Raw genomic sequence first — 81987 nt, forward strand, 5'->3', positions numbered from 1 at the left:
TGGACCCCGGCCCAGGAGCGCCGGCTCCGGCGGTTCAGCGCGGCCGTGCGGATCCTCGTACCGCTGCTGCCCGAGCGGCTGCGCTACCTGCCCGTCGCCCGCGCGGCTCGGGCGCGGTGGCGCGCCGCCGCCCGCTGAGGGGCGACGGCGCGCAGGACCCGTACGGCACGCAGGGCCCGTACGCAGGGCCGGTCAGTGCTCGTGGACCGAGTTCGTCTCGGCGATCTTCTTCCAGGACTTCGGCTCCACCGGCTGCGCGGCGGGGGCCTTCGAGGACCGGGCGGCCGGGGACTGGCCCGCGGCCGGCGGGGCGAAGGCGGGCTTGCCCGGGGTGTACAGCCAGGTCTCGAAGAGCTGGGCCAGCGGCTTGCCGGAGACCTTCTCCGCGTACCGCACGAAGTCCGCGACCTTCGCGTTGCCGTAGGCGTGCTCGGTCGGCCAGCCCTTGAGGATCTTGAAGAACTTCTCGTCGCCGACCTCGTTGCGCAGTGCCTGGACCGCGATCGCGCCCCGGTCGTACACCGCCCCGTGGAACTGGTTGTCCGCACCCGGGTCGCCCGGCTTGACCTGCCAGAACGGGTCGTCCGCCGGACGCGTCGCGTACGCCCAGTCGGCGAGCTCCTGCGCCGTGCCCTCGCCCTCCTTCTCCGACCACAGCCACTGGCTGTAGCGGGCGAAGCCCTCGTTGAGCCAGATGTCCTTCCAGTTGTCGACGGACACGCTGTCGCCGTACCACTGGTGCGCCAGCTCGTGGACGACCACCGACACGTTCGCGCCGTTCGAGAACTGGCGCGGGCTGTAGAACGGCCGGGTCTGGGTCTCCAGGGCGAAGCCGGACGGGACGTTCGGCACGTACCCGCCCAGCGCGTTGAAGGGGTACGGGCCGAAGACGCTCTCCAGCCACTCGGCGACCTCGCCGGTCCGCTCCACGCTCGCGCGCGCCGCGCCCGCGTTGTCGCCGAGGTCCTTGCTGTAGGCGTTGATGATCGGCAGCCCGCTCGCCGTCTTGTCGGTGGTGACGTCGAACTTGCCGACGGCGAGGGTGGCGAGGTACGTGGCCTGCGGCTTGTTCGAGCGCCAGTTGTAGCGGGTCCAGCCCAGCTTCGAACTCTGCGACACCAGCACGCCGTTGCTGATCGCCTGGGTGCCGTCGGGGACGTTGACGGAGATGTCGAAGGTGGCCTTGTCGAGCGGGTGGTCGTTGCTGGGGAACCACCAGGCGGCCGAATCGGGCTCCTGAGCCGCGACGCCGCCGTCCGGGGTGCGCTGCCAGGCCGACCATCCGTCGACCTTGAACTCCGAAGGCTTACCGGCGTACTTGACGACGACCGAGGCCTGCCGGCCCTTCTCCAGCGCCTGCGCCGGGGTCACCTCCAGCTCATGGGCGCCGGAGGTCGCGAACTTCGCCTTGGCGCCGTTGACGCGGATCTCGCTGACCTTGAGGCCGAAGTCCAGGTTGAAGCGGGACAGGTCCTGCGTGGCGGTGGCCAGGAGGGTGGCGGTGCCTTCCAGCAGGTCCGTCTTCGGCTCGTACTTCAGGCGCAGGTCGTAGTGCGAGACGTCGTATCCGCCGTTGCCGCTGGTCGGGTAGTAGGAATCGCCTATGCCCGGGGCGCCCGGGGCGGAACTGGCCGCCGACGCCGGGATCACCAGCAGCAGGGAAGCGGCGAGCACGCTCGGGGCGATGACTTTGCGGTGCACGAAGAGCTCCAAGGGGTAGGGGAGACAGTTCCGTTCGCGGATGCGTGGTGCGACCGTATTCACGCGTGGCGGCCCGCGTCATGTCCATGGCGCCTGCTGTCACATGATCGCCATTCGGCCGTCACAGGTCGCGGCGCAGCGCCGCGAACAGCCAGGTCCGGCCCCCGGGCGGTCGAAGATCGGCCGGATAACGCGCCCCGCGCACCGGCCGGAACCCGCCCCCGAGCGGGATCGGGCCTGGTCCGCATACTAAGCAGTCGGTAATCTGCTCCGCATGACTCTTCCCCCGCGCGCCGCCCGCCGCTGCTGGCACGCAGCCATCAACCCGCTGCACGCCACCGTCTACTTCTCGCCCGACCTCGGCAAGGAGTTCGCCGCCCTCGGCATCACCCACCGCGCCGCCGTGAACCTCGCCTCCCGGTCCGCCGCCATGGGCGCCGTCGGTGCGGGCACGGTGACCGCCGCGTTCTACAACTACCGCTACGAACTCGTCGCCGAGCACCTGCCCGCCGTGTGGGAGACCGCCACGCCCGCGCAGGCCGTCGCCGCCCGGCTGCGCGCCGTCGACACCACGCTGCGCCGCCTCCTCGGCGACGAGACCCTCGCATCGCCCGAGGTCGCCGAAGCCGCCGACCTGGCGATGCGGGCAACCGAGGGCTGTACCCGGCACGCCCGCCCCCTCTACGCCGCCCACGCCGACCTCCCCGTACCCGAGGAGCCGCACCTGCGGCTGTGGCACGCCACCACACTGCTGCGCGAGCACCGCGGAGACGGCCACCTCGCCGCCCTCCTGCTCGCGCCGCTGGACCCGGTGGAGGCCCTGGTCAGCCACACCGCCACCGGCCGTGGCATGGCCCCCAAGTGGATCAAGTCGATCCGCGGCTGGGAGCAGTCCGACCTCGACGCCGCCACCGAGCGGCTGCGCGAACGCGGCATACTGGACGCGGCCGGCGAGCTCACCGAGGAAGGCGCCGCCGTGCGCGAGCAGCTGGAGACGGACACCGACCGCCTCGACGCCGCCCCCTACGAGCTCCTCGGCGCGGACGGCCTGGCCCGCCTCGCCGAACTCGGCGGCAACCTCGTCACGAAGGCCATCGGCGCCGGAGCCTTCCCGCAGGGCCTCTTCGGCAAGGCCTGAGCCGGGTCTCCGGACGTCCGTCACCGCCACCTGCCACAATTGGCAGCCTTCCGCGCATCCCACGCACACGTACGAAGGCAGGCAGGACCGCACCGTGACGATGTCCATCGAAGGCAGGATCGCCGAGGAGCTCGGCGTACGGGAACGGCAGGTCAAGGCCGCCGTCGAGCTGCTCGACGGCGGCTCCACCGTGCCGTTCATCGCTCGCTACCGCAAGGAAGCGACCGAGATGCTCGACGACGCCCAGCTGCGCACCCTGGAGGAGCGGCTGCGGTACCTGCGCGAGCTGGAGGACCGGCGGGCGGCGATCCTCGACTCCGTACGCGAGCAGGGCAAGCTCGACGCCGAGCTGGAGGCCCGGATCCGGGAGGCCGACACCAAGGCCCGGCTGGAGGACATCTACCTCCCCTTCAAGCCCAAGCGGCGCACCAAGGCACAGATCGCCCGCGAGGCGGGCCTCGAACCGCTCGCGGAGGGCCTGCTGGCCGACCCCTCGGTGGAACCGGCCGCCGCCGCAGCCGCGTTCGTGGACCCGGACAAGGGCGTCGCCGACGCGGCGGCCGCCCTGGAGGGCGCCCGGGCCATCCTCACCGAGAAGTTCGCCGAGGACGCCGACCTGATCGGCGAACTGCGCGAGCGGATGTGGAGCCGCGGCCGGCTCGCCTCCAAGGTGCGCGAGGGCAAGGAGGAGGCGGGCGCCAAGTTCGCCGACTACTTCGACTTCGCCGAGCCCTTCACCGCGCTGCCCTCCCACCGGGTCCTCGCCATGCTCCGCGGCGAGAAGGAGGACGTGCTCGTCCTCGACCTCCAGCCCGACGAGAGCGCCGAACGCGAGGAGCCGGTGGCGCCCGGGCCGTCCGCGTACGAGGGCATGATCGCCCGCCGCTTCGGCGTGGGGCCCGGTTCGGGCCGCCCCGGCGACAAGTGGCTCGCCGACACCGTCCGCTGGGCCTGGCGCACGAAGATCCAGGTGCACCTCGGCATCGACCTGCGCACCCGGCTGCGCGCCGCCGCCGAGGACGAGGCCGTACGCGTCTTCGCCGCCAACCTCCGCGACCTGCTGCTCGCCGCGCCCGCCGGCACCCGGGCCACGCTCGGTCTGGACCCGGGCTTCCGCACCGGCGTGAAGGTGGCCGTCGTCGACGCCACCGGCAAGGTCGTGGCCACCGACGTGATCTACCCGCACGTGCCCGCCAACAAGTGGGACGAGTCCCTGGCCAAGCTGGCCCGGCTGGCGAAGCAGCACGCGGTCGAACTCGTCGCGATCGGCAACGGCACGGCCTCCCGCGAGACGGACAAGCTCGCCGGTGACCTCATCGCCCGCCACCCGGAGCTCGGGCTGACCAAGGTGATGGTCTCCGAGGCGGGCGCCTCGGTGTACTCGGCCTCCGCCTTCGCCTCGCAGGAACTGCCGGGCATGGACGTCTCGCTGCGCGGCGCCGTCTCCATCGCCCGCCGCCTCCAGGACCCGCTCGCCGAGCTGGTGAAGATCGACCCCAAGTCCATCGGGGTCGGGCAGTACCAGCACGACCTGTCGGAGGTGAAGCTCTCCCGGTCGCTGGACGCGGTCGTCGAGGACTGCGTGAACGGCGTCGGCGTCGACGTCAACACCGCTTCCGCACCGCTGCTCTCGCGGGTGTCGGGCATCAGCGGCGGCCTCGCCGAGAACATCGTCGCGCACCGCGACGCCAACGGCCCCTTCCGCAGCCGCAAGGGGCTCAAGGACGTGGCCCGGCTCGGCCCCAAGGCGTACGAGCAGTGCGCCGGCTTCCTGCGGATCCGCGGCGGGGACGACCCGCTGGACGCCTCCAGCGTGCACCCCGAGGCCTACCCGGTGGTGCGGGGCATGGCCAAGACGGTGGGCAGCGAGGTCGCGGCCCTGATCGGCAACGGCGCCGTGCTGCGCTCGCTGCGGCCGGAGCAGTTCGTCACGGAGGCCTTCGGCCTGCCGACGGTCACCGACATCCTGCGCGAGCTGGAGAAGCCGGGCCGCGACCCGCGCCCGGCCTTCAAGACGGCCACATTCAAGGAGGGCGTGGAGAAGATCGGCGACCTCGCGCCCGGCATGGTCCTCGAAGGCGTGGTCACCAATGTGGCCGCCTTCGGTGCCTTCATCGACATCGGCGTCCACCAGGACGGCCTGGCGCACGTCTCGGCCCTGTCGAAGACCTTCGTCAAGGATCCGCGCGACGTGGTCAAGCCCGGCGACATCGTCCGGGTCAAGGTCATGGAGGTGGACATCCCGCGCAAGCGGATCTCCCTGACGCTGCGGATCGACGACGAGGCGACGGGCGACCGCTCCCCGGGAGCCCCGAGGCAGCGCGAGGAGCGTCGCGGCGGCGGCCGTCCCCCGCAGCAGCGAGGCCAGGGCGCCCAGGGCGGCCAGGCCAGGACCGGCAACGCCGCCGGCGGCCAGAGCCGGTCCGGCGGCGGTCAGAACCGGTCCGGCGGCCAGGGTGGCGGCAGCGCCCCCGCCCCCGCCAACAGCGCGATGGCGGACGCCCTGCGGCGGGCCGGCCTCACCGGCAAGGAGGAGCGCCGCAAGCGGTAGCGGCCCCGGGCGCGCGTGGAGGCGTACGGATTGGCCGAATAGGTTCCCCACCTGGGCACACGGCCTTGCCAACTCCCGTACAAGATCTGTAGGCATGGGTGGAACGCCCGTTCGTCCTGACGCGGACGGGCTTCCGCATTCCCCTCCGGGACCGCACTCCCGAGGCCGCCTCAAGGCACAGGATGTACGCCCATGCCCACGCACGCCTATCGACGCTGCCCGAGAAAGGGTCCGAAGAGGGAACACATGCCCTATCGGAATCTCAACCTGCGTAAACGGTGCGAGATGATTCTCGGCCATCTCGACCTGAGCCGCCCGTTCTCGCTCGAGCACCTGTGCACGGACATAGCCGAACAGCGCGGCCGCCCCATCCGGCTCCACCCGCTGCCCAAGGAAGCCGCCGAATCCGGGGTCTGCGGACTGTGGGTCGGCACCGCCCGCGTCGACTACGTCTTCTACGAGGCCCAGACCACCCCGCTGCACCGCGAGCACATCGTGCTCCACGAGCTCGGCCACATCCTGTTCGGCCACCACTCGCTGGAGGGCGAGGAGACCGACGGCAAGGCCCCGGTCGTGCTCGGACGCACCAACTACACCACCCGCCAGGAGCAGGAGGCGGAGATGCTCGCGAGCATGATCCGCACGCGGACCGCGGGCAACGGCCCGCACGCGCGCACCGAACCGCGCGGCGCCCTCGCCCGCCTGGAGTCCGCCATGGGATACGGGCGGGGCGCGCACGATGGCAGCTGACCTGACGGCATTCGGCGACTGGCTCGCCGTCCCCAGCGTGGTGTGCCTCTGGATCGCGGTCCTGCTGCGCGCGCCCGGCGCGCTGCGCTCCCCGCAGCAGCGCGGCCTGTGGCTCGCCGTCGCGACCGCCGCGGCCGCGATGACCCTGAACCTGCCCGCCGTCGTGGCCTACGCGACCAGCCGCGACGCCGGCTACGCGCACGCGATCAGCCTGGTCCGCAACCTCATCGGCGTGCTGTCGGCCGGCGCCGTGGTCTACTTCGTGGCCGCCGCCACCCGGGGACGTCGGCTCCAACTGGCCTCCTGGACCGGCACGGTGCTCTGGCTGACCACGCTGATCGTGCTGGACGGCGTCGCGCCGCACCACGGTGCGCACACCATGCCGCCCGTCGGGGACCCGGTGCCCTCCCTCGCGTACTGGCTGGTGCTGATCTCGGCCCACCTCGTCGCCAACACCACCTGCGTGTACGTGTGCGCCCGCTACAGCCGCCGCACCGAGAGCCGCGGACTGGCCTTCGGGCTGCGGCTGTTCGGCCTCGGCACCGCCCTCGCCGGCGTGTTCTGGTTCGTGTACCTGCTCAAGGCCCTGTTCGGCAGCACCTGGGCCATGCCCGCCCTGCCGCTGATGATGAACCTGCACGGGCTGCTGCGCGCCGCCGCCATCGTCGTCCCGACCCTCTTCACCCTGCGCCGTACGACGGCCGACATCGCCACCGCCTGGCGGCTGTGGCCGCTGTGGCGGGACCTGGTCCAGGCCGTACCGCACGTCGTCCTGTCGAAGCCGCGCGCCGGGCGGGTCGTGGAGCTGCTGTGGCCGCCGCTGCCGCGCAGCCTGCTGGTGTACCGCAAGGTCATCGAGACGCGCGACGCCATCCTGATCCTGGGGGAGTACGTGGCCCCGGGCCTCGCCGAGCTGGCGCGCAGCCACGTCGCCGGCAGCGGGGTGCCCGAGCAACGGCGCTCCGCGGCCGCGCTGGCCTGCGTACTCAAGGAGGCCCGGCAGGCCAAACTGGCCGGGCTGCCCGGACAGCAGGCGGGGGAGGCCTCCGCCCTGGAGCTGCCCGCCGCGATCCAGAGCTCCGCGGAAGGCGGCGACCTGGACGAGGAGGCCCGCTTCCTGGTGCACGTCGCGGAGGCGTACGCGTCCGCCTCCACCACCGCGTTCACGCCGCGGCCCGCGTGATACCCCGCCCGTCCGCACCACCGGAGGAGTGACACCGCCGTGACCACCGCCTTGATCACCGGAGCCAGTTCCGGCCTCGGCGCCGCCTTCGCGCGGGCCCTCGCCGCCAAGGGCTGCGACCTCGTCCTCGTCGCCCGCGACAAGGACCGGCTCACCGCCCTCGCCGAGGAGCTCGGCCGCGGCTCCGGGACGGCCTGCGAGGTGCTGCCCGCGGACCTGCTCGACCCCGCGGAGTGCGCGAAGGTCGCCGAGCGGCTCGCCGACCGGACGCGGCCCGTCGACATCCTGGTCAACAACGCCGGCTTCGGGCTGCCCGCGCCCTTCCCGTACAGCCCGGTCGAGGACGAGGAGCGGATGCTCGACCTGCTCGCCAAGGTCCCGCTGCGACTGACCCACGCGGTGCTGCCCGGCCTGCGCGAGCGCCGCCGGGGCGCGGTGCTGAACGTCTCGTCGGTCGCGGGACTGCTGCCGACCGGGACCTACGGGGCCGCCAAGGCCTGGATCACCGCGTTCAGCGAATCCGTACGGATCGACATGGAGCCGTACGGGGTGCGCGTGCTGGCCGTGGTGCCCGGCTTCACCCGCACCGAGTTCCAGGAGCGCGCCGGGATGGACGTCAGCGCCCTGCGCGACGCGGTCTGGCTGGAGCCCGAAGCGGTGGTGGCCAAGGCCCTGCGGGACCTGGCCCGGCGCCGCCCCGTCAGCATCACCAGCCGCCGCTACCAGGCCTACGCCCTCGCGGCCCGCCACCTGCCGCGCGACTTCGTGGCCCGCCGGATGGCCCGCACCCGGCGGGCGCCCGAGATCCGCTAGAGCTCCCCGACCAGCTAAAGCTCCGTGACCTTGCCGCCCGAGACCTCCAGGCGGCGGGTCACGTGCACCGCGTCCAGCATCCGGCGGTCGTGGGTGACCAGCAACAAGGTTCCCTCGTACGCGTCCAGCGCCGACTCCAACTGCTCGATCGCCGGCAGGTCGAGGTGGTTGGTGGGCTCGTCCAGCACCAGCAGGTTGACCCCGCGGCCCTGGAGCAGCGCCAGCGCCGCGCGGGTGCGCTCGCCCGGCGAGAGGGTGGCCGCCGGGCGCAGCACGTGCACCGCCTTGAGGCCGAACTTGGCCAGCAGGGTACGGACTTCGGCGGGCTCGGTGTCCGGCACGGCGGCGCAGAACGCCTCCAGCAACGGCTCGTCGCCGAGGAACAGGCCCCGGGCCTGGTCCACTTCGCCGACGAGCACGCCCGAACCGAGGACCGCCGCGCCGGAGTCGGGGGCCAGCCGGCCGAGCAGTACGGCCAACAGCGTCGACTTTCCGGCCCCGTTGGCGCCGGTGATGGCGACCCGGTCCGCCCAGTCGATCTGCAGGCTGGCCGGGCCGAAGTGGAAGTCGCCCCGGCTGACGGCTGCTTCGCGCAGCGTGGCCACCACCGAACCCGAGCGGGGGGCCGCCGCGATCTCCATGCGCAGCTCCCATTCCTTGCGGGGCTCGTCGACCACGTCCAGCCGCTCGATGGCGCGCTGCGTCTGGCGGGCCTTGGCGGCCTGCTTCTCGCTCGCCTCGCTGCGGAACTTCTTGCCGATCTTGTCGTTGTCGGTGGCCTTGCGGCGGGCGTTCTTGACGCCCTTGTCCATCCAGCCGCGCTGCATCGCGGCCCGGCCTTCGAGCGCGGAGCGCTTGTCGGCGTACTCGTCGTACTCCTCGCGGGCGTGCGTACGGGCCCGCTCGCGCTCCTCCAGGTAGGCGTCGTAACCGCCGCCGTAGAGGTTGATCTGCTGCTGGGCCAGGTCGAGTTCGAGGACCTTGGTCACGGTCCGCGCGAGGAACTCGCGGTCGTGGCTGATGACGACCGTGCCCGCGCGCAGCCCCTTCACGAACCGCTCCAGCCGCTCCAGACCGTCGAGGTCGAGGTCGTTCGTCGGCTCGTCGAGCAGGAACACGTCGTACCGGGACAGGAGGAGGGAGGCGAGGCCGGCCCGGGCCGCCTGCCCGCCGGACAGCGCCGTCATCGGGAGGTCCAGGCCGACGGACAGCCCCAGGTCGTCGGCGACCTCCTGGGCCCGTTCGTCCAGGTCCGCGCCGCCGAGGTTCAGCCAGCGGTCGAGGGCCTCCCCGTAGGCGTCGTCGGCGCCGGGGGTGCCGTCGACGAGGCCCTGCGTGGCCGCGTCGAGCTCGGCCTGCGCGGCCGCGACCCCCGTACGGCGGGCCAGGAACTCGCGGACCGACTCCCCGGGGCGGCGCTCGGGCTCCTGCGGCAGGTGCCCGACGGCGGCGCCGGGCGGGGAGAGCCGGAGCTCACCGGTCTCGGGGGCGTCCAGCCCGGCGAGGAGCCGCAGCAGGGTGGACTTCCCGGCGCCGTTGACGCCGACGAGGCCGATGACGTCGCCGGGTGCGACGACGAGGTCGAGGCCGGCGAAGAGCGTGCGCTCACCGTGCGCGGCGGTGAGGTTCTTGGCGACGAGGGTTGCAGTCATGGTCCGTCGATCCTATCCGCGCCGTCCACGGGGTCCCGACGGTGGCCGGATAGGTGGGATGTGCGTCATTGCGGCCATCAGGGGCGCGTCACAGGATGGAGGCATGTCGCTTCGAAACGTGCTCGTCCTGCTCTACGACGGGGTGCAGAGCCTGGACGTGACCGGCCCGGTGGAGGTGTTCAGCGGCGTCGGCCGGTTCCCGGAGCACACCGGGTACCGGATCCGTACGGTCTCCCCCGGGGGTGCTCCCGTACGCACCGGCAGCGGGCTGACCCTGGTCCCGGACGCGGACCTGGAGAGCGCCCGGCCCGGGCCGGGAACCACCCTGCTGGTGCCCGGGGGCCGGTACTCGGGTGACTTCGAACCGAGGCTCACCGACTGGCTCCGCGCGTACGGGGGGCGCGCGGAGCGGGTGGTGTCGGTGTGCACGGGGGGACTGCTGCTGGCGGAGGCGGGGCTGCTGGACGGGCACCGGGCCACCACGCACTGGGACGCCTGCGAACAGATGGCGCGGGACTACCCGGCCGTCACGGTCGAACCCGAACCGATCTACGTACGGGACGGGCGGGTGGCGACCTCGGCCGGGGTGACGGCCGGGATCGACCTCGCCCTCGCGCTGGTGGAGGAGGACGTCGGCCGGGACGTCGCGCTGCTGATCGCCCGGCACCTGGTGGTGTTCCTGCGCAGGCCCGGGAACCAGGCGCAGTTCAGCGCGCAGCTGGCGGCGCAGACGGCGCAGCGGGAACCGCTGCGGGACGTGCAGCAGTGGATCACGGAGCATCCGGACGAGGACCTGAGCGTGGAGGCCCTCGCGGCGCGGGCGGCGCTCTCGCCGCGCCACTTCGCGCGGGCGTTCCGGACGGAGACGGGGGTGACGCCGGGGCGGTACGTCGAGCGGGTGCGGGTGGAGCACGCGCGGCGGCTGCTGGAGGAGGGCGGCGCGGGCGTCGCCCAGGTCGCCCGCGCGTCCGGCTACGCCACCCCCGAGGCACTCCGCCGCGCCTTCCTCCGCACCCTCGGCCAGCCCCCGTCCGAATACCGCCGCCGCTTCGGCCCGTGACCGCGCCCTACCCTCCGACCACCCCGCTCCACCGGGGCGCCCCGGACCGACCTTGGGCTCCGCCCCCCACCGGGCACCCCGGACCCCCGGGCGTTGCCCGAACCGGGCGCGCCGTCCGACCACCGGCCTCAGCCCGAACCCGGATGTCGCACCGAGCCCGGGCGCCCGACCACCGGGCCCGGGCCCCGCCGCCCTCCGGCTGCTCCGGCCCCACCGGGGCTTCACCCCGACCCGGGGCGGGTGCGCCCCGCAACTGGGTGCCCGGGACCCCAGGGCTCGACCCGACCTTGGGGGTGCCCGGAACGCCGGGGTCGCCCGGCACCGGGTTCCACCCGACCTCGGGGCGTCGTCCGACCACCGGGTTCCACCCGACTTCGGGGGTGCCCGGAACGCCGGGGTTGCCTGGTCACGGTGCTCGACCCGACCCCCGGGCGCTGCCCGGACCCGGGCGTCGTGCGACCGCCGGGTTCCACCCGACCCCCGGGCGGCGCCCCGACCCGGGCGGCGCCCGGCCGCCAGGTGCTCCGCAGCCGCCGGGCCGCGGGCCCGGGCCGGTGCGGAGCCGTCCGTACTCACCACTACCGCTCCGGAGGAGCCATGCAGATCGCCGTACTGCTCTACGACCGGTTCACCGCCCTCGACGCCATCGGGCCCTTCGACACCCTGGGGCGGCTCCCGGGGGCCGAGGTCGTCTTCGTCGCCGAGCGGCCCGGGCCCGTGCGGGTGGACTCCGGGAACCTCGCGCTCGTCGCCGACAAGGCGCTCGACGAGGTCACCCGGCCCGACATCGTCATCGTGCCCGGCTGCCCGCACCCCGACGTGCAGATGGCGAACCCCGCCGTCCTCGACTGGCTGCGGACCGTCGACGCCACCACGACCTGGACCACCTCGGTCTGCACCGGCTCGCTCCTGCTCGCCGCCGCCGGCCTGCTCGACGGGCGCCGGGCCGCGGGCCACTGGCTGTTCCTGGACCGGCTTCCCGCGTTCGGCGCCGAGCCGACCGGCGAGCGCGTCGTCTTCGACGGCAAGTACGTGACCGCCGCCGGGGTGTCCGCCGGCATCGACATGGGCCTCACCCTCCTCGGCCGCATCGCGGGCGACGACCTCGCCCGGACCGTGCAGCTGATGACCGAGTACGACCCCCAGCCGCCCTATGACGCCGGCTCCCCGGCGAAGGCCCCGGCCGAGCTCGTCGCGCGGCTGCGCGCGGTCAGTCCGCTGGAGGGGTCCAGGTAAAGGCGGGCGCCCGGCGCTCCAGGAACGCGGCGACACCCTCCGCGGTGTCGCCGCTCGCCGCCGCCTGGGCGGCCCAGTACGCCTCCCGGTCCGTCCGGCCGTCCGCGAACTCCTTCGCCGCGCCCTGCGTCAGCTGCGAGCGCGCGGTCAGCAGCCGCGCGAACTCCGCGACGCGCTTGTCGAGTTCCCCGGCCGGCAGCAGCTCGTTCAGGAACCCGGCCCGCAAGGCGTGCTCCGCCTCGATCAACTCCGCTGAGAACAAGAGGTACTTGGCGGTCGCCGGCCCGACCAGCGCGGCCAGCCGCCGCGTCGACGGGGCCGGGTAGACGATGCCCAGCTTCGCCGGGGTCACCCCGAACCGCGCCCCCGCCTCCGCGAAGCGCAGATCGCACGCCGCCGCCAGCTGGCTCCCGCCGCCCACGCAGAACCCCCGGATCGCGGCGATCGTCGGCTTCGGGAAGGCGGCCAGGGCCTCCTCCGCCGCAACCGACAGCGCCTGCGGGTCGTCGTCACCCCGCAGCGAGGTGATGTCGGCTCCCGCGCAGAAGGTCGGCCCGGCCCCCGTCAGCACGACCACCCGTACGGACGCGTCGTCCGCCAGCGCGGACAGCAGCCCGGGCAGCGCCCGCCACATGCCGGCCGTCATGGCGTTCCGCTTCGCCGGGTGCGAGATGACGACGGTGGCGACCCCGTCGGCCACCGTGTGAAGGAGGGCTGCGTCCATGCGCCGGATGCTATCCGGGTCCGTCGAACCTATGATCGTTGGAGTCCGTCGCGGGGGGCGCTGAAAGGTGGCATCTCCATGGGCGCAGACCGGAGCCGCTCCGAGCCCCGGCGGGAGAAGAAGGAGCTGAGCCGCGACTTCGGCTTGCTGGCCTTCCTCGGGGTGCTGCTGGTGGTGGCCGGGCTCGTGGGCCTGGTCTACACCGGTGTGGCCACCCTGACCTCGATGTTCCTCTTCGGCTGGCTGCTGCTGATCGGCGGTGTGGTCGGCCTCGTGCAGGCGGTGCAGGCCCGCAGGAGCAACTACTTCTGGCTCGCGGTCGTCGTCGCCGCGGTCAACATCGCCGCCGGTTTCGTGATCCTGCGCCGCCCCGAGGCGAGCGCCGAGGCCCTGACCATGTTCGCCGCCCTGCTCTTCCTCACCGGCGGCGTGTTCCGGCTGGCCGGCGCGATGGTGGTGCGCGGGCCGCACTTCGGGCTGGCCCTCGTCCAGGGCGCCTTCGGTATCCTGCTGGGCCTGCTGATCCTCGCCGACTGGCCGGGCAACAGCCTGTACGTGATCGGCACCTTCTTCTCGCTCGCCCTGCTCTTCGACGGGCTGAGCCTGCTCGCCCTGGGCCTGGCGGGCCGCCGGATCCTCGGACAGGTGAAGGAGGACCAAGTGGCGCAGGAGCAGGTGCGTGCCCCGGCAGTCGCGCCGCCGGATCAGGAACGGTCGCACAACTGACGCTGTCATACGCCAGCGGTCAAAATGTGCACGAATGACGCTGACTTCTGGTCAGCGGCGCGGTACGGACCTGGCTGTTGTCCACCCTTGAAACGTGGAGACGATCGAGCGCGAAGACGGGGGCGTGAAGATGGACGACAGCGGGAGTGTCCCGCCGGCCAGGGGGGGTGAGCCGGAGGTCCCGGCGGACCCACTCGCCTACGAAGGAGTGTGGAGGTTCACCGCCCCGGCGGTTGAAGAATCCGTTCCGCAGGCCCGCCGCGCGGTCCGCGACCTGCTCGGCCGGCAAGGTGTGCCGGCCCACCAGGACCTGGTCTACGCCCTGCTGCTGATCGTCTCCGAACTGGTGACGAACTCGGTCCGGCACGCCGCCCTGCTCTCCCCCGAGGTCGCCGTCGAGGTGGCGGTGGGCCGCGCATGGGTACGGGTCGCCGTCGAGGACAGCCACCCGTACCGCCCCAAGGCGCTGGAGGCCGACTTCGGCCAGACCGGGGGCCGGGGCCTGCTGCTCGTCCGGGAGATCACCCGGGAGGCCGGCGGGGTGTGCGACGTCGAGCACACCTCCACCGGCGGCAAGGTCATCTGGGCGGCCCTGCCGCTCACCGCCCCCGTACCCGCCCCCGTCCCGGGGGCGTGACGGTTGCCTGTGTGACGGCTACCAGCCTGACGACTGCCGGCGGGCCGGCTACCAGCCCGCGGCCTCACCGGTCAGCTCGCGGATCGCGGGGCGCGCCGCGTCCAGCACGGTCATGAACCAGGCCGAGAACGGAGCCTGCGCGTGCCGCTTCGCCAGCTCCCCGGCGGTGACGAAGGCGGTGTCCCCGACCTCTTCCGGGTCCGGCCGCACCGCGGCCTGCGCAAGTCCCACGAACAGGTGGTTGTACTCCTGCTCCACCAGCCCCGAAGCCGGGTCCGGGTGGTTGTACCGCACCGTCCCCGCCTCCGCGAGCAGCGACGGCGACAGCCCCAGCTCCTCGTGGGTCCGCCGGGCGGCGGCCGCGAACGGCGACTCGCCGGGGTACGGGTGACCGCAACAGGTGTTCGACCAGACGCCGGGGGAGTGGTACTTCCCGAGGGCGCGCTGCTGGAGCAGCAGGCGGCCCTGCTCGTCGAAGAGGAACACGGAGAACGCCCGGTGCAGCTGACCCGGCGCCTGGTGCGCGGAGAGCTTCTCCGCCGTGCCGATGGTGTTGCCGGACTCGTCGACCAGTTCGAGCATGATCGGTTCCTGAGTCCCGGTGCCGGCGGACGCGCTGTTCCCGGCGGACGCGCTGTTCCCGGCGGTGGCTGGTGTGATCGGCATACCCATCCTTCGCTTCGGACTTCGGCCTTCAAGTCTGCCGTACAAAAGCGGCTTGTCCCCACTTCGTCGATCCGCGCATGTCTGGCCCCCGACGCGTGGTACGCGGCCTGACGGGACGGTCCGCCGCGCGGGGCGTCCGGGGGCGGCCCGGCCCGGCCGCTGCGCGAATCCCGGAGCCGCGCCGACGGAACACCTGGGCGGTTTGTAGTCCCTCGGCGTGATCGTCAATGATGGCGTGGCCGGGGCCGCCGCCCGGGACATTCGGCTTGTGCGGGCGTAAACGGCTGGTGAACCCCGGCTTCCGTTCATCCGATAGCCTCTGCCGTCGTGCCGCCGCCCAGTGCGGCGGCCGTCCAGTGTTCGCTGCAAGGAGTGGGTTCGTCTGCCGACCGTCATCCTCACCGGCCTGCCGGTCCCCGGATCACCGCTCGCCGACGAGCTGCGTTCGCTCGGCTTCGACGTCCGCTCCGTCGCCGGGACCGAAGACACCGCGACCGCCCTGGCCGGCGTACCGGCCGACCAGCGGGTTGCCGTCGTCGACAGCGCATTCGTCGGCCACCGGCACGCCCTGCGGCTGGCACTCACCGACCCGCGCTTCGACGCCTGCGCCGTGACCGGCGCGCTCGCCGTCCAGCCGGGCGCCCGCGCCGCCCTCGACGCGGCCGCGGCCGCGGCCCTGACGCCCGACGGCGCTGGCCCGTACCCCGACCGCCTCGCAGCCGCCGTCGAGGCGGCCGGCACCCCGGTCCAGCGCCCCGACCTCGGCACCCTCGTCGCCGCGGTGCCCACCACCACGGCCGAGCGGGACGCGGCCGCAGCCGCCGTCGCCGCCGTGGACGACGAAGCCGAACGCCTGCGTACCGCCGTCAAGTCCCGGGACGGGTTCTTCACCACCTTCTTCATCAGCCCGTACTCGCGCTACATCGCCCGCTGGTGCGCCCGCCGCGGCCTGACCCCGAACCAGGTCACCACCGCCTCCCTGATCACCGCTCTCATAGCGGCGGCCTGCGCCGCCACGGGTGAACGCGGGGGCTACGTCGCCGCCGGGGTGCTGCTCCTCGTCTCCTTCGTCCTGGACTGCACCGACGGGCAGCTCGCCCGCTACTCGCTCCAGTACTCCACGATGGGCGCCTGGCTCGACGCGACCTTCGACCGCGCCAAGGAGTACTCCTTCTACGCGGGCCTCGCGCTGGGCGCCGCCCGCAACGGCGACGACGTCTGGGCCCTCGCGCTCGGCGCCATGATCCTCATGACCTGCCGGCACGTCGTGGACTTCGCCTTCAACGAGGCCAACCACGACGCCGCGGGCAACACCAGCCCGACGGCCGCGCTCTCCGACCGCCTCGACAGCGTCGGCTGGACGGTCTGGGTCCGGCGGATGATCATCCTGCCCATCGGTGAGCGGTGGGCGATGATCGCCGTGCTGACCGCCGTGACCAGCCCCCGGATCGTCTTCTACGCCCTCCTCGTCGGCTGCGCCTTCGGCGCGCTCTACACCACCGCCGGCCGCGTCCTGCGCTCGCTCACCCGCAGGGCTGGGGGCACCTCCCAGGCGAAGCCCTGGGGGAGGACCGACCGGGCCGCCCGGGCCCTGGCCGACCTCGCCGACTCCGGCCCGCTGGCCGAACTCGTCGCCCGCTCCGTGGGCCGCACGGTCCCCGGCGCCGGGCTCGGCGCCGCCCTGGTCGGTACGGTCGCCCTGCTGTGGACGGCCTGGGCCCAGCCGTTCGGCGCCCGCCAGACCGTGATCGCCGCCGTCGTCTACGCGCTGCTCGCCGGAGCGGCCGTCGCCCGCCCCCTCAAGGGCGCCCTCGACTGGCTCGTCCCGCCCGTCTTCCGGGCCGCCGAGTACACGACCGTGCTGATCCTCGCCGCGAAGGCGGACGTCCCCGGAGCCCTCCCGGCGGCATTCGGACTGGTCGCGGCGGTCGCCTACCATCACTACGACACGGTGTACCGCATCCGCGGTGGCACCGGCGCGCCCCCGCACTGGCTGGTGCGGACGACCGGCGGTCATGAAGGCCGGGTGCTCGTCACCGCCGTCCTGGCCGCCGTACTGGCGACGCGCGCCGCGGACTTCCCCGTCGCGCTCACGGCCCTGGCCGTGGCCGTGGCACTCGTGGTGCTCGTGGAGAGCATCCGCTTCTGGGTCTCCTCCGGGGCACCCGCCGTACATGACGAAGGAGAACCAGCATGATCGGCCTTGTACTCGCTGCCGGTGCCGGACGCCGCCTGCGTCCCTACACCGACACCCTGCCCAAGGCCCTCGTGCCCGTCGGCCCCGCAGGCGACGAGGAGAGCCTCACGGTCCTCGACCTGACCCTGGGCAACTTCGCCGAGGTCGGGCTGACCGAGGTCGCCATCGTCGTCGGCTACCGCAAGGAAGCCGTGTACGAGCGCCGCGAGGCCCTGGAGGCCAAGTACGGCGTCAAGATCACGCTGATCGACAACGACAAGGCCGAGGAGTGGAACAACGCCTACTCCCTGTGGTGCGCGCGTGACGTCCTCAAGCAGGGCGTGATCCTCGCCAACGGCGACACCGTCCACCCGGTCTCCGTCGAGCGGACCCTGCTGGCCGCCCGCGGCCGGGGGCAGAAGATCATCCTGGCCCTCGACACGGTCAAGAACCTGGCCGACGAGGAGATGAAGGTCATCACGGCCGACGGCGAAGGTGTCCGCAGGATCACCAAGCTGATGGACCCGGCCACCGCCACGGGCGAGTACATCGGCGTCACCCTCATCGAGCCCGAGGCCGCCGAAGCGCTGGCCGAGGCGCTCAAGACCACTTTCGAGCGCGACCCCGACCTCTACTACGAGGACGGCTACCAGCAGCTCGTCGACGACGGTTTCACCATCGACGTGGCCCCCATCGGCGACGTCAGGTGGGTCGAGATCGACAACCACGACGACCTCGCCAAGGGGCGGACCATCGCATGCCAGTACTGACGCGGCTGATCCCCTCGCCTGTTGTCGTGGACATCAGCCGCGGGGCGATGGACGATCTGGCCGGCCTCCTGGCCGACCAGCGCATCTCCGCGTCCGGCAAGCTCGCCATCGCGATCAGCGGCGGCTCGGGCGTGGCGCTGCGCGCCAAGCTGGAGCCGGTCCTGCCGCATGCCGACTGGTACCCGGTCATGGACGGAACCATCGATTCCGCGGTCAAGCTGGCCGACGACATGAAGGGCCGCCGCTACGACGCGGTCGTGGGCCTGGGCGGCGGCAAGATCATCGACGTGGCGAAGTACGCCGCGGCGCGGGTCGGGCTGCCCATGGTGGCGGTCGCCACCAACCTCTCCCACGACGGCATCTGCTCCCCGGTGTCGATCCTGGACAACGACAACGGCCGCGGTTCCTACGGAGTGCCCACCCCGATCGCGATGGTCATCGACCTCGACGTGATCAAGGAGGCGCCCGTCCGGTTCATCCGGGCCGGCATCGGCGACGTGATCTCCAACATCTCCGCCATCGCCGACTGGGAGCTGTCGCACCGGATCACCGGCGAGGCCGTGGACGGCCTGGCGGCCGCCATGGCCCGCACCGCCGGCGAGTCCGTGCTGCGCCACCCCGGGGACTGCACCGACGACGAGTTCCTCACCGTGCTCTCCGAGGCCCTGGTGCTCTCCGGCATCGCCATGTCGATCAGCGGCGACAGCCGCCCGTCCTCCGGCGCCTGCCACGAGATCAGCCACGCCTTCGACCTGCTCTACCCGGGCCGCTCCGCGCTCCACGGCGAGCAGGTCGGCATCGGCGCCGCCTTCGCGATGCACCTGCGCGGGGCCGTGGAACAGACGGGCCTCTTCGTCGAGGTCCTGCGCCGCCACGGCCTGCCGACCGCACCCGAGGAGATCGGGTTCAGCGAGGACGAGTTCGTCGCGGCCGTGGAGTACGCCCCCCAGACCCGCCCGGGACGCTTCACCATCCTGGAGCACCTCAACCTGTCCGCCGCCGAGATCAGGGACGCTTACGCCGACTATGCCAAGACCATCCGTAGCTGAACTCCGGCCCGTCGTCCACCCGGCCGGCGTCAAGGACCGGCGCAGTGGCGAGCACTGGGGCGGCCGCCTGTACATGCGCGAGATCTCCCTGCGCATCACCCGCGTCCTGGTTACCACCAAGGTCACGCCCAACCAGCTGACCTACGTGATGACCCTGGCCGGCGTGCTCGCCGCGCCGGCCCTGCTGGTGCCGGGCATCTGGGGCGCCGTCCTCGGCGTGGTCGCCGTCCAGCTGTACCTGCTGCTGGACTGCGTCGACGGGGAGGTGGCCCGCTGGAAGCAGCAGTTCTCGCTCTCCGGGGTCTACCTGGACCGGGTCGGCGCCTACCTCTGTGACGCGGCGGTCCTGGTCGGCTTCGGCCTGCGCGCCGCCGACCTGTGGGGGAGCGGCCGGATCGACTGGCTGTGGGCCTTCCTCGGCACCCTCGCGGCGCTCGGCGCGATCCTGATCAAGGCCGAGACCGACCTGGTCGGCGTCGCCCGGCACCAGGGCGGCCTGCCGCCGGTGCAGGAGGCGGCCGCCGAGCCGCGCTCCTCCGGCATGGCCCTGGCCCGCCGGGCCGCCGCCGCGCTGAAGTTCCACCGCCTCGTCCTCGGCATCGAGGCGTCCCTGCTGATCTTGCTGCTGGCCGTCCTGGACCAGCTCCGCGGCGACCTGTTCTTCACCCGGCTCGGCGTCGCGGTACTGGCCGGCATCGCCCTGCTGCAGACCCTGCTGCACCTGGTGTCGGTCCTCGCGTCGAGCAGGCTGCGGTGAGTGCCCCGATGCGGCTCGGCGCCGTGATCATCACCATGGGCAACCGGCCCGACGAGCTCAAGGCGCTGCTCGACTCCGTGGCCCGGCAGGAGGGCGACCCGGTCGAGGTCGTCGTCGTGGGCCAGGGCGTCGAGCTCGACGGCCTCGCCGACCCGGCGGCGGGCATCCGTACCGTCGAGCTGCCCGAGAACCTCGGCATCCCCGGCGGCCGCAACGTCGGCATCGAGGCTTTCGGCCCCGGCGGCAGCGACGTGGACGTGCTGCTCTTCCTGGACGACGACGGGCTGCTGGAGCGGTCCGACACCGCCGAGCTGTGCCGCCAGGCCTTCGCCGAGGACCCGCGGCTCGGGATCGTCAGCTTCCGGATCGCCGACCCGGACACCGGCGAGACCCAGCGCCGCCACGTACCACGGCTGCGCGCCTCCGACCCGCTGCGCTCGTCCCGCGTGACGACCTTCCTGGGCGGCGCCAACGCCGTCCGCACCAAGGTCTTCGAGCAGGTCGGCGCCCTGCCGGGGGAGTTCTTCTACGCCCACGAGGAGACCGACCTGGCCTGGCGGGCGCTCGACGCCGGGTGGCTGATCGACTACCGCGCGGACATGGTGCTGCTGCACCCGACGACGGCCCCCTCCCGGCACGCCGTCTACCACCGTATGGTGGCCCGTAACCGGGTGTGGCTCGCCCGCCGCAACCTGCCCGCCCCCCTGGTGCCGGTCTACCTGGGCGTCTGGCTGGCGCTGACCCTCGTACGCAGGCCCTCCGCCCCGGCGCTCAAAGCCTGGTTCGGCGGGTTCAAGGAGGGTTGGACCGTCCCCTGCGGTCCCCGTCGCCCCATGAAGTGGCGTACGGTCTGGCGGTTGACCCGGCTGGGCCGACCGCCTGTCATCTGACAAGCTCGGGTCTGGGAGCATGGGCCCGATCACCGGGCCCGCGCCCCAGGGTCCGATGCCCCCTTCTGCCGCATCTTGAAGACGGAAAGTTTCAACTTGTGAGTGACACAACCCACGACGGCGCCCTCGCCACGAGCAAGCCGCCGTCCGAAGACGCGGGGCTCGCCCCCGCCGAGCTCGCCAGGAAGTACGGCCTGTCCGTCAGCGGCGCCCGGCCCAGCCTGGGCGGGTACGTGCGCGAGCTCTGGGGGCGGCGCCACTTCATCATGGCTTTCTCCCGGGCGAAGCTCGTCGCGCAGTACAGCGAGGCGAAGCTCGGCCAGATCTGGCAGGTGGCGACCCCGCTGCTGAACGCCCTGGTGTACTACCTGATCTTCGGCCTGATCCTGAACGCGGGACGCGGCGTGGAGAAGGACTCCTACATCCCCTTCCTGGTGATCGGCATCTTCGTCTTCTCGTTCACCCAGAGCTCGCTGATGGCGGGTGTCCGGGCGATCCCGGGCAACCTCGGCCTGGTCCGCGCGCTGCACTTCCCGCGCGCCTCACTGCCGATCTCGTTCTCGCTGCAGCAGCTGGGGCAGCTGCTGTACTCGATGATCGTGGTGCTCGTCGTCGTGGTCGCCTTCGGGAACTACCCGCGGCTGTCCTGGTTGCTGGTCATCCCGACGCTCGCGCTGCAGTTCCTCTTCAACACCGGTCTCGCGCTGATCTTCGGGCGGATGGGGTCCAAGACCCCCGACCTCGCGCAGCTGATGCCCTTCATCACCCGCACGTGGATGTACGCCTCGGGCGTCATGTTCTCGATCAGCGGGATGCTGGCGGGCAGGCCGCACTGGATCGCGGAGGTGCTCCAGTGGAACCCCGCGGCGATCTACATGGACCTGATCCGCTTCTCGCTGATCGACAGCTACGGGCCGCACCACCTGCCGCCGCACGTCTGGGTCTTCGCGGTGGGCTGGGCCGTCGTCATCGGCGCCGGTGGTTTCGTGTACTTCTGGAAGGCTGAGGAGCGTTACGGCCGTGGCTGAGAACAACCGGGGCGCCGTCCCCACCGTCATCGCCGACGACGTCCACATCGTCTACCGGGTCAACACCGGCAGCGCCGGCAAGGGCAGTGCCACCGCGGCGCTCAGCAAGATCATGCGCCGCGGCAAGGGCGACTCCCCGGGCGTCCGCCGGGTGCACGCCGTACGCGGGGTCTCCTTCACCGCCTACCGCGGCGAGGCCATCGGCCTCATCGGCTCCAACGGCTCCGGCAAGTCGACGCTGCTGCGCGCCATCGCGGGTCTGCTGCCCTGCGAGTCCGGCCGGGTCTACACCGACGGCCAGCCCTCGCTGCTGGGCGTCAACGCGGCGTTGATGAACGATCTGACCGGTGAGCGCAACGTCGTGCTCGGCGGTCTCGCGATGGGCATGACCCGCGAGCAGATCCAGGAGCGCTACGAGGACATCGTCGACTTCTCGGGCATCAACGAGAAGGGGGACTTCATCTCCCTGCCGATGCGCACGTACTCCTCCGGCATGGCCGCACGCCTGCGTTTCTCCATCGCGGCCGCCAAGGACCACGACGTCCTGATGATCGACGAGGCGTTGGCGACCGGTGACCGGAAGTTCCAGGTCCGTTCCGAGGCCCGCATCCGCGAGCTGCGCGAGAAGGCCGGCACGGTCTTCCTGGTGAGCCACAACAACAAGTCCATCCGCGATACCTGTGACCGGGTGCTGTGGTTGGAGAAGGGCGAACTCCTGATGGACGGGCCCACCGAGGAAGTCGTCTCGGCGTACGAGAAGGCCACCAGCCACTGACGGCACACCACGCGTGACGACCGCAGGCCCCTGCCGCTCCGTGCGGTGGGGGCCGCGGCGTGACGGCGGTATTCCGGATGCCCGACATTCCCTCTCGGACGAATACCCGATAGGCCTTCGCGGCGTTGTACAGCGTAAGCTGGACCAGTTCTCCAATCGCGCCAAGAGGGGACGATTCCCCGCAGTCGAAAAAGCCGGGGGTACCCCGGGTAAAGTCCGGCGGCGTGTCCGAAATAGGATGACTTGGGTCGGCAGTGTAGAACGGGAGATGTGACGGCAATGGCTATGGGAATTCTCCGGCCCCCAGGCACGGCGGCCGTCCCCGCCCCGGGCGGCGGGCGGTGACCCCGGGGCACGGCACCCGACCCCGGCGGCACCCGGCCCCCACAGCCCCCGACGCGCACGCGCGCGCCACCCTCGGCAAGGCGCGGACGGAGAACTTCCCCGTCGCCCCCTCCTTCCTCCCGCGCGCCTGGCGGGCGGGCCTGATGGCGGTCTACGGGTACGCCCGGCTGGTGGACGACATCGGCGACGGCGACCTCGCCCCCGGCGGACGCGACGCCGTGCTCCTCGGCCTCGACGCGTCCGCCACCGACGACCGGCTCGCCATGCTGGACGCCTTCGAAGCCGACCTGGGCCGGGTCTTCGGCGCCGCCGGCGGCGCCCCGCGGCACCCGCTGCTGCGGGACCTGCAGCCCGTGGTCCGCGCCCACGGCCTGACCCCCGAACCCTTCCTCGGGCTCATCGAGGCCAACCGCCAGGACCAGCTGGTCTCGCGCTACGACACGTACGAGGACCTGGTCGCCTACTGCGAGCTGTCCGCCAACCCCGTCGGCCGGCTCGTCCTCTCGCTCACCGGGACCAGCACCCCCGAGCGGGTCCGCCGCTCCGACGCGGTCTGCACCGCCCTGCAGATCGCCGAGCACCTCCAGGACGTCACCGAAGACCTCGGCCGCGACCGGATCTACCTCCCCGGCCAGGACCTGCGCCGCTTCCACGTCACCGAATCCGACCTGGAAGCGCCCACCGCCGGAGCGTCCGTACGCTCCCTGATCGCATTCGAAACCGAACGCGCCCGCGCGCTGATGGACGAGGGCACCCCACTCGTCGGCAGCGTGCACGGCAGGCTCCGGCTGCTGCTCGCGGGTTTCGTCGGAGGGGGGCGAGCCGCCCTCAACGCCATCGCGGCCGCCGGCTTCGACGTGGCCCCCGGCCCGCCCAAGCCCACCAGGAGCGGCCTGCTCCGCGAGGTGGCCGCCGTCCTGCGCACAGCGCCGAGAAAGGGGTGAGCCCGAACGTGGAGGGCCCCACACACGCGTCCGCACCGTCCGCACCGCCCGTGCCGTCCGCACCGGTCTCCGCGGCCTACAGCTACTGCGAGGCCGTCACTGGCACCCAGGCGCGCAACTTCGCGTACGGCATCCGGCTGCTGCCCACGGACAAGCGGCAGGCGATGTCCGCGCTGTACGCCTTCTCCCGCCGCGTCGACGACATCGGTGACGGCACGCTGCCCGCCGACGCCAAGCTCGTCCGGCTGGAGGAGACCCGCGCCCTGCTCGGCCGGATCCGCGCCGGGGAGATCGCCGAGGACGACACCGACCCGGTCGCCGTCGCCCTCGCCCACGCCGCCCGCCGCTTCCCGATCCCCCTCGGCGGCCTCGACGAACTCATCGACGGGGTCCTGATGGACGTCCGCGGCGAGACCTACGCCACCTGGGACGACCTCAAGGTCTACTGCCGCTGCGTGGCCGGCGCCATCGGACGGCTCTCCCTCGGCGTGTTCGGCACGGCCCCCGGCGCCGCCGACGCGGCCCGCGCCCCCGAGTACGCCGACACCCTCGGCCTCGCGCTGCAACTCACCAACATCCTCAGGGACGTTCGTGAGGACGCCGGCAACGGCCGTACCTACCTGCCCGCCGAGGACCTCGCCAAGTTCGGCTGCTCCGAAGGCTTCCACGGCGACCGGGCCCCGGCCGGCGCCGACTTCGCCGGACTGGTCCACCACGAAGTCCGGCGCGCCCGCGCCCTGTTCGTCGAGGGCTACCGGCTGCTGCCCATGCTCGACCGGCGCAGCGGCGCCTGCGTGGCCGCCATGGCCGGCATCTACCGGCGGCTGCTCGACCGGATCGAGCGCGAGCCCGAGGCGGTCCTGCGCGGCCGCGTCTCACTGCCGCCCCACGAGAAGGCGTACGTTGCCGTCCGGGGCCTCTCCGGCCTCGACGCGCGGACCATCACCCGCCAGAGCACCAGGAGGCGGATCTGATGGCCGCCGGAGCAACCCCGACCGACGTCCCGGCGTCCTCCGGGGCGACAGGGGAGGGTGCATGACCTCGAACCACGCGGTGGTCGTCGGCGGCGGCCTCGCCGGGGTCACCACCGCCCTCGAACTCGCCGGCGCCGGCCTGCGGGTGACCCTCCTGGAGAGCCGGCCCCGGCTCGGCGGCCTCGCCTTCTCCTTCAAGCGCGGCGACCTCACCGTCGACAACGGCCAGCACGTCTACCTCCGCTGCTGCACCGCCTACCGCTGGTTCCTTGACCGGGTGGGCGGCGCGGCCCTCGCGCCGCTGCAGGAGCGGCTCGACGTCCCCGTGCTCGACGTCGCCCACCCCGGCGGCCCGCGCCTGGGCCGGCTGCGCCGCAGCGCCCTGCCCGTACCCCTGCACCTGGCGTCCTCGTTGGCCCGCTACCCGCACCTGTCACTCGCCGAGCGGGCGGGCGTCGGCCGCGCCGCCCTCGCGCTGCGCCGGCTCGACCCCGCCGACCCGGCGCTCGACGGCCTGGACTTCGCGACCTGGCTCGGCCGCTACGGGCAGTCCCCGCGCGCCATCGAGGCGCTCTGGGACCTCGTCGGCATCGCCACCCTCAACGCCACCGCCGAGCAGTCCTCGCTGGGCCTGGCCGCCATGGTCTTCAAGACCGGACTGCTCTCCGAGAACGGCGCCGCCGACATCGGCTGGGCCAAGGTCCCGCTCGGCGACCTCCACGACACGCTCGCCCGCAAGGAGCTCGACGCCGCCGGAGTACGCACCGAACTGCGCGCCCGCGTCACCGGCATCTCCCGCTCCGCGGACGGGAACTGGCGGGTGGCCACCGAGACCGAAACGCTGGACGCCGCCACGGTCGTCCTCGCCGTCCCGCAGCGCGAGGCCCACGGGCTGCTCCCGTCCGGGGCCCTGGCCGACCCGGACAAGCTCCTCGACATCGGTACCGCCCCCATCCTCAACGTCCACGTCGTCTACGACCGCAAGGTGCTGAAGCGGCCCTTCTTCGCGGCGCTCGGCTCCCCGGTCCAGTGGGTCTTCGACCGCACCGACGCCTCCGGACTCACCGACGGCGGCCAGTACCTGGCGCTGTCCCAGTCCGTCGCCCAGGACGACATCGACGAGCCCGTCTCCGTCCTGCGCACCAAGTACCTGCCCGAACTGGAACGGCTGCTCCCGGCCGCGCGCGGCGCCAAGGTACGGGACTTCTTCGTCACCCGCGAACGCACCGCCACCTTCGCCCCCACCCCCGGCGTCGGCCGGCTCCGCCCCGGCTTCCGGACCGACACGCCGGGGCTGTATCTCGCCGGTGCGTGGACCGCCACCGGTTGGCCCGCGACCATGGAGAGCGCCGTCCGCAGCGGACTGGGCGCGGCGCACGCCGCACTCACCGCGCTCGGCCGCCACCGCGAACACCCCCTGCAAGAGGCGGCATGACCACCACCAGCACCAGCGGTACACCCGCAGCACGCACAGCAGCACGTACAGGAACCAGAGGAGAGCCAGTGAACCCGGGGAATCCGGCTGTCGAGAACACCGGCGGCAGTGTGGGCGCGGCCGGTGGAGAGGCAGCGGACACGCTCGCCCTCCTGGAACGCGGCCGCACGCTGTCCACCCCCGTGCTCCGCGCCGCTGTGGACCGGCTCGCGGCGCCCATGGACACCGTCGCCGCCTACCACTTCGGCTGGATCGACGCCCAGGGCAACCCCGCGGACGGCGACCAGGGCAAGGCCGTGCGCCCCGCCCTCGCGCTGCTCTCCGCCGAAGCCGCGGGCGCCGCGCCCGAGGTCGGCATCCCCGGGGCCGTCGCCGTCGAACTCGTCCACAACTTCTCCCTGCTGCACGACGACCTGATGGACGGCGACGAACAGCGCCGCCACCGCGACACGGTGTGGAAGGTGCACGGTCCGGCGCAGGCCATCCTCGTCGGCGACGCGCTCTTCGCCCTCGCCAACGAGGTCCTGCTGGAGCTGGGCACCGTCGAGGCGGGCCGCGCGGCTCGGCGGCTGACCACCGCCAGCCGCAAGCTCATCGACGGCCAGGCGCAGGACATCTCCTACGAGCACCGCGAGCGCGTCAGCGTCGAGGAGTGCCTGGAGATGGAGGGCAACAAGACCGGCGCCCTGCTCGCCTGCGCGGTCTCCATCGGGGCCGTGCTCGGCGGCGCGGACGACCGTACCGCCGACAAGCTGGAGGAGTACGGGTACCACCTCGGCCTCGCCTTCCAGGCCGTCGACGACCTGCTCGGCATCTGGGGCGACCCGGAAGCCACCGGCAAACAGACCTGGAGCGACCTGCGCCAGCGCAAGAAGTCCCTGCCGGTGGTCGCCGCCCTCGCGGCGGGCGGACCGGCGTGCGAGGAACTGGCCCGGCTGCTGGCCGCCGACGCCAAGAGCAACGACTTCGAGAACTTCTCCGAAACGGAGTTCGCTACCCGCGCCGCCCTCATCGATGAGGCCGGCGGCCGCCAGTGGACCGCCGACGAGGCCCGCCGCCAGCACACCGTGGCGATCCGCGCGCTGGACGATGTCGACATGCCGCAGCGGGTGCGGGACCAGCTCGTCGCCCTCGCCGACTTCGTCGTCGTGCGCAAGAGGTGATTATCGTCCGGGCGCGGATATGAATCATGAGTCGCCGGCCGGCGCCGCCCACCTGATCGGCACTGCCTAGGCGGGTGCACCGGCCGACGGCAGACCCCAGCACAGCAGAGGACGACACTGCACGAAGGGGAAGCCATGACAGCGACGACCGACGGCGGCGGAACCCCCGGCGCGGGGCCCGCGCGCGAGCCGGCCGCCACACCGGGCGTGTTGCCCGGTGTCCAGGACGCCACCGAACGCGCCGCCCGCCACCTGCTCGACCGGCAGGACCCGGCGGGCTGGTGGAAGGGCGACCTGGAGACCAACGTCACCATGGACGCCGAGGACCTGCTGCTGCGGCAGTTCCTCGGCATCCGGGACGAGGCCACCACGCACGCCGCCGCTCTCTTCATCCGGAGCGGGCAACGCGACGACGGCACGTGGGCCACCTTCCACGGGGGACCGCCCGACCTCTCGGCCACCGTCGAGGCGTACGTGGCGCTGCGGCTGGCCGGGGACCCGCCCGACGCCCCGCACATGGTGCGCGCCTCGGCCTGGGTCCGGGCCCACGGGGGGATCGCCGCCGCCCGGGTCTTCACCCGGATCTGGCTGGCCCTGTTCGGCTGGTGGAAGTGGGACCGCCTGCCCGAACTCCCGCCCGAACTCATCTTCCTGCCGCCCTGGGTGCCCCTCAACATCTACGACTTCGGCTGCTGGGCCCGTCAGACCATCGTCCCGCTCACCGTGGTCTCCGCCCTGCGCCCGGTCCGGCCGGCGCCGTTCGCGCTGGACGAGCTGCACACCGACGCGCGCGCTCCCGACCCGGTCAGCGCCCTTGCCCCGCTGGCCAGTTGGGACGGCGTCTTCCAGCGGATGGACCGGGCCCTGCACGTCTACCGGCGGTTCGCCCCGCGCCGGCTGCGCAAGGCGGCCATGGACACCGCCGCCCGCTGGATCATCGAGCGCCAGGAGAACGACGGCTGCTGGGGCGGGATCCAGCCGCCCGCGGTCTACTCCGTCATCGCCCTGCACCTGCTCGGCTACGACCTCGGGCACCCCGTGATGCGGGCCGGCCTGGAATCCCTCGACCGGTTCGCCGTCTGGCGCGAGGACGGCTCCCGGATGATCGAGGCCTGTCAGTCGCCGGTCTGGGACACCTGCCTCGCCGCCATCGCACTGGCCGACGCGGGCGTGCCGGCGGACCATCCCGCGCTGCTCAAGGCGGCGGACTGGATGCTCGGCGAGGAGATCACGCGCAGCGGCGACTGGGCCGTGCGCAGGCCGGGACTCGCCCCCGGGGGCTGGGCGTTCGAGTTCCACAACGACAACTACCCCGACATCGACGACACCGCCGAGGTGGTCCTGGCCCTGCGCCGGATCGCCCACCCCGAACCGGCGAGGGTCGAGGCCGCGATCGCCCGAGGGGTGTCCTGGACCGTCGGCATGCAGTCGAAGAACGGCGCCTGGGGCGCCTTCGACGCCGACAACACCAGCCCGTTCCCCAACCGGCTGCCCTTCTGCGACTTCGGCGAGGTCATCGACCCGCCCTCGGCCGACGTCACCGCCCACGTCGTGGAGATGCTGGCCGTCGAGGGCAAGGCGGCCGACCCCCGGACCCGGCGCGGCATCGACTGGCTGCTGGCCGAACAGGAGCCCAGCGGTGCCTGGTTCGGCCGCTGGGGCACCAACTACGTCTACGGCACCGGCTCGGTGGTCCCGGCCCTCACCGCCGCCGGCCTGCCCACCGGCCACCCCGCGATCCGGCGGGCCGTCGGCTGGCTGGAGTCCGTACAGAACGAGGACGGCGGGTGGGGCGAGGACCAGCGGTCCTACGAGGACCCCGGCCGGGCGGGGCAGGGAGCGTCCACCCCCTCCCAGACCGCCTGGGCGCTGCTGGCCCTGCTGTCGGCCGGCGAACGCGCGGGCGAGGCCGTGCGGCGCGGCATCGCCCATCTCGTGCGCACCCAGCGCGAGGACGGCTCCTGGGACGAGCCGTACTTCACCGGTACCGGCTTCCCCTGGGACTTCTCCATCAACTACCACCTGTACCGGCAGGTGTTCCCGCTGACCGCGCTGGGCCGCTACCTGTACGGGGAACCCTTCGGCCCGGACGGCCGCCACACGGCCGACCCCGTCCGCGAGGCCACGGCGGTCCTGGCCGAGGAGGCCTGATGGGCGACCGGGCCGACCCCTCGCGCGTGCCGCTGCTCATCGCCTGCGCCCTGCGCATCGAACGGCTGGCCCTGCGCAGCGGCGGCGACCGCGGCTCCCCGCGGGAGTACGCCGTCCTGCGCACCGGCATGGGCCCGCGCGCCGCCGAGCGCGCCGTCACCCGGGCTCTCGCCCCGCCCGGCATGACCGGGGCCGCCGTCCTCGCCACCGGCTTCTGCGCCGGCCTCGCCCCCGGCATGAACCCGGGCGACCTGGTCGTCGCCGAGGAGGCCCGGGACCCCCGCGGCACCGTCGTCTGCGCCGGCGCCCCCCTGCTCGCCGAGGCACTGGCCCGGGCCGTCCCCGGCCGGACCGTGCACACCGGCGCACTGACCGGATCCGACCACGTCGTACGGGGCCAGGAGCGCGCCCAGCTGCGCGCCACCGGCGCCATCGCCGTCGACATGGAATCCGCAGCCACCCTGTGGACCGCCACCAGGGGCGCGAGCCGCCCGGTTGCGGCCGTCCGGGTGATCGTGGACGCTCCGGAGCATGAGCTCGTCCGAATCGGCACGGTTCGCGGAGGAATATCGGCCTTCCGCGTATTACGTGCCGTACTGCCCGCGTTTTATGACTGGCACCGTTCTTTGCTGCTCCCCAGGAGGTGAGCCAGATGGCCATGCCGTTGCGACAGTCCATCAGGGTCGGGACCTATCTTCTCGAACAGAAGCTGCGCAAGCGTGAGAAGTTCCCGCTGATCGTCGAGCTGGAGCCGCTCTACGCCTGCAACCTGGCCTGCGAGGGGTGCGGGAAGATCCAGCACCCCGCGGGGGTGCTCAAGCAGCGCATGCCGGTCGCCCAGGCCGTCGGCGCCGTGCTGGAATCCGGGGCGCCCATGGTGTCCATCGCCGGCGGCGAGCCCCTGATGCACCCCCAGATCCACGAGATCGTGCGGCAGTTGGTGGCGCGCAGGAAGTACGTCTTCCTCTGCACCAACGCGATGCTGCTCCGCAAGAAGATCGAGAAGTTCACCCCCTCCCCGTACTTCGCCTTCGCGGTGCACATCGACGGGCTGCGCGAGCGGCACGACGAGTCCGTGGCCAAGGAAGGCGTCTTCGACGAGGCCGTGGCGGCCATCAAGGAGGCCAAGAGGCGCGGTTTCCGGGTCACCACGAACTCCACCTTCTTCAACACCGACACACCGCAGACGATCATCGAGGTGCTCAACTACCTCAACGACGACCTCAAGGTCGACGAAATGATGATCTCGCCCGCCTACGCCTACGAAAAGGCCCCCGATCAGGAACACTTCCTGGGCGTCGAACAGACCAGAGAACTCTTCAGGAAGGCGTTCGCCGGCGGTAACCGGCGGCGCTGGCGGCTCAACCACTCCCCGCTCTTCCTGGACTTCCTGGAAGGCAAGGCCGATTTCCCCTGCACCGCCTGGGCCATTCCGAATTACTCCCTCTTCGGCTGGCAGCGCCCCTGCTACCTGATGAGCGACGGATACGTCCCGACGTACCGGGAACTGATCAACGACACCGACTGGGAGAAGTACGGCCGCGGGAAGGACCCGCGCTGCGCGAACTGCATGGCGCACTGCGGCTACGAACCCACCGCCGTCCTCGCCACGATGGGCTCCCTCAAGGAGTCCCTGCGCGCGGCCAGGGAGACGATCGGCGGCAACCGCGGTACGTCGGCATGACCCCCGCGACGGGCGGCGGCAAGGGCTTCGACCTCGGCGCCCTGCTGGCCGAACGCGGCGCCGAGCGGTACGAACTGCACGCCCGGCACCTCAACCACCAGCTGCCCCGGATGCTGCGCACCATCGGTTTCGACAAGGTCTACGAGCGGGCGCAAGGGGCCCACTTCTGGGACGCCGAGGGCAACGACTACCTCGACATGCTGGCCGGTTTCGGCGTGATGGGCCTCGGCCGGCACCACCCGGTGGTCCGGCGGGCCCTGCACGACGTCCTGGACGCCCAGCTCGCCGACCTCACCCGCTTCGACTGCCAGCCGCTGCCCGGGCTGCTGGCCGAGAAGCTCCTGTCCTACAGCCCCCACCTGGACCGGGTCTTCTTCGGCAACAGCGGCACGGAAGCGGTGGAGACGGCCCTCAAGTTCGCCCGGTACGCCACCGGACGCCCCAGGGTCCTCTACTGCGACCACGCCTTCCACGGGCTGACGGCCGGCTCCCTCTCGGTCAACGGCGAAGGCGGCTTCCGGGACGGCTTCGCGCCCCTGCTGCCCGACACCCGGATCCCGCTCGGTGATCTGGCCGCGCTGGAGCGGGAGCTGGGGCGCGGCGACGTGGCCGCCTTCGTCGTGGAACCCGTCCAGGGCAAGGGGGTGCTCGCACCGCCGCCCGGGTTCCTGCTCGCCGCCCAGGACCTGCTGCGCCGCCACAAGGCGCTGCTGATCGCCGACGAGGTGCAGACCGGTCTCGGACGTACCGGGGAGTTCTACGCCTACCAGCACGAACCGGGCGTGGAACCCGACCTGGTGTGCGTGGCCAAGGCCCTTTCCGGCGGCTACGTGCCGGTCGGGGCGACCCTCGGCCGGGACTGGATCTTCAAGAAGGTCTACTCGTCCATGGACCGGGTGCTCGTGCACTCCGCCAGCTTCGGCTCCAACGCCCAGGCGATGGCGGCCGGACTGGCGGTGCTCACCGTCATGGAGGACGAGGGGATCGTCGCCCACGCCCGGGCGACGGGCGACCTGCTGCGCGGGCGGCTCGCGGCCCTGGTGGACGAGTACGAGCTGCTCCACGAGGTGCGCGGGCGGGGCCTGATGATCGGCATCGAGTTCGGCCGGCCGGCCTCGCTCGGGCTGCGCAGCCGCTGGACGATGCTCCAGGCGGCCCGCAAGGGCCTCTTCGCGCAGATGGTCGTGGTGCCGCTACTGCAGAAGCACCGGATCCTCACCCAGGTCTCCGGCGACCACCTGGAGGTCATCAAGCTGATCCCGCCGCTGATCGTGGACGAGGCGGACGTGAACCGGTTCGTCGGCGCCTTCCGCGAGGTCATGGACGAGGCGCACGGCGGTGGCGCCCTGATGTGGGACTTCGGCAGGACGCTGGTGAAGCAGGCCGTCGGCAACCGCTGACGGCCTGCCGCAGGGACGGCCAGTCGCAGGGACGGCCAGTCGCGGGGTCGGTCAGTCGAGGAGCCGGTCCCTCAGCCGGCCGAGGGTCGCGGGCGTGAGTCCGAGTCCCTCGGCCAGGTAGGGCTCCACTCCGCCCCACGTACCCTCGATGGTCTCGAAGGCCGTGGTCAGGAACTCGGCGCGGGCGTCGAAGAGCGGAGCCAGCAGCTCCATCACCTCGGGGGAGCGGGCTTCGGGCGAGTCGTCGCCGCGCCGCACCCGGTAGCGGTTGTGCGGGGCGTTCGACTCCAGATAGTCCGCCACGATCGCCTCGCGCTCGACCCCGAGGGCGAGCAGCGTGACGGCGATCGAGAGCCCGGCCCGGTCCTTGCCGGCGGCGCAGTGCATCAGGGCCGGGACGCTGTCCTCGGCGAGGGCGTGCACGACCCGGCTGTGCTCGGCCGTCCGGTCCCTGATGATCGCCCGGTACGAGTTCCGCATCCGGGCGGCGGCCCTGCCCTCGCCCAGGAGCCCCCGGAGCTGCCCCAGATCGCCGTCCCGGACCATGGTCCAGAACTCCCGGCCGTCCGCCGGATCCGTCAGCGGGATGTTCACGTTCCGGACGCCGGGGAGATCGACGTCCGGCCCTTCCAGTGCGTGGTCGGCGCCGTTGCGGAAGTCGAAAACGGTGTGGAGGCCGAGCGAGGCCAGGAATGCCACATCGTTTTCGGTGGCATGTGCGAGATGTCCGCTTCGGAATAGAAGTCCCGACCTGACCCTTCGTCCGTCGGTCGTCGGCAGTCCGCCCACGTCACGGAAATTGCGCACTCCGGACAGTTCGGGCCCCGTGGGCGGGTTTGCGGCTATCTGCTGGGTCACGGGACGGGTCCTCCGCATCGTCGTGGGCCGTCGCGGCCGGGGTGGCGGGCGCGCGGCCGGGGGGCCGTTGCCGACTGTCCGAATTGAGCCGGTTGGGAACAACTTGCCATATCCGGGGGCGAGATCGCGGCGGATCCCGTGAGCCAGATCATACGGTGACCGTGCGTGCCTGATCGCGGAACCCGAATTCCCTTGTGGCCGCGGTCGTTGCCGTACCGGAATGGACGGAGGGTGACGGAAATTCAGCCTGCTTTTCCCACCTGCTATTCCGTCAGGAAATTCATGGCTTGTTGTGCCCGGCCCCGCTCGATTACCTTCGCGATCGATCCGGGTGGACCGCCGAATCCTGCCGCCGCCCGGGAACCGCACCCGACTATTCACGCGCGCGGCAGGAGCGGGGGAACCAGGTAAGCCGCTGTTCCGGACCTTCCCGCCGGAACGGCTCGGGGTGAAGCCGTACGCCGTCGCTGCGCGTACGGCCGGACATCTCCAGTCCGAACCCGACAGCTCACCTCGCAGGCGACGGAGAGGAATTCGTCATGCCCGCACACGGCAAGCACCGCCGCCCGAAGTCCCGTGCCGTACCCCGCGGACTGGCCGCCGCCGGTACCGGCGGTGCGGCCCTCGCCCTGCCGCTGCTGGGCGCAGCCGGTGCCCATGCGGCCCCGGCCACTGCCCTGGCGGCCGCCCCCGCCGCGCTGCCCGTCCAGGCCCCGCGGCTCCCGGTGTCCGCGCAGGCCGCGCCCGCCGTCGCCCCGGCCGTCGCCCCCACCGTCTACACCGTCGTCCCCGGCGACTGCCTGTCGCAGATCGCCGCCGACCGCCACCTGTCCGGCGGCTGGGAGCGGCTGTACGCCGACAACCGCGAGGCCGTCGGCGCGGACCCCGCCCTGATCCACCCGGGGCTCAAGCTGACGCTCGGCGGGCACGGGGAGCGGTCCTCCGCCAAGCCGGCCTCCCGAACCTCCGGCCCGGCGTCGGCTCCGTCCTCCTCCGACCGGTCCTCCGGCACGGCTCAGGCGCCTGCCGAGACCGGCTCCGGCAGCGCCGCCGCCGCCGAGCAGCCCGCCGCGCCCGCCGCCCCCGCCGCGCAGGGTGCCGGATCCGCCACCGGCGCCGTCACCGCGGCCGGATTCGTCGCCCCGGTCAGCGGCGGGATCTCCACCCCGTACAAGCTCGCGGGCAGCATGTGGTCTTCCGGTTACCACACCGGCGTCGACTTCATCGCGAGCACCGGCACCACCGTCAAGGCGGTCGGCGCGGGCACCGTGGTCACGGCGGGGTGGGGCGGTGCGTACGGCAACGAGGTCGTGATCCGGCACGCCGACGGCAAGTACTCCCAGTACGGCCACCTCTCGCAGCTGAACGTCTCGGTCGGCCAGAGCGTCACCGCCGGGCAGCGCATCGGGCTCTCCGGCGCCACCGGCAATGTGACCGGCCCTCACCTCCACTTCGAGATCCGCACGGGCCCGTCGTACGGCTCGGACATCGACCCGCTCGCGTACCTGCGCTCGAAGGGCGTCAGCATCTGACGCCGGACGGGCGTGAGCAGGTAACCGCGTGAGGCCGGGACCCCGAGGGGGTTCCGGCCTCACGCGATTCTTATTCCGCATGTGCATGGTGGCGTAGATCACGGTCCGTCAAACCCTGCTTACGTTGGCGTAGGTCGCCCGCGGGGGTGAAGGATGTGGTGCTGTGGCAGCGACGAAGACGACACTCAAGACCATCGGTTCGTACGCGGCGATCGGGGACAGCTTCACCGAGGGCGTAGGGGACCCGGGACCCGGGGATTCGTACCTCGGCTGGGCGGACCGGCTGGCCGTGCTCCTGGCCGACCAGCGGGAAGAACACGATTTCCGGTACGCGAACCTGGCCGTCCGGGGGAAGGTCCTCGACCAGATCGTGGCCGAGCAGGTGCCGAGGGCCAAGGCCCTCGCGCCCGACCTCGTCACCTTCTGCGCGGGGGGCAACGACATCATCCGTCCGGGAACCGACCCGGACGACGTGGCGGAACGCTTCGAGGCGGCCGTCGCCGACCTCGCCGGCTCCGTCGGCCAGGTCATGATCACGACCGGCTTCGACACCCGGGGCGTACCGGTCCTCAAGCACCTGCGGGGCAAGGTGGCGACGTACAGCGCACACGTGCGCGCCATCGCCGACCGGTACGGCTGCCCGGTGCTCGACCTCTGGTCGCTCAAGTCCGTGCAGGACCGGCGGGCCTGGGACACCGACCGGCTGCACCTCTCGCCCGAGGGGCACACCCGGGTCGCGCTGCGCGCCGCCCAGGTGCTCGGGCTGGACGTACCCGCCGATCCCGACCAGCCGTGGCCGCCGGAGCGGCCGCGCGGCTCGGTGGACGTGACGCGGGACAACATCCAGTGGGCGCGCGAACACCTCGTGCCCTGGATCGGGCGGCGGCTGCGCGGCGAGTCCTCGGGGGACCACGTCGAGGCGAAGCGGCCGGACCTGCTGCCGCTGTAGGGCGTACGCGACGGGGGCGGGACCGCACGACGCGCCGGCGCGGGGCCGCGAGACCGCGACACGCCGGGGGCCCGCAAGCGGAATCCCTCGGGGCCGGTGTGCGTTGGGATGGTCGTAGACACGAACGACCGTCCTGCCCCCATCCTCACAGGAGGCGCCTTGTCCGGCTCCCGTCCCCTGCGTCCCCGGCTGCGCGCCCTGCGGCCCGAAGCCTTCGGCGCGGACCCGTCCGGCGCGCGGCTGGAGCGGATCCTGCGCTCGCCGAACTTCGCCGACGGAGTCTTCCAGAACCCGGTCGGAGCCCGGACCAGGCCTTCCGGCTCCATGGCGGAGTTCGCGAAGATCTACTTCCACAAGGAGCAGCGGCTGCGGCGCAGCCCGGGCGCGCCGATCCCGGTCTACCCGACGACGCTGGCCGAGCTCGCCAAGCCGCCGGCGAGCGGACTGCGGCTGACCTGGATGGGGCACTCCAGCGTCCTCGCCGAGATCGACGGCCGGCGGGTCCTGTTCGACCCGGTGTGGGGAGAGCGGTGCTCTCCCTTCCCCTTCGCCGGGCCCAAGCGGCTGCACCCCGTGCCAGTGCCGCTGGCCTCCCTCGGCGAGGTCGACGTCGTGGTCATCTCGCACGACCACTACGACCACCTCGACCTCCCGACGATCAAGGCGCTCGCCGGTACGGACACGGTCTTCGCCGTCCCGCTCGGCGTCGGCGCCCACCTGGAGCGCTGGGGCGTCCCGGCGGACCGGCTGCGCGAACTGGACTGGAACGAGAGCACCAAGGTCGCCGGGCTCTCCCTCACCGCCACCCCCGCCCGCCACTTCTGCGGGCGCGGACTGCGCAACCAGCAGTTCACCCTGTGGGCGTCCTGGGTCGTCGAGGGCGACGCCCACCGGATCTACCACAGCGGTGACACGGGCTACTTCCCGGGCTTCCAGGAGATCGGCGCCGCGCACGGCCCGTTCCACGCCACGATGATCCAGATCGGGGCGTACTCCGAGTACTGGCCGGACATCCACATGACCCCGCAGGAGGGCATGCGCGCCCACCTCGACCTCCAGGGCGGCACCCCGCACGGCACGATGCTGCCGATCCACTGGGGCACCTTCAACCTGGCCCCGCACCCGTGGGACGAGCCCGGCGAGGGAACGTTCGCGGCGGCGGAGGCGGCCGGTGCGGCGATCGCCCTGCCGGTGCCGGGGCAGCCCTTCGAGCCGGGCGCCGCCGACGCGCCGGCCGAGCCGTGGTGGCGTCCCTTCGTCGCGAACGCCGCCCCCGTGCACCCGTCCGTCGCTCGCCCGGCCGCCACCTCGCGGAAGCCGGCGCTGTCCCACGAGGAGCCGGAGGCGGTGGGCTCGTGACCTCGCGCGCCGCCCGGCGGATTCGGGCGGCCGTACGAGCGCTCCTTCCCAAGCGGTAAGCACCCCGGTGAAGTTGGCCGACTCGGCGTCCGGGGCGGGAGGGTGCGGTCTAGCGTGGGTATCCGGTGATCAACACCGGGCCCCGGGCAGTGCCGGGGCCCGGGCCCCACGTACCGAGGACGCAGATGTCCGGCTACCGCGCCGCCCGCCACGCTCCGTCGAGACACGCCGCCACCGGCCCCGGCCGGCAGTTACGGCCGCAGCTGGTCCGGGCCGCCGTCCTGCCCACGCTCGCCGCCGGTCTCAGCGGCGCGGCCGCCGTGATCTTCGCCTTGCAGCTCGGCGGCGGAGCGGGCGGCCGCGACCCCCGGCTCTGGCCGGTGCTCACCGGCTGCGGGCTGCTCGTGGTCGGCGCGCTCGCCGCCGCACTGCTCGGGGCCCAGCGAGCCGCCAAGACCGTACGCGAGCGGTGCGAGGCCCTGCGCCGCTCCAGCCTGCGCGGCCGCCAGGAACTGCGGGCGGCCGCCGACCGGCTGGAGCGGGGCGAAACCCCGCCCCGCCCGGTGCGCGGCGGTCCGGGCGGCCCGCCGCCCGCCGTCGACCCCGCGGGCGTGGACGAGTTCTGGCTGCTCGCGCAGGAGCTGCGCGGTGCGCGCGAGCAGGCGCACGACGTCCTCGTACGGCTGGCCGGCCAGGCCGCTCCGTCCGACAGCGACCGCAAGGTCGAGGTCTTCGTCAACCTCGCGCGCCGGCTCCAGTCCCTCGTGCACCGCGAGATCTCGCTGCTGGACGACCTGGAGGACACGGTCGAGGACCCCGACCTGCTGAAGGAGCTCTTCCACGTCGACCACCTCGCCACCCGGATCCGGCGCCACTCCGAGAACCTCGCCGTCCTCGGCGGCGCCGCCTCCCGGCGCCAGTGGACCCGGCCCATCGACCTGAGCGAGGTGCTGCGTTCCTCCGTCGCGGAGGTCGACCAGTACACCCGGGTCAAGGTGGTGCCACCGGCGGGCGGCACCGTCCGGGGGCACGCCGTCGCCGACGTGGTGCACCTGCTGGCGGAACTCATCGAGAACGCCACCGTCTTCTCCGCCCCGGACACCGATGTGGTGGTGCGCGCCGAACGCGTCACCGCCGGGATCGCGGTCGAGGTGGAGGACCGGGGGCTGGGCATGCCGGCCGAGGAACAGCACCGGATGAACGCCCTGCTGGGCGACCCGGACCAGGTCAACGTGCGGCACCTGCTGGCGGACGGCCGGATCGGCCTGTTCGTGGTGTCGGCGCTGGCCCGCAGGCACGGGATCGCCGTCGAGCTCAAGTCCAACATCTACGGCGGGGTGCTGGCGGTGCTGGTGCTGCCGCAGGAACTGCTGGGCGCGCAGGCGCCGAACGCCGCCGACGCGCAGGGCGGTTCGCGGGCCACGTCGTGGGGGAGCGGGGCGGGGGCGGCGACGGTGCCCCCGCTGGAGCCGGTACGCCCGGCCGTCGCCGCGCCGCGTCGGCCCGATCCGGCGGAGGCGGGCCCGGCGGTACCGGCCTGGGCGGAGCAGGCCCGGGCGGAGCAGGGACCCGGTGCGGGGGCGCGTACGGCGCCGCTCGCGGAGCCGGTCGCGTACGCCGTACCCGAGCCCGGGCCGGCCGCCGTCCTGGGCTTCGTCCCCGGCTCCGTGGACCCCGGCTGCGCCGCCGCGACCGGACCGGTGCCGGCCGCCGTCACCGTGCCCGCCGCGCGCACGGATCCGGACCGGCCGCCGCCGCTGCCCCGGCGGCGCGCGCAGGAGCACCTGGTACCCGAGCTGCGCGAGGCCCCGGCCCCGCGGCCCGTCCCGGAGGCCGAGCCGCCGGGACCCGACCCCGGCCTGATGGCGGCCTTCCAACGGGGCTTCGGCAGGGCCCAGTCGGAGCACCGGACGTGACGGCGCCCGGGGGCGGACCCCGGCTCCCCTCGCTTCCCCACCACCCCCCACCCCAGCAAGGAGCGCACCCTCATGAGCGGCGAAGTGGCGACCAGGACAAACCGGCTCTCGGATCTCGACTGGCTGCTCAGTGGCCTCGTCCAACGGGTCCCGTACACCCGCAGCGCGGTGCTGCTCACGGCGGACGGGCTGGTCAGCTGCGTGCACGGGCTCGACGCCGACAGCGCCGACCACTTGGCGGCACTGGCCTCGGGCCTGTACTCGTTGGGCCGCAGTGCCGGATCCCGGTTCGCGGACGGCGCGGAGGTCCGGCAGGTGGTGGTGGAGCTGGACACGGCGCTGGTCTTCGTATCGGCGGCCGGATCCGGCACCTGCCTGGCGGTCCTGGCGGACCGGGAGGCCGACGCGGGGGTGCTGGGCTACGAGATGGCGATGCTGGTGAAGAGCGTACGTCCCTACTTGGCGGCCCCGCCGCGGCGGCCCGTCGCCGAACCGGAGCGGTGAGGGCCCGGGCGCGGGGGGCGTACGGATCCGGCCCGGGGTGGGACACGGTCCCCTGGCTGGACGACACGGCGGGCCGGGTCATGCGGCCGTACACGGCGAGCGGCGGCCGGACCCGGCCGGCCGTCGCGCTCGACCTGCTCTCGATCGTGACGGCGACCGGCGTACGCCCGCGTGCGCCGCTCGGCGCCGAACACACCCTCGCGCTGCGCCTGTGCGCCGGCGCGGCGGCGGTGACCGTCGCCGAGGTGGCCGGGCAGTTGCGGCTGCCGGCCGGGGTGGTGAAGGTGCTGCTGGCCGATCTGATGGAACACGGGGCCGTCGAGGCGCGGGCGCCGCGGTTCCCGGGCGGTGACTCGCTCGCCGCCGATGACCTGGACCTGCTGCGGGCGGTGCTCGATGGCCTACGCCGAAGGCTGTGACGTCCCGGGCCTGCCCGCGACCTTGAAGATCCTGGTCGCGGGCGGGTTCGGGGTGGGGAAGACGACCTTCGTGGGCGCGGTGAGCGAAATCGAACCGCTGTGCACGGAGGAGCTGCTCAGCGACCTCGGCGAGGGCGCCGACCCGCTGGAAGGGGTGGAGGCCAAGACGACGACCACCGTCGCCCTGGACTTCGGCAGGATCACCCTCGACCGGGGCCACGTCCTGTACCTCTTCGGCACGCCCGGGCAGGAGCGCTTCTGGTTCCTCTGGGAGGAGCTGTGCGCGGGCGCGCTGGGGGCGGTGGTCCTGGCCGACACGCGCCGCCTCGCGGACTGCTTCCCCGCCGTGGACTTCTTCGAGCGGCGCGGGATCGGCTTCATCGTCGCCGTCAACGAGTTCGACGGATGCCACCGCTACACGCCCGGAGAGGTCCGCCAGGCGGTGGGGCTGGGGCCGGACGTGCCCGTCGTGCGGTGTGACGCGCGGCTGACCAGTTCCGGTACCGGGGCGCTCGCCGCCCTCGTCCACCACCTGCTGTTCAACGCCAGGTCCGCGAGCGCGGCGGACCTGGCCACCTAGGAGGATCGGGGGAACCGTCATGACGTACTACGAATCGACCGGCCATCTGCTGCTCACCCCGGTGGACCGGGAAGCGCCCGCCCGTGCGGTCCGGCTGCGCGAACTGGGCCTCGGGGAGCGGCCCGACGCGGAACTCGACGCCTTCGCGCGGCGGATCGCGCAGACCCTGGAAGCCCCGTACGCGGGGGTCAACTTCGTCGGTGAGGAACGGCAGTTCTTCGCCGGCCTCCACCACCGCCCCGACGCCCCGCCGAGCGGCTACCCGGCCCGCGTGCTGGCCCGCGACCACGGCTACTGCCCCCATGTGGTGGTCCGCCGCCGGGCGCTGGTGCTGGAGGACGTACGGGACTTCGCCCGCTTCGCGGGCAACGCGGTCGTGGACGGGAGCGGGGTGCGCTCCTACGCGGGGGCCCCGCTGACGGACCGGCGGGGCGTCGTCCTCGGGACGGTGTGCGCGGTGGACGTGGCGCCGAGGCGCTGGGGGACGCCGGGGCTGGGGACGGTGAAGGCGCTCGCGGCGGAGCTGGTGGAGCTGCTGCTGGCGCGGGAGGACGGGCGGCGGCTCTGAGCCCCGGCCTCAGACGGCGGCCGGCCGCAGGAAGGCGGCGATCCGCTCCCGCAGCGAGCGGGGATCCAGGCCGTGGGCGGCGGTGTGCTCGGTGACGGTGCCGTAGCGCCGCAGCTCGGCGCGGCCGACGCCCAGCCCCAGCACCCGGTGCGGGAGGTCGCCGAGCGCGTCGTTGGCTGCGGCCGTGGAGGTACCGGCGAGGTACGGCTCGACCAGGACCACGTCGGCCGCCGGGCCCCGTCCGGCGGCCGCGCGCAAGGCCGCGTAGTCGAAGGGCCGCACGGTCGTCGCGTACAGCACCGTCACGTCCATGCCCTCGGTCGCGGCGAGGACGTTGTCCAGCAGCGGGCCGACCGCCAGCACCACGCCCGCGCGTCCCTCCCGTACGGTGTGCAGGCCCGGGCCGGTGGCGGGGTAGGGCGCGGCGTTCCGCTGCTCGCTGAGGCGCACGTACACCCTGTCGTCCCCGGCGGCGTACGCGTCGCGCAGCAGTGCCTCGGCCTCGTCGGGGTGGCCCGGGACGTGCACGGTCCAGCCGTCGAGGGTGTCGAGGAGGGCCACGTCGCCGGGCGCCATGTGGGTGAAGCCGCCGGCCGGCCAGTCGTAGCTGGCGCTCGCGCTGACCAGGACGCCGCCCGTGTCCTGGTGCCCGAAGTCGAGCTTGACCTGCTCGAACGGCCGCTCCACCAGGAAGCTGGCGAAGGTGTGCACGATCGGCCGCAGGCCGGTGAGGGCGAGTCCGCCGCCCACTCCGACGAGCAACTGCTCCCGGATGCCCACGTTGATCACCCGGTCGGGGTGGCGCTGCCGGGCGGGGCGGAACCCGTCCATGGTGATCTCGGCGAGCACGAGCGCCAGCCGCGGGTCCTCTTCGAGCATCTTCGACGTGACGGTGACGAACCGCTCCCGCATGGTGTCCATTTTTTCCCTGCCCCTTGCTGTGTGGTCTCAGAACTTCTTCTCGACGCGCGCTACGACGGCGTGCGGCCGGCCCGGGTGCGGCGCCGTGAAGGCGGCGTGCAGGGCGGCGTGGTCCCGCCCGTCCACGGTGGTCGCCGACCAGCCGGCGGCCTCGAAGCGGGAGGCGATCCCGCCGGGCCAGCCGTGGGTCGCCGAGGCGTTGTCGATCACCACGGTGTGCAGCCGCTCCAGCCCGGCCGAACCCGCGTAGGCGAGTGCCTCGTGGTTGCTGCCCTCGTCGAGCTCCGCGTCCCCGATCAGCACCCACACGGCCGGGTCGGCCAGCCCCTGCGCCCGTAGGCCCAGCGCGGTGCCGACGGCCAGCGGCAGGCCGTGCCCGAGCGAGCCGCTGCCGATCTCGACCCCGGGGATCAGCGTGCGGTCGGGGTGGTGCCCGAGCGGGGAGTCGAACCCGCCGAAGCCGCTCAGCCACCCGACGGGGAAGAACCCCTTGGCGGCTAGCACGGCGTAGTACGCCATCGGGCCGTGCCCCTTGGACAGCAGGAACCGGTCCCGTCCGGCGTCCCCGGCGGTCCCGGGTGCGACCCGCAGCACGCGGTCGTACAGCACCCACAGCACGTCGAGCGTGGAGGTGGCGGCGGGCCCGTGCTTCTCGGCGCCCGTCATGAGCGCCATGAGCCGGCCCAGGTCCTCGTAGCGGAGCTCCGTGTCCGCGGTGGTTTGCGTCATGCGGCCACCGTGCAACCTCAAGCCCGCTTGAGGTCAAGCGCCGCCGCCTCGATCGTCAGGACGCCCCGCCCCGCCGAATCCGCGCGCGACCACCCCGCGAAGTGCGGTATTGTTTCCCTGCCAGTTCGGCCAGGGAGAAACCCCAGGTCAACGGGGCTCGGGACGTGGCGCAGCTTGGTAGCGCACTTGACTGGGGGTCAAGGGGTCGCAGGTTCAAATCCTGTCGTCCCGACTCGAAAGAGTCGCAGATCAGGGACCGTTTTGGAGCAATCCAAAACGGTCCCTTGATCGTTTTTGGGGGCCAGCGGGGGGCCAGTCTCCAAGCCCCGCCAGGTGGATTCGGCCTTGTAGAAAGCGGCGGTCTTGTCGTAGGGGCTTCGGGGCCGGTCAGTGCCGGGCAGGCGATCCTGAGTCGGCTCCGAGTTGTTCCCGCGAGGCGGCGCGCCGCGTTTCCGCGTCGAGGGCTGAGCGGAGGCGATCTGCGTACGGCAGGTCTTCGTGCCGGGTCAACCAGTCGGCTGCCAGGCGCGTCACGTGGACTCTCTGGCTCGGCGAGAGCGCCGGGAGAGAGAGCAGATCCTCGATGACCAGACGTACCTTCGGCCCCATGCCGTGCTCTTCGAGCCAGCTCAGGGCGCTGTCGACGGCGCGGGAGCGTCGGTCCTCGTCGAGGACCGGGTGGCGCAGGACACCGGAGAGCACGGAGCGGGACTTCATCGACCGGTCGGTGCTCAGACGGTCCAGAGCGATGTCGATGCCGATGCGTGCCTGCTCGACGGACAGGTCTGGGCGTGTGAGGAAGGAGGCAAGCACCGGGCGCTGCACCTTGCCACCGTGGCAGGCGAGCCACCGCAGGCTGACGTCCGCGAGGGACCGTGCCTGATCGCGCGTCAGCCCATCGAGCTGGCTGAGCATGACGGCCATGAGCACGTGATCATCTGGATGTGCGAGGAGCGCGGCGCATCCGAGACGGATGGCACGCTGTAGCTGTGCGGACGGCAGGTCCGGCACGCGCAACAGGGAGCCTAGAACGGATCCGAACACCTCGTGTTCCGGGTGGCTGTCGAGCCACGTGAAGGCGAGCGTGACGGCGGTCAGAGCCTGATCCTGCGTGAGTTCCTCGCAGTGGATGAGCAGGCGAAGGAGTATGACCGGGCCGGACTGGGCGTCAGGTTGCGACCTCAGCCGTTCCAGAAGAAGGGCGGCGGCGTCCGCCACGCCGTCGGCGGACAGCAATGTCCCCAGGATGCGGGAGCCTGCCGGGTGGTCGGCAGGTCCCTCAGCCGCCCACCAACGGGCGACGGCGATCATCCTGGGACGCAGCTCCGGCGGGCACCCGTCCGTGGACAGGAGTCTTTGCACGACCCGGCCCGTGCTCGGGTACACCTGTCCCGTCTCCAGCCAGTCCAGTGCGCTTCGGATCAATGTCGCGCGGTCCGGGTCCGGGAGGCGGTCGTCTTCGAGCAGAGCACACAGTTCCGGACCGATGTTCAAGCCCGGGCGCAGATCAGAACGCAGCCACACGAGTCCGTGGTCCACGAGCTTCCGGCGGGCGACTGTGTCGATGTCCGCACGCTGCAGGAACGCACGGATCACGGGCGCGACTCCGAGGGACCGGTACGGAGTGAGCCACGCCAGCACGCCCGCGACCACCCTCGTCAGTCGATCCCTGGAGTGGTCCATGCCGAGCAGGCGTTTCAACAGCGAGGGCGTATGACGCCAGTCGGGCCGGGAAGACACCCAGGCGAGGGTGCAGTCGACCACCAGGTCCTCGGTCCTCGGTGAAAGGTCGGGGCGCTCGATCAGTGCGAGTAGAAGGTGCTCCGTGTCGGTCTGCCCGCCCCGGCGAACGAGCCATCCGACGGAAGCCTCGACGAGGAACGCGGGAGCGGGATCCATGCCTCTCAGGGCGGCGGTAAGGAACGGCTGCGCGGTGTGGTCAGCCTCGGCGTGGGAGAGCCAGGGAGCAACCAACGAGTTCCACACAGAGCGGTCGAACCCTTGCCAGGGCCGGCTCGTCACCATCGTCAGCAGCGCCTGGCCGCCGTCGTCACCGGCGCCCGCCAAGAGGTGGCCGAGCGAATCCACCTGGGCCGTAAGCCATTCCCCGCAAAAGCGTTCCAGGGCAGCGATCCGATGGGTGGGGCCAAGCGCTGCCAAGTCGACGGCCAGCCGTCGGAGATGGCCGGTGAATACGGAAAACGTCCGTGCATGCCGCGTGAACGCGGCAAAGAGCGCACCGGCAGCGACTGCGTCGATGCTCCATCCGGGAGAAGGCATCAGTGACTGCAGCAGGAGTTCGTCGGTGACGATGTCGTGCACCACGACCAGCTGACCGCCAACCTCATCGAGCCACCCAAGAGAGATCAGCGTGTCGACGACGCGCCGCCCTCCGAACGGAACGGCCAGCCCACCAGCCACCGTGAGGAACGTGTCGATGGCCTGTTCGACGACCATCCGGGACTGCGGGCTCGCCGCGACCGCCACGGTGAAGGCCAGCTGCTCGATGGCAGGGCTGGTGATACCCAAGGGGGAGGGGCTGAGTGCGGGGCTCGTGGCGAGCGCGTCGCGGCGCATGCCCTCGCGCAGCCAGTCCAGGAGCTCGCCGGGCCGGACCGACGCCGTCACCCCCGGTGTGTGCTGGGCCAGCCCCTGCTCCTCGATTGCCCGCGCGATCAACAGCGCGATCACCGGACGCCGCCCGCAGATCTGGGACAGTGCCTCGTTCCCCCATCGGCGCACGGTTTCAGGTGCCGCGTGGCGGACTACCTGGTCGATGATCGCGGACTGGTGTGGCCAGTCCTCTCGTACATAGATCTCGTCGAGCAATCGGCTGCTGCCACGGAGCTGAACTGTGTGCAGGGATCCGGGCCGCACGGAGGCAAGGCACGCCACGGTCACGCCACGTCGCTTGGCCTCCGGGATCAGCACTTCGGCGAGGACGCGCAGGTCGACCTGCGAGCAGGCGTCGAGGTAGTCCAGTATCAGCAGCACTCGTCGGCAGGCGCACGAGAAGATGGATGCGGCCACGTCGTCGACCGTCACGGCGCTGTCGGGCTGGACGTGCAGGACTTGCCAGCCCGCGCGGTCCGCCCGGTGCGCGACCTCGAAGGACGTTCGCGTCTTGCCCGAACCGGCTGGTCCGACCAGTAGTGCCCCTCGTGAACGGCCAGTGCTCAGCCGGGCGAACAGGTGGTCCGGATGCGATGAGTGGTCTATCCCAGGATGGATGAAGGGCAGGTGCTCCTCGTCGAGAAAGCTGCGTCGTCCGAGCAGGCGCCGCATGACCTCGGCATGAGTTCGTACGCGGCCGCGCACGGCTGGATCGAACGGCGTCGGTACGATGTCCCCTGGCGGCACCGGCTCCACCCCGTGCTCGGCCAGCAGGTGCACGAATTCAGGATCCCGGGACACCTGGGAGAGGTCGGTCGCGGTGAGGCTCGCTGCGCCGGATGGAACGTGGTGGCTCGTGCACACGCCGACGAGAACACCGGCTTGCGTGATGACCCCTGCCCCGGACACCCCCTGCCAGGGAGATCCGCTTGACTCCAGCGGCGCAGGGCTGCTGAGGGACAGCTCCATCTCATGGCTCCCCAGAAAGGAGCCCAGAAGGATTACCCCGGTCAACTGACGGGTTTTCGGCACATCCTGACGCGACGCATGGTCGGGGAACCCGATCGCGATGAACGGTACCGACTCCATGGTTCGGGGCAGGACGCCCCACCGGGCGGGAGGGATGACGGGCCCGCCCTCCCCGAGAACCAGGAGGGCGAGGTCCACCTCGTCGATCCGGTGCCGCAGCACCGCGGTGACCTGAAGCCTCTGCATGGACTGCCCTGGAAGTCTCACCTCATAGCTGTCACCGGGTCGGGTAAAGCCGTGGCCAGCGCAGATGGCCAGTCGTGAGGCGAGCATGAATCCGGAAGCAGTGAATCGAGGGACGCCGTCGGATCCGCGGCGCACCACCATGGCCACACGCTCCAGGGGCTTCTGCGCGGCGTTCAGATCAGCCACAGCCGACGCCACTCTCGGAGGACCCACTCATCTACGAGGTCAGTCCTCCAGAACGGCTCCACGCCCCGAATCTGTCAGGACGGAGCCGCCGTTGGCCGTCTCGGCCGCGAGTTCCAAGGACACGGTGTGCGTGGCGGAGACACCTCCGGTCGCCTTACCGCCTGCCGACAGCACCCAGAACTTGACCCCGCCCTGCGCCTCTGCCGATGCTGTCACCGCGACCTGTACGTCTAGCTTCACCGACTGCACTCGAAGCCGGACCGGTTGACCCTCGGCGTCCGCCATTGCCTGCGCCAACTCACCACGCAGTGCCTTGATTGTCTCCGCCAGGCCGATCTCCACCAGTCCCCCTCTTCCGGACCGCTGCCGCCGCCATCGTGCCCGTGCGGTGATGGTGGCGGAGACGGCCTACGTGATCACCCAATCATGGTAAGCGGTCGAGCCGAAGATGTTCGGGGTCTGCGTCGATGCGGTCTGCAACCGGATGCCGCTTTGGAATCCGCACCGGACACGCCGTCGCGCGCCGCCGTCGACGAGGACGTACGAGGTGAGGGGTTCACTCTCCCCCTGAGGTCCGTCCGTGTTTACGCTGTAATCACAACCCGACCCGCGCCGAGGTGAAGCTGCCGCAGGCACAGTGAACTTGTCGAGTTCTGGTGCTCATCGCACTATCGTTGCGCCAACTTGCTCACGACGTCTCACGATTGCGCAGGAGAATGCATGCAGCCTCTGTGCGTGGTTGAGCTCGACGTGTCACCGGCCTCTGATGGGGCTACCGATGTCGTGCCCCGACTGCGGAAACACCTTGCATCATGGCTGGGCAACCTACCCCTGTGGACCCGGCCCCTCCGAGATCGAACTCACCCGGTCCGGCGCAATGCTCCTGCCGGCGAAGCCGCCCGGCCGTGAGCAGAGGCAGGCCTCGCGGAGGGTTGAGGAGGGTGATGGCGCTCACGCGCTGCGCGTCCACCTTTCGCACTCTGTCGACAGCGGGGCGCGGTTCGTCACACAGGTAACGTTGGCCAGCCTGGCAGACCGTGTGCTGTTCCGAGTCGTGATGGGCCAGGAGATCCCGAGTGGTTGGCTGTCCCCAATTCAGGATCCACCTCTATTCCGGCCGAACGTGCTGGGTATCGCCTGCGGGGACGACGCCCTTGACCTCCGCACGCTGAACCAGCGGGTGACCGGCCGGTTCCAACCCATTCGACAGATCGAGCTGGTCTCGGTCCTCGCCGAGTCCCTGGTCTCCACGACCCGATTGCCAACCCTCTTGATGCAGCCCCGTGACGACGAAGCCTGGCACATCGCCAGACGGGCGTCATCCCAATTGATGGGTCTTGCGCAGGTGGTCACGCTCAACTATGGGACAAGTCAGGCACTCTTGAGCGCACTGCCCGCGCTGCATGTTCCCGACGGTGGAGCCTTGCTCGTGTGGCCCGACTTGAGCCTGTCGCACCCCAGTTACTCCCGTGCGGAGATCACCGCCGATGGGATGGTGGCGCATTGGATGAGCACGTTGGCGGAACTTTCCGTCCTGGCCCGTGGCTCCGACAAAGGGTGGGAGTTGGTGCGCCACGCGGCCCAGCGCGCATCTGCCCGGCGCGCCGCTGCTCAGGTGGAGGAAGCCCGCCGACTGGGCGATGCAGTTGCCGAGCGGAAGGCGCTCGAGCAGCGAATCCGCGAGTTGGAAGAGGAGGTCACCACGTGGGAAGGCTTGGCGATCGCGGAGTCGGCACGGGCAGAGGAGTCCTCAGGCAAGGCGGCTGAGGCCGCAAAGCATCTCGAGGAAGCGACTCGATGGCGCAAGCTCTACGAGCAGGAGCGAGCATCTCAAAGCCCCGCACCGGGGGATCCTTGGGGTGCCGTCCCGGTCCTTCGGGCGGGCGACTCGGAGGCCACTTACCGTGCTCTCGAGGCGGCATCCGAAGAGCGTTTCGCCTTCACTCCCGGGGCCGAGCGTGGTTGGAAGACGTCCCGATACCGCTTCCCCGAGGAGATGACGGAACAATTGATCCTGCTCGCAAAGGCAGCCGCAGACTTGTACGAGCAACCCTCCGGCTCCATGCCATATCTCGACGAGTGGTTCTCCACCCAGCACAGTTTGAAGGTTGCCACCAGCGATCTGACCATCAAGCACGACGCGCAGCTTCGCTGGGTTGACTTCGACGGCGGACGGCGGGACACCCTGCCTCATGTGAAGGTTCGTGACGGCGTTGCCCACAGTGACTGCGGCCGCATTCACTTCGCCTTCGATTCCAAGGGGCGCCGCTTCATCGTGGACCACGTGGGTCTGAAGAAGTACTGATTGCCCGGAGTGGCAGCGGTGCAAGTCGCCGGCCGGTTAACCACGACCCGAGAGGGGCGGTGGTATCCAGTCTTGACGCCCTCGGCCGCCATGGACGGGAGGTTAGAGGCGTCTCCACGTGACACAGGGTGGAGGGGATGGAGGGCCTGCAGGGTCTCCGAGTCGGGAGGGCGAGCGCACGCGGGTCGTTCAGTTCGTCCTCGACCTGCTGGTACTGGCGCTGCCAGCCGCTGACCCGGGCAGGGTTGACCTTGATGAGCCCGTCTCGGACGGCCTGTTCCATGATGCGAACGAGGACGGCGACGGTGTTCTTGACGGTGGAGCGGCTGTACTCGTCGGCGATCCACCGGTAGACGGTGCCGGCCTGGGCGGCCTCGACCAGGGCCGAGATCCACTTCTGAGCTTCGTCCTCGGCCTCCTTGGCCTCGGAGACGGACTTGCGGGACTTGGTCGCGGGGTCCCACCAGCGCACGCGTGCCCGGTAGGGCGAAGGGCGATCGGGCCGGTACTCGACATCAGCGGTGAGACGAACCCCGATCGGAACGGCTTCGACAGCCGCGCTGGGTGCCGCAGTCACCATGTCAGGCCGCCTGTACGGGATCGACGCGGCGACTGCGCAGCCAGTGCTCGACGTCAATCGCGCTGTAGAGGTGACGCGATCGGACACAGGGACGAACGGCGGCCCTTGCAGGGGGCGGGCAGTGCGCCCGCGACGGAGCGTGGAGGGACCGACGTGCAAGATGTGCAGGTTCATCGGTCGTTGGCCATTTGTCTGATGTTGTTCGCCGCCGTGTCGTCGGCGTGGGCCTGGGCGGCCTGCATGAGCCGCGGGTCTTCCTTCAGGGGCTCGCAACCGGCCTTGTCCCGTCCCGTTCCGCGTTGACCGGGGAAAGGATCTCGCCGGAGGAAGGCTGCTGCACGGCACGGGTGACGGCGGAGGTCGGGACCGCTGTCGCGGTCGCAGGGACGGGTATGGCGAGACGACGCCGCCGCGGGATGCCGCGGGCACGGTGTCCTTGTCTTCTGATTTCACCCTGCGGCCGGGGGCACCGGCGTGCATCAGAGCGCGATCGAGCGGTGCACCCGCCCTGGGCGGGGCACAACTCAGTCGCCGGGCGCGGCTGTATGTGTTCTTTGTGGCTGGATATGATCGGTGCCTCTCGCTCGCGCGATCCAGCTCCGCCGCATCCCGAGGACCGATGTCTCCCATACCCGAAGGCACCCCAGGGCCGTCGACGGCCCGAAGACGGCGCACTGTGCGCCTCCGTACGCTGCTCGTCTGGCTCGCCGTCGTCCCCACCGTGGCCATGGGCACCCAGGTGGCGGTGACCGCCGAGCGGCTGCTGGCACAGGCCGACCACCTGCGCGGCGACTTGGCGGCCAGCAAGCGGATCGGCGAGCCGCTGTTCCGGTTGATGGCCGAGCTGCAGGCCGAACGCAAGATGACCGCCGCACGTTGGGCGGGTACCCCCGTCCGTGACGCCGATCTGCGCGACCGCAGGGCGGCCACCGACCAGGCCGTGGCCGAATTCCGGCGCCTCGCGGCCGACTCCGGCGGCCAGCCGGAGTCCGCGCAGGCCGCGGAACACGTGCGGGACGTCAACGCCCGCCTCGACCAGCTGACCGCCTTCCGCTCGCGCGCAGACGCCCGTACCGGCGTCGCCGCGCAGATGATGGCGTACTACAGCGAGGTCATCGACGGGATCACCGGTCTCTACCAGGAGGCGTTCAGCCACGCCGATGACGCCGGTCTCGTCGAGGAGAGCCGCCCGGTCGTCGCCATGATCTCCGCTTCCGAGATGCTGGCCCGCCAGGACACGATCCTCACTCTGGCGGGGCCCTCCAGAGAGCTGACGCCCGCCGCCTTCGGTGAGTTCCTCGACGACGCCGGGGCGCACCGGCACCTGTACGACACGTGGATCGTGCCGTACCTGCCGCCCGCGGAGAAGCAGGCGTACGAGCGGATCACCGCCTCGGACGCCTGGAAGACGAAGCTGCGCGTCGAGAACGCGATCGTCGCTCAGCACAAGATCACTGATTCCGGGATGAAACTGCCGTCCGATGTCGGCGACTGGCCGGCGGCGCACCAGGTGTTCGCGGCGCAGCTGGTCGAGCTCGGCAACCAGCGCTCGCGCGACCTGCTGGCGCACGCCGACGCGAACGCCGCCGAGCTGGAGACCGAGGTCTACTGGCTGGTCGGCGGAAGCGCCGGCGCACTGCTGCTGGTCGTGGCCGTCGTCATGGTCACCACCCGCTCGGTGCTCCGCCGCCTGCGGCGGCTGCACGAGCGCACCGTGGCCGTCGCCGAGCAGACGCTGCCGGACGTCGTGGCCCGGCTGCACCGCGGCCAGCCCGTCGACGACGCGATGCTGCCGACCGTGAGCGGGCACCAGGACGAGGTCGGGCGGATCAACGACGCGTTCGCCCGGGTCGTCGCCGTGTCCATCGACGGCCACCGGCAGCTCGCGGCCGAGCGGCACGGCTTCGGCATGTTCGCCTCCGGCATCGCCTCGCGCACCGGGAACCTGGTCAGCCGCCAGCTGAGCCTCACCGAGGACATCCAGGACACCTTCGGCCACGACGAGGCGCTGCTCGCCGAGCTGATGCGGTCCGACCAGCTGACCGTCGGCATGCGGCGGCAGGTCGAGAACCTGCTCATCCTGTCCGGCGGCGAGGTCCCCGACCCGCACACCGAGCCGATGCGGGTCGCCGACCTGCTGCGCGAGGCCGCGGCGGAGGTCGAGGACTTCCGGCGGATCGAACGGCACGCGCTGGACGAGGCGAGCGTCGAACCGAGCGTGATCAGCCAGATCAGCCACCTGCTGGCCGAGCTGCTGGACAACGCCACCCGGTTCTCCCCGCCCAGGTCGAAGGTGGTCATCCGGGCCGAACTGGTCGCGGACGGGTTGTCGGTGGAGATCGAGGACCGCGGGCCGCGAGTGGGCGCGGCCGGCTACGAGGAGATGAACCGGCGCCTGCACTCGGCCCCGCCGTACTCCGAACTCGCCGAGAACGCGCACCGGCTGGGCCTCTTCGTGGTCGGCCACCTGGCCGACCAGCTCAAGGCCAAGGTCACGCTGAGGCGTTCGGTGTACGGGGGGACCTCGGCCGTCGTCGTGCTGCCGAGTGACCTGCTGGTGCGGCCTGCCGCCCCGGCGGCGTCCCTCGCCCCGGCCCCCGTTCCCGCCGCAGCCGGTTCCGCTCCGGCCGCCCCGGCCGCGTCCCTCGCCCCGGCCCCCGCCCACGTACGGCGGGCAGCGGCCGAGCCGGGCCCGCAGCCGGCCGTGGCCGAGCGGCCGGAGCAGACCCCGGCGCCGGCGCGGCGTACGCCCGTGCTCCGGCCCGTGACCGGGGAAGGCGGCACCCGCCCCGCCCTCCCGGAGCGTGTCCCGCAGACCCACATGACCAGGCAACTGCGCGCACCGCGAGTGCCCGAGCCGGAGCCGGGCCCCGGCACGGACACCCCCGAAGAGGTCGCCGACGCCTGGGCGGACTATGAAGAGGGGACGCAGAAGGTGGAAGCCGAGCTCAGACAGGAACAGGATCAGCGATGACGACGACCCCCAACTCCGCGACGTCCAGCACTTCGGCATCGCACGACGCGATCTTCAGCGTCCTGGACAGCCACCTGAGCCGGATCGCCGGCATCCAGGGAGCCGTACTCCTCTCCAACGACGGGATCCCGCTCACCGCCTACCTCCTCGACCGGGACCAGTCGGAACGCATGGCGGCCGCGGCCTCCGGGATCGCAGCCACCATGAAGGCGATATCCCGGGAGATCGACGGCGGCCGCGTGATCCGCCAGCTGGTCGAGATGGACGACCGGTACCTCTGCGTCGTCGGGTGCGGGGAGGGCAGCACGCTCCTCGTGGTGACCTCCCGCAAGGCCCGCCTCGGCGAGCTGGGCGGCGAGGCCGTACGCACCGCCCAGGCGCTCGGCGAATGGCTGGGCACACCCGATCGTTCCCAGGCGCCGAAGCCGTAATGCCCGAGGCCGAGCCCGAGATGCCGGAGCCCGAGGCGTCCGAACCCGAGGCGTCCGAACCCGAGGCGTCCGAGCCCGGGGAGCCGCACCGCGGCAGCCGCCGCCGTACCCGGCTGTACGCGCTGACGGACGGCCGGACCGCAGCCCCGCAGACGGTCCTCACCATGGACACCACGATCACGGCGGCCGTCGGCCCCGACGCCCAAGGAGGCCTGCCCACCGAATGGCAGACCGTCCTCGCCATGTGCGCCCCGCCGGGCGCCCTGGCGGTCGCCGAGATCGCGGCGCGGATGCGGATCCGGCTCACGCCGATGACGCTGCTGCTGGGCGAACTCGCGGACCGCGGGCTGATCCACCACCAGCCGCCCTTGCAGGGGGCGGAGACCACCAACGTGCACATGCTCATGAGAATCAGGGACAACCTTGCCCGGATATGATGGATATGACCCGTCTGTCGCTCCTGCCGGACAGGTGTCGCCTGTCAAGATCCTCGTCGCGGGAGGCTTCGGCGTCGGCAAGACGACCCTGGTCGAGACGATTTCCGAGATCGAGCCGCTGCGTACGGAGGAGCGGTTGACCGCAGCCGGCGTGGGCGTCGACGACCTCGACAGCATCGAGTCCAAAGCGGTCACCACCGTGGCGATGGACTTCGGGCGGCTCACCCTCACCGACGCGGGGGTCGTCCTCTACCTCTTCGGCACTCCGGGCCAGGAGCGTTTCTGGTTCATGTGGGACGACCTGCTGGCCGGCGCCCTCGGCGCGCTCGTCCTGGTCGACACGCGGCGCCTGGACCGCAGCTTCCCGGCGATCGACTTCTTCGAGAGCCGGGGGCTGCCGTTCGTGGTGGGCGCGAACTGCTTCCACGGCGAACAGTCGTACAGCGCTCAGGAGATCGCCGCCGCACTGCACCTGCGCGACCCGGACACGCCCGTCCTCCTGCTCGACGCACGCGCCCGCACCGACGTCCGCGACGCGCTCCTCGCCCTCCTCGATCTGCTGATCAGTTCGGCGGACGCGGCGTAGCGAGGGGTGCGGTCCGTTCCTGAGGAATCCCCGTCGCAGGCGGCCGGAGGTCCGGCGGCGCCCGGGGTGTCGGCGGTCGGGGTGGTGGCGAGTTCGGCGAGGAGTGCCTCGGCGAGGCCCTCGCGGCGCATCCGCTGGTCCACGTACAGCATGGCGCTCGCCAGCTGACTGAATCCGATCTGGAAGATCTGGCCGGCGGCGCCGCCGAAGGATTCGGGCCCAGCTCTCCCATGCCGAGGCATGGGCCGCGTCGCCTGCCGCCCCACAGGGTGACTTGATCGTTCCCACGGTCACCCGGGCCGTCGGCGGCAGCCTCGGGCGCTCAGCGGAAGGCGTCGACGTCCCAGAGCTGGACCGCGCCGTCGTCGTCCCCGCTGCCGGTGGCGATCGTCCGGCCGTCCGGACTGAACGCCACGGTGTCGACGGAGCCGGAGCGTACGGTCGGCCACTGTGCGACCTCCTGGTGATCGGACACGCTCCCCAGGGGCGCCGTACCGCCGGTGGCCCCCGCCCTTTGCCGAGTCCGGTGCCGATGAGGAACTCGAACAGGTCGGCCATGTCCGGGTCGGCGTGGTGGCAGTGCCCGACCCGGTGTGGGAGGCGATCGCCCTGCACGCCTCGAACGGCATCGCCGAACGCCGTGGCGTGCTGGCCTACCTCACCCGCCGGGGCGTCGGAGTCGACATCGGCTTCGGAACCGAGTACGCGCTCCACGGCCGCTACCCGCGCCTCGACATGGCCACCGTGCTGGTCGACGACATCGTGCGGCAGGCCGCCCGCTCCCCGCAGGCCGGCGCCCGCTGGACCATGCCGGGTGAATTCCTCCGCGAGCGCGGCGAACCCGGCGCCGTCACCGCCCTCGAACCCGCGGCGCGAGCCTCCCGCTGGGGCTTCTGCGGCCGACACCGCGCCGCATGGCCGCCCGTCGGCACCGGGCACTCCCGACGGGCCGCCATGCACCAGATCTGCGCGCCGACATCTTCGCGTGGTGTCGGGGCGTCCGGCTGGCCGATGACCTGGGTACGGTCTCACGGGAGCAGGCCGGCGACGCCGTTCACGGACGAATACGGAGGTCGGTGGTGAGGAGCCAACCCGAACCGACGCGGTCACGCCGCGCAGACGTCGGCGCGGCCGGGGCTCCGGCAATCCATATGATCGGTCTCCCCGGCGGCGGGTACGCGGCGCACTCGGCACACGAAGCGGAGCCGGTCGCCGGCCGGCTCGGTGGGCTCGGCATCTCGGCGAGCGTGTTCCACTACCCGCGCCATGCGCGCCGTCCCGAGCCCTTGCTGGCGCTGCGAGCCGAGATCCGGCGCCGCCGACAGGGCGCCGAGCGCATCGGTCCGATCGGGTTCTCCGCAGGAGGGCACCTGAGCCGCGCACGACGTCCCGCACACGGTCCATGTCTTCGCGCACGGCGCCCACAGTCTCGGGCTCGCCCGAGGGGCCGGCAACGCGGCGGCCTGGACCACGTTCGCAGCCTCCAGGAACGCCGAACAGCTCGACGCTGCCGCCAGAGACGCCACGAACTCGCACCGCTGACGACAGGGGCGAACGCCATGAGTGTCAACCTGGATACGGCCCGGACCAGGGTCGAGAGGGCCCGCGCCCGCGCGGTGGCGATCGTCGTCCCGATGAACATCGCCGTCGACGACGGCGGACACCTGCCCGCGTTCGACCGAATGGAGAGATCATGACCAGCTCACCGCTCACCGAGGGGGCCCTGCGGACGCGAACCGTCGACGGCCTGGCCATCCGCCACGTGGATACCGGCGAGCAGCCGGGACCGACGCTCCTCATGACGAGCCCGTGGCCGGAGAGCCTCCTCGCGTTCCGCCGCATCTGGCCGCGCCTGGCGCCACTGGGTCGGCTGGTGGCCGTCGACCTGCCCGGATTCGGCCACTCGGAGGGGCGTACCGAGCTCTTCGCCCCCTCGGCGATGGGCGAGTTCCTGTACTCCCTGATCGGCGAATGGGGCCTGGGCACCCCGCACGTGCTGGGCCCGGACGTCGGCACCGGCGCGGCGCTGTTCCTGGCCGCCCGACACCCGGAGTCGGTGGCATCGGCCATTGTCGGAAGCGGCGGGGCAGCGTACCCGCTCGAGGTGTCCGGCGTGCTCGCCGACATGATCGCGGCGCCGGACCTCGGCTTCCTCCAGGACTTCGACGCCCGCGCGTCGGTCGGCGCGGCAGTGGAAGCGGTGGCGCCCAAGGGCGAGGAGCCCGAGGTGTGGGAGGACTACGTATCCGCCTACGAGGGCGGACGCTTCGTCGAGTCGGCGCGTTACGTCCGCGCGTATCCCGCGGAACTCCCACTCCTGGGGGACCTGTTGCCGTCGATCACGACACCGGTGCTGGTGATGAACGGCGAGCACGACGATCTGGTACCGCCGTCCAACGGCGTCTACCTGCGCGACCGGCTCCCGAACAGCCGTCTCGTCTCCTTCGACTCCGGTCACTTCCCCTGGGAGCAGGCTGCCGCCGCCTACGGCGCGACCGTCGCCAGGTGGCTCAACGCAGAGCACGCCAACGTGGCGGACGCGTGAAAGCCCGACAGACACGGGGAATCCGCCTGCCCGGCAAGCGGGGCTTCCAGGCGGGTGTGGCCGCGTTCGCCCCGACAACAAGGTGGCGCTGATCAACCCGGAGGGCTCGTACCGCGTCGTCCTGGACTCGGGCGACAGGCTCCAGGGGCCGATGTCGGCTGCTGTCCGGCACGGCACGCTCTACGTCGCCGGCGCCGCGTTCCTCGCGAACACCGGCCAGAACCTCGTGGTCACCGGCGCCCAGGTACCCGGCCGAACGCGCCTCTGCGGGCGTTCCTCGACCCGTGGACGGAGCTGTCCGAGCTGTGAGCGGGTCGTCCGGAGATTTGAATTCATCGTGACGCGGGGCTGAGACGGCACATTCGCCCAGTTCGGAGGCTTACCGGGCGCCCCGAAGCGCTCCGGTCACCACGGGGACGAGCATCCGCTCCACCTGGTCGGCGGGCTGGGCGGCCAGCTCGGCTCCGATGGGTGCCAGTGCGAGCCAGTTCAGCATTCCGGCCGCGCATCGGACACGGAAGACGAGCTCCCGCTCGTCGGTATCGGGGAGGTTCGCGGTCAGTACCCGGACAGCCTGCCGTCGGGCCTGCTCGAACTTCCCGGCCAGCCTCGCCCACCCTTCGGGCGGATGGATCCCCACCCGCGCCACGGTCCGTATCACGGCCAGGTCCCGCCCCCCGGCCGCGAGCGCGCTCATCATCGGCCGGGCGAAAGCTTCGGCCAGCTCGCTCAGCGTCGCGTTCTCCGCCAGGGTGTCGAGCTCCCCGATCTGTGCGTCCAGGTACCGCTCCAGCGCGTGCTCGATCGCCACATCGCACAGCGCCTTCAGCGATCCGAAGTGGTAACTCACCGCAGCGACGTTGGCTCCGGCGTTCTGGGTGATCTCGCGGAGGGTCACCCCTTCCTGTCCCCGTTGTGCGAGCAGTTCGAGCGCGGCCGACAGCAGATCGTCTCGTGTTCGCTGACCGGCCTCGCGGCGAAGGTCCGTCTTCTCTGGCCTCACGCTAGAACTCAAGCGACTGCTTGACTTCATTGTCAAGTGGTCGTCTGAACCGGACGGGGCAAGCGGCTGGGGCCCTGACCTCGATCCCGGCCGAGGGCTGGAACCTCGGCGGGGCCGGCGTACCGGAAGGAGTCCGGGTCGACCGGCTACTATGTTGATAATGGTTCCCATTGCCAATAAGGTTTCCCCGATTGAGAGGCAGGCTTTCCCTTGTCCGCCCACTGTCAGCTGACCGGCGCCCAGCCGGGATTCGGCAACAACATCTCCCACTCGCACCGGCGCACGTCCCGCCGTTTCGATCCCAACATCCAGAGCAAGAGGTACTGGCTGCCCAGTGAGGGCCGCCACGTCCGCCTGCGGCTGAGCGCGAAGGCGATCAAGACCGTCGACGTGATCGGCGTCGAGGCCGCGGTGGCGCGGATCCGCGCCCGGGGGGTGAAGGTCTGATGGCCAAGCAGAGCAAGATCGCGCAGAACGAGAAGCGCAAGGCGATCGTCGCCCGGTACGCCGCACGGCGCGCCGAGCTGAAGGAGATCATCCGCCGGCCCTCCTCGACGGCGGCCGAACGGGAAGCCGCCGTCGCTGAGCTGCGCAAGCAGCCCCGCAACGCCAGCGCGACCCGGGTGCGCAACCGCGACAGCGTCGACGGCCGGCCCCGCGGGTACCTCGGCAAGTTCGGGCTCTCCCGCGTCCGGATGCGCGAGCAGGCCCACGCGGGGTTCCTCCCCGGAGTCACCAAGTCGTCCTGGTAGTACCCGCGCCCGCGGCGGGAGTCGACGCGCCCACACCTCCGGCGGGGTGTGGGCCCTCGTCCCGCCCCGCGCGTTTCGTGCGGGAGCGGCGCGCGGTCGCGGTCACCTGGGGCTGTCCAGCCGCCCCGACGCCGTGGTCGCCTGGCGTTCGGCCGGGGCGCACCTGGAACTGCGGGAAGCGGAGTGGGTCCGGACGAGGCACGAATCCGCTCCGCCCTGGAGGCGGCACTGTTCAGTGACGCCGGACTGTCGCTGGGCCGGGACGGCTGGGCGGCCGTACCGGTATCCCCTCCTCGGCAGTACGTGATCTCCAGCGCCCGTTCTGCCACGGCTACGAGTCGCGCGACCAGCCGCTCGCCGTGTTCGGCGCGGATCTCCCCGGCGTGATGCCCGCCCGCTACCTCGCCGAACGGCTGGGACGGCTAGGCGGTGGGCGGGGCCGGGCCGATGCCGTAGCCGACGATGAGAACGGCGCCGAAGACCGCCGTCACCGCCAGCACCGGCCCCGGTACCCCGATCACGGCGGCGCCGATCGCCCCAAGTCGGCCGAGCGGTTGCTCCCCGCCGATCCGCCGCCGGCGGTCAGTACCAGGCCCATGGCCAGGCCCCTCGGCGGTGGCGTGGCCGTGACCGTCGCGCCGACCGCGAGAGCGGCGCGGACGCCGCCTTCGCGCGGCGGCGGCGAGTTCGCCGCGTGGCCCACGCCCACGGAGCAGGGGCAGCAGGACGGCGAGCAGACCCACCGGCAGGGTGAGGTCCCGGCCCGCGGTCAGGCCGGTGATCCGGTACGGCCTCCGGCGCGCTACCGGGGCCGGAAAGCGACCCGTGGCCGGCGAAGTTGTGGAGGGCGCGGACGGATACTTCGGTGTCGGCCAGGCCGTATGAGCTGCGGGTTCTTATCCGGACTGGCAGATTCTCGTAGAAACACACGTGTCGCGATGATCAAGCTTCATGTATTCAACACCTGCCTCAAACCCGCCTGTTGGCGATGTACTCCTCGGGAAGTTGCACCAACGAACGGGGAGAATCGTGTCCGCAAAGCTGTCTGTCCGTCAGATCCAGATCTCTTGGCCCGACTTGGGCATCACCGTCACCGCAGACCTTGACGATCGCAACCCGGCACTCGCCGACGCGCTGTGGCAGTCCCTGCCGTACCAGAGCCTCCAGGGGCACGCCCTCATCGCGGGCGAACACCTCTACCACGTGGCGCCGATACCCAACCTGCTGCACACCCCGCACGCCACCCGGATCGCCGACCGGCGCGAGGCCCCCAACGGCACCGTGTTCTGCTCCGGCTTGCAGCACCTGGGCATCAAGTACGGCACCTTGACCGAGCCGATGCCGGCCACGCCCGTCGGTCAGATCCGTGAAGAAGACATGCCCGCCCTGCTGGAAGCGGGGGCCGCGATCTGGGACGCCGTCTACTCCACGAAGAAGCAGATCCTCGCCGAGGTCCGCCGCGCGGGCGAGCCGGGCGGCCACCGCATCCCGATGCTCCGGGCCACCAACACGGTCGCCGCTCAGCTGATCGCCGACGTCCTCGCCGAGACCGAGAAGATCTGGCTCGCGCCCCCGGCCGAGCTCGACGGCCTCCACCGGGGTGTCATCCCCTCCCGGGCGGGCAACTTCGGCACCGTCCTGCCCACCCTGCTGTTCGTCAACGGCGAAACGCGTCCGCTGGGTTACGCCGCGTACGGCGGGCTCGTCCGGGCCGCGGTGCAGGACATGCCGATGGACTCCCTCGTCCACATGACCCGCCTCCTCGTCGGTATCCCCGCCGAGTTCCTGGGCTACTGCGGCCTGGAGAAGCTGTGGGCGTTCACCCAGCGCTTCCTCGACGTCCTCGACCAGCTCGACCGTGCCGACTTCTACGCCGTCACCAGCCAGCTGGCCCTCTACATCAACTGCCTCGGCGGCTGGAACCTCCAGCTGTACCCGTGGGAGACCGGTGACCACCTGCGCCAGCAGGGCGCCGAGGCGGCCGCGTAGTGGTGAGCGGAGCCGAGAAGACCTTGAGCACCCTGCCCGCCCGCGCCGACGCCGTCGTCATCGGCGGGGGAGTGATCGGCACCTCCACCGCCTACCACCTCGCCGAAGCCGGCGTGGACACCGTACTGCTGGAACGCGGAACCCTCGGCGGCGGGGCATCCGCGCACACCGCGGGCATGGTCCGCACGTATTTCCCCGGCGACCCCCACACCGGGCAGCTGGCCGTGCGAAGCCTGAACGCCTACCACGACTTCGCCCGCCACACGGCAGCCCCGCTCGCCCTGAAGCGGCTCGGGTTCATGGTGCTGTTGACGGACGAACAGCAGATCGCCGAATTCGAAGCCACCCGGCAAGCCCACCAGGCCGTCGGCGTCCAAGTCGACCTGATCAGTGCCGGTGAAGCGGCCGGACTCAACCCGCTGATCGACGAACGTGCCGTCCTGGCCGCCGCCTGGTCGCCGGAGGCGTACCACGTGGACGGCCTCGACATCGTCCGCGGCTACGCCGCCGGCGCCCGCAACCACGGCGCCCGCCTGTTCACCCACACACCCGTCACTCGCATCGACGACGACAACACCGTCCACACCCCGCGGGGCAGCGTCAAGGCGGACAGCATCGTGTGCACGGCCGGGCCCTGGTCGGGCGAGGTGGCGTCCATGGCATCGGTCGAGCTGCCGATGACGCCCCACGCGATCGAGATGCTGTTCACCGACGTGCCGCCCGCCCCGCACCGCGAGCTGCCCATGACGATGCACGCCGCGTCCGGCCTGCGGATCCGCTCGTGGAAGGACCGCATCCTCCTCGCCATGGGCATGCCCAAGGCCGGTGAAGCGCGGGAAGCCTGGCTCGACCGCATATCCGGCCACCTCGGCACCCTGTTCCCCGCCTTGGACGGCATCGGCCTGCACCGCGCGTGGTCCGGCGACTTCGACGCCAGCCCCGACAACACCGCCTTCATCGGCGAACACCCCACCCGCCGCTTCCTGTACGCGGCCGGTTTCACCGGGGCGGGCCTGTGTCAGGCACCCGCGGCCGGTGAGAAGCTCCGCGACCTGCTGATCGCCAAGTAACCCCACAACAGGAAGGAATGCAGTGATTGTCCTGGGATGTAATGGTTTCAGCCGGGTGTCGGAGTTCTTCGCCGAACGCCTCGGTGCGACCGGCATCAACAAGCACTACCTCTTGGGCCACGACGCGGCCGCCGCCCTCCTGGTGGACGGCCGCCTGGTCGCCGCGGTGGAGGAGGAGCGCCTCAACCGGGAGAAGAAGACCACCGACTTCCCCGTGAACGCGATCGACTGGTGCCTGAAGGAGGCCGGGATCACGTTCGACGACGTCGACCTGTTCGCCTTCCCCTGGAACTGGTCCGCCCGGATCCGGGACGAGATCCTGGACGGGATCCGCAGCTCGTCGGCCCCGCAGGCCGCGAAGGCCGAACTCATCGGTAACATATCCGACCTCTTCGACCACGTCGTTAGCCATGAGGCGATCCTCGCGGACTTCGAAGCCCGCACCGGACACCGCCCCGACCCGGCGAAGGTCCGCTTCGTCCCGCACCACCTGGCCCACGCCACGACCGGCTACTACCTCGCCGGCATGAAGGACTCCGCGTTCCTCGTCAGCGACGGCCGCGCCGAACGCTTCTCGACCTTGACGGGCGAGATCCGCGACGGCCGGATCACCGTTTTCGACGACACCGTCACCGGCGCCGAGTACTCCATGGGCACCCTGTTCTCCTGCATCACCCGCTTCCTCGGATTCGTGCCCAACAACGACGAGTACAAGGTGATGGGCCTGGCCGGATACACCGCGCCCCCGACTCCGAACCCGTTCGTCGAGCACCTCCTGAGGCTGCACGACGACGGCCGCTACACCTTCACCAAGCGCCTGCGGACCGACGACCTGCACAGTCACGACGCCCTGTTCGAGGAGTACTTCGGACCCTTCGAGGACACCCTCGCGTACAAGGCCCGCGTCGCCGCCGCCGCGCAGCAGATGCTGAACGTCGCCACCGCCCACCAGGTCCGCCACCTGGAGCGGAGGACGGATCTCGACCGGCTGTTGTTCGAAGGCGGCGTGGCCCTGAACTGCCTCAACAACACCCCGCTGTTCGAAGGCTCCCGCTTCGAGGACATGCAGGTCAGCTTCGGCGCCTCGGACACCGGCATCACCATCGGAGCCGCCGCCCACGCCTGGCTGGGCCACCCCGGCACCGACCCCGCGAGCATCCGTGCCGTCGCCGCCCCCGTCTCCCCCTATCTGGGCCCGGCCTACGACGACGCCGCGATCGAGGAGGCCCTCGCGGGCTTCACCGGCCGCGTCGCCGTCTCGCGCCTGGACGACGACGAGGTCATCGAGCACGTGGCAGAGCTGCTGACGCAGAAGGTCGTCATCGGCTGGTTCGAAGGCCGCGTCGAGCACGGGCCGCGCGCCCTGGGGCACCGCAGCATCATCGCCAACCCCGGCTTCGACGACATCAAGGACATCATCAACACCCGGGTCAAGCACCGCGAGCCGTTCCGCCCGTTCGCTCCCCTCGTCCTGGAGGAGCAGGCGCCGAAGATCTTCGACATGGGGCGCAAGACCAGCTCCCCTCACATGACGTTCGTCTTCCCCGTCCGCGACGAGTACAAGGACCGCATCCCCGGCGCCGTACACGTGGACGGCACCTCCCGGATCCAGACCCTGACCGACGAGGGAACCCCGCGGCTCACGGCGCTGCTGCGGAAGTTCATCGAACTCACCGACACGCCCTGCCTGATCAACACCTCGTTCAACGTCGCCGGCGAACCCATCGTCTGCAGTCCCACCGACGCCCTGAACTGCTTCATGGGCACCGAGATCGACTACCTGGTCCTCGGAAACCACCTCGTCACCAAGACCGGCCCCGACAACCAGTAGAAGCAACCAGTAGAAGAAGGAGCACCCGTGCCGATCCAGCGCAAGCACACCATGTACCACTCCACCATCCTGGAGGCCGACCCGGACACCGTGTGGGCGACCGTCCGCGACGCCATGCAGATCCTGGAAATCGTCTCCCCGGGGGACCTGGACATCCACACGGACGTCACGTGGGTGGACGGAGCCTCCGTGGACACGGTCCCGGCCCGCTACGATTTCCGGCTCACGCTCAACGGCCGCCTCGTGCAGCAGGAGATCGCCGCCCGGGACGAGATCAACAAGACCCAGTCCTACCGGGCCATCGCCCCCACCAGCGGCGTCGCCAACTACGAGGCCACCATCCGGGTGCACCACATCACCAACGAGCCGGACCGCAGCTTCTTCGAGTGGTCGCGGATCCTGGAGATCGCCGAGGACGCCGACCTCAAGGTGGTCGAGGCCATCATCGACGTCATGGAGCAGCAGACCGACGCCGTACGGGACCACTTCGCCAAGACCGCGCAGTGAGTGACGTGACGACGCTCGTACTGCTGCGGCACGGCGAGACCCTGCTCACCCCGCACCGGCGGCTGTCCGGCAGTGGAGGAGCCAACCCGGGACTCTCACCGGCCGGACGCCGCCAGGCCCGGGCGACGGCGGACGCCCTCGCCCGCCGCGGCGGCATCGAGGCGGTCGTCACCTCACCGATGCGGCGCTGCCAGGAGACGGCCCGGTCCGTGGCCGCGCGCCTCGGCCTGAACATGCAGGTCGAGCGGGATCTGCGGGAAGCGGACTTCGGTGCCTGGGAGGGCCTGACCTTCCCCGAAGTCCGCGAACGCTACCCGGACGACCTGAGCGCGTGGCTCGCCTCGCCCGAGGCGGCCCCCTCGGGCGGGGGCGAGACCATGCGGCAGGTCACCCGCCGGGCGGCCGCCGTACGGGACGGCCTCATGGGCCGGTACGCCGGCGCGACGGTCCTGGTGGTCTCCCACGTCGGCCCCATCAGGACCCTGATCCGCCTCGCCCTCCAGGCACCGCCGCACACCTTGTTCCGCATGGAGGTCGCGGCGGCCTCCCTGTCCACGGTGACGTACGAAGGGGACGGGACCGCCACGGTGCGGACGCTGAACGACACCCACCACCTGCACTGAACCGCACGCACGCCCAGGGGCCCGGTACACAGCACGTGTGCCGGGCCCCTGGGCGTGTCCGTGGCGAATCCGGGGGTGCACCACCGGGGCAGGGGGACACCACTGGTTTCGCGTACGAACCCCGCCACGGGAAGGGGGCGGCTTTCATGGAATCGACCCAAACAATGGCTTGACCGATGTACTACGGCGACGTAAATTCGACGCAACGACTCGTGAGCTACCTGAAGGAGGCGAAGTCGGATGTCGACCATCTCCGAGCTGCTTCGCCTCGCTCACAAGATCGCCTGGGCTCCGGGTCGTGTAGCACACGGCTGCTGAGCAGTCCCCTTTCCCGGTGTGCCCTTTTTGCGGCCCCGGGCATCTTTGCGTCTCCATCCCCGCTTAGGCACGTCGTCACGTGCTGATTTGTTGCGCTCCGGGTTCTCGAGCTGCGCCACCGAAGTAGAAAGCTCCGAAATGGCTACTAAGACAGTCCGATCGATCGCGTGCCGAAATGAGGACGTGCCATGGTAGCGGCGCGCATCACGGTCAACGGGAAAGAAACCCCGCTTTCACCGGCCGCACCGCACACCACGGTGCTGGATTTCCTGCGCGAGCGCGGCCTCACCGGCACGAAGGAGGGCTGCGCCGAGGGTGAGTGCGGCGCCTGCTCGGTCCTGGTGGCCCGCCCCGGCGTGGACAAGCCCACCGACTGGGTCGCGGTCAACGCCTGCCTGGTCCCGGCCGCGGCGCTCGACGGCCAGGAGATCATCACCTCCGAGGGTCTGGCCACCGTCGGTGAGTCCGGCGCGCCGGCCACCCTGCACCCGGTGCAGGAGGAGATGGCGGTCCGGGGCGGCTCCCAGTGCGGTTACTGCACGCCCGGATTCATCTGCAGCATGGCCGCCGAGTACTACCGGCCCGACCGCTGCGCCCACTCGGACCCCGAGAACGGCTCCGACGCCGAGCACGGTCCGAACGGTTTCGACCTGCACGCGCTGAGCGGGAACCTGTGCCGGTGCACCGGTTACCGCCCGATCCGCGACGCCGCGTACGCCGTCGGTGAGCCCACCGACGAGGACCCGCTGGCGCAGCGTCGCGAGCAGGACCCGCCGGCCCCGGTCGCCACCGAGTACACCCAGGACGGCGCGACGTTCCTGCGCAAGGACACCCTGGCGGAGACCCTGCAGCTGCTGCGCGAGCGGCCCGACGCGGTGGTGGTCGCCGGCTCCACGGACTACGGCGTCGAGGTGAACATCCGCTCCCGCCGTGCGGAGTGCGTGGTCGCCATCGACCGGCTGCCCGAACTCCGTGAGCTGCGCGTCGAAGCCGACCACATCGAGATCGGTGCGGCGGTGACGCTCACCGAGATCGAACGCCGTCTCGACGGCGACGTCCCGCTGCTGGCCGAGCTGTTCCCGCAGTTCGCCTCCCGGCTGATCCGCAACAGCGGCACCCTCGGCGGCAACCTGGGTACCGGCTCGCCCATCGGTGACAGTCCGCCGGTGCTGCTCGCGCTGGAGGCGTCGCTGGTGCTCGCCGACGCCGACGGAGAGCGCGTGGTCCCGCTGGCGGAGTACTTCACCGGTTACCGGCAGACCGTGCGCCGTCCCGACGAGCTGATCCGCGCGGTGCGCATCCCGCTGCCGCTGTCGCCGGTCACGGCCTTCCACAAGATCGCCAAGCGTCGTTTCGACGACATCTCCAGCGTGGCGATCGCCTTCGCACTCGACATCGAGGACGGCATCGTCCGCAAGGCGCGCATCGGTCTGGGCGGCGTGGCCGCCACCCCGATCCGCGCACTCGCCACCGAGGAGGCCCTGGAGGGCAAGCCCTGGTCGGCGGAGACCGTCGAGGCCGCGGCCCGGGTGCTGCGGGGTGAGGGCACGCCGATGAGCGATCACCGCGCCAGCGCCATCTACCGTTCCGCGATGCTCGGCCAGAGCCTGCTGAAGCTGCACGCGCAAACCACCGAGGCGGTGTCGTCATGAGCCATTTGTCCGAGCGTCCCGAGAAGCCCGTAGTCGGCGTCTCCATGCCGCACGAAAGTGCGGTCCTGCACGTCACCGGTACCGCGCTCTACACCGACGACCTGGTGTACCGCACCAAGGACACGCTGCACGCCTACCCGGTCCAGGTGATGAAGACCCGGGGCAAGATCACCGCGCTGCGCACCGAGCCCGCGCTCGCCGTGCCCGGTGTGGTCCGCGTACTGACCGGCGCCGACGTGCCCGGCGTCAACGACGCCGGCATCAAGCACGACGAGCCGCTGTTCCCCGACGAGGTCATGTTCCACGGCCACGCCGTCGCCTGGGTGCTCGGCGAGACCCTGGAGGCGGCCCGGCTCGGTGCGGCGGCCGTCGAGGTGGAACTCGACGAACTGCCCTCGCTGATCACGGTCAAGGAAGCGATCGCGGCCGAGAGCTTCCACGGCGCCCGGCCCGTGATGGAGACCGGCGACATCGACGCCGGCTTCGCCGAGTCCGCGCACGTGTTCACCGGCGAGTTCCAGTTCTCCGACCAGGAGCACTTCTACCTGGAGACGCACGCCGCGCTGGCCTACATCGACGAGGCCGAGCAGGTGTTCATCCAGAGCAGCACCCAGCACCCCTCGGAGACCCAGGAGATCGTCGCGCACGTCCTCGGGCTGCACAGCCACGAGGTGACCGTGCAGTGCCTGCGGATGGGCGGCGGCTTCGGCGGCAAGGAAATGCAGCCGCACGGCTTCGCGGCCATCGCCGCGCTCGGTGCCAAGCTGACCGGCCGGCCGGTCCGGGTGCGGCTCAACCGCACCCAGGACCTGACCATGTCCGGCAAGCGGCACGGGTTCCACGCCGAGTGGAAGATCGGCTTCGACGCCGAGGGCCGCATCCAGGCCCTGGACGCCACGCTGACCGCGGACGGCGGCTGGAGCCTGGACCTGTCCGAGCCGGTGTGCGCCCGTGCGCTGTGCCACATCGACAACACGTACTGGATCCCCAACGCGCGGGTCGCCGGTCGTATCGCCAAGACCAACAAGACCTCCAACACGGCCTTCCGCGGCTTCGGCGGACCCCAGGGCATGCTGGTGATCGAGGACATCCTGGGCCGGGTCGCGCCGCTGCTCGGCCTGGACCCGATGGAGCTGCGCAAGCGCAACTTCTACCAGCCCGGTCTCGGTCAGACGACGCCGTACGGCCAGCCGGTCCCGCAGGCGGAACGGATCGCCGCGGTCTGGGAGCAGGTCGAGAACAACGGCGGCATCGCCGACCGCAAGCGCGAGATCGCGGCCTTCAACGCCGCGCACCCGCACACCAAGCGGGCGCTCGCGATCACCGGCATCAAGTTCGGCATCTCGTTCAACCTCACGGCCTTCAACCAGGCCGGCGCGCTGGTGCTGATCTACAAGGACGGCTCCGTCCTGATCAACCACGGCGGCACCGAGATGGGCCAGGGCCTGCACACCAAGATGCTGCAGGTGGCCGCGACCACGCTGGGCATCCCGCTGCACAAGGTGCGGCTGGCCCCCACGCGAACCGACAAGGTGCCCAACACCTCGGCCACCGCGGCCAGTTCCGGGGCGGACCTCAACGGTGGCGCGGTGAAGAACGCCTGCGAGCAGCTGCGCGCGCGGCTGCTCCAGGTGGCCGCCAGCCAGCTGGGCTCGAACGCCTCGGACGTGCGCATCGTCGAGGGCGTCGCCCGCACCCTGGGCAGCGACAAGGAGCTGGCCTGGGACGACCTGGTGCGCGCCGCGTACTTCCAGCGGGTGCAGCTGTCGGCTTCCGGTTACTACCGGACCGAGGGGCTGCACTGGGACGCGAAGAGTTTCCGAGGCTCCCCGTTCAAGTACTTCTCGTACGGCGCCGCCGCGGCCGAGGTCGAGGTGGACGGGTTCACCGGCAAGTACCGCATCCGTCGGGTGGACATCGTGCACGACGTCGGCGACAGCCTCTCCCCGATGATCGACATCGGTCAGGTCGAGGGCGGTTTCGTGCAGGGCGCGGGCTGGCTGACGCTGGAGGACATGCGCTGGGACGCCAGTGACGGCCCGAACCGCGGCCGGCTGCTGACCCAGGCGGCGAGCACGTACAAGCTGCCGAGCTTCTCGGAGATGCCCGAGGAGTTCAACGTCACGCTGATGGAGAACGCCCACGAAGAGGGCGCGGTCTTCGGGTCCAAGGCCGTGGGCGAGCCTCCCCTGATGCTGGCGTTCTGCGTCCGCGAAGCGCTGCGGCAGGCCGCCGCCGCGTTCGGTCCGAGCGGGGTCAGCGTCGAGCTGGCCGCGCCCGCGACGCCGGAGGCGGTGTACTGGGCGATCGACACGGCTCGCCAGGCCGCTGCCGCCGGGACCGGCGACGGGCCCGAGGGGACTGCCCTCAACGGCCACACTGCTGCGAACGGTCACGCCGCCAACGGCAGGATCCGTACCGACGCCACCGCACTGAGTGGTGCCTGACATGACGTGGGTCGCTGCGGTCGCGCGGTTGCGGGCACGCCGGGAGTGCGGCGTGCTGGTGACCGTCGCGACCGTGCGCGGCCATGCCCCGCGCGACGCCGGTGCGAAACTGGTGGTGGGGCAGAGTGGGACGTGGGGCTCGATCGGCGGTGGCAATGTGGAGGCCGTCGCGATCGACCGGTCCAGGGAGATGATCGCCGCGTCCAAGGCCGAGCCGGAGCTGATGGATTTCGCCCTGAACGACAAAGTGACCAACCAGCACGGCGTGCAGTGCTGCGGCGGCACGGTCTCGGTGCTGCTCGAACCCCTGCCGGTGGTGAGGGCGGTGGCAGTGTTCGGCGTGGGGCACGTCGGGCTGGAACTGGCACGCATCCTGGCACGTCAGGACCTCGACCTCCATCTGATCGACACCCGCTCCGACATGCTCACCAAGGAGCGGCTCGACGTACTGGCGGACTCGGTGGCGCAGGTACACGTGCACCACACGCCGCTGCTGCCCGAGGAAGTGCTGGAGGAGCTGCCGCGCGGTACCCACGTCCTGATCATGACCCATGATCACGCGGAGGACGCCGCTCTGTGCGACGCCGCCTTGCGCACCCCCCACCTCGGCTCCATCGGGCTGATCGGGTCGGCGGCCAAGTGGGTGCGGTTCCGCAAGCGCCTCGCCACCGAGGGCGGTCACGACGAGGCCACCATCGACCGGATCAAGACCCCGATCGGGCTGGCCGACATCACGGGCAAGGAGCCCGCGACGATCGCCGTGAGCGTGGCCGCCGACCTGCTGCGCAGCTTCGAAGCCGAGGGTGACTGATCGCTCACCGGATCGACAAAGGGTGCCCCCGCACATGTGCGGGGGCACCCTTTGCGGCTCCCTGCCGGAGGCATGGATGATCCGCCGCCGGCACGGCCGGGCGGCGGAGATCCCTTCGAACCGGATTTTCAGTAATCGACGCGGTCGGTCTTGGCGATCCACGCGTCGAACGGCGCGTTGCGGTTCGGCATCTCCACGCGCTCGATCTCCAGCGGCCACAGCTCCGCGGGCCGCTTCTCGAAGAGGTCGTAGAACTTGCGGTCGTCGAAACCGGCCACCGCGGCGTCATCCCGGTCGGCGGCGAAGATGATCCGGTCGACCCTCGCCCACAGGGCGGACGACAGGCACATCGGGCACGGCTCACACGAGGTGACCAGGACGCAGCCTTCGAGGGAGAAGGAGCCCAGCGCCTGGCAGGCGGACCGGATCGCGGTTACCTCGCCGTGCGCCGTCGGGTCCAGGTGCGACGTGACGTTGTTGTTCCCGACCGCGATGATCTCGCCACCCTTGACGATCAGCGCGCCGAACGGACCGCCGCCGTTTTTGACGCTGGTGGTGGCGAGGCCGATGGCCTCGTCCATCCAGGTGCGCTCGAGCTCCTCGATGCTGATCTCTTGGGTGTGCGCGGTCATGGTCGCTCCTATGTCGGGGAGTGTGGGGGACTTGGTTCCGCCGGTGCGGGAGGGAGAAGTCCGGGCGATCATCAAAAAGCCCCCCTGCCCCTTCCGGGCGTTGTTCATGTGCCGTTAATGCGGAATAGCGCAAGTACATCCGGCCGGACCCCTCGGGGAAAGTCACCAAAACCCTAAAGGAATTGGCTGGTCAGCTGGCCCCCCTTGTAGACTCGTACGAGTGGCGGCGTTTCCGCCCCGCGTCGGACCGGCGCAGAGGCGAGGCGCGAAGGGCCGGTCCGGATTGCTCCGGACCGGCCCTTCGCTCGTTTCGGCGGGTGGGGCGGGTTTACGAGGACCGCTCCGTGAGGATGGCCGGGTCCGAGAGGCCGGAGGCGCCCGTTTCCACCTTCCCGGCGAAGCGGCGTCCGAAGCCGGGGGTCTCGGAGGCGGTGACCGTCACGTCGTACCAGCGCCGGGTGTTCTTCAGGGAGACCGTGTACGTGACCGTCGCGCCCTTGGCGACCGTCAGGCGCTTCGGGCCGCCGCCGTAGGCGTTGGTGACCGTCAGCGTGGCGGACGTCGCGCCCGCGTTGGTGAGGGTGAGGTCCAGGTTGCCGGTCGCGGCGTTGTGGCGGGCCGTGACCTCGGGGCCGGGGGTGCTGCCGGGGTTGCGGAAGCCGCGCAGGAAGCCGTTGGGTCCGTGCACGGTCAGGTCGGTCACGCCGGCCGAGTAGCGGGTGTTCCAGACGTCCGCGATCGACTTTCCGGCCTCGGTGGTGTACGTCCAGGGGGCGTCGGTGCGGTTGGCGGAGGTGACGTAGAACTGCGCGCCCAGCTCCGGTCCGCCGCTGAACGTCAACCGGAACCTGCCCTCCTCGACCAGGGCCGCGCCGTCCACGTACGGGGCGTACTTCAGCGCCCGCGTGGGACGCAGGCCCTTCTCCTGGCGCGGCATCGCGCCCTCGGCCGGCGGGGTGGGGCGGAAGTCGGGGTGGCGGTCGCGGTCCTGCGGGAACCAGGCGCCGGTGTCGGGCAGCCGGACCGTACCGGTGTCCTTGCGGGCGAAGTCGAAGGCGGAGGTGAGGTCGCCGCAGACGGCCCGGCGCCACGGCGAGATGTTGGGCTCCCGCACGCCGAACCGCTCCTCCATGAAGCGGATGACGGAGGTGTGGTCGAAGGTCTCCGAGCAGGAGTACCCGCCGGTGCTCCACGGGGAGACCACGAGCATCGGCACGCGCGGCCCGAGGCCGTACGGCCCGGCGACGTACCCGGGCTTGCCCGGGAAGACGTCCAGGGCGGTGGGCGCGGTCGACAGGCCCTGGCCGGCGTCGGCCGGGGCGTACGGCGGGACGACGTGGTCGAAGAAGCCGTCGTTCTCGTCGTAGGTGATGAACAGCGTGGTACGGGCCCACACGTCCGGGTTCGAGGTGAGGGCGTCCAGCACCTGCGCGATGTACCAGGCGCCGTAGTTCGACGGCCAGTTGGCGTGCTCGCTGAAGGCCTCGGGCGCGGCGATCCAGGAGACCTGGGGGAGGGTCCCGGCGGCCACGTCGGCACGGAGCCGGGCGAAGTGGTCCTCGCCGTTCTTGGCGTCGGTGCCGGTGCGGGCCTTCTCGTACAGGGCGTCCCCGGGCTTGGCGCCCCGGTAGGTGTTGAAGTAGAGGAGCGAGTTGTCGCCGTAGTTGCCGCGGTACGCGTCGTTGATCCAGCCCCAGGAACCGGCGGCGTCGAGACCGTCGCCGATGTCCTGGTAGACCTTCCAGGACACGCCGGCCGCCTCCAGCCGCTCCGGGTAGGTGGTCCAGCCGTAACCGGCCTCGGCGTTGTTGAGGACCGGGCCGCCGCCCTTGCCGTCGTTGCCGGTGTGGCCCGACCAGAGGTAGTAGCGGTTCGGGTCGGTCGAGCCGATGAAGGAGCAGTGGTACGCGTCGCAGATGGTGAACGCGTCGGCGAGGGCGTAGTGGAAGGGGATGTCCTCGCGGGTCAGGTACGCCATGGTGGTGGCGGTCTTGGCCGGCACCCAATTGTCGTACTTGCCCTTGTTGAAGGCGCTCTGGCCGCCCGCCCAGTCGTGGTTGAGGCCCTGGAGGAACTCCATGCCGAGGTCGTCGGACGGCGGCCGGAAGGGGAGGATCTCCTTCGTGCCGTCGGACTGGTACCAGACGGACTTGCCGCTGGGCAGCGTCACCGGGCGGGGGTCACCGAAGCCGCGGATGCCGTTCAGGGCGCCGAAGTAGTGGTCGAAGGAACGGTTCTCCTGCATCAGGACCACGATGTGCTCGACGTCGGAGATCGTGCCGCTGGTGCCCTGCGCGGGGATGGCGGCGGCGCGCGCGATGCTCTCGCCCAGCGCCGTCAGGGCGGCGGCGCCGCCCGTGAGCTGCAAGAAGCGGCGGCGGTTGAGTTCTGCCATGGGGAACGACCTCTGCGGTTGCGGATGGTTGAGCGCCCCCAGCACAGCGCGCCCGGGGTACCGGAGAGGGAGCCTGGCGTGACGGCGGCCGATACGCCAGGCGAACGGCAGCCGGATTCCGGTGGAGTTCGGCCACCCGGGGCCTCACCGGGACCGCACCCGGGCCGCACCGGCGCCGCGACGGCGTGGCCGGGCGGTGGGAAAAACGCTTGGACCCGGTGCCTGCCGGTGCGGGACACTCCGGTTCTGCCCCGAACGTCCGACAAGGCAAGGGTTGGGATGGGAACGCTCGAATTACGCGAAGGTTCGCCGGGCACGGGCGCGACGCTCCTTGCCCTCAGGTACTACGTACGGGAGCTGGCCCGCCTCAAGAGGCTTACGGTTCCGGCGATGCTGCTCCCCGCGCTGGGCAACATCGGCATCAACTACATCGCGCCGCTGGTCGTCGCGAAGCTCATCGCCCGCATCGCGGGAGGCTCCGGTGGCGGCATCGGTCCGATGCTGCCCTACGTACTCGCCTTCGCCGGGACCCTGCTGCTCGCCGAAGTGATGTGGCGCGTCGGACTGCACTGCCTGAACCGCCTCGACGCCCGCGGCATCGAGCGCCTCTACGTGATCGGCATGGACGAGCTGTTCGCCAAGGACGCCGCGTTCTTCCACGACAACTTCGCCGGGTCGCTGACCAAGCGGGTCCTGAGCTTCGCCTCCCGCTTCGAGGAACTCGTCGACACGCTGACCTTCTCCGTCGTCGGCAGCTTCGTACCCCTGGCCTTCGGCTCGGTGGTGCTCTGGCACTACGAACCGCTGCTCGTCGTCACCCTCTTGGCGATGATCGCGGTGACGGCGCTGTGCGTGACTCCCCTGATCCGGCGCCGCCAGGCACTCGTCAGGGAGCGGGAGGAGGCGATCGCCCGGGTCTCGGGCCACGTCGCGGACAGCCTGATGAACATCGACACGATCCGGGCCTTCGGCGCGGAGGAGCGGGAGGCCGCCGAGCACCGGTCGCGGGTCGCGGAGTCGCGCCGGCTCACGCTGCGCTCGTGGGACTACGGCAACCTGCGCATCGACACGCTGGTCGCGCCGATGTCCGTACTGACCAACGCGCTGGGCCTGCTGCTCGCCGTCGCGCTCGCCGGGGGAGGGCACGGGGTGGAGGCGGTCGTCGTGGCCTTCACCTACTACTCCAACGCGACCCGGATCATGTTCGAGTTCAACCAGATCTACCGCCGGCTGGAGAGCTCGATGACGGAGGCGGCGCAGTTCACCGAACTGCTGCTGGAGCCGCCGACCGTGCTCGACCCGCCGTCCCCGGAGCCGCTGCTGTCCAAGACCGCCGCCGACGTGCGCTTCGAGCAGGTGACCTTCACCCACGAGGGCGCGCGGCCGCTCTTCGAACGACTCGACCTGACCGTGCCCAGCGGGTCGAAGATCGGTCTCGTCGGCCGCTCCGGCGGCGGCAAGACCACGCTCACCCGGCTGCTGCTGCGCATGACGGACATCGACGGCGGCCGGATCCTGATCGGCGGGCAGGACATCAGCCGGCTGTGCCAGACCGACCTGCGCAGCCTGATCGCGTACGTGCCCCAGGACCCGGCGATGTTCCACCGCACGCTGCGGGACAACATCGCGTTCGCCCGGCCGGACGCCACCGCCGCCGAGATCCGCCGTGCCGCGGAGGCGGCGCACGTCACGGAGTTCGCCGACGGGCTGCCGGAGGGGTTCGACACCATGGTCGGCGAGCGGGGGGTGAAGCTGTCCGGCGGCCAGCGCCAGCGGGTCGCCCTCGCCCGGGCCATCCTGCGCGACGCACCGGTCCTGCTGCTGGACGAGGCCACCAGCGCCCTGGACTCCGAGAGCGAGATCCTCGTCCAGGACGCGCTGTGGCGGCTCATGGAGGGGCGTACGGCGCTCGTGGTGGCCCACCGGCTGAGCACGGTCGCCACCATGGACCGCCTCGTCGTCCTCGACCGCGGCCGGATCATCGAACAGGGCACGCACGACGAACTCCGCGCCGCGGACGGCGCCTACGCGAAGCTGTGGCAGCACCAGTCGGGCGGCTTCCTGGAGGACCCGGTCTGAGGCTGCGCCGGAGCCCGTGACGGCTCCCGTACGCCGACGCGCCCGGGTCAGCCGGCGATCGGGTACATCGAGCCCCGACGGGCTTCCGGCGAGGTCAGCCACTGGAGCTTCTCCGCCGTGCCGGTGCCCGGCAGCGGAGTGTGGAGGATGATCGCCAGGTCGGGCCGCGCCGGGACCCGTAGCTGGGTCGACTCGACGTGCAGCGTGCCCACGACCGGGTGCTCCAGTTCCTTCTGCAGCTGACCGCCGGGCCGGATGTCCCGGCGGTCCCACAGCTCGGCGAACTCCGGGCTCAGCTTCCTGGCCTCCTCGACCACCGTGCGGAACCCGTCGTCATCGGGGAACTCCGAGTACGCCGCGCGGAACTGGGCGACGACCGGACCGGCGTTCTCCTCCCAGTGCCGCGACCGCCCCTTGTAGACGGGGTCGGTGAAGAACGCGATCAGGCAGTTCTGCACGATCTCCGGCCGCATGCCGAGCACCAGCGCCGCCGAGTCGTTGTACATCACCGTGTTCCAGTACACGTCCATGATGTGCGCGGGGAACGGCATCCACGCGTCGATCAGCCGCTTCAGGCCGTTGCACATGTCCTGGTCGCCCGGCGCCACCGCCAGGGCCGGCGGATTCAGGCCCGCCAGCACGTACAGGTGCCGGCGTTCGGCGCTGGTCAGTTTCAGGACCCTGCTGACGGAGTCCAGGACCTGGGGCGACACGGTGATGTCGCGGCCCTGCTCCAGCCACTGGTACCAGGACACCCCGACCCCGGCGAGCACCGCCACCTCCTCGCGGCGCAGGCCCGGCGTACGGCGGCGGCCCCCGCCGACGGGCAGCCCGGCCTCCGTCGGGCTGACCCTGGCCCGCCTGCTCATCAGGAACTCCCGCAGCTCGGCACGGCGGTGCTGGTCGGTCGGTGTAGCCACTCACTCCCCCTGTCGGCTGCCTGGTGGTGCCACCAACAGGATAAGTTCCCACTCTCCACGGGCATTCCCCGCCCGCCAGGGTGGTGGTCATGGCGATCGATACCCAAGTGACCACCCCCGCGCCCCAGCTGGCGGCCCCCGGCGAGGACCGGCTGACCGGCCGGGCCAAGCTCGTCCTCTTCGTGCTCTGCGCCGCCCAGTTCATGGTGGCGCTCGACTTCTCCGTACTGAACGTGGCCCTGCCGGTGCTCGGCGCGGACCTGGGCCTGAGCCGGTCCGCCCTCCAGTGGGCGGTCACCGCCTTCGCCCTGCCCTCCGGCGGCTTCCTCCTCCTCTTCGGCCGCACCGGCGACCTCTACGGCCGCAAGAAACTGTTCCTGACCGGCCTCGTCCTCTTCGGCGCCGCGTCCCTGCTGGCCTCGCTGGCCTGGGACCCGGCGGTCTTCCTGGCCGCGCGGGCCCTCCAGGGCCTCGGGGCGGCGGCCATCGTGCCCACCGGCATGTCCCTGCTCACCACCACGTTCCCGGAGGGCCCGCTGCGGGACAAGGCGCTCGGCATCTCCGGCACCCTGCTGTCCCTCGGCTTCACGGTCGGCATGGTCCTCGGCGGCGTCATGACCGACACCCTCGGCTGGCGCTCCACCATGGGGCTGCTGGCCGCCAGCGCGGTGATCGTGCTCGTCCTCGCCCCCGGACTGCTGCCCGAATCGCGCACCCCGCACCGGCCCCGGCTGGACGTGCCGGGCGCGGTCACCGTCACCGGCGGCCTGCTCGCCCTGATCTACTCCCTGTCGACGGCGGCCCAGCGCGGCTTCGGCGGAGCGGACGTATGGGGCACGCTGGCCGTCGGAGTGGCCCTGCTCGGCGCGTTCGTCGTGGTCGAGTCGAAGTCGGCGGCCCCGCTGGTGTCGCTGCCGATGCTGAGGCGGCGCACGGTGGCCTGGGGCAACCTCGGCGGTCTGGTCACCTTCTCCATGATGTCCACCGTGGTGTTCGTCCTGACCCTCTACCTCCAGGAGACGCTGGAGCTGTCCTCCCTCGGCACCGGCCTGATCTTCGGTGTCCAGGGCGCCGCGTCCGCGGTCGCCGGCTCGTACGCGCCCAAGGTCATCGGCCGGTTCGGAGCCCGGCGCACCCTGATCGGCTCGTTGCTCGGCCAGGGCGTGTTCACCGCCGGGCTGCTGGGGGTGGGCGCGGGATCGGGCGCGCTGCTGGCGACCGTCGCGGTGTCGGTGGCCAGCATGTTCCACCTCGGCGCGATCATCTCGTACGGACTGACGGTCACCAGCGGCGTCCCGGACGGCGAACAGGGCCTGGCGACCGGCCTCGTCACCACCACCCAGCAGGTCGGCATCACCATCGGCATCCCGCTCCTCGGGGTGCTCGCGACCACCCGGACCTCCCTCTTCGACGGGGTGCGCACGGTCCTGCTGATCGACGCGGTGACGGTGATCGCAGCGGCGGCCCTCGTCGCGATCGGTCTCGGCCGCGCCGGCAAGACCTCCTGAGCGGGTACGCGGCCCCGGGCCGCCCCGGCTTCGGCTCCCGGCGTGCCCCGCGCGCCGAGGGGCCGTTCAGGCTGCCACGGAACGGCGCCCGGCGCATCCGCGGGCGGCCGACGGCAGCGGCGGGATCCGCCTCGACCTGCGGGACGCGGGGCGCGGCGCCATCATGAGGGGGATCCCCACCCCAGCTTCGTCAGGAGCCCGCTGTGTTCGAACGCCACCCCCGTCAGGACCGCACCGAACTCCCCGTCGCCGCAGCGGCCGACGCTCCCCGAAGGGCGGTCGGCATGGCCGGGGAGGCCCGTCGGCGTTACCTGGCCGCCGGGGACTACTGGTTCAACGAGGAAGGCGCCGACGCCCGCTACGAGTGCCACGGCCGGCCGGGCCACTGACCCGGGGCCGCCCCCGGCAGGCCCCGCCACCGGCGGCGCAGGGCTCGGGGAGGGCATGGGCCACGGCCCACGACATGAGGCCGATGGCCGCCCCGGCCGCGACATCGCTGGGGTAGTGGGCACCGCTGTGGACCCGCTCGACGGCGACGGCTGCGGTCACCACCAGGCACGGCGCACCGACCCGCGGCCACTTCTCGGCGACCGCCGCGGTGAAGGCGACGGCGGCGGCGGTGTGCCCCGACGGGAACGACGAGGAGTCGGGCCGGTCCCGCACTTCGTCCGCGTGGAACCATTCCCTCGGCGGTCTGTCCCGGGGCACGAGCTGCTTCACGACCCCGTTGGACAGCACTTCGGCCACCGCCATCCCCGTCAGCCCGGCCACCGCGGCCCGGCGTCCGCGCCGGCCTCCCGTGACGGCCAGGAGCACGGCAACGCCCCACCACAGCTTGGTGTGCTGGGCGGCGTCCTCCACCGCGGGCAGCAGCCGCCGCGCCCAGGGCGAGTCCCAGCCCCCCACGCGCCGGGTGAGACGCCGCTCCGCGGCCCGTAGCTCCGGCACAACGCGCTCCGGCACAACATGCATCTTGGCTCCCCCGTCGGGGGCTCTCGGCGCCACGGACGTCCGGTCAAGCCGCGCGCTACCGCTCAAGACCGCAGGTCACTGGCGTGTGGTCAGGGGCTTTCGGCGTCGCCCGGCCGGGTGGCCGCCTCGTCGGCAGGGGTCCCGGGCAGCGACCCGTGCGGCGCGGCCGTCCGGGGCGACGCCTGCTGAAGGCGGTCGATCAGCCGCGAGGCCTGCGCTTTGGTGAGGGTCTCCGGTACGTTCTCGCCCGCCTCCCGGGCCAGGGTGTGCAGGTAGCTCAGCTGCGGACCGGTGGCCGGCTCGTCACCGGTCACCCACTCGTCGACGTCCTTGTCCGGCTGCTGTTCGTTCGGGTTCAGGTCGGTCATAACGTCCGACTACCCGCTCGTCCGCCGGGCCATCGCCGTCGGCGGACAATTTCCGCGCGCCCGGGCGCCCCGGCGGCGCCGCTCAGGGGCGGCGCGTGACCTCCGCGGCGTGGTCCGGTTCGGGAAGGGTCGCGGGGCGGGCGTCGGGGCGCGGCTCCGGCCGGGCCCCGGGGCGGGGGCTGATCGCGAAGTGGGCGTCCAGGCCCGCCAGGCGCAGCAGCCGGATGACGCGGGGAGCGGGGTCGGTGAGGACGAGCCGGTCCGCTCCGAGGCTCAGGCGCGCCCGCAGCAGGGTGTTGATCAGGGCCGAGCCGCCGAAGCGCACGTCCCTCAGGTTCAGCCGGACGGGCAGGGGCTGGCGGGGGGAGGCCGCTGCCTCCAGGGTGAGCCGCAGTGGATCGACGGTGTCGAGGTCGACCTCTCCACTGACCATGACGACCCAGGCGTTCTCGGTCCGGACCGTGGTCACGCTCAACAGGTCGTTGTTCAGGTGGTGAATGCGAGTCGTCGGCACAGATGGCCTCTCATGGGCGACGGCGAGGCCGACCGGACGGTCGTCTCCCGCTTCGGGTTCTGCGGCGGCCCCATCCCGCTGGTGGACCGGTGCGCAGTTCCGGCCTTGATGCACGACCAGGTTGCCCACGCTAGCGATATAGTTTCCACATGGCAACAATTGCTGGTGGGGGCGGGCGTACCGGCAGCCCCGGTTCCGGGGCGGGTACGCGAAGGGGGCCGGCTCAGGCAGTGTCCGCCATGGCGGTCGGGGAGCCGGAATCGCGGCGGGGCAGCCCCATGCGGGTCCCGGCGGCGTCCTCGAACGCCGCGAGCCCGGCGGCGAGAGCGGCCAGCTGCCCGGGCGCCATGGCGGCCAGTACGCCGGTCACCTCACGCCGGCGGAAGGCGCGGATCTGATCGAGCGTGTCCTGCCCGGACCGGGTGAGGTGCAGTTCGATCTCGCGTGCGCTGTGGGCACTCGCCGTCCGGCGCAGCAGCCCCACGGCCTCCAGGCGATCGCACAGCCTGCTCACCGCCGAGGGGCGGGAGCCCAACGCCTCGCTCAGTGCCCGCAGATTGCTGCCCTGGCTCCCTTCGATGACGAAGAGCGCGCGCAGCTGGGACGGCGGGACCGACCCCGTCGCCACCGCCTCCTGCCCGCGCGCCCACAGCACGTCGAGCAGCTGGGAGACCGTGCTCAGGGCATGCGCGGCCGCCAGGTGGTCTGGGGGCGGGCCGGGAGCGGGCATTGGCCTACTGTGTCATCCCGCACCCTGTCCTAGCCATCCCGGCAGCTCCCGGCCGTCACCCGAGTCGCCGCTTCCCCAGTCCTGCCCGCCCGCGGTGACGCCGACCGCCGTCACCGCCGACCGTTCCGACCGCTGTGAACCCCCGACCGTTGTGATTCCCAAGAGAGCCTGACCCGACGATGACGAACTTCCTGGCAGTCGAGCGCGCCCTGCGCGCCGCGGCCCCGCATGCACTGATCGAGGCGGCCCGCTCCGCCCTCGCCTCCCACTACGGGGCGCATGCCGTGGAACTGCTGATGGCCGACTACAGCCTCGCCACCCTGCACCCCGTCACCGCCCTACCCCGGACCGCCGCCGCGCTGTCCGTCCACAACACCGTCGCGGGGCGGGCCTTCGGGAGCCAGGTGCCTTGCCAGGAGGACACCGGCCCGGGCATGGTCGTCCTCCACCTGCCGGTGACCGTCCGCGGCGACCGGCTCGGGATCCTCTCGGTTTCCCTGCCCGGCGAACTCGCCACCCCCGAGACCCGGAACGACCTCGCCGAGATCGCCGGCCTGTTCGGGCACGAGATCCTCGTCGCCGAACGCGACACCGACGTCTACCTCCAGGCCCGCCGCGTCAGCCGGCTCACCCTGGCCGCCGAGATGCAGTGGCAGCTGCTGCCGGCCCGCGCCTGCGCACGGACCGAGTACTCCATCGGCGCCCAGCTGGAGCCCGCGTACACCATCCACGGGGACAACTTCGACTGGGCCAGCACCGCCGAGAACCTCACCCTCACCATCACCAACGGCATGGGCGAAGGCATCCAGGCGGCCCTGCTCACCAACCTCGCGGTCAACGCGCTGCGCAACGCCAGGCGCGCCGGGATCGGCATCGCGGACCAGGCCGCCCTGGCCGACCAGGCCCTGTACGCCGCGCACCGCGGCGAGGCGTACGTCTCCACCCTCCTGCTCTCCTTCGAGCTGGCCACCGGCCGGGTCCAGGTCGTCGACGCCGGCTCGCCGCAGCTGTGGCGCCAGCGGGACAAGGTGGTGGAGCGCATCCGCTTCGACGCCCAGTTCCCGCTCGGCATGTTCGACCAGTCGGAGTACGCGCTCCAGGAGTTCCGCGTCCTGCCGGGCGACCGCCTGGTCTTCGTCAGCGACGGGGTCTACGCCGCCCACTCGCCCGGCGGGGAGACGTACGACACGCAGGCGCTGTCCCGGGCGATCGGCTCCGCCGCCCTGCTGCCCGCGGCCGAGGTTCCCGCCGCGGTGCTGCGGGCGCTCGCGGACTACCGGGACGCCGACGCGGACGACGACGCGCTGGTGGTCTGCCTGGACTGGCACGGCCGCGGCGCCCTGTCCATGGCGTGACCGGTCCCGGCGGCCGCCGCTGGGCCGGCGGCGGGGACCTGTCGGGCTACCACTCCGGGTGTACTTCGTAACTGTCGTAGCGGACCCCCTCCGCGCTGACCCAGGGCCGCAGCCGACCGGGGCCGCTGCCGGTGTGGGAGTAGGAGACGGGCTCGCCGGTGTCATCCGTGACGATCACGGCTCCGGCCCGCTGCGCGCTGCGCAGGGCATGCGTCCAGTGCCGCCCACGCCTGCCCGTGCGGTAGTCGGGAACCTTGCAGTCGGCCATCACCGATCACGCACCACTCCGCCGTCTTCTGCGACTGGACGTTTCTGCTACCCGTTTCGGCGCGCATTCCACCCTGAGCCGCGCATGTCTTTCGCGCCCCGACCGGCCCAGCCGGCGGCCAGCGCCGTCGGGCCGGCCCGGCCGCTCGCTCCACGACATCGCCCGGCGCCGCCCCGGCGTCTCCCTCGCGGGCCCGGCCCTGCCGGGCGGCGCCCGCGAACTCAACGCCGCGGGCCCGCCGGGTACGACGGCACGGCCGCGGGCCGGGGCAGTACGCCGATCCGTCGCCGGCGCCGGACAGCCGTGGCCCCCGCACGCGCATGGCGCGCCGGACTCGGGAGGCCGCCGGTCCTTCTGGCGGCACTGTCCGGTGGACGGCGGTGGGCCGGGGGCCTGCCGGGTGCGCGGGCCGGGAGACGGCCCGGTCGGTGGGTGCGGGCCGGGGCTGCGTCGATGCGCTCGCCCGCGCCGGACAGTCGTGGCCCCCGCACGCGCACGGCGCGCCCGCCGCGCCGGTCTACACGCGGGCTGCGGGCCGGGACGGGCGGCGGCCATGCGACGCAAGGCCGCCGGTCCTTCTGGCGGCACTGTCCGGTGGACGGCGGTGGGCCGGGGGCCTGCCGGGTGCGCGGGCCGGGAGACGGCCCGGTCGGTGGGT

The 81987-nt window shown here is 71.7% G+C and carries 74 protein-coding genes, 1 tRNA gene, 2 pseudogenes and 1 riboswitch (1 of these 78 running past the window's edge); of the genes and pseudogenes, 56 read left to right on the forward strand and 21 right to left on the reverse strand.

Going from position 1 to position 81987, the window contains the following annotated elements; genetic code table 11:
• Positions 1–138 carry the final stretch of an oxygenase MpaB family protein gene (locus ACZ4M3_RS01225; protein ID WP_467729024.1) on the forward strand. Its footprint begins 750 nt before the window's first position, so only the last 138 of its 888 coding nucleotides appear in the window; its start codon lies beyond the left edge, outside the window; it ends in the stop codon at positions 136–138.
• A gap of 54 nt (positions 139–192) precedes the next feature.
• Here the strand turns inward: ACZ4M3_RS01225 and ACZ4M3_RS01230 are convergent, their stop codons facing one another.
• The gene (locus tag ACZ4M3_RS01230) at positions 193–1701 is read right to left on the reverse strand and encodes a M1 family metallopeptidase (protein WP_467729026.1); all 1509 of its coding nucleotides are present in this window, start codon (positions 1699–1701) and stop codon (positions 193–195) included.
• A 274-nt stretch (positions 1702–1975) separates the two neighbouring features.
• Here ACZ4M3_RS01230 and ACZ4M3_RS01235 point away from each other — a divergent pair, with 274 nt between their 5' ends.
• The 5 genes from ACZ4M3_RS01235 (at position 1976) to ACZ4M3_RS01255 (ending at position 8136) form a co-directional block, all read left to right on the forward strand.
• Complete coding sequence (locus ACZ4M3_RS01235; RefSeq protein ID WP_467729027.1) at positions 1976–2839, forward strand: SCO6745 family protein; 864 nt, start codon at positions 1976–1978, stop codon at positions 2837–2839.
• Between the two features lie 94 nt (positions 2840–2933).
• Entirely contained in the window at positions 2934–5390 is a 2457-nt protein-coding gene (locus ACZ4M3_RS01240) for a Tex family protein (protein WP_467729029.1), read from the forward strand.
• A 285-nt stretch (positions 5391–5675) separates the two neighbouring features.
• Positions 5676–6140: a hypothetical protein gene (locus ACZ4M3_RS01245; protein ID WP_467729031.1), complete on the forward strand. Its 465-nt coding sequence runs from the start codon at positions 5676–5678 to the stop codon at positions 6138–6140.
• Positions 6130–7323, forward strand: a complete 1194-nt coding sequence (locus ACZ4M3_RS01250) for an MAB_1171c family putative transporter (RefSeq protein WP_467729032.1) — start codon at positions 6130–6132, stop codon at positions 7321–7323. The genes ACZ4M3_RS01245 and ACZ4M3_RS01250 overlap by 11 nt, the downstream gene beginning before the upstream one ends.
• Before the next feature lie 39 nt (positions 7324–7362).
• Positions 7363–8136 carry an SDR family NAD(P)-dependent oxidoreductase gene (locus tag ACZ4M3_RS01255; protein ID WP_467729034.1) on the forward strand — a complete coding sequence of 258 codons (774 nt, stop codon included), beginning with the start codon at positions 7363–7365 and terminating at the stop codon, positions 8134–8136.
• 14 nt (positions 8137–8150) lie between these two features.
• Here the strand turns inward: ACZ4M3_RS01255 and ACZ4M3_RS01260 are convergent, their stop codons facing one another.
• On the reverse strand, positions 8151–9788 hold the full coding sequence (locus tag ACZ4M3_RS01260; RefSeq protein WP_467729036.1) for an ABC-F family ATP-binding cassette domain-containing protein: 1638 nt from the start codon (positions 9786–9788) through the stop codon (positions 8151–8153).
• A 103-nt stretch (positions 9789–9891) separates the two neighbouring features.
• Here ACZ4M3_RS01260 and ACZ4M3_RS01265 point away from each other — a divergent pair, with 103 nt between their 5' ends.
• Both ACZ4M3_RS01265 and ACZ4M3_RS01270 read left to right on the forward strand, forming a co-directional pair.
• Complete coding sequence (locus ACZ4M3_RS01265) at positions 9892–10848, forward strand: GlxA family transcriptional regulator (RefSeq protein ID WP_467729038.1); 957 nt, start codon at positions 9892–9894, stop codon at positions 10846–10848.
• Between the two features lie 597 nt (positions 10849–11445).
• Entirely contained in the window at positions 11446–12084 is a 639-nt protein-coding gene (locus ACZ4M3_RS01270) for a DJ-1/PfpI family protein (RefSeq protein WP_467729040.1), read from the forward strand.
• Here the strand turns inward: ACZ4M3_RS01270 and ACZ4M3_RS01275 are convergent.
• Complete coding sequence (locus tag ACZ4M3_RS01275; protein WP_467729041.1) at positions 12059–12808, reverse strand: enoyl-CoA hydratase/isomerase family protein; 750 nt, start codon at positions 12806–12808, stop codon at positions 12059–12061. The two genes, ACZ4M3_RS01270 and ACZ4M3_RS01275, sit on opposite strands and share 26 nt — an antisense overlap.
• Before the next feature lie 78 nt (positions 12809–12886).
• Between ACZ4M3_RS01275 and ACZ4M3_RS01280 the strand changes: the two genes are divergently transcribed.
• Together ACZ4M3_RS01280 and ACZ4M3_RS01285 are read left to right on the forward strand one after the other, a co-directional pair.
• A complete protein-coding gene (locus ACZ4M3_RS01280) occupies positions 12887–13534 on the forward strand; it encodes an HdeD family acid-resistance protein (protein ID WP_467729043.1) in 648 nt (215 codons plus the stop codon).
• 130 nt (positions 13535–13664) lie between these two features.
• On the forward strand, positions 13665–14171 hold the full coding sequence (locus ACZ4M3_RS01285; RefSeq protein WP_453357070.1) for an ATP-binding protein: 507 nt from the start codon (positions 13665–13667) through the stop codon (positions 14169–14171).
• Between the two features lie 48 nt (positions 14172–14219).
• Here ACZ4M3_RS01285 and idi read toward each other — a convergent pair whose 3' ends face one another.
• Complete coding sequence (gene idi / locus ACZ4M3_RS01290) at positions 14220–14837, reverse strand: isopentenyl-diphosphate Delta-isomerase (protein ID WP_467729044.1); 618 nt, start codon at positions 14835–14837, stop codon at positions 14220–14222.
• Between the two features lie 382 nt (positions 14838–15219).
• Between idi and ACZ4M3_RS01295 the strand changes: the two genes are divergently transcribed.
• From ACZ4M3_RS01295 to ACZ4M3_RS01365, 15 genes are all read left to right on the forward strand, one after another.
• Positions 15220–17034, forward strand: a complete 1815-nt coding sequence (locus ACZ4M3_RS01295) for a DUF5941 domain-containing protein (protein ID WP_467730090.1) — start codon at positions 15220–15222, stop codon at positions 17032–17034.
• Positions 17031–17783, forward strand: a complete 753-nt coding sequence (locus tag ACZ4M3_RS01300; RefSeq protein ID WP_467729046.1) for a phosphocholine cytidylyltransferase family protein — start codon at positions 17031–17033, stop codon at positions 17781–17783. The genes ACZ4M3_RS01295 and ACZ4M3_RS01300 overlap by 4 nt, the downstream gene beginning before the upstream one ends.
• Positions 17771–18832, forward strand: a complete 1062-nt coding sequence (locus tag ACZ4M3_RS01305; RefSeq protein ID WP_467729048.1) for an iron-containing alcohol dehydrogenase family protein — start codon at positions 17771–17773, stop codon at positions 18830–18832. The genes ACZ4M3_RS01300 and ACZ4M3_RS01305 overlap by 13 nt, the downstream gene beginning before the upstream one ends.
• Positions 18810–19589, forward strand: coding sequence for a CDP-alcohol phosphatidyltransferase family protein (locus tag ACZ4M3_RS01310; RefSeq protein WP_467729050.1), 780 nt, complete (start codon positions 18810–18812; stop codon positions 19587–19589). Before ACZ4M3_RS01305 ends, ACZ4M3_RS01310 begins: the two co-directional genes overlap by 23 nt.
• 8 nt (positions 19590–19597) lie before the next feature.
• Complete coding sequence (locus ACZ4M3_RS01315; protein ID WP_467730092.1) at positions 19598–20479, forward strand: glycosyltransferase family 2 protein; 882 nt, start codon at positions 19598–19600, stop codon at positions 20477–20479.
• 98 nt (positions 20480–20577) lie between these two features.
• Complete coding sequence (locus ACZ4M3_RS01320) at positions 20578–21507, forward strand: ABC transporter permease (protein WP_467729052.1); 930 nt, start codon at positions 20578–20580, stop codon at positions 21505–21507.
• Positions 21500–22282, forward strand: a complete 783-nt coding sequence (locus ACZ4M3_RS01325; protein ID WP_361132700.1) for an ABC transporter ATP-binding protein — start codon at positions 21500–21502, stop codon at positions 22280–22282. The genes ACZ4M3_RS01320 and ACZ4M3_RS01325 overlap by 8 nt, the downstream gene beginning before the upstream one ends.
• Positions 22283–22623: 341 nt before the next feature.
• Positions 22624–23571, forward strand: coding sequence for a squalene synthase HpnC (gene hpnC, locus ACZ4M3_RS01330; RefSeq protein ID WP_467729054.1), 948 nt, complete (start codon positions 22624–22626; stop codon positions 23569–23571).
• Positions 23568–24545, forward strand: coding sequence for a presqualene diphosphate synthase HpnD (hpnD, locus tag ACZ4M3_RS01335; RefSeq protein WP_467729056.1), 978 nt, complete (start codon positions 23568–23570; stop codon positions 24543–24545). Before hpnC ends, hpnD begins: the two co-directional genes overlap by 4 nt.
• Positions 24546–24606: 61 nt before the next feature.
• The gene (gene hpnE / locus ACZ4M3_RS01340; RefSeq protein ID WP_467729058.1) at positions 24607–25980 is read left to right on the forward strand and encodes a hydroxysqualene dehydroxylase HpnE; all 1374 of its coding nucleotides are present in this window, start codon (positions 24607–24609) and stop codon (positions 25978–25980) included.
• Complete coding sequence (locus ACZ4M3_RS01345) at positions 25977–27143, forward strand: polyprenyl synthetase family protein (protein WP_467729060.1); 1167 nt, start codon at positions 25977–25979, stop codon at positions 27141–27143. Before hpnE ends, ACZ4M3_RS01345 begins: the two co-directional genes overlap by 4 nt.
• Before the next feature lie 135 nt (positions 27144–27278).
• A complete protein-coding gene (gene shc / locus ACZ4M3_RS01350; RefSeq protein ID WP_467729062.1) occupies positions 27279–29294 on the forward strand; it encodes a squalene--hopene cyclase in 2016 nt (671 codons plus the stop codon).
• The gene (locus tag ACZ4M3_RS01355; protein ID WP_467729064.1) at positions 29294–29941 is read left to right on the forward strand and encodes a phosphorylase family protein; all 648 of its coding nucleotides are present in this window, start codon (positions 29294–29296) and stop codon (positions 29939–29941) included. Before shc ends, ACZ4M3_RS01355 begins: the two co-directional genes overlap by 1 nt.
• Positions 29942–29946: 5 nt before the next feature.
• Positions 29947–30978 (forward strand): adenosyl-hopene transferase HpnH, encoded by a 1032-nt coding sequence (hpnH, locus tag ACZ4M3_RS01360; RefSeq protein WP_467729066.1) that lies wholly within the window; start codon positions 29947–29949, stop codon positions 30976–30978.
• Positions 30975–32378, forward strand: coding sequence for an aspartate aminotransferase family protein (locus ACZ4M3_RS01365; RefSeq protein WP_467729068.1), 1404 nt, complete (start codon positions 30975–30977; stop codon positions 32376–32378). The genes hpnH and ACZ4M3_RS01365 overlap by 4 nt, the downstream gene beginning before the upstream one ends.
• Before the next feature lie 51 nt (positions 32379–32429).
• On the opposite strand, the gene ACZ4M3_RS01370 is transcribed toward ACZ4M3_RS01365, so the two are convergent.
• Positions 32430–33236, reverse strand: coding sequence for a tyrosine-protein phosphatase (locus ACZ4M3_RS01370; protein ID WP_467729070.1), 807 nt, complete (start codon positions 33234–33236; stop codon positions 32430–32432).
• A 360-nt stretch (positions 33237–33596) separates the two neighbouring features.
• A riboswitch (cyclic di-AMP (ydaO/yuaA leader) is annotated at positions 33597–33771 on the forward strand.
• A 4-nt stretch (positions 33772–33775) separates the two neighbouring features.
• On the opposite strand from ACZ4M3_RS01370, the gene ACZ4M3_RS01375 reads away from it, so the two are divergent.
• The 8 genes from ACZ4M3_RS01375 (at position 33776) to ACZ4M3_RS01410 (ending at position 41063) form a co-directional block, all read left to right on the forward strand.
• Positions 33776–34768: a LysM peptidoglycan-binding domain-containing M23 family metallopeptidase gene (locus tag ACZ4M3_RS01375; RefSeq protein ID WP_467729072.1), complete on the forward strand. Its 993-nt coding sequence runs from the start codon at positions 33776–33778 to the stop codon at positions 34766–34768.
• A 163-nt stretch (positions 34769–34931) separates the two neighbouring features.
• Positions 34932–35717 (forward strand): SGNH/GDSL hydrolase family protein, encoded by a 786-nt coding sequence (locus tag ACZ4M3_RS01380; RefSeq protein WP_467729074.1) that lies wholly within the window; start codon positions 34932–34934, stop codon positions 35715–35717.
• 159 nt (positions 35718–35876) lie between these two features.
• Positions 35877–37076, forward strand: coding sequence for an MBL fold metallo-hydrolase (locus tag ACZ4M3_RS01385; RefSeq protein WP_467729076.1), 1200 nt, complete (start codon positions 35877–35879; stop codon positions 37074–37076).
• Positions 37077–37261: 185 nt separating this feature from the next.
• Positions 37262–38992, forward strand: coding sequence for a sensor histidine kinase (locus ACZ4M3_RS01390; protein WP_467729078.1), 1731 nt, complete (start codon positions 37262–37264; stop codon positions 38990–38992).
• Positions 38993–39064: 72 nt separating this feature from the next.
• On the forward strand, positions 39065–39496 hold the full coding sequence (locus ACZ4M3_RS01395) for a roadblock/LC7 domain-containing protein (RefSeq protein ID WP_467729080.1): 432 nt from the start codon (positions 39065–39067) through the stop codon (positions 39494–39496).
• An 80-nt stretch (positions 39497–39576) separates the two neighbouring features.
• Positions 39577–39915 (forward strand): DUF742 domain-containing protein, encoded by a 339-nt coding sequence (locus ACZ4M3_RS01400; protein WP_467729082.1) that lies wholly within the window; start codon positions 39577–39579, stop codon positions 39913–39915.
• Positions 39893–40495, forward strand: coding sequence for a GTP-binding protein (locus ACZ4M3_RS01405; RefSeq protein WP_467729084.1), 603 nt, complete (start codon positions 39893–39895; stop codon positions 40493–40495). Before ACZ4M3_RS01400 ends, ACZ4M3_RS01405 begins: the two co-directional genes overlap by 23 nt.
• A 19-nt stretch (positions 40496–40514) precedes the next feature.
• A complete protein-coding gene (locus tag ACZ4M3_RS01410) occupies positions 40515–41063 on the forward strand; it encodes a GAF domain-containing protein (RefSeq protein ID WP_467729086.1) in 549 nt (182 codons plus the stop codon).
• Between the two features lie 9 nt (positions 41064–41072).
• Here ACZ4M3_RS01410 and ACZ4M3_RS01415 read toward each other — a convergent pair whose 3' ends face one another.
• Together ACZ4M3_RS01415 and ACZ4M3_RS01420 are read right to left on the reverse strand one after the other, a co-directional pair.
• Positions 41073–41984, reverse strand: coding sequence for a transketolase family protein (locus ACZ4M3_RS01415; RefSeq protein ID WP_467729088.1), 912 nt, complete (start codon positions 41982–41984; stop codon positions 41073–41075).
• A gap of 27 nt (positions 41985–42011) precedes the next feature.
• A complete protein-coding gene (locus ACZ4M3_RS01420; protein ID WP_467729090.1) occupies positions 42012–42713 on the reverse strand; it encodes a transketolase in 702 nt (233 codons plus the stop codon).
• A 158-nt stretch (positions 42714–42871) separates the two neighbouring features.
• On the opposite strand from ACZ4M3_RS01420, the gene ACZ4M3_RS01425 reads away from it, so the two are divergent.
• Positions 42872–42945, forward strand: a tRNA-Pro gene (locus ACZ4M3_RS01425).
• Positions 42946–43100: 155 nt separating this feature from the next.
• Here ACZ4M3_RS01425 and ACZ4M3_RS01430 read toward each other — a convergent pair.
• Together ACZ4M3_RS01430 and ACZ4M3_RS01435 are read right to left on the reverse strand one after the other, a co-directional pair.
• Positions 43101–46727: a hypothetical protein gene (locus tag ACZ4M3_RS01430; protein ID WP_467729092.1), complete on the reverse strand. Its 3627-nt coding sequence runs from the start codon at positions 46725–46727 to the stop codon at positions 43101–43103.
• A gap of 39 nt (positions 46728–46766) precedes the next feature.
• A complete protein-coding gene (locus ACZ4M3_RS01435; protein WP_467729094.1) occupies positions 46767–47069 on the reverse strand; it encodes a trypco2 family protein in 303 nt (100 codons plus the stop codon).
• Positions 47070–47745: 676 nt separating this feature from the next.
• Between ACZ4M3_RS01435 and ACZ4M3_RS01440 the strand changes: the two genes are divergently transcribed.
• The gene (locus ACZ4M3_RS01440; RefSeq protein WP_467729096.1) at positions 47746–49032 is read left to right on the forward strand and encodes a PspA/IM30 family protein; all 1287 of its coding nucleotides are present in this window, start codon (positions 47746–47748) and stop codon (positions 49030–49032) included.
• A gap of 163 nt (positions 49033–49195) precedes the next feature.
• Here ACZ4M3_RS01440 and ACZ4M3_RS01445 read toward each other — a convergent pair.
• Positions 49196–49612 (reverse strand): annotated as a pseudogene (locus tag ACZ4M3_RS01445) (site-specific integrase); the annotation flags it as partial.
• Between the two features lie 170 nt (positions 49613–49782).
• Positions 49783–49875 carry a hypothetical protein gene (locus ACZ4M3_RS01450; RefSeq protein WP_467730094.1) on the reverse strand — a complete coding sequence of 31 codons (93 nt, stop codon included), beginning with the start codon at positions 49873–49875 and terminating at the stop codon, positions 49783–49785.
• A gap of 413 nt (positions 49876–50288) precedes the next feature.
• Between ACZ4M3_RS01450 and ACZ4M3_RS01455 the strand changes: the two genes are divergently transcribed.
• The 4 genes from ACZ4M3_RS01455 to ACZ4M3_RS01470 are packed head-to-tail and all read left to right on the forward strand — an operon-like array spanning position 50289 to position 54040.
• Positions 50289–52586, forward strand: a complete 2298-nt coding sequence (locus tag ACZ4M3_RS01455) for a sensor histidine kinase (RefSeq protein WP_467729098.1) — start codon at positions 50289–50291, stop codon at positions 52584–52586.
• Positions 52583–53017: a roadblock/LC7 domain-containing protein gene (locus ACZ4M3_RS01460; protein WP_266572841.1), complete on the forward strand. Its 435-nt coding sequence runs from the start codon at positions 52583–52585 to the stop codon at positions 53015–53017. The genes ACZ4M3_RS01455 and ACZ4M3_RS01460 overlap by 4 nt, the downstream gene beginning before the upstream one ends.
• Positions 53017–53454, forward strand: coding sequence for a DUF742 domain-containing protein (locus ACZ4M3_RS01465; protein ID WP_467729101.1), 438 nt, complete (start codon positions 53017–53019; stop codon positions 53452–53454). The genes ACZ4M3_RS01460 and ACZ4M3_RS01465 overlap by 1 nt, the downstream gene beginning before the upstream one ends.
• 34 nt (positions 53455–53488) lie before the next feature.
• Entirely contained in the window at positions 53489–54040 is a 552-nt protein-coding gene (locus ACZ4M3_RS01470; RefSeq protein ID WP_467729103.1) for a GTP-binding protein, read from the forward strand.
• Between the two features lie 322 nt (positions 54041–54362).
• On the opposite strand, the gene ACZ4M3_RS01475 is transcribed toward ACZ4M3_RS01470, so the two are convergent.
• Positions 54363–54515: a hypothetical protein gene (locus ACZ4M3_RS01475; protein ID WP_467729105.1), complete on the reverse strand. Its 153-nt coding sequence runs from the start codon at positions 54513–54515 to the stop codon at positions 54363–54365.
• A gap of 95 nt (positions 54516–54610) precedes the next feature.
• Here ACZ4M3_RS01475 and ACZ4M3_RS01480 point away from each other — a divergent pair, with 95 nt between their 5' ends.
• The 3 genes from ACZ4M3_RS01480 to ACZ4M3_RS01490 all read left to right on the forward strand — a co-directional run bounded on the left by ACZ4M3_RS01480 (position 54611) and on the right by ACZ4M3_RS01490 (position 56585).
• The gene (locus tag ACZ4M3_RS01480) at positions 54611–55123 is read left to right on the forward strand and encodes a hypothetical protein (protein ID WP_467729107.1); all 513 of its coding nucleotides are present in this window, start codon (positions 54611–54613) and stop codon (positions 55121–55123) included.
• A 476-nt stretch (positions 55124–55599) separates the two neighbouring features.
• Positions 55600–55737, forward strand: a complete 138-nt coding sequence (locus tag ACZ4M3_RS01485) for a hypothetical protein (protein WP_467729108.1) — start codon at positions 55600–55602, stop codon at positions 55735–55737.
• Complete coding sequence (locus ACZ4M3_RS01490) at positions 55734–56585, forward strand: alpha/beta fold hydrolase (protein ID WP_467729110.1); 852 nt, start codon at positions 55734–55736, stop codon at positions 56583–56585. Before ACZ4M3_RS01485 ends, ACZ4M3_RS01490 begins: the two co-directional genes overlap by 4 nt.
• A gap of 379 nt (positions 56586–56964) precedes the next feature.
• Here ACZ4M3_RS01490 and ACZ4M3_RS01495 read toward each other — a convergent pair whose 3' ends face one another.
• Positions 56965–57588 (reverse strand): TetR/AcrR family transcriptional regulator, encoded by a 624-nt coding sequence (locus ACZ4M3_RS01495; RefSeq protein WP_467729112.1) that lies wholly within the window; start codon positions 57586–57588, stop codon positions 56965–56967.
• A gap of 210 nt (positions 57589–57798) precedes the next feature.
• Between ACZ4M3_RS01495 and rpmB the strand changes: the two genes are divergently transcribed.
• The 10 genes and pseudogenes from rpmB to xdhC all read left to right on the forward strand — a co-directional run bounded on the left by rpmB (position 57799) and on the right by xdhC (position 69588).
• Positions 57799–58035: a 50S ribosomal protein L28 gene (rpmB, locus tag ACZ4M3_RS01500; RefSeq protein ID WP_467729114.1), complete on the forward strand. Its 237-nt coding sequence runs from the start codon at positions 57799–57801 to the stop codon at positions 58033–58035.
• Positions 58035–58340, forward strand: coding sequence for a 30S ribosomal protein S14 (gene rpsN, locus ACZ4M3_RS01505; protein WP_467729116.1), 306 nt, complete (start codon positions 58035–58037; stop codon positions 58338–58340). The genes rpmB and rpsN overlap by 1 nt, the downstream gene beginning before the upstream one ends.
• A 1029-nt stretch (positions 58341–59369) precedes the next feature.
• Complete coding sequence (locus tag ACZ4M3_RS01510) at positions 59370–60329, forward strand: cucumopine synthase-related protein (protein WP_467729118.1); 960 nt, start codon at positions 59370–59372, stop codon at positions 60327–60329.
• Positions 60330–60331: 2 nt separating this feature from the next.
• The gene (locus ACZ4M3_RS01515) at positions 60332–61399 is read left to right on the forward strand and encodes an NAD(P)/FAD-dependent oxidoreductase (RefSeq protein ID WP_467729120.1); all 1068 of its coding nucleotides are present in this window, start codon (positions 60332–60334) and stop codon (positions 61397–61399) included.
• 55 nt (positions 61400–61454) lie between these two features.
• Positions 61455–63230, forward strand: a complete 1776-nt coding sequence (locus ACZ4M3_RS01520) for a carbamoyltransferase family protein (protein ID WP_467729122.1) — start codon at positions 61455–61457, stop codon at positions 63228–63230.
• 27 nt (positions 63231–63257) lie between these two features.
• Positions 63258–63737: an SRPBCC family protein gene (locus ACZ4M3_RS01525; RefSeq protein ID WP_467729124.1), complete on the forward strand. Its 480-nt coding sequence runs from the start codon at positions 63258–63260 to the stop codon at positions 63735–63737.
• An 11-nt stretch (positions 63738–63748) separates the two neighbouring features.
• Positions 63749–64360: pseudogene (locus ACZ4M3_RS01530) on the forward strand (histidine phosphatase family protein); the annotation flags it as partial.
• A 506-nt stretch (positions 64361–64866) separates the two neighbouring features.
• Entirely contained in the window at positions 64867–66330 is a 1464-nt protein-coding gene (locus tag ACZ4M3_RS01535; RefSeq protein WP_467729126.1) for a xanthine dehydrogenase small subunit, read from the forward strand.
• The gene (xdhB, locus tag ACZ4M3_RS01540) at positions 66327–68777 is read left to right on the forward strand and encodes a xanthine dehydrogenase molybdopterin binding subunit (protein ID WP_467729128.1); all 2451 of its coding nucleotides are present in this window, start codon (positions 66327–66329) and stop codon (positions 68775–68777) included. Before ACZ4M3_RS01535 ends, xdhB begins: the two co-directional genes overlap by 4 nt.
• Position 68778: 1 nt before the next feature.
• The gene (gene xdhC, locus ACZ4M3_RS01545; RefSeq protein WP_467729130.1) at positions 68779–69588 is read left to right on the forward strand and encodes a xanthine dehydrogenase accessory protein XdhC; all 810 of its coding nucleotides are present in this window, start codon (positions 68779–68781) and stop codon (positions 69586–69588) included.
• Between the two features lie 128 nt (positions 69589–69716).
• Here the strand turns inward: xdhC and ACZ4M3_RS01550 are convergent, their stop codons facing one another.
• Both ACZ4M3_RS01550 and ACZ4M3_RS01555 read right to left on the reverse strand, forming a co-directional pair.
• Entirely contained in the window at positions 69717–70220 is a 504-nt protein-coding gene (locus ACZ4M3_RS01550) for a nucleoside deaminase (RefSeq protein WP_467729131.1), read from the reverse strand.
• A gap of 328 nt (positions 70221–70548) precedes the next feature.
• Positions 70549–72615 carry a phosphocholine-specific phospholipase C gene (locus ACZ4M3_RS01555; protein ID WP_467729133.1) on the reverse strand — a complete coding sequence of 689 codons (2067 nt, stop codon included), beginning with the start codon at positions 72613–72615 and terminating at the stop codon, positions 70549–70551.
• Positions 72616–72894: 279 nt separating this feature from the next.
• Between ACZ4M3_RS01555 and ACZ4M3_RS01560 the strand changes: the two genes are divergently transcribed.
• Complete coding sequence (locus tag ACZ4M3_RS01560; RefSeq protein ID WP_467729135.1) at positions 72895–74694, forward strand: ABC transporter ATP-binding protein; 1800 nt, start codon at positions 72895–72897, stop codon at positions 74692–74694.
• 47 nt (positions 74695–74741) lie between these two features.
• Here the strand turns inward: ACZ4M3_RS01560 and ACZ4M3_RS01565 are convergent, their stop codons facing one another.
• Positions 74742–75563: a helix-turn-helix transcriptional regulator gene (locus tag ACZ4M3_RS01565; protein WP_467730096.1), complete on the reverse strand. Its 822-nt coding sequence runs from the start codon at positions 75561–75563 to the stop codon at positions 74742–74744.
• A gap of 140 nt (positions 75564–75703) precedes the next feature.
• Between ACZ4M3_RS01565 and ACZ4M3_RS01570 the strand changes: the two genes are divergently transcribed.
• Both ACZ4M3_RS01570 and ACZ4M3_RS01575 read left to right on the forward strand, forming a co-directional pair.
• Positions 75704–77122 carry an MFS transporter gene (locus ACZ4M3_RS01570; RefSeq protein WP_467729136.1) on the forward strand — a complete coding sequence of 473 codons (1419 nt, stop codon included), beginning with the start codon at positions 75704–75706 and terminating at the stop codon, positions 77120–77122.
• 203 nt (positions 77123–77325) lie between these two features.
• On the forward strand, positions 77326–77511 hold the full coding sequence (locus ACZ4M3_RS01575) for a hypothetical protein (RefSeq protein ID WP_467729138.1): 186 nt from the start codon (positions 77326–77328) through the stop codon (positions 77509–77511).
• On the opposite strand, the gene ACZ4M3_RS01580 is transcribed toward ACZ4M3_RS01575, so the two are convergent.
• The 4 genes from ACZ4M3_RS01580 to ACZ4M3_RS01595 form a co-directional block, all read right to left on the reverse strand.
• A complete protein-coding gene (locus ACZ4M3_RS01580) occupies positions 77456–78085 on the reverse strand; it encodes a phosphatase PAP2 family protein (protein WP_467729140.1) in 630 nt (209 codons plus the stop codon). The genes ACZ4M3_RS01575 and ACZ4M3_RS01580 overlap by 56 nt on opposite strands.
• Positions 78086–78183: 98 nt before the next feature.
• Complete coding sequence (locus ACZ4M3_RS01585) at positions 78184–78462, reverse strand: DUF3072 domain-containing protein (protein WP_467729142.1); 279 nt, start codon at positions 78460–78462, stop codon at positions 78184–78186.
• A gap of 82 nt (positions 78463–78544) precedes the next feature.
• The gene (locus ACZ4M3_RS01590; RefSeq protein ID WP_467729144.1) at positions 78545–78976 is read right to left on the reverse strand and encodes an STAS domain-containing protein; all 432 of its coding nucleotides are present in this window, start codon (positions 78974–78976) and stop codon (positions 78545–78547) included.
• A 223-nt stretch (positions 78977–79199) separates the two neighbouring features.
• Positions 79200–79706 carry a MarR family winged helix-turn-helix transcriptional regulator gene (locus ACZ4M3_RS01595; RefSeq protein ID WP_467729146.1) on the reverse strand — a complete coding sequence of 169 codons (507 nt, stop codon included), beginning with the start codon at positions 79704–79706 and terminating at the stop codon, positions 79200–79202.
• A 179-nt stretch (positions 79707–79885) separates the two neighbouring features.
• Here ACZ4M3_RS01595 and ACZ4M3_RS01600 point away from each other — a divergent pair, with 179 nt between their 5' ends.
• On the forward strand, positions 79886–81061 hold the full coding sequence (locus ACZ4M3_RS01600) for a PP2C family protein-serine/threonine phosphatase (protein ID WP_467729148.1): 1176 nt from the start codon (positions 79886–79888) through the stop codon (positions 81059–81061).
• Positions 81062–81107: 46 nt separating this feature from the next.
• Here ACZ4M3_RS01600 and ACZ4M3_RS01605 read toward each other — a convergent pair whose 3' ends face one another.
• Positions 81108–81329 (reverse strand): hypothetical protein, encoded by a 222-nt coding sequence (locus tag ACZ4M3_RS01605; RefSeq protein ID WP_467729150.1) that lies wholly within the window; start codon positions 81327–81329, stop codon positions 81108–81110.
• Positions 81330–81987 lie beyond the last annotated feature (658 nt).

This window comes from Streptomyces sp. NPDC026522 (assembly GCF_055567555.1).

Excerpts from the sequence above, each read along its gene's own strand:
- ACZ4M3_RS01235 (WP_467729027.1), top strand. The coding sequence starts at position 1,976 with ATGACTCTTCCCCCGCGCGCCGCCCGCCGCTGCTGGCACGCAGCCATC.
- ACZ4M3_RS01245 (WP_467729031.1), top strand. The coding sequence starts at position 5,676 with ATGATTCTCGGCCATCTCGACCTGAGCCGCCCGTTCTCGCTCGAGCAC.
- ACZ4M3_RS01250 (WP_467729032.1), top strand. The coding sequence starts at position 6,130 with ATGGCAGCTGACCTGACGGCATTCGGCGACTGGCTCGCCGTCCCCAGC.
- ACZ4M3_RS01260 (WP_467729036.1), bottom strand. The coding sequence starts at position 9,788 with ATGACTGCAACCCTCGTCGCCAAGAACCTCACCGCCGCGCACGGTGAG.
- ACZ4M3_RS01265 (WP_467729038.1), top strand. The coding sequence starts at position 9,892 with ATGTCGCTTCGAAACGTGCTCGTCCTGCTCTACGACGGGGTGCAGAGC.
- ACZ4M3_RS01270 (WP_467729040.1), top strand. The coding sequence starts at position 11,446 with ATGCAGATCGCCGTACTGCTCTACGACCGGTTCACCGCCCTCGACGCC.
- ACZ4M3_RS01275 (WP_467729041.1), bottom strand. The coding sequence starts at position 12,808 with ATGGACGCAGCCCTCCTTCACACGGTGGCCGACGGGGTCGCCACCGTC.
- ACZ4M3_RS01280 (WP_467729043.1), top strand. The coding sequence starts at position 12,887 with ATGGGCGCAGACCGGAGCCGCTCCGAGCCCCGGCGGGAGAAGAAGGAG.
- ACZ4M3_RS01285 (WP_453357070.1), top strand. The coding sequence starts at position 13,665 with ATGGACGACAGCGGGAGTGTCCCGCCGGCCAGGGGGGGTGAGCCGGAG.
- idi (WP_467729044.1), bottom strand. The coding sequence starts at position 14,837 with ATGCCGATCACACCAGCCACCGCCGGGAACAGCGCGTCCGCCGGGAAC.
- ACZ4M3_RS01300 (WP_467729046.1), top strand. The coding sequence starts at position 17,031 with ATGATCGGCCTTGTACTCGCTGCCGGTGCCGGACGCCGCCTGCGTCCC.
- ACZ4M3_RS01305 (WP_467729048.1), top strand. The coding sequence starts at position 17,771 with ATGCCAGTACTGACGCGGCTGATCCCCTCGCCTGTTGTCGTGGACATC.
- ACZ4M3_RS01310 (WP_467729050.1), top strand. The coding sequence starts at position 18,810 with ATGCCAAGACCATCCGTAGCTGAACTCCGGCCCGTCGTCCACCCGGCC.
- ACZ4M3_RS01315 (WP_467730092.1), top strand. The coding sequence starts at position 19,598 with ATGCGGCTCGGCGCCGTGATCATCACCATGGGCAACCGGCCCGACGAG.
- hpnE (WP_467729058.1), top strand. The coding sequence starts at position 24,607 with ATGACCTCGAACCACGCGGTGGTCGTCGGCGGCGGCCTCGCCGGGGTC.
- ACZ4M3_RS01345 (WP_467729060.1), top strand. The coding sequence starts at position 25,977 with ATGACCACCACCAGCACCAGCGGTACACCCGCAGCACGCACAGCAGCA.
- shc (WP_467729062.1), top strand. The coding sequence starts at position 27,279 with ATGACAGCGACGACCGACGGCGGCGGAACCCCCGGCGCGGGGCCCGCG.
- ACZ4M3_RS01355 (WP_467729064.1), top strand. The coding sequence starts at position 29,294 with ATGGGCGACCGGGCCGACCCCTCGCGCGTGCCGCTGCTCATCGCCTGC.
- hpnH (WP_467729066.1), top strand. The coding sequence starts at position 29,947 with ATGGCCATGCCGTTGCGACAGTCCATCAGGGTCGGGACCTATCTTCTC.
- ACZ4M3_RS01365 (WP_467729068.1), top strand. The coding sequence starts at position 30,975 with ATGACCCCCGCGACGGGCGGCGGCAAGGGCTTCGACCTCGGCGCCCTG.
- ACZ4M3_RS01375 (WP_467729072.1), top strand. The coding sequence starts at position 33,776 with ATGCCCGCACACGGCAAGCACCGCCGCCCGAAGTCCCGTGCCGTACCC.
- ACZ4M3_RS01390 (WP_467729078.1), top strand. The coding sequence starts at position 37,262 with ATGTCCGGCTACCGCGCCGCCCGCCACGCTCCGTCGAGACACGCCGCC.
- ACZ4M3_RS01395 (WP_467729080.1), top strand. The coding sequence starts at position 39,065 with ATGAGCGGCGAAGTGGCGACCAGGACAAACCGGCTCTCGGATCTCGAC.
- ACZ4M3_RS01400 (WP_467729082.1), top strand. The coding sequence starts at position 39,577 with ATGCGGCCGTACACGGCGAGCGGCGGCCGGACCCGGCCGGCCGTCGCG.
- ACZ4M3_RS01405 (WP_467729084.1), top strand. The coding sequence starts at position 39,893 with ATGGCCTACGCCGAAGGCTGTGACGTCCCGGGCCTGCCCGCGACCTTG.
- ACZ4M3_RS01410 (WP_467729086.1), top strand. The coding sequence starts at position 40,515 with ATGACGTACTACGAATCGACCGGCCATCTGCTGCTCACCCCGGTGGAC.
- ACZ4M3_RS01415 (WP_467729088.1), bottom strand. The coding sequence starts at position 41,984 with ATGGACACCATGCGGGAGCGGTTCGTCACCGTCACGTCGAAGATGCTC.
- ACZ4M3_RS01420 (WP_467729090.1), bottom strand. The coding sequence starts at position 42,713 with ATGACGCAAACCACCGCGGACACGGAGCTCCGCTACGAGGACCTGGGC.
- ACZ4M3_RS01460 (WP_266572841.1), top strand. The coding sequence starts at position 52,583 with ATGACGACGACCCCCAACTCCGCGACGTCCAGCACTTCGGCATCGCAC.
- ACZ4M3_RS01465 (WP_467729101.1), top strand. The coding sequence starts at position 53,017 with ATGCCCGAGGCCGAGCCCGAGATGCCGGAGCCCGAGGCGTCCGAACCC.
- ACZ4M3_RS01485 (WP_467729108.1), top strand. The coding sequence starts at position 55,600 with ATGAGTGTCAACCTGGATACGGCCCGGACCAGGGTCGAGAGGGCCCGC.
- ACZ4M3_RS01490 (WP_467729110.1), top strand. The coding sequence starts at position 55,734 with ATGACCAGCTCACCGCTCACCGAGGGGGCCCTGCGGACGCGAACCGTC.
- rpsN (WP_467729116.1), top strand. The coding sequence starts at position 58,035 with ATGGCCAAGCAGAGCAAGATCGCGCAGAACGAGAAGCGCAAGGCGATC.
- ACZ4M3_RS01535 (WP_467729126.1), top strand. The coding sequence starts at position 64,867 with ATGGTAGCGGCGCGCATCACGGTCAACGGGAAAGAAACCCCGCTTTCA.
- xdhB (WP_467729128.1), top strand. The coding sequence starts at position 66,327 with ATGAGCCATTTGTCCGAGCGTCCCGAGAAGCCCGTAGTCGGCGTCTCC.
- xdhC (WP_467729130.1), top strand. The coding sequence starts at position 68,779 with ATGACGTGGGTCGCTGCGGTCGCGCGGTTGCGGGCACGCCGGGAGTGC.
- ACZ4M3_RS01550 (WP_467729131.1), bottom strand. The coding sequence starts at position 70,220 with ATGACCGCGCACACCCAAGAGATCAGCATCGAGGAGCTCGAGCGCACC.
- ACZ4M3_RS01555 (WP_467729133.1), bottom strand. The coding sequence starts at position 72,615 with ATGGCAGAACTCAACCGCCGCCGCTTCTTGCAGCTCACGGGCGGCGCC.
- ACZ4M3_RS01560 (WP_467729135.1), top strand. The coding sequence starts at position 72,895 with ATGGGAACGCTCGAATTACGCGAAGGTTCGCCGGGCACGGGCGCGACG.
- ACZ4M3_RS01565 (WP_467730096.1), bottom strand. The coding sequence starts at position 75,563 with ATGAGCAGGCGGGCCAGGGTCAGCCCGACGGAGGCCGGGCTGCCCGTC.
- ACZ4M3_RS01570 (WP_467729136.1), top strand. The coding sequence starts at position 75,704 with ATGGCGATCGATACCCAAGTGACCACCCCCGCGCCCCAGCTGGCGGCC.
- ACZ4M3_RS01585 (WP_467729142.1), bottom strand. The coding sequence starts at position 78,462 with ATGACCGACCTGAACCCGAACGAACAGCAGCCGGACAAGGACGTCGAC.
- ACZ4M3_RS01595 (WP_467729146.1), bottom strand. The coding sequence starts at position 79,706 with ATGCCCGCTCCCGGCCCGCCCCCAGACCACCTGGCGGCCGCGCATGCC.
- ACZ4M3_RS01600 (WP_467729148.1), top strand. The coding sequence starts at position 79,886 with ATGACGAACTTCCTGGCAGTCGAGCGCGCCCTGCGCGCCGCGGCCCCG.
- ACZ4M3_RS01605 (WP_467729150.1), bottom strand. The coding sequence starts at position 81,329 with ATGGCCGACTGCAAGGTTCCCGACTACCGCACGGGCAGGCGTGGGCGG.